Origin of the sequence: Tabrizicola sp. (assembly GCF_016793705.1) — a bacterium.
Lineage (GTDB): Bacteria > Pseudomonadota > Alphaproteobacteria > Rhodobacterales > Rhodobacteraceae > Tabrizicola.
Window position 1 is genome coordinate 1 of record NZ_JAEULO010000039.1, and the last position, 107482, is coordinate 107482.

A 107482-nucleotide genomic window follows, 5' to 3' on the forward strand; every position below is an offset into this window, starting at 1 on the left:
GTATTCCACGTGCGCGGTCGAGATGGTGATCCCCCGCGCCCGCTCTTCCGGCGCGCCGTCGATCTGGTCATAGGCCCGGAACTCGCCATAATACTTGGTGATCGCCGCCGTCAGCGTCGTCTTGCCGTGGTCAACGTGACCGATGGTCCCGATGTTCACATGCGGCTTGTTACGTTCAAACTTTGCCTTCGCCATTGCGCTTTCCGCCCTTGCTCAGATCGGACCTTTGCGGCCCGTGGTGATACCGGCGGCGACTTAGCCCTTGGGCGCGGGAATTTCAAGCCTGATCGGGGGCGGCGCTTGGCCGGGCGGGCGGGGCGGCCTATGTTTCCTGCCATGCTTCAGGTTCCCGCCCCCCTACCCGCCCGCGTTCCCCTGCATACGAAGCCGATGGGCGTCTGGCAGAGCTTCCGCGCGGCGCAGCGCAACGTGCTGGAACTTATCCCCGAGGTGGCGACGCGGGTGCCGATCCTGTCGGGTCGGACGGGGAAGCGCTGGCACATGCTGATGGACCCGGAGGGATTGAAGCGGGTCTTGCGCGACCGGGTGGACGACTACCCCAAATCGGTGGTGACGAAGCTGATCCTGGAGCCCGCCATCGGAGACAGCCTGTTCGTGGCGGAAGGCGCGCAGTGGATGTGGCAGCGCCGGACGGCGGCACCGGTCTTCTCGCACCGCCATGTGAGCGCGCTGGGGCCGGTGATGACGGCGGCGGCCGAGCGGTCGGTGGCGCGGCTGGACCGGGCCGGCGGGGCGGCGGACCTGTTCGAGGAGATGGTCGCGGCGACCTTCGAGGTGATCGCGGATGTCACCTTCTCGGACGGGTCTGGCTTCGACCGGGGGGCGGTGCATCAGGCCATCGAGCAGTATATCGGGGCGACGGCGAAAGTGTCTTTGCTGGACATCATGGGGGTGCCGCCCTGGGTGCCCCGACCCAATCGTCTTTTCACCGGCAGCGCGATGCGGGCGACGAAGCGGCTGGCGGACCGGGCGATCGAGGCGCGGCGGGTGGAGGGGGCGAAGGCGCCGCCGGACCTGCTGGACCTGCTGATGGCCGGGTCCGACCCGGAGAGCGGGCGGCGGATGACCACGGCAGAGCTGCGCGACAACCTTCTGACCTTCATCGTCGCGGGGCACGAGACGACGGCCTTGACGCTCAGCTGGGCGCTCTATCTCTGCGCCTTCGATCCCGCCGTGCAGGACGCGGCGCGTGAGGAAGCATCGGCGGTTCTGGGCGCGCGGGCGGCGACGGTGGCGGACCTCCCGGCCCTGCCCCTTGTCCGGCGGATCGTGGACGAGGCATTGCGGCTGTATCCCCCGGCGGCGTTCCTGTCGCGGACGGCGATGGCGGCAGATACGCTGTGCGGGCGCGAGGTCCGCCCAGGCGACACAGTGATCCTGCCGATCTATGCGCTGCACCGAAACCATTTGCTGTGGGACGATCCCGACGCCTTCCGCCCGGACCGCTTCGCCGATGCGAAGGCGGTGCCCCGGTTCCAGTACCTGCCTTTCGGCGACGGCCCCCGCGTCTGCATCGGCGCGTCCTTTGCCCTGCAGGAGGCGGTGATCATCCTGGCGACGCTGCTGGCGCGGTTCCGGTTTTCTCCGGTGCCGGGGCGGGAGCCGAAGCCGGTGATGATCCTGACGCTCAGGCCGCAGGGCGGGGTGTGGTTGAAGGTGGAGGGAGTCTGACGCCAACCCTCGTCGTGCGCCTTCGGCTTCTCCTCGGAGGCGCGCGACCTGCGAGGAGCGACGAAGTCGAACGACGAGCGGCGGCTCAGGTGAAGCGATTGTCCCGTGGGAACCCGCGTGGGGCCATCTTGCCGGCGCTGGCCCGCGCGCCGGTCCATTCGATCAGGTCGGTTTCCGTGCGGGTCCGCCCGGCCGGGTCCTTCCAGCTCAGGCCCTCGGCCTTCGTGAAGGTGATCGCGTCCGACAAGCCGCCGTCCTTGTACTTCTGCAACCTGACACCCTTGCCCCTGGCCATTTCCGGCAGTTCGGACAGCGGGAAAACCAGCATTTTCCGGTTGTCGCCGACGACGGCGATGCTGTCGCCCGCGACCGGAGTGCAGACGGCGGTCTTCACGCCATCCCGCACCGTCAGCACCGCCTTTCCGGCGCGGGTCTGGGCCAGCAGTTCCTCGGACGGCACGATGAACCCGTCACCCGCGCTGGAGGCGAGCAGGTATTTCTGGCCCGGGCGGTAGACCAGCAGATCGGTGATCCCGGTGTCGTTGGCGAGGTCCACCATCAGGCGGACGGGTTCGCCCATGCCGCGCCCGCCGGGGAGATTGGCGCCGAGGAGGGTGAAGAAGCGGCCGTTCTCGGCCACCAGCAGGATCTTGTCGGTCGTCTCGGCATGGAAGGCGAAGCGGGGACCGTCGCCGTCCTTGAACTTCTGCTCCTGCCCAAGGTCGACATGGCCCTTCATCGCCCGAATCCAGCCCATCTTCGAGCAGATCACGGTGATCGGTTCGCGGTCGATCATCGCCTCGTAGGGAATGTCCTCGATCTCGGTCGCATCGGCGAACTGGGTGCGGCGGGCGCCCAATGCGGTGCCCTTGCCATAGATCTTGCGGACCTCGTCCAGTTCCTTGCCGATCCGCTTCCACTGGCGGCGGTCGCTGTCGAGAAGGTCGGCGAGGTCGGCGCGTTCCTTCATCAGGGCGTCGCGCTCGGCGTTCAGTTCCATCTCCTCCAGCCGCCGCAGGCTGCGGAGCCGCATGTTGAGGATGGCCTCGGCCTGGTTCTCGGTCAGCTGGCCCTCGCCGCCCTTCGCGGGGGGCTGGTAATCCCGTTCCGACGTGGCCCTGACGTGCGATTTCGACCAGTCCTCAGCCATCAAGGCGGCCTTCGGGTCGTCGTCGTATCGGATGATGTCAATCACCCGGTCGAGGTTCAGGAAGGCGATCAGCAGTCCCTCAAGCACCTCCAGCCGGGTGTCGATCTTCTCGATCCGGTGCAGCGACCGCCGCCGCAGCACGTCGCGGCGGTGGTCGAGGAAGGCGCGCAGCACTTCCTTCAGCGAACAGACCTTCGGCACCTTGCCGTCGATCAGCACGTTCATGTTGAGCGAGAAGCGGACTTCCAGGTCGGAGTTCTTGAACAGGCTGCCCATCAGCACGTCCGGGTCGACGCTCCGGGCGCGGGGTTCCAGGACAAGGCGGATATCCTCGGCGGACTCATCTCGCACGTCGGCCAGGAGGGGCACCTTCTTGATCTGGATAAGCTCGGCCAGCTTCTCGATCAGCTTGGACTTCTGCACTTGGAAGGGGATCTCGGTGACGACGATCTGCCAGGTGCCGCGGCCCAGGTCCTCCACCTGCCACTTGGCGCGCAGGCGGAAGGCGCCGCGGCCGGTGCGGTAGGCGTCGAGGATCGAGTCGCGCGGCTCCACGATCACCCCGCCGGTCGGGAAATCCGGGCCGGGGATCAGGGCGACCAGCGCCTCGTCGGTCAGGGCGGGGTCGGCAAGCAGCGCCTGGCAGCCGTCGATCAGCTCATCCAGGTTGTGCGGCGGGATGTTCGTCGCCATGCCCACTGCGATGCCGGAGGAGCCGTTGGCGAGAAGGTTCGGGAAAGCGGCGGGCAACACCACCGGCTCTTCCAGGCGGCCATCGTAGTTCGGGCGGAAGTCGACGGCGGTTTCGTCGATGCCTTCCATCAGCGCCTCGGCGGCGTGGGTGACGCGGGCCTCGGTGTAGCGGCTGGCCGCCGGGTTGTCGCCGTCGATGTTGCCGAAGTTGCCCTGCCCGTCGACCAGCGGGTAGCGCATGTTGAAATCCTGCGCGAGCCGCGCCATCGCGTCATAGATCGCCTGGTCGCCGTGGGGGTGGAAATCCCCCATCGTGTCGCCGCTGATCTTGGCCGATTTCAGGAAGCCGCCCGTGGGCGTCAGCCTAAGCCGCCGCATGGCCCAGAGGATTCGCCGATGCACCGGCTTCAGCCCGTCGCGCGCATCGGGCAGGGCGCGGTGCATGATCGTCGACAAGGCATAGGTCAGGTAGCGCTCACCAATGGCGCGGGAGAGCGGCTCGGAAGTGGTCAGGCCCTCCGGCCCCTCGATCTTGGGCTCGTCGTCGTCAACACTCATGGATGTTGTGTAGGCAAATCCATGCCGCCGGTCCAGATGGCAAACGGAAGCACGGAACCATCGCCAAGGTTGTGCATTTTTCTTCAACTCTCGCGACCGGCCTGTGCTAAGACCGGCGCAGAATAGGAACGGACCCCAAATGCTTCGCATGACTTTGATTCTGTGTATTGGCATGTATGCCGCCCTGATGATTGCCGGGGCAGACCGGGGGCAGCTGCGCCCGGGCCTGGCCGAAGCGGCGGCAAGGGCGACCCAGGCCGGGGTCAGCGACGATTTGGGGGATGATTCGGATCCGGTCGTGGCGGCTGCTCCCGTTATCGCCGAACCTGTGGAGCCTGCGGCTTCAGCCGTCGCGCCGGTGGAGACGGCGGCGGCTCCGGCGGCCGGGGACATGGCTGCGGTCGAGGAAACCGTCGTGGCCGAGGCTGCACCCTATGTCGAACCGGCCCGGACGGTCGTGACCGAGGTGAAGGAGCCGGTCTTCTCGCTGGCCTCGGTCGGCAACGAGGCGGTGCCCGCGGCCCCCGCAGCAGCGGAAACCGCCACGCCGGAAGTGCCGGACGGTGGCGAAGGGACGATCTGGTATGTCAACGCAAGCTCGGTCAACGTCCGGGCGGAACCCTCGACCGAGGCAGAGATCGTCGGGCGGCTGGCCAGCGGCGAGGCGACGCTGATGGTGCAGGCGGTCGATGCCGACTGGGCGCGGATCGTGATCCAGGGCGACGGGGTGGAAGGCTTCGTCGCATTGCGCTACCTGAGCGCCGAGGCCCCCTGACGGGCCTTTCGCCCGGGGGCATTGATGAGCGAACGTTCGATCCTGATCACCGGATGCTCGTCGGGCATCGGGCTTGACGCTGCGCGAGGGTTGAAGGCGCGCGGCTGGCGGGTCTTCGCGACCTGTCGGCAGGAGGCGGATTGCGAAAGGCTGCGCGCCGAAGGGCTGGAAAGCTTCCCGCTGGACTATGCCGATGAGGCCAGCATCGCCGCAGCGGTGGATGAGGTCACGACGCGGACCGGCGGCAGGCTCGACGCGCTCTACAACAACGGCGCTTTCGCCTGCCCCGGCGCGGTGGAGGACCTGCCGCGGGGCGCCTTGCGGGAAATCTTCGAGACCAACCTCTTCGGCTACCACGACCTGACGCGCCGGGTGATCCCGATCATGCGGGCGCAGGGATACGGGCGGATCGTGAATTGCTCCTCTGTCCTCGGGCTGGTCGGCCTGACCTGGCGCGGGGCCTATGTCGCGACCAAGTTCGCGATGGAGGGGCTGACCGATGTGCTGCGGATCGAGATGCGGGGCACCGGGATCGAGGTGATCCTGATCGAGCCGGGGCCGATCGCCACGAAGATCCGCGAAAATGCCGTGCCGCATTTCGAACGCTGGATCGACTGGGAACATTCGGCCCGGCGGGACCAGTATGTCAGCTTGCGCGGGCGGCTCTACGACAAGAAGGTGAAGAAAGACCGCTTCGAGCTGGGGCCCGAGGCGGTGACGGCGAAGCTGATCCGCGCACTGGAGGACCGCCGCCCGAAGCCGCGCTACTATGTGACGACGCCCACCTGGCTGATGGGGTTCGCCCGGAGGCTTCTGCCGACGCGGGCGCTGGATTGGGTCATTTCCAAGGGGTGAGTCTAAGAATTTTCGCGAAAATTTTTAGACTCACGACCGGCGCCGGAAATTCGGCTTCGCTTTCCGGCCGCGCGCGCCTAGATCAGGGGCAAAGGAGTGTCGCCGATGTTTTCCGACCCGCTGTTCCTCTTCGCGACCATCGCCTGCCTCGTCGTGCTGGCCATCCTCTTGTTCGGCATCGGCACCTTCGCCAGGGGCGGAGAGTTCAACAAGCGCAACGCGAACAAGATCATGCGCTGGCGGCTCGGCGCACAATTCGTGGCGGTCGTGCTGATCGTCGCCTTTGCCTGGCTGCGGTCGAGGAGCTGAAAATGGTCGTCCTGTCGAAGATCTACACCCGGACAGGGGATGCGGGCCAGACCGCTCTGGGAAACGGCACGCGGGTCGCCAAGCACTCGCTGCGTGTCTCGGCCTATGGCACGGTCGACGAGACCAATGCGACCCTTGGCCTCGCCCGGCTGCACGCTGGCGGCGAGATGGCCGAGGCGCTGAAGCGCATCTCGAACGATCTTTTCGACCTGGGCGCCGACCTCTGCACCCCTGACCGGCACCTGGACGCGACACGGGACTATCCGGCGCTGCGGATGATCGAAGGCCAGGTCACGCGACTGGAGCGCGAGATCGACGCGATGAACGAGCGTCTTACGCCGCTCCGCAGCTTCATCCTGCCGGGCGGCTCGGTCCTCGCCGCGCAGCTGCACCTCTGCCGCACCGTCTGCCGCCGGGCCGAACGGCTGGTGGTGGAACTGGCCGCGGAGGAGGACGTGAACCCCGACGCCGTCCGCTACCTGAACCGCCTGTCGGACTGGTTCTTCGTCGCAAGCCGGATCGCCAACGACGACGGCAAGGCCGATGTGCTCTGGGTTCCCGGCCTGACGCGCTGAGCGGCTGATCGCCGTGCACGATCAAAACGCGGCGTCCGGTAGCGCAAACCTGTCGTATTTGCTCTGTTACGCCGCTTCACCTTCCGGTAACAGGCGGGCGAGAGCTTGTTCGGCCCGTTGGGCCACGTCGGATGAGGAGTGCGGCCATGAAGGTATTGGTCCCGGTCAAGCGGGTGATCGACTACAACGTGAAGGTGCGGGTGAAGGCGGACGGGTCGGGGGTCGACCTTGCCAACGTCAAGATGAGCATGAACCCCTTCGACGAGATCGCGGTGGAAGAGGCGATCCGGCTGAAGGAGAAAGGCGTCGCAACCGAGGTTGTCGTCGTCTCCATCGGCGTCAAGCAGGCGCAGGAGACGCTGCGCAACGCGCTGGCGATGGGCGCCGACCGCGCGATCCTGATCGAGGCGGCGTCGGACGTGCATACCGACATCGAGCCGTTGGCGGTGGCGAAGCTTCTGGCTGCCGTGGTGAAGGAAGAACAGCCGGGCCTCGTCCTCTGCGGCAAGCAGGCGATCGACAACGACATGAACGCGACCGGGCAGATGCTGGCCGCGCTTCTGGGCTGGTCGCAGGGCACCTTCGCCTCGGAAGTGGCGATCGAGGGCGACAAGGCCAAGGTGACGCGCGAAGTGGACGGCGGCTTGCAGACGATCACCGTCTCCATGCCGACGATCATCACCGTCGACCTGCGCCTGAACGAGCCGCGCTATGCATCGCTCCCGAACATCATGAAGGCCAAGGCCAAGCCGCTCGCCACCAAGACCCCCGCCGATTACGGCGTGGACGTCAGCCCTCGCCTCACGGTCGTGAAGACCGTGGAGCCTGCGGGCCGCAAGGCCGGGGTCCGGGTCGGCTCGGTGGATGAGCTGATCGCGAAACTGAAAGACGAAGCGGGGGTGCTCTGAGATGGCCGTTCTTCTTCTGGCGGATGTGGTTGACGGGAAACTGGCGACCGACCAGGTGGCAAAGACCCTGACCGCGGTGAAATCGCTTGGCGCGGTGACCGTGCTGGTGGCGGGCACGGGCGGCGATGCCGCAGCGGCGGAAGCGGCCACGCTGGACGGCGTGGCGAAGGTGCTCTTCGCCGACGACCACGCCTATTGCCATGGCATGTCGGAACCCACCGCCGCGCTGGTGGTGTCGCTCGCCGGGGACTACGAGCATATCGTGGCGGCCTCGGGTGCGCTGTCGAAATCGGTGCTGCCCCGCGTGGCGGCCCTTCTCGACGTGATGGTGATCTCGGAAGTGCTGGGCGTGGTCGATGGCTCCACCTTCGAGCGGCCGATCTATGCCGGGAACGCGATCCAGACCGTTAAGACCTCGGATGCGAAGAAGGTCATGACCATCCGCACCGCGACCTTTGATGCGGCGGGCAAGGGTGGCAATGCACCGGTCGAGAAGGTCTCGGCCTCGGTCGATGGCGGGATGTCGGCCTGGGTCGAGGACAAGGTCGCCTCGTCCGACCGTCCCGAACTGACCTCGGCCGGGATCGTCGTTTCGGGCGGCCGTGGCGTGGGTAGCCAGGCCGACTTCGCGCTGATCGAGAAGCTGGCGGACAAGCTGAACGCCGCCGTCGGTGCCTCGCGCGCGGCGGTCGACTCGGGCTATGCGCCGAACGACTGGCAGGTCGGCCAGACCGGCAAGGTCGTGGCACCGGACCTTTATGTGGCCGTCGGCATCAGTGGCGCGATCCAGCACCTTGCCGGGATGAAGGACAGCAAGGTCATCGTCGCGATCAACAAGGACGAAGAGGCGCCGATCTTCCAGGTGGCCGATTATGGCCTTGTCGCCGACCTCTTCACTGCGGTGCCGGAGTTGATCGCGAAGCTGTAAAGCATGGTGCGTGCAAGCACGACACCCTAGGCATCGGGCCGCCTTCAGGCGGCCCTTTTCACATCAGGCCGCGCAGCACCGGGGCCAGGTGCTCCGCGACCTCGGCATGGACGGCCGCGCCGGGCAGGCAGGCGGCCTGGGTGGCCTCGGTCTCCGGGTAGGTCATGTCGAAAGGGGCCAAGGCCCGGGCACGGGGGCTCGGGGTAGTCAGGACGATGGCCGTCACCTCGGGGCGAAGCGCCTCCAGCATCGCGCGGTCGATGAACAGGGGCGCGCGGTCCAGGCTGTCGGCCCGATCCGGCGGTGGGCTGTCGGCCAGCCACAAGAGCACCCGCCGGGCCGGAAGCCCCGCCAGCAGCAGCCGCATCTTCGCCAGCCAGTTCTGCCGCAGCGCCAGCTCCACCTGGTCGAACGCCCCGGCATCGGCCCGGCGCAGCACCTGCAACAGGTGGCGGGTAAAATGGATCTCGGTGAAGTCCACCTGCGGGAAAAGGGCGCGCAGGGCGGGTGTCGCGGCAAGGAAGCGGTCGTTCCTTCGGCTGTGGACAGAATAGAACGGGTTCGACAGCGCCTCGGCTCCTGTCAGCTGCACCACGGCGGCACAGGCTCCGGCGGCAACCGCAAGTGCGGCGGAATCGGTCAGGTAGAAATCCGGCCCGGCGTTCAGCCCGCCGAGATTCACCACCTGCCGCCCCAGCGTCTGTTCCACCAGCGCCGGAAAGGGCCGGTCCACATACTTGCCGAAAGTGGCTGAACCGCCGAGCATCGCGACATAGGGCCACGACAGATCACGCAAGGGCCCGCGGAACACCGCTTTCGACGCGCCGTACCGGCATGGCGAATAGTCGAGCGCCCCCGCGCCCGCATCAAGCATCAACATCACACACCCGATTGCAGTCTACCCAAGGCAAAGCCTGGCCCGAAGTGGTTGCCGAATGGCTAAAATCGGGCGGTTGGCTAAAGGTCTAGGCATTTCCCCCCGTGCCTTGCGCCGGGGGGGCCAGCCGGGCATAACCGGGGCGTGAGATGAAGGGAGCGGGCGATGGAGATCAAGCAGGTTGGCATTGTGGGCGCCGGGCAGATGGGCAACGGCATCGCCCATGTCTTCGCGCTGGCGGGCTATGACGTGCTTCTGAACGACATTTCCGCCGAGGGGCTGGAAAAGGCGCTGGCCACCATCGAGAAGAACATCGAACGCCAGGTCTCGCGCGGGAAGGTGCTGCCCGCCGACAAGCGGGCCGCTCTGGGGCGCATCAAGACCACGCTGAAGCTGTCGGACCTCGGGACCTGCGACCTGATCATCGAGGCCGCAACGGAACGCGAGACGGTGAAGCAGGCGATCTTCGAGGACCTGCTGCCGCATCTGAAACCCTCCACCATCCTGACCTCGAACACCTCGTCGATCTCGATCACCCGCCTCGCCTCGCGCACCGACCGGCCCGAGAAGTTCATGGGTTTCCACTTCATGAACCCGGTGCCGGTGATGCAGCTGGTGGAGCTGATCCGGGGCATCGCCACCGACGAGGCGACCTGGGATGCGCTGCACGAGGTGGTCCGCAAGCTGGGCAAGACCGCCGCCAGCGCCGAGGATTTCCCGGCCTTCATCGTCAACCGCATCCTGATGCCGATGATCAACGAGGCGGTCTATACCTTGTACGAAGGCGTGGGGTCGGTGAAGTCGATCGACGAGTCGCTGAAACTGGGCGCCAATCACCCGATGGGGCCCTTGGAACTGGCGGATTTCATCGGGCTGGACACCTGCCTCGCGATCATGAACGTGCTGCACGAGGGGCTGGCGGATACCAAATACCGGCCCTGTCCCCTCCTGACGAAATATGTCGAGGCGGGGTGGCTGGGGCGGAAGACGCAGCGGGGGTTCTATGACTACCGGGGCGAGGTGCCGGTGCCGACGCGGTGAGTGAGCAGAGGATTCGAGACATCAACAACACAGCGGGCTTTGGATCGTCCCTGCGGGTTTGGTTGTTGCTGCCGCTTTGGTTTGTTCTCGGCGCTGCCCTGCTGATCCTTTCAGCCTGCGTCAACAGGACGGACCCGGCCAAGTCAACAGATGGCTTTGTTGTTGCACCTAATGGTGCGACAAAGCCCATCGGCGTGGATCGACTGCGTACGGGCATGACCCAAGCAGAGGTTCTTGCCATCCTGGCACCGCTTTACCCGGTGCTGCATTCGGCAGACGCCGAACCCGGCCGGCCGCTGATCGATATCTTTCCATACAATGACGACGGAACGAAAAAGTATATCGAGATTCTGTATAGCGAGACCGGCTTGGTTGACTGGATCAGGTTCGGGCATAGTAAGACTTATGTCATAGAATAGCCGCTTACGAGGCACCGACTGTGGCAAGTAGGGTGGGCGAAACCCACCGTCCCGTACGGAATGGAAAGGGCGGATGGTGGGTTCGCACACACCCTACGCCTGGTTTTTCAACCCCAGCGTATGCTCCCTGAGCCAGGCCAGGAACCCCCTCGGGTTGCCTTCCCAGTTCTTCAGCTCCTCCGCCGGGATCGGCTCCCCGATCACGGGCCGCGTGGGCCGGAACAGGCAGCGCTTGATCTCGTACAGCAGCAACCCCTGCCGGATCGTGTCCGACAGCTGGTTGGCGATCTGGAACAGGCGAGAGTTCTGGCCGGGGAAGAACACCGGCAGGATCGTCGCCCCGGTGGACTTGACGATCTTGTGGGTGAAGACGTTCCACTCGCCTTCCACCGCCGGGCCCCACCAGCCTTCGGACATCGCGACCTTGCCCGCCGGAAACAGGATGATCACCCCCCCGGCCTTCAGGTGGGCCAGCGTCTCTTCCCGCATCTGCAAGCCCAGTTCCCGGGCGTTGTCCTCGTGCGGGAAGGGGACGGGGATCATGAATTCCTCGACCTCGGGGATGCCGGTCAGCAAGGACCGGGTGAGGATCTTGAAGTCCGACCGCACGCGATTGACCATCTCGGCCAGCACCATGCCGTCCACCAGCCCCGAGGGATGGTTCGACACCAGCACCACCGGCCCGGTCGCCGGGATGCGGGCGATCTCATCGGGCGGGGTGTCGATTCTTATGCCCATGTGGCGGATCGCCTTGGGCCAGAACGGCGCGCCATGCGGGGCGCCCGATTTTTCAAAGCTGCGGATCAGGCGCAGGAGCTGGACCTTGGCGGTCAGCCATTCGATGGCGCGGATCGTGCCGGCCTTCCAGGGATTCTTGAAGGTCCCGGCGTAGCTGAGCCGCCGCATGTCGTACTGACGGTCAGCCGGAGCCGCCGCAGACGTCGGCGTCTCGGTGGCGATCTGGCTGTGGTCGGTCACTAAGCGGCTATCCCCGGAGAGTGCCCGAAACGAGTCAGGGCATCCGCCTCAATAATCCTCTCCGAAGCGGGCCGCAACAAGGGCCTCCAGCGCATCGGCGAGTTTCTCCGCTTCGTCGCCGCTGCATGTCACCTCGATCGTCGTCCCGCGCGAGGCGCCCAGCATCAGAAGCCCCATGATCGAATCGCCCGAAACCTCGATCCCGTCGCGGGCGACGGTGGCGCGGGCCTCGTGCTCCTCGACCACTTCGACGAACTTGGCACTGGCGCGGGCGTGCAGGCCTTTTTCGTTCACGATGCGCAGGGTGCGGCTGGTCATCTCGTCCCTCAAGCCCCACCTCCCAGGTCAAGGCTGTTGATGTACTTGCGCCCGGCGTCCAGTGCGGCCGCCACCGCTTCGGGTACGGCAAGATCGCGGGACTTGGCAAGCTTGATCAGCATCGGCAGGTTTGCGCCGTAAAGGATGCGGCGGCCGGTGGTGGCGCAGGCGGGCAGCGACAGGTTGGAGGGCGAGCCGCCGAACATATCCGTCACCAGCACCACGCCCTGCCCGGTATCCACCGCATCGGCGGCGGCGCAGATCTCGGCCTGCTTGGCGGAACGGTCGTGGTCATCCTCGATCGAGATTGCCCGCACCCCGTCCTGCCGCCCGACCACATGCTCCACCGCCGAGAGGTATTCCCGCGCCAGACCGCCATGTGCCACGATCACGATACCGATCAAGCGCCTGCCACCTTCGTTGCGTCGGACTGCTGCGTCGCAGCCTTGCGTTCCAGTTCCCGGTGCCGTTTTGACACCGGCCAGCCTGCCTCTGCAAGCGCCTTCCCGACCATTTCCGCCATGGCAACCGACCGGTGTTGCCCTCCGGTACAGCCGAAGCCGATGGCAAGATGGGCCTTGCCTTCCTCCAGATGGGCCGGAAGGAGAAACAGCAGAAGCTCGCTCACCCGCCGGAAGAATTCGTCGAAGCGCGGGTCGGCGCGGACGAAGCTTTCCACCGCCGGATCGCGTCCGTCGAGCGCCCGGAGCGTGGGCTGCCAGTGGGGATTCGCCAGGAACCGGCAGTCGAAGATCATGTCCACCCCTCGCGGGGTTCCGCGCTTGTAGCTGAAGGACTGGACCGAGACCGACAGCCGCCCGGACGGCGCGGTGTCGAAGATCGCCGCCAGTTCCGCCTTCAGGTCGTGCTGGGTCAGTTCGGTTGTGTCGATCAGGTGGTCCGCCCGCACGCGGATCGGGGCGAGGAGGTCGATCTCGCGCTCCACCCCCTGCGCGGGGGTTTCATTGGGGGCCAGCGGGTGGCGGCGGCGGGTTTCCGAGAAGCGCTGGATCAGCACGCCGGGGGCGCAGTCGAGATACAGCACCTCAAGGTCCACACGGGGGTCGCGGGTCAGGCTGTCGATCAGCTCGATCAGGGCGGTGGCGTTGAAGTCGCGGTTGCGCACGTCCAGCCCCAGCGCGATGGGTCGGCCCAAGGGCGCTCCCTCGACCAGCCGGGGCACCAGCGACAGCGGGATGTTGTCGATCCCTTCATAGCCCAGGTCCTCCAGGACGCGGATCGCCGTCGTCCGCCCGGCGCCCGAAGGGCCGGTCACGAAGACGAGGTGGTGGTCGTGGGCGGTGTCGGGTGTCATCTGGGGTCTGGCGAAGTCATCTCTGCCGTCCGTGGCGAAGATAGAGCATCAGAGCGTCGGGAAAATGGTCATTCTGCGGGTGCAGCACAAGGGGAAGCTGAATTCCCAGAATCGTGACCGTGCGGAAGGGCGGAAGCCGGTCCGGCTCTGGCTGGCCAAGGTCGATGGCAAGCGCCAGCGGCACCGGGTCGACCACGGGCGCCCGCAACAGGCCGATACCCCGGGCCTCGATCAGGCCCCTCATCGCGGCGCGGGGGCAATCGGCGACAAGACGGCCGTCCCGAACGGAAACCAAGGTGCGGTCGTCGGAAACAAGGCCCGCGCCCAGAGCCATCAGCCGGATCGCCAGGGACGACTTGCCCGCGCCGGACGGTCCGAGGATCAGAAGGCCGCACCCCTCCACGGCAATGCAGCTGGCATGAAGGATGTCGCTGGCCGCCGTCACACCGGCAGGCCGACGACGAAACGCGCACCCAGCGGGTCCGAAGTCGGATCGGCGGCGGTGGGGCGGATGTTCTCGGCCCAAATCACCCCACCATGGGCTTCCACGATCTGCTTGGAAATGGCCAACCCAAGGCCGGAATGCTTGCCGAACTCGGACTGCGGGCGTTCCGAGTAGAAGCGCTTGAAGACCTTGGTCAGCGCCTCTTCCGGAATGCCGGGCCCGGTATCTTCCACCACGATCAGCACCCGGTTCTCGCGTCTCCGGGCCCAAACGCGCACGGCATCGCCGTCCTCGCAGAAGGAAATCGCGTTGGTGACAAGGTTGACGAAGACCTGCGCCAGCCGCGCCTCAAGCCCGTGGATGCTGATCGCATCGGACGGCAGGTCGATGATGAAATCCACCCCCTTCTCGCCCGCCTGCTGCGACAGGTACTGGCAGAGGTTCGACAGCGTCTTGAGAAGGTTGAACTCCTCTTCCTCCTCCTTCACCAGCTCGCTGTCCAGCCGCGAGGCGTTGGAGATGTCGCTGACCAGCCGGTCCAGGCGACGCACATCGTGTTCGATCACGTCCAGAAGCTTGTCGCGGTGTTCGTCCTTCTTGACGAAGCGCAAGGAGCCGACCGCCGAGCGCAACGAAGCCAGCGGGTTCTTGATCTCGTGCGCCACATCGGCGGCAAACTGTTCGTTGGCGTCGATCCGGTCATACAGCGCCGAGACCATGCCCCGCATGGCGACCGAAAGGCGGCCAATCTCGTCGGGCCGGGCGGCCAGGTCGGGGATGCGAACCCGGCTGGGCGCGACGCGGCGCGAGTCGCGGTCGCGGCCGACTTCGGCAGCGGCGGCAAGGTCGGAGAGCGGGTTCGAGATGGTCGAAGCCAGCATCAGGCTGAGGCTGATCGACAGCACCACGGCCAGAAGGAACATCTGCAGGATCTGCTCGCGCTCATAGCGCACCAGCCGGTCGATCTCCTGGCTGTTCGAGGTGACCGCCACGACGCCGACCAGATCGCCTGCGACGGTGATCGGCGTGGCGACGGTGAAATAGATGCTGCCCTCGCCGTTGCGGGTGACGCGCGTCACCACATCGCCGCCACGCGCGCCTTCAAAAGCCGCGCGGGCGTTGTCCGCCGGGTCGATGGTGGCGGTCCGTTCGGCGCGGCTTTGCCGGAACAGCACCGTCACCACGTCCCAGACGCCCTCCAGGAAATCGGTCAGGATCGTCGGCTGGTCCGGGTTTGTCACCAGCGTCCCCGTTCCCTGCCCCACGCGCGAGGCGAGAAGCGCGCCCGTCGGGTCGAAGACGAAGACCTCCAGCACCGGGTCAAGCTCGATGTCCTGCAAGGGTGTGCGGAAGTCGAAGCCGAGGTTTCCGGTCCTGAGATGTGCCTCGTAGACCGAGGCGATCAGCTCCGCCTGCCGGACCATCCCGAGCTGGCGTTGCAGCGCCAGGCTGTCACGGAACGGGTTCATGAACAGAACCCCCACCGCCAGCAGCACCAGCGCCGTCAGGTTGAAGACGATGATCTTGCGCGCCAGCGGCGAACGGTTGAGCCCGACGATGCTGCGCCCAGCGCGACCTTCCTTCAGCCGCTCGACCGTGGCGTCCGGCGAGACCCAGTCCTCGCCCAGAAGGACGTCGCCCGACCGTTTCGGTTTCAGGTCACTGGGGGAAATCCGGGGCGCAGAGGTCATTTAGGGCGGCGCTACTCTTCGTTGTAACGGTAGCCGATGCCGTAAAGCGTCTCGATCGCCGAGAAGGTGTCGTCCACCGTCCGCATCTTCTTGCGCAGCCGCTTGATATGGCTGTCGATGGTGCGGTCGTCGACATAGACCTGATCGTCATAGGCCACGTCCATCAGCTGATCGCGGCTTTTGACGAAACCCGGACGCTGCGCCAGCGCCTGCAACAGCAGGAATTCGGTCACGGTCAGCGCGACCTCTTTCCCCTTCCAGGTCACGGAATGGCGCAGCGGGTCCATCCGCAGCGCGCCCCGCTCCATCATCCGGGTTTCCTCGGTCGCCGCCGCCTCGCCGGTGTTGATCGCCTCCTGCCGGCGCAGAAGCGCGCGGATGCGTTCGACCAGCAAGCGCTGGCTGAAGGGTTTCTTGACGTAATCGTCGGCGCCCATCCGCAGGCCCAGAACCTCGTCGATCTCGTCGTCCTTCGAGGTCAGGAAGATCACCGGGATCGAGGTTTTCTGCCGCATCCGCTGCAAGAGGTCCATCCCGTCCATCCGGGGCATCTTGATATCAAGGACCGCCATGTCGGGCATCCGGCGGCTGAACGCCTCGAAGGCGGACTGGCCATCGTTGTAGGTTTCGACCTCGAAGCCCTCGGCCTCAAGCGTCATCGCGACCGAGGTCAGGATATTCCTGTCATCGTCGACAAGGGCGATGCGGGACATCTGCGTGCCTCCCAAGAACTGCTGCCTTATTGTTTTGCGGTCATTTTCGGACCTCGCCACCGGATAATCAACACAAAATCGAATCACCCCGGACACAACAGAGGAAAGGGTGGCAATTTAGCCAATCACGACAACAATTCCGGTCGCATTTCGCCATTGCCGGCCTCTGGTGGCGCTAACGCCGGAATGATTGCGCTAACTGTTTGAAATCACGCTATTCTCGTGCGAAAATCCCATGCTATAGGCCCATTATGGCCGGTCCCCACAAGGGCTTGTCGCGGCATTCATTGGCCCGGATGCCGAATATTTTGAACCGCCACAACACCTTGTGGCCACGGGAGCTTGCAGGATGATCCAAGGACGCGTGAACCCCAATCAGACGCTGGAGACGCAAGGCATCACGGGTGTGGCGGTCGCCCACTACAACTATGCCGAGTCCGCGCTGGTCGAGGCCGCGGTTGCGCGCGGCGAGGGTCGCCTGGGCCTGGGTGGCGCCTTTCTTTGCGAGACGGGCAAGTTCACCGGCCGCTCGCCCAAGGACAAGTTCGTGGTCCGCACTGCGGCGACGGAAAACACGATCTGGTGGGAGAACAACGCCGCCATGGCGCCCGAGGCCTATGCCCGGCTCAAGGCCGACATGCTGGAGCATGTGAAGGGCCGCGAGCTGTTCGTTCAGGACCTCTACGCCGGGGCCGACCCGATCCACCGGCTCGACGTGCGGGTGGTGACGGAACTGGCCTGGCACGGGCTTTTCATCCGCCACCTGCTGCGCCGCCCCGAACGGGCCGAACTGGACGGGTTCGCGCCCGAATGGACCGTGATCAACTGCCCGTCCTTCAAGGCCGACCCGGCCCGCCACGGCTGCCGCACCGATACTGCCATCGTGCTGAACTTCGACGACAAGACCGTTCTGATCGCCAACACCGCCTATGCGGGCGAAAACAAGAAGGCCGTCTTCACCGTCCTGAACTACCTCCTCCCCGCCAAAGGCGTGATGGCGATGCACTGCTCGGCCAACCACGCCATCGGCAACCCGGTCGACGCCGCCGTTTTCTTCGGCCTCTCTGGCACCGGCAAGACCACGCTGTCCGCCTCGCCCGACCGCACCCTGATCGGCGATGACGAACACGGCTGGTCCGACCGCGGCATCTTCAACTTCGAGGGCGGCTGCTACGCCAAGACCATCGACCTGTCGCCCGAGGCCGAGCCCGAGATCTACGCCACCACCCACCGCTTCGGCACGGTGGTGGAGAACATGGTCTACGACCCCGAGACCCTGGAACTGGACTTTTCCAACCGCAGTCTCACCGAAAACACCCGCTGCGCCTATCCTCTGGACGCAATTTCCAACGCCAGCGCCACCGGCCTTGGCGGCCATCCCCGCCATGTGGTGATGCTGACCTGCGACGCGTTCGGCGTGCTGCCCCCCATCGCGCGGCTGTCGCCCGCGCAGGCGATGTACCACTTCCTCTCCGGCTTCACCTCGAAGGCCGCGGGCACCGAACGCGGGATCACCGAGCCGCAGCCCACCTTCTCCACCTGCTTCGGCGCCCCCTTCATGCCGCGCCGCCCGGAGGTCTACGGCAAGCTCCTGCAAGCCAAGATCGCCAAGCACGGCGCCTCCTGCTGGCTGGTCAACACCGGCTGGACCGGCGGCGCCTATGGCACCGGCAAGCGGATGCCGATCAGGGCGACCCGGGCGCTTCTGGCCGCCGCTCTGGATGGCTCGCTGGCGAATGCAAGCTTCCGCAAGGACCCGAACTTCGGCTTCGAGGTCCCGGTTTCGGTGCCCGGCGTCGACGCCGCGCTGCTCGACCCGCGCCGCACCTGGGCCGATCCAGCGGCCTATGACGCGCAGGCCCGAAAACTGGTGGAGATGTTCCAGAAGAACTTTGCCCAGTACGTGCCCTTCATCGACGCTGACGTGAAGGCGGCGGCGATTTCGTAGAGCAGGCAAGGGGTTGGGCGGGATGAGTCTCAAGTTAATCGTGGCAGTCGTTGGAGCCGGTCTTGCTGCGGCACCGGGCCATGCCGATCCAGTCGCCCGCTACGATACGAAGCGCGTCGCAGAGGTGAGTTTCGGCATCTTCTGCGAACGCCCGCCCGCGACCACAAGCACAGACAAGGATACGATCAAGGGGACGGTTGAAAGATACTCGTCCAATCCCGACCTGTGGAGCGCGACCCAGACCATTCCAGCCGTCGACGGGCTACTGTTCGGAGTGTTGGGCCGCGAGAACCCAAGCTCCAGCGCACCGGTGACCATCATTGTCGATCACCCACCTCTTGGGTCCGGTGGCAAGACGCGTGAATCCTGGGAGACTGAAATGCAGGGCGATCGCATCACCTTTCACGGCTATTATCTGGGCCTGAGCGACGGCAGCCCCGTTGGAGACTGGACCATCACCGCCATACGGGGCGGGCGCGAGCTTTTTGCGGTGGAGTTCGAGGTGGTCAGTGCGACCCGCGCTGATCGCAAGCACTACGCCGACTGCGCCAACAAGCCTGTCAGCTAACTCAGCGCCAGCCGCACCATGTTCAGCCCCGTGATCACCAGCAGCGCTTGGGTCCACCAGCGGAAGCGGGCCTGGTCCAGCCGGTCCTGCACCCGGTAGCCAACGAACAGCCCCAGCAGCGCGGGCAGGCACAGCGCGGCGGAAAAGCCCAGCGTCTGCGCATTCAAGAGCCCCGTGCCCAGATGGGCCGCCAGAAGCGCACCGGCCCCGATCATGAACACCACCCCCTGCGCGCGGATCATCGTCCCCTTGTCCGCCCCGGTCGACAAGAGGAACACCAGGAGCGGCGGCCCCCAGATACCCGACACCCCGCCATAAAGCCCCCCGACCGCCCCCAGCGCCCATTCCGCCCGGTCGCGGTGGTCCAGATGGATCGCAAGGCTTCGCCCCGTCAGTTGCAGGGCGGCAAAGATGGTGATCGGCAGGCCCAGCATCAGAAGATAGGCCATGCGGGGGATCGCATCGGCAAAAGGGGCCGAGATCGCGATGCCAGCAACCGTCGCGATCAGGAAGCGGCGATAGGTGACGGTCGTCTCCCGCGCCGGAGCCACCCCCTGCCGAAAGGCCTGGCTCAGGTTGGTGACCAGCGTCGGCAGGATCAGCCCTGCCAGCGCCAGGTGCTGCGGCAGGAAGACGGCGAAGGCCGAGACAAGGATCATCGGCATCGCGAAACCCACCGTCCCTTTCACGAAACCCGCGAACAGCGTCACCGCCAGCGCCGCGGCGAAGGCCTGCGAGGAAAGCCCGCCAGAGACCAGATCGAACATGACTTGCCCTTTCCCGACCCTTGTGGCGCAATCCATCCCACAGGAAAAGCGGAACTGGCCGGAATCGAACGCGGAGGACGGGATGAAACGACTGGCCCTTGCTCTCGCCCTCGCGCTGGTCTCTCCCGTTCACGCCGATCCCGCCGCGCCGCAAGCCGACCCGCTTGTCGCGAGCCTGCGGGTCGGCGTCTTCTGCGCGCTTCAGGCGATGGACCAGCGCCCTGCGCCCGGCACACTCTCGGGCTGGATCCATGTCCCGGACGGGATGATCGACTTCCACTGGCCCGACCGCCAGATCGTTCCCGCCGCCATCGGCCTTGCGTTCGGGGTCAAATCCCGGATGGCCCCCGGCGTCTTTACCTCCGGCGAGATGCGGGTCTACCGCCCCGGTAGCGCCACGCCTGAAACCTGGGACTCGAGCTTCTCCGACACCGGCGAGCAGTTCGCCTTCTTCCGCTTCGACCGCGACGACGAGTTGATCCCCGGCCTCTGGCGCTTCGAGGCCTGGGAGGGCGAAACCCGGCTTTACGCCGCCGAATTCGAGGTGGTGCCCGCCGCTGCCCTGCCGGAAATCGTTCAGGCCTGTGGCGCGATCTCCTGAATCGTCGAAGACATTTTCAGTCGCCACGGCAACCAATGTTGAAATCTTGTTGCGCTGCAGTCGCGAAGGCGCTAGTCCTTCGCAGGTGCAGAATCCCGCCGGAGACGACCCATGCCAGACGGACAAGCCATGACCCGGACCCCGCTCCTCGCCGACCTTTCCGCCCTCACCGCCGCCGCCCTGCCCGAGGTCGAGGCACTGTTCGTAGCTGCTCGCGACGGGCTGAAGGCGCAGGTCTCGACCGGCGGCAAGGTGTCGAACCAGGCGCTGGAGGCACAGCAGTGCCAGGCGCATTCCCTGTCCTGGCTGGCAACTTACGTCGAGGCGCTGCGCCAGCTGAATGCCTGGGCCGGGCGACTGGCCGAGGCCGGGCAACTGGGCGCGATGGAGACACTGATCCTCCAGATCGGCTTTGGCGAATACCTGAACCAGATCGCGGGCGGCATTCCGATGAGCCAGACGGAATTCGCCCGGCTCTCCGACCTCGGCCTGACCTGGCAGCCCGGCCCGGAGGCGGCCAAGCTGATCACGCAGGGCAACACGGCTGCAGCGCGGGCGGCGCTGGTGGCGTTGATGCGCGACAACCACGGAAGGGCGACCTTCGGGGCCACCGGGCTGGACGAAGAGCTGGAAATGATCCGCGACCAGTTCCGCCGCTATGCCGACGAAAAGGTCATCCCCCGCGCGCAGGACTGGCACCTGAAGGATGAGCTGATCCCGATGGAAGTGATCACCGAACTTGCCGGAATGGGCGTCTTCGGCCTGACCATCCCCGAGGCCTACGGCGGCTTCGGCCTCTCCAAGGCTTCGATGGTCGTCGTCTCCGAAGAACTCTCGCGCGGCTACATCGGCGTCGGCTCGCTGGGCACCCGCAGCGAAATCGCCGCCGAACTCATCCTCTGTGGCGGCACCGATGCGCAAAAGGCGAAATGGCTTCCCGGCCTCGCCTCCGGTGAGATCCTCCCCACCGCCGTCTTCACCGAGCCGAACACCGGGTCGGACCTCGGCTCGCTGCGCACCCGCGCCCGGAAGGCGGGCGAGGACTGGGAGATCACCGGGAACAAGACCTGGATCACCCACGCCGCCCGGACCCATGTCATGACCGTCCTCGCGCGCAGCGTCGAAGGCACTACCGACTACCGCGGGCTCAGCATGTTCCTGGCGGAGAAGACCCCGGGCACCGATGAGACCCCCTTCGTCGACCAAGGCCTCTCCGGCGGCGAGATCGAGGTGCTCGGCTACCGCGGCATGAAGGAATACACCGTCAACTTCGACGACTTCGCGGTGAATGGCGAAAACCTCTTGGGCGGGGTCGAGGGCCAGGGCTTCAAGCAGTTGATGCAAACCTTCGAATCCGCCCGGATCCAGACCGGCGCGCGGGCTATCGGCGTGGCGCAGTCGGCGCTGGAAACCGGGATGCAATATGCCGAGGACCGCAAGCAGTTCGGCAAGCCGCTGATCGAGTTCCCCCGCATCGCAGGCAAGCTCGCCATGATGGCGGTCGAGATCATGATCGCCCGCCAGCTGACCTATTTCAGCGCCTGGCAGAAGGATCACGACAAGCGCTGCGACCTCGAGGCCGGGATGGCCAAGCTTCTTGGCGCCCGCGTCGCCTGGGCCAGCGCCGACAACGCGCTGCAAATCCACGGCGGCAACGGCTTCGCCCTGGAATACCGGATCAGCCGCATCCTCTGCGACGCGCGCATCCTGAACATCTTCGAGGGTGCCGCCGAAATCCAGGCGCAGGTGATCGCCCGCCGTCTTCTGGAGTGACCGCTTGATTTGCGCCCGGCTGCCCCTAATGCTGGGGTCAGTGCATTTCAGGGGGCGGGCATGGAGTTGGTGCTGCTGACCGGCGTTTCCGGGTTCATCGCGAAGCACATCGCGCTGAAGCTTCTGAACGCAGGCCATGCCGTCCGGGGCACCCTTCGCCGCATGGACCGGGCCGATGAGGTCCGCGCCGCCCTTGCCCCTTACCTGACCGAACATGCAGGCGAGTTGAGCTTCGTCCAGGCCGATCTTGAATCCGACGCGGGCTGGGCCGATGCCTTCCAGGGCGTCACGGCGCTGGTCCACACCGCCTCGCCCTTTCCCGGCGCGCAGCCGAAGGACCCCGCCGCCGTGATCCGCCCGGCGGTCGAGGGCACCGAGCGGGTGCTGAAGACCGCCGCCGCCGCCGGGGTCGGCCGTGTGGTCCTCACCTCCTCCACCGTCGCCGTCCTGAACGAGGCCAAGCCCGACACCCTCCAGGACGAGGCCGACTGGTGCGACACCCACCTGCCCTCGACCACGCCCTATGCCAGGTCCAAGACGCTCGCCGAACGTGCCGCCTGGGAGATCGCCAAGGCGCGCGGGTTGAAGCTGACCACGATCAATCCGGGCCTCGTCTTCGGCCCGCCGCTGGACGAGCATTACGGCACCTCGCTCGCGCTGGTCGAGCGGATCCTGAAGGGCCGCGACCCGATGATGCCGCAGGTCGGCCAGCCGGTCGTCGATGTCCGCGACGTGGCCGAGATGCATCTGCGGGCCCTCGAACGGCCCGAGACCGCCGGGCGGCGCTATATCGCCTCGTCGGGCTCGATGGCCTTTGTCGACATGGGCCGGACCCTGAAGGCCGCCTATCCGACCCGCCGTATCCCCACGCGCGAGGCTCCGCAGCTGCTGGTGCGCCTGTTGGCCCTGCTGGACCCCTCGATCCGCACCATCCTGCCGAAGCTTGGCCATCTGGAGCGGGTGTCGAACGCCCGTGCCGTGAAGGAGATGGGCATGGAGTTCATCGCCCCGAAGGCCGCGCTGCTCGCCTCGGCCGACTGGTTGGTCAAGCACGGCAAGATCTGGGCGTGAGACGAAGGCGGACGGGGTCAGGCCCCCGCCATGCCGCCCCGCGACGGACGTGCGGCGCCCAGCCTCGGGTGCAGCTGCCCCGCGACCGCCCAGGCCGCCAGCAGCCCGATCCCGGCGGCGACGAAGATGCCCGGCAGCGGCGCGACGAACAGCACCAGCCAGGCCGCGCCTGGCGTGAGGATGCCCGAGACGTCGCGGAAGCTGGAATAGACCGCCGACATCTCGGTCCGCTCGGATGGCTTGACCGACATCAGGAAGGGCAGGCCGCCGACCACGTCCAGCGTGACAAGGAAGATCGACGCCGCCATGCACATCGCCACGGTCGCCCAGGGCAGCAGCGCCATGAGCCCGGCCGCCACGAAGCAGGCCCCGCAGAAGCCGAAGGCCGCGCGCACCGACCGGCGGACCGACAGCCTGCGCCCAAGCCGGTTCAACGCCGGTGCAGCGAAGAGCAGCGCGTTCGAAATGGACAAGGCGATACCGCCGACTTTGTCTCCTAGCCCGGCCTCGATGCAGAAAATCGGCAAGTAGACGACATAGACCCACCATCCGCAGGACCGCATCACCGCGAACATCCAGCCCGCGATCAGCCGGGGCTGGCGGAAGAACCGGCCCAGATAACCCAGCGGGTTGACGGCCGGGCGCCGGGCGCGCTGGATCTGCTTGCCGTTGCCCAGCCGCAGGATCCAGAACGCGGTCAGAAGCGTCAGCGCGAAGGCCCCGGCCAGCAGGAACGGCGCCGGCGCCCAGTGGTCATGCAGCCAGACCCCGGTCAGGGGACCGACCGCCCAGGGCGTCGCGGCATAGACCATCTGCGTCGACTGGCTGCGCCCCAGATTCCCGCGATCGACATAGTCCAGCACATAGGCATTGAAGCAGACGAAGGTCGTGGCCGTTGCCATCGCGTTGCAGACCAGTGCCAGCGGCACCGACCAGGCAGTCCCCAGAATGGCCAGCGCCATGCCGAGCACGTAAAGCAGGCAACCGCCGGTATAGGCCCAGCGGCGCGGAATGAACCGCGTCGCCCAGGGCACCATCAGCCCCCAGATCAGCGCGACGATCCCGGCCAGGAAATAGACCAGCGAGGTGGTCTGCGCCGTGCCCAGTGCGGCATAGACCGCCAGCGGCATCGCCGAAATCAGCGTGCCGCGCACGGCAGCCTCCAATCCGGCGAGAAGGGCGAAATGTTCGATGCGCGGGGTCGGGCTGTGCCGCAGCGCCAGCGGGATGTAACGGTTGACCATGCCGCCACTTGGAGGGCACCCCCCGGTTCCGTCTGTCACAAGCGCGACATTATCCGTCGTTTCGGGCCGGTCGACCCAGGAGGTCGACCAGTCGTGACCGCGCTTCGGGCAGGGGCCGGTCGTGCAACACCGGACGCAGGCCCCGGTCCAGGAAGAAGCCGGTCAGCGCCAGCCCCTGCGCCACGTCCCCGGCTGACAGCAGCCCGGCCCCGGTCAGGCCTTCGGGCAGGGGCAGCAGCCGGTCGGCCCAGTCGCCAGCGCCCTGCCGCGTGACGGCCCGACCCGTCTTCGGGCTGACGAAGGCCAACCCCTTGCTTGCCCCGGTCACGGCACAGGACGAAAGGTCAAGGCCGAAGCCCAGCTCGTCCAGCAGCCGCAGCTCCCAGCGCAGGTAGACGGCGGTCCAGCCCTCGGTGCCCAGCCGGTCGAACAGGTCCAGCGTTACCGGCCAGAGGCCCGGATGCGGTTCCCGCTCGGGCAGGGCGGCATGCAGGAGCGCGCAGGCCGACAACAGGCCCGCCAGCGCCAGCCGGTCGGCCAGAAGATGCGCCCGGCTGCGCAGCGGTTCCACCGTGAAGCTGCCGATATGGTCGTCGAGCCGCGCCCGCCAATCCAGCGCCAGCCCCGTGCCGGGCTGCAAGGTCGCCGCCATCTTGCGGGACGCGCCCCCGCGCACCACGCCCGCGTGCCGGCCATGCGCCGCAGTCAGCACCTCGATGATCGCGGCGCTTTCACCATGCGGGCGCATGGACAGAAGCAGCCCCTCGTCACGCCAGTCCATCCGCCGACTATCCTGCGGCCACCGGCAAGGCGCAACTCAATCCGACAGCCCGTCCTCATCCAGCAAGGTCCGTCCCTGCCGATCCTCCAGCTCGATCACCCAGAGGTCCGGGTCCCGTGCCCTTGTCCGCAACAGCAGCGCATCGACCTCCGGCTCCGGTCCCTCGGCCAGCACGATCCAGGCCCGCGCCCCGGTCATCAGGTCCGACCGCCGCTCGAAGGCCCGCGCGGCACCATTCAAGAGTGCCACCTTCACCACGACCGCCCCGGCCTCGGCATCACCCTTCGCGGTGACATAGGCGGGAATATCCGCCAGCCGCAGCCGGGTGAGATAGGCCGAAACCCAGACCCCGCTCGTCAGCCGGGGTGCCATCAGCCGCCCCAGGGCAACCAAATTCCTTCGAAGGAATCTGGCAAAAGTTCTGGAAGACTTTTGTCCCCCTCAGGCATCGCCGTCCTTGAAATCAAGGCCCATCTCGGAATAGCGCTCGGCCTCTTCCAGCCAGTTCGGGCGCACCTTCACCTGCAGGAACAGGTGGACCGTCCGGCCCAGGAATTCGGCGATCTCCGCCCGCGCCGCCTGGCCGATGGCCTTGATCGTCTCGCCCCGGTTGCCGAGCACGATCCCCTTGTGCCCGTCCCGCGCGACATAGACCACCTGGTCGATCCGCGTGGTGCCGTCGGGCTTGTCCTCCCACTTCTCCGTCTCGACCGTCAGTTGGTAGGGCAATTCCTCGTGCAGCCGCAGGGTCAGCTTCTCGCGCGTCATCTCGGCCGCGATCAGCCGCATCGGCAGATCGGCGATCTGGTCCTCGGGATAGAACCACGGCCCCTCGGGCAGCACCTCGGCCAGCCAGTCCCGCAGGGCCTCGACCCCGTGGCCGCGCTCTGCGCTGATCATGAAGGTCTTCGCGAAGGGGAAGGCCTGGTTCGCCGCCTCGGCCAGCGCCAGCAGGGTCTCTGCCTTCACCCGGTCGATCTTGTTGATCGCCAGCGCCACGGGCTTCCCCTTCGGCATCTCGTCCCGCAAGCGGTCGATGATCGCCTGCGCCCCCTCGGTCAACCCGCGATGCGCCTCGATCAGAAGGACGATCACATCGGCATCCGAGGCCCCGCCCCAGGCCGCCTTGACCATGCTGCGGTCCAGCCTGCGCCGGGGCCGGAAGATGCCGGGAGTATCCACGAAGACAATCTGCGCCGCCCCGGCCATCGCGATCCCCCGGATGCGCGCCCGCGTCGTCTGCACCTTGTGGGTGACGATGGAAACCTTCGCCCCCACCATCCGGTTCAGCAGCGTCGACTTGCCGGCATTCGGCTCTCCGATCAGGGCGACGAAGCCCGCGCGCGTCTCACTCATTCCCCGCCTCCATCCGTTCCAGAAGCATCCGCGCCGCCGTCTGTTCCGCCAGGCGTTTCGGGCGGGCGGTCGCTTCGGCCGCAGCGCCATTCTCCAGCGTCACCCGGATGGTGAAGACCAGCGCATGATCGGCGCCCGAGCGGCCCGCTTCCTCATAGAGCGGCGGCGGCATCCCCCGCGCCTGCGCCCATTCCTGCAACAACGATTTCGGATCGCGCGCATCGACCTCGACCGCCGCGATCCGCCTGCCCCAGAGCCGCAGGACCATGGCCTGCGCCGCCTCGAAGCCCGCGTCCTGGTAGACAGCGGCAATGACGGCCTCCATCGCGTCACCCAGAAGCGCCTCTTTCCGCCGCCCGCCGGTCAGCATCTCGCCGCGTCCCAGCTTCAGCACCTCGCCCAGGCCCACCTCGCGCGCGACATCGGCACAGGCCTCCTTGCGGACGAGAGCGTTGAAGCGGGGCGCAAGCTGGCCTTCGCTGGCCTCGGCATCTGCCGCCAGCAGCGCCTCGGCCATCACCAGCCCGAGCACCCGGTCACCCAGGAACTCCAGCCGCTGATTGTCGGGCCGACTTGCTGTCCCGATCGAAGAATGCGTCACCGCGCGCAACAGAAGGTCGGGCTTGCGGAACTGGTGCCCCAGCCGGCCCTGAAAGGCCAGGAGGTCGGCAGAAAGCCTCACTCGATCGCCTTGAAGAAGCGGTCCGCGCGCCAGGTCCAGAAGTAGAACAGGCTCCGTCCTGCCGAGGAGAAGATGATCCGGTCCGCCCGGCCGATCAGGTATTCCGCCGGCAGGTAGCCCACACCACCGACCGCCTGCGGGAAGCGGCTGTCGGTCGAGTTGTCGCGGTTGTCGCCCATCACGAAGTAATGGCCTTCCGGCACCGTGAAGACATCGGTATCGTCACCCGGGCCTGCGGTGTCAATGTTCAGCACATCATGCTTGCGCCCCTCGGGCAGCGTCTCGATGAAGCGGCTTTTCGTACAGATGCCGCCATCGCCGACCGCGCCATTCTCGCAGCGCGGCCGGTTGCGCATCGGGCCCTGGGGTTCGTACACCTCTTCGAAGACCCCGTCCGCGACCTGCGGCGCGGCGGCGCCGTTGATGTAGAGCACCCCCTCCTTCATCTGGATCTTGTCACCCGGCAGGCCGATCAGCCGCTTGATGTAATCCGTCCCCGCCGTCGGATGGCGGAACACCACCACATCGCCGCGCTCCGGCTCGCCGCCAAGCACCCGGCCCGAGACCGGGCAGAGGCTGATCGTCGTGAAGGGGATTTCGCAGGAATAACGCGAATAGCCGTAGGCCATCTTGTTGACGAACAGGAAGTCGCCGATCAAGAGCGTGTCCTTCATCGATTCCGACGGAATCCAGAACGGCTGGAAAAAGACGGACCGGAAGCCGATGGCAATGACCAGGGCCCAAAAGACCGTCTTGATCGTCTCGACGATGCCGCCATCGCCCTTGTCACTTCTTGCCATGCTGGTCCTGCCTCGTGCGGTTTTGCCGCTACATGCGCGCGAGGGTGGGGGGAGTCAAGCGCGGGGCGCCGCCCCGGGGGCAAGCGGACGCGCCTCGATCACCACGAAGGCCTGCGCCCAGGGGTGATCGTCGGTCAGCGTGACATGGATCACCGCCTCGTGCCCTGCGGGTGTCATCGCGCGCAGCCGTTCTGCCGCCCAGCCCGTCACATGCATCACCGGCTGGCCCGACCGCAGGTTGGTCACGGCCATGTCCTTCCAGGAAATTCCCATCCGCAACCCGGTGCCGAGCGCCTTGGAACAGGCTTCCTTCGCCGCCCAGCGCTTCGCGTAGGTGGCCGCAACCGCCCGCGCCCGGCTTTCCGCCTTGCGTTGCTCGATCTCGGTGAACACCCGGTTCTTGAACCGCTCGCCGTGGCGGTCGAGCGTCGCCTCGATCCGATCGATGTTGCACAGGTCGCTACCGATGCCCAGGATCATTCCGGCATCTCCCCGACAGGTCCGGGCCGCTGTAACCGGCCCGGTTCCGTGGTGACGGAAAGGCTCAGACCCTGTCCAGCCGATGCGACGCCAGCGCCAGCCCCAGCATCGACGCCCCGTCCGAGATCAGCTGCAACCCGAGCAAGAGCCCCAGCGTGGTCAACGCGGCCTGGGCGAAATTGGCGAAGATCAGGATGCCAAGCCCCAGCGACAGGACGCCGGACAGCAGCACGATCCACTTCCAGTTGCCGGCCTCCATGGCAAACGACGCGATGATCTTGAAGACGCCCGACACCACGAACAGGATTGCCAGCAGATAGGTCAGGCTGATGACGCCGGCCAGCGGATCGGTCAGAAGCCCGATCCCGGCCAGGATGGCCAGGATCGCCAGAAGCAGCGACCACAGGCGATGGCTCCAGTCGGTTTCGCGGAAGACCGCGACGGCCTGCAAGATGCCGATGAGCAGGAAGAACCAGCCGGTCAGCAGCGTCACTGCAATCGACCCGGCCACAGGATTGAGAATTGCAAAGAACCCGGCGATCACCGTGACAATGCCGAGAATGATAAGCAAGCTTCTGTTTTTCATTTGAAACTCCACCAAGCGGGAGACAGGTTCCCGTAGCGGAAAGTCCAACACGGCGTTTCAGATGCGTCAACAATCTTCTGCTTTGGCCCCGTGTCATCCGTTGTCTGCAACCCGTTGCCAGGGCCTAGCGGTCCCGTGCCAGGTCCATGCGGCGGCGCATCTCCTCGATCGCGGCTTCCAGCCCCCGGAAGATCGCCTCGCCCACCAGGAAGTGACCGATGTTCAGCTCGGCCAGTTCCGGGATCGCCGCAATGGGCTCCACATTGTCGAAGGTCAGCCCGTGCCCGGCATGGACCTCCAGCCCCAGGCTGGCGGCCAGTTCCGCCCCGGCCTGCAAGGAGGCAAGTTCGCGTTCGGCCAGCGCCGCATGTCCATCGGCCAGAAGATCGGAATACAGCCCGGTGTGCAGTTCGACCACCGCCGCACCGATCCGCGCGCTCGCCTCGATCTGCCGGGGGTCGTGGCTGATGAACATGCTGACGCGGCAGCCTGCCTCGCGCAGCGGAGCGACATAATCGGCCAGCCGCTTCTGGTCGCTTGCCACGTCAAGCCCGCCTTCGGTCGTCCGCTCCTCGCGCTTTTCCGGAACCAGGCAGACGGCATGGGGGCGATGCCGCAGCGCGATAGCCTGCATTTCCGCGGTCGCAGCGCATTCGAAGTTCAACGGGATCGCGATCCCCGCCATCAGCGCCTCGATGTCGGCATCGCGGATATGGCGGCGATCCTCGCGCAGGTGCGCCGTGATCCCGTCCGCGCCCGCCGTTTCCGCCAGAAGCGCCGCGCGCAGCGGGTCAGGCCAGGCCGAGCCGCGGGCATTGCGCACCGTGGCGACATGGTCGATGTTCACCCCAAGCCGAAGCTTGCCGGGCTTGTGCAATGTCTGGGTCATTCCGGCCTTCCCGCCTTTTTCGCCAGCTTACGGCGCGCCGTGGCTGTCGTCATCTGCGTCATCGCCCTTTTCGCCGCGCAGCTTCAGCTTGGCCGCCGCCTCCGCCAGCTTGGCACGCATCTTCTTGCGGCGCTCCGCCCTCTCCTGCGCGGTGGCCGCACGGGCCTTCTGATAGGCCTCGACCAGCGGAATGGTGATGTAATAGGCCGCGATGCTCAGGATCAGCCCCGGCCCCAGCGCACCGATGAAATAGGGCACATAGATTTCATGCCAGAACTGGATCAGCCCGTCCCAGCGGGTCTTTTCCGGCCCGAAGAGCGCGAGGAAGTTGAACCACAGGTCATGGCCCGCATCGCCGAAGGCCCGACCGATGTACTTGGCGTTCAACGGCGCCTCGATCCCCATGATCCAGTGACCCAGCGTCATCGCCAGCACGGCGAAGAACGGAGTGGTCAGCGGGTTGGTGTTGAAGGTCGCGAGAAGCGCCGCCAGCACATTGCCCCGCGCCAGCCGCGCCGCGCCCCAGGCCGCCAGGAACTGCAACCCCGGCAGCGGCAGGAAGCCGATCAGCGACCCCGCGAAGACGCCCCGCGCTACCCGGTGCGGCTGGTCGGGCAACCGGCGCATCCGGTAGATCACATAGCGGATCGCCCGCTTGAAACCCGAACGCGGGTAGACCTGCTCGCGCAGCCACGCGCCCCAGCCCAACGGTTCTCTACGCTTGAAGACCACCTGTCCTACGCCCTTCCGCGCCCCAACTCCGCGCCCGTTCTGCTGGCCTAGGGCCGTCGTGTCAAATCCCGATGACGCGAGATTTGCGCCACGTCGGTCTCGGCCTCCAATGCGGTCATGACCATATGCAGGTGCTCAACGTCGCGAAGGTCCACGTCAATAATGAGGCGATAGAAGTCCGGTTTTCTGTCCGTGAACCGCAGGTCCGAGATATTGGCCTTCTGCTCGCCGATCAAGGTGCAGATGCGCCCGAGCACGCCCGCGTCGTTCGAGATGGTGATGACAAGGCTCACCGTGAACACCGGCGAATGCCGCCCCGCCTCCCAGCGCAGGTCGACCCAGCGCGCGGTCTGGTCCTCGAACTCCTCCAGCGCCGGGCAGTCGATCGCGTGGACCACCACGCCCTGCCCCCGGTAGGTGATCCCCACGATGCGTTCTCCCGGCACCGGCTGGCAGCAATTCGCCCGGCGGAAGGTCTGGTCCGCCGTCAACCCGATCACCGGGCGCTTGTGGTCGACCTCGTCGGCCACCGCCTGCGCCAGCTCGGGATACAGGATCTCCACCACCCGCCGCGCCGGCATCTCGGCCGAGCCGAGCCGCGCCAGAAGGTCGTTCTCGTCGGCCAGCCCCAGCATCTTCGCCGCCGTCCGCAGCGCCTTGTCGCTGGCCTTCTTGCCCACATGGTCGAAGGCCGCCCGCGCCAGCTCCTGCCCCAGCTTGACGAACCGCCCCCGGTCCTCTTCCCGCAGGCTGCGCCGGATCGCCGCCTTCGCCCGGCCTGTGGTCACGATGTCGATCCAGCTCGACTGCGGCCGCTGCCCTTCCGCGGTGATGATCTCGATCGACTGCCCGTTCTTCAGCCGCGTCCACAAGGGTACCCGGATGCCGTCGATCTTCGCCGACACGCAGGAGTTGCCGATCCGGGTGTGGATCGCATAGGCGAAATCCAGGGGAGTCGCCCCGCGCGGCAACTGCACCACGTCGCCCTTCGGCGTGAAGCAGAACACCTGGTCGGAATACATCTCCAGCTTGACGTGCTCCAGGAACTCGTCGGTGTCCCCCTCGTCCAGCCGCTCGGTCAGGTTGGCGATCCACTTGGCCGGATCGACCGCAAAGGGGTTCGCCGCACGCACGCCCTCACGATAGGACCAATGCGCGGCCACCCCCGCCTCGGCCACCTCGTGCATCTCGCGCGTGCGGATCTGCACTTCCACCCGCTTGCCGTCGCGGCCCGAGACCGTGGTGTGGATCGAGCGATAGCCGTTGGTCTTCGGCTGGCTGATGTAGTCCTTGAACCGCCCCGGCACCGCCCGCCAGCGCTGATGGATCACCCCGAGAATCCGGTAGCAATCCGCCACCGACCCGCAGATCACCCGGAAGCCATAGATGTCGGACAGGCGGCTGAAGGCCAGGTCCTTCTCCTGCATCTTGCGCCAGATCGAATAGGGCTTCTTCGCCCGCCCGAACACATCTGCCTCGATCTGCGCCTTCTCCAGCTCGTGCAGGATATCCGCGGTGATCTTGTGGACCACGTCGCCGGATTCCTTCTGCAGGGTCAGGAACCGCCGCAGGATCGAATTGCGCGCCTCGGGGTTCAGGACCTTGAAGGACAAGTCCTCCAGCTCCTCGCGCATCCACTGCATCCCCATCCGCCCGGCCAATGGAGCAAATATCTCCATTGTCTCGCGCGCCTTCTGGGCCTGCTTCTCCGGGCTCATCGACCGGATCGTCCGCATGTTGTGCAGCCGGTCGGCCAGCTTGACCAGGATCACCCGCAAATCGCGGCTCATCGCCATGAACAGCTTGCGGAAGTTCTCGGCCTGCTGGCTTTCGGTGTTCGACAACTGCAGGTTGGTCAGCTTGGTGACGCCATCGACCAGTTCGGCCACTTCCTCGCCGAACATCTCGGTCAGGTCGGCATAGGTCGACCGCGTGTCCTCGATCGTGTCGTGCAGAAGGGCCGTGACGATCGTCGCGTCGTCCAGCCGCTGTTCGGTCAGGATCGCCGCCACCGCGACCGGATGGGTGAAATAGGGCTCGCCCGATTTCCGCATCTGGCCTTCGTGCATCTTCATGCCATAGGCATAGGCACGACGGATCAGGTCGGCATTGCAACGCGGGTTGTAATTGCGAACCAGGGCGATGAGGTCTTCGACGTCGATCATCACCGCCCCACCCGCGGGCAAAAGCCCGTCAGAATTCGCCCTGGGCTTCCATCAGGGCGCGGAGAAGCTTTTCTTCCGACATATCGTCGACCATCGGCCGATCCATTTCGCCGCCCATGAGCAGAGCCATCTGGTCTTCTTCCGGCTCGTCGACCTCGATCTGGGTCTGATAGCTCTCGATCATGCGCTCGCGCAGAACTTCGGCCTGCTGAGCCTCGTCCGCGATCTCGCGCAGCGCGACGACCGGGTTCTTGTCGTTGTCGCGGTCCACCGTCGCGGGCGAGCCCGAGGCGATCTCGCGCGCCCGATGGGCGGCAAGCATCACCAGCTCGAACCGGTTCGGGACCTTGTCAACGCAATCTTCGACCGTCACACGGGCCATGGGGACACTCCAATCGGCGTGGCTGCTGGAAGTGGCCTATGTATGCCGACGGATCAGGCTTGACAAGCGGCAAAACGGCCAAAATCACAGGGGTTTCACCGCTGCCCGATCCGCCAAAGGCAGCCCCGCCAGCATCTGCCGCACCGTCAGGCCCAGCCCTGGATGCCGCCAGTCGGGCGCCACATCGGCCAGCGGAACCAGTACGAAAGCCCTGTCCTGCAAGCGTGGATGCGGCAGGATCAGCCGGTCCGGGGTGGTGCGGGCCTGCGCCTCGGGCGGAAGGCTGCGCCAGTGATCCTGCGTCGCGGCATCGGGCAGGACCGAATCACCCAGGGCGATGAGGTCGATGTCCAGCGTCCGCATTCCCCAGCGTTGTTCCCGTATCCGACCGAAATGCCCCTCAACCCGATGCAATCGTTGCAGAATTGACGCTGCGTCAATTTCGCTGTCCGCCTCGAGAACCGCAGCGGCGTTCACATAGTCCGGTCCCGCTCCCGCCGGGAAGCAGGGCGTGGCGTAAAGCGGGCTAAGCGCCAGAACCGAAAGACCTTCTTGCGCCAGCATTTTTGCCGCCCGCCGGATTGTCCCGGCAGGGGTTTCGCCCTCGAATGGCAGGTTTGCGCCGAACGCAACCAGGACTTGCACGGTTTTACCCATCAGACAGAATTATTTCCTATACTTCCCTTGTCGGATCACGCTTCGGACTGGTATCCATCATGCGTTGGCCGACGGATTTGACTACGCGACGTGCGATTGACGCGACAGACGTGGACCGCGCGGCGACATTGAGGGGACCTTTGAATGTTTTACAAGGACGAACGGCTCGCGCTGTTCATTGATGGGTCAAACCTTTACGCGGCCGCCAAGGCTCTGGGTTTCGACATCGACTACAAACTTCTCCGGATGGAGTTCATGCGTCGCGGCAAGCTCCTGCGCGCCTTCTATTACACCGCGCTCTTGGAGAATGACGACTATTCGCCGATCCGTCCGCTGGTCGACTGGCTGCACTACAACGGCTTCACCATGCGCACGAAGCCCGCGAAGGAATACACCGACAGCCAGGGACGGCGGAAGGTGAAGGGCAACATGGACATCGAACTGACCGTCGATGCCATGGAACTGGCGCAGCGGGTGGATCATATCGTGCTCTTCTCCGGCGACGGCGACTTCCGCCCGCTGGTCGAAAGCCTGCAACGGCAGGGTGTCCGCGTCTCGGTCGTCTCGACCATCCGCAGCCAGCCGCCGATGATTGCCGACGAACTGCGCCGCCAGGCCGACAACTTCATCGAACTGGACGAGCTGCGCGAAGTCATCGGCCGCCCGCCGCGCGAACCGCGCCCCGTGGTGAACGAAGAGGTCGCGGTCGAGGCGAAGTGAGCCTTCGACCCACGGACGGGACTCTGGGGGTCCCGGTCGTGACGGTTTTGGCATGATCGCGCTCTCCGGCCTGTTTCTCGCGGCCTTCCTGGCCGCGACGCCGGTGCCGTTCCAGTCCGAACCCGTGTTCCTCGGCTTCCAGGCCGCAGGCTGGGGCACGGGCCTTCTGGTGCTGGTCGCCTCCGTCGGCAACACGCTTGGCTCCTGCGTCACCTATGCGCTTGGCCGCTGGCTGGCAGACCAGCGCGACCACCGCTGGTTTCCCTTGTCCCCGCCGCAGCTCGCCCGCGCCGAGCGCTGGTTCGCCCGCTGGGGCCTCTGGCTCCTGCTCCTGTCCTGGGCGCCCTTCGGCGACATGATCGTCGCCGTCTCCGGCGTGCTGCGGGTGCCGGTTCCGGTGTTTCTTGTGCTCGTCGCCGTCGCCAAGACCGGGCGCTACATTGCCCTCGGCTGGCTGGGCGCGGTGGCGTTCGGGCGCTAGACCATTGCTCGTCGATACCCTTCGGGCACTCCTCGCAGGGCCGTCCCCGACGAGAAGCCGAAGGCGCACGAGGAGGGTCATGGTTAGCAGACCCTGAATATCCGCAACTATCCCATTGAAATCGCTTGCCACAAAATCCTGTCCACCGTGGACACCCTCTGTACTGGACGCCGCCCCCCGCAGGCCCTAAGTCTGCTCTGCCAGCCCCCGGAACCCCCGATGCCCGACCTTCCTCCCCTCACCCTCTACCTCGCCGCCCCTCGCGGCTTCTGTGCCGGGGTGGACCGGGCGATCAAGATCGTCGAGATGGCCCTGCAGAAATGGGGCGCCCCGGTCTACGTCCGGCACGAGATCGTCCACAACAAATTCGTCGTCGACGCCCTCCGGGCCCAGGGCGCGGTCTTCGTCGAGGACCTGGAAGACTGCCCCGCCGACCGCCCCGTCGTCTTCTCCGCTCACGGCGTCCCGAAATCCGTCCCCGCCGAAGCGAGCCGCCGGAACATGATCGCCGTCGACGCCACCTGCCCCCTGGTGACGAAGGTCCACAACGAGGCCGCCCGCCACCACGAGGCCGGCACCCAGATGATCTACATCGGCCACGCCGGCCATGCCGAAACCGTCGGCACGATGGGCCAGCTTCCTGTGGGCGAGGTCCTGCTGGTCGAGACGGTGGAAGACGTGGCGAAGCTCACGGTCCGCGACCCCGCGAAGCTGGCCTTCATCACCCAGACCACCCTGTCCGTGGACGACACCGCCGAAATCGCCGCCGCCCTCAAGGCCCGCTTCCCCCTGATCCACGCCCCCGCCCACGACGACATCTGCTATGCCACCACCAACCGCCAGGCCGCCGTCAAGGCCGTGGCCCCGAAGATCGACGCCCTCCTCGTCATCGGTGCCCCCAACTCCTCGAACTCCCGCCGCCTGGTCGAGGTCGGCGCCGCCGCCGGCTGTTCCTACTCCATGCTGATCCAGCGCGCCGCCGACATCGACTGGCGCGCCCTCGACGGCGCCCGCGCCATCGGCCTGACCGCCGGGGCCTCGGCCCCCGAAGTTCTGGTCAACGAAGTTATCGACGCCTTCCGCGCCCGCTACAGCGTCACCCTCGACCTGGTCGAAACCACCGTCGAGGACATCGAGTTCAAGGTCCCCCGCATCCTTCGTGAGCCCGCCTGATGCTGAAATCCCTCATCCTTGCCCTTGCCCTTGCCGTCGCCCTGCCCGCCCAGGCTGACGAACTTGCCCCGGTCCTGGCCGATTACTGGACCAACTCCGGCAGCCTGCCCCCCGAATACGCCTGGGAGACCAGCATCCTGATCCGGGAGGACGGCAAGCTGGAATTGAAGCATTGCAAGGGCTATGAAACCGAAGGCCCAGCCTGCAAGTATCGCAGCGCCACGGTCAGCGAGGATGTGCTGCAGTCGATCCGTGCCGCCGCAACCGAAAGCGGCCTTGTCGAACGGCCCGCCCGGGAAACCGACACGCCCATGGTCGGCGGCGGCGTGACCTGGGGCCGTGTCAACCTGGTCAGCGGGACCGTCGAACTGCCCTCCCAGCCTGCCGAGGCCGATGCCGAGCGGGTTGCGAAAGTCCTCGCCACCATCGCCGCCGCCATCCCGCACCGCTTCGACCGCTTCACCGATCCGGACTGACCGCTGGCCTTGGCGCCGCGCCCGCGCTAGACCAGCCGCATGATCGACGATGCCCGCATACCCCGCCCTGCCCTTCTTCTCGGCCTTGCCGGGCTTGTTCCGTTCCTGTGGTCGGCCGCGACGCACCTGTCGCCCGTACTGGCCACCTGGGCCGGGCAGTGGTTCAAGCCGATGTTCCTTGGCGCCTATGTCGGGCTGACCTGGGGCACGGTGGTGCTTGCCTTCCTGTCCGGCGTGCTCTGGGGATTCGCCACGAAAGCCGAAGGGCGCGAGGCGGCGCTCGCCTACAGCCTCTCCGTTATCCCCGCGCTCTGGGGTTTCGTCATGGTCTCCGACGCCTCCGACAGCTCGGCCATCTTCCTCACCGCCGGGTTCGCGGGCCTCCTGCTCCTCGACGCCGCCTTCCAGGCCTGGGGCCTTGCCCCGCGCTGGTGGCTGCGGCTGCGGGTGATGCTGACCGTCGTCACCCTCGCCTGCCTCGCCATTCCCCTGCAGGCCTGACCGATGCCCGAGCTTTTCGCCTATACCGACGGCGCCTGTTCCGGGAACCCCGGCCCCGGCGGCTGGGGCGTGCTGATGATCGCGCGCGAGAACGGCGTCGTGGTCAAGGAGCGCGAGTTGCAGGGCGGCGAGGCACTGACCACCAACAACCGAATGGAGCTGCTGGCCGCGATCTCGGCGCTGGAGGCGCTGTCGCGGGCCAGCGACATCACCATCGTCACCGATTCTGCCTATGTGAAGAACGGCGTGACCGAATGGATCCACGCCTGGAAGCGGAAGAACTGGCGCACCGCGGGGGGCTCTCCCGTGAAGAATGTCGAGCTTTGGCAACGGCTTGAAACCGCCGCCGCCCGCCATCGGGTGACCTGGCGCTGGATCAAGGGCCATGCCGGCCATGCCGAGAACGAACGCGCCGATGCGCTGGCGCGCGCCGGGATGGCACCGTTCAAGGCACCGGCATGACGGGCTTTTCGCTTCAGGACGGGCTCGACTATGCCTCGGTGCTGGTCTTTGCCCTGACGGGAGCCTTGGCCGCCAGCCGGTCGCAGCTGGATATCGTCGGCTTCATCTTCATCGCCTGCCTGACCGCCGTGGGCGGCGGCACGCTGCGCGATGCGATCCTGAACCGCGAAGTGTTCTGGGTCGCCGATCCGGTTGTCCTTGGCGTCGCCACCCTCGCCGCCGTCCTGGTCTTCTTCACCGCGCATCTTCTGGAAAGCCGCTACCGTGCGCTCCTGTGGTTCGACGCCTTCGCCCTTGCCGTGGCGGTCCCCGCTGGTGCCTCCGTGGCCCTGTCGGAAGGCCAAGACTGGCCCGTCGTGCTGGTCATGGGCATGATTACCGGCTGCATGGGCGGCCTCCTGCGCGACGTGGTCTGCAACGAAGTGCCGCTGGTCCTGAAACAGGGCGAGCTTTACGCCACCTGCGCCCTTGCCGGGTCGCTTGGCGCAGTGCTTGGTGGTCTGGCCGGGCTGGGCGAGGGGCTGTCGCTTCTCATCTGCGCCGAGCTTGTCTTCACTCTGCGCGCGGGCAGTATCGCGCTTGGCTGGCGGCTTCCGGTCTACAAGTCGCAGCCGCCGAGCCCCGGTGCGCCCAAGCGCTAGCTTGCCATATGAACGACCGTTCGATTAGCATGGCCGCATGCCCCGCACCCGCATCATCTCCGATGAACAGGTCTTCGCCGCCATCCGGCGGCTCTGGGACGAGGGCGGCGACAAGGCGGTGTCCTTCGGCAGCGTCTCCACCGCCACCAGCCTTGCGCCACCGACTTTGGTCCAGCGCTATGGCAGCCGTGACGCCATGCTCCGCGCCGCCCGTCTTGCCGCCTGGGACGCGCTGGAGCGTCGCACGGGCGAGGCCATCGCCAATGCCGCCGACAAGGGACCGCAGGGGCTGTTGAAGGCCATCGGCCCCGTCAACATCGCCGCCATCGCCGCCGACATGCGCGACCCGGACCTTGCCCGGCGCGCGACCGGCTGGCGCATGGGGGTGGAGACCGCGCTGGCGTTGCGGCTCGGGTCCGGCCAGAAGGCCAGGGAAAGTGCGGCACTTCTGTTCGCTGCATGGCAGGGTCAGGCATTGTGGTCCGCGGCCGGAGAGCACGGGTTCCGCCTGAAGGATGCGGTGAAGCGGCTTACCTGACCAGCGATTTCCAGGCCCAGATCAGGATCAGGGCGCCGAGAAGCGCACCGACGAACCCGGCGCCGATCCCGGCCAGCATCACCAGCCCGCGCAGCACGATCGTCCCGATCAGCGCGCCCAGCACGCCGAGCGCAATGGTCGACGGCGTGTCCATGTTTACCTTGAGAATACGCGAGGCCAGAAACCCCACGGCAACCCCGACGATCAGCAGTGCGACAAGCGGCATGGCGTCCCTCCCATCCCAGTCCTCGGGATATGGGAAGTCCATGCCCCCTGCGCTATAGTGTCGCGGGTAAAATCAGCCCGCACAGCACTTCGGCCACAGGCATCGGGCGCTTGCCTTCGCGCTGCGCCTCGGTGATCTCGACCGCACCAGTTCCGCAGGCCACGGTGAAGCCGTGCAGCACCTGGCCCGGCGTGCCGTTCCCTTCGGCCAGCCGGGAGCGCAAGAGCTTCACCCGCTCGCCATTCACCTGCACCCAGGCGCCGGGGAACGGCGACAAACCGCGGATCAGCCGGTCGACCTCCTCCGCCGGGCGGGTCCAGTCGACCCTCGCCTCGAACTTGTCGATCTTCGCGGCATAGGTCACACCCTCGAAGGGCTGTGGCACGGCGGGCAGCGGCATCCGCTCCAGCGCCTCCACGATCAGCCGCGCGCTAAGGGCGCTGAGCCGGTCGTGCAGTTCGGCCGTCGTCTCCTCGGCCCCGATCGCCACCTGTTCGCGCAGGAGGACCGGCCCGGTGTCCAGCCCCGCCTCCATCTGCATGATGCAGACCCCGGTCTCCCGGTCACCCGCCATGATCGCCCGATGGATCGGCGCCGCCCCGCGCCAGCGCGGCAGAAGTGAGGCATGGATGTTCAGGCAGCCGAAGCGTGGGGCATCAAGGATCGCCTGCGGCAGGATGAGGCCATAGGCCACCACCACCGCCACGTCGGCCTTCAGCGCCGTAAACTCCGCCACCGCGTCGTCGCTGCGCAGCTTTGCTGGATGCCTAACGGGCAGACCCAGTGCCGCGGCCCGCGCCTGCACCGGGCTCGGGCGATCCGCCTTGCCCCGCCCCGACGGGCGCGGCGGCTGGCAGTAGACCGCGACGATCTCATGCATGTGGTGCAGGGCGTCAAGTATCGGGACGGAAAACTCCGGCGTCCCCATGAAAACAATTTTCATTTGACGCGCCCCAGCTTCGCCGCCTTTGCGATCAGCATCTTCCGCTTCAGCGGCGAGAGGCGGTCGAAATACATCTTCCCCGCCAGATGGTCGATCTGATGCTGCACCGATGTCGCCCATAGCCCGACGAAATCCCGCTCCTCCACCGCGCCCTCGGCGTTCAGGAAGCGCACCGTCACCGCCCGGGGCCGCTGGATCACCGCCGAGACGCCCGGCAGATTGGGCGAAGCCTCCTCATGCTCGCGCAGTTGCACACTGGCATGCAGCACCTCGGGGTTCGCCATCCGCACGGCCTGCCCCCGCGCCTCGGAGCAATCGACCACCGCCAGCTGCAGGGGAACCCCGATCTGCACCGCTGCGAGGCCATAGCCCGGCATCGCATCCATCGTGTCGATCATGTCGGCCCAGAGCCGACGCACCTCGTCGGTGATCGCCGCGACATCCGCAGCGGGCGTCCGCAGGGCCGCCGCAGGCCAGGGCAGGCAGCGCCGAACCGTCACGCCCGCGCCCGTTCCCGCTTCAGCTTTTCCATCTTCCGGGTGATCATCTGGCGCTTCAGCGGCCCCAGGTAGTCTATGAAGAGCTTGCCATCCAGATGGTCGATCTCATGCTGCACGCAGGTCGCCCAGAGATCGGCGAACTGGCGCTCCTGCACCGTGCCGTCCAGCCCCAGCCAGCGCACCTTGACCTCGGCGGGGCGCTTCACCTCGGCATATTGGTCGGGGATCGAGAGGCAGCCTTCCTCGTAGGTCGACACATCCTCCGACGACCAGAGAATCTCCGGGTTGACCAGCGCCATCGGCTCGGGGTCGCCCTCCTTGATGCAATCCATCACGATCAGCCGCTTCGTCACCCCCACCTGCGGCGCGGCGAGCCCGATGCCCGGCGCGTCGTACATCGTCTCCAGCATGTCGGCGGCCAATTGCCTGATCTCGGGCGTGATTTCCCGCACGGGATCGCAGACCTTCTTGAGGCGCGGGTCAGGATGGATCAGGATGGGGCGGATCATGGAAGCGATCTACGAAAGCAGGCCCCGGATGGCAAGAGGAACGCGGGGGAGTGCCCGGCGAGTTCCGGGCTGTCAGATTGTTCCTGAATTTTGCCGTTTTCCAGCACAACTTTCCATGTTTGTGAAATTATTTGGGATGACTTCCCGATAACTATGGAATAATCGGATGAACATCCCAACGAACAGGCCCAATGACATGACCTTCGACACCCCGATCCCGCGCGCCGGGTCCCACTGCGCCAAGTGGGACATGCTGGAACCGCTTTACGGCCTGACTCCCGACGAGGGGCTGGCGATGTGGGTTGCCGACATGGAGTTCAAGCCGCCGCAAGCCGTGCAGGCGGCGCTGGAGAAGATGCTGGACCATGGCGTCTACGGCTACTTCGGCGACGACAAGGCCTATCTCGACGCGATCCGCTGGTGGATGGCCAACCGCCACGGCTGGGACGTCGCGCCGGAGTGGATTTTCACCACCCACGGCCTCGTCAACGGCACCGCGCTTTGCGTCCACAGCTTCACCCAACCGGGCGACGGCATCATCCTGATGACTCCAGTCTACCACGCCTTTGCCCGCGTCATCAAAGCCGCCGGGCGGGAGGTGACGGAATGCCCGCTGGTGCTGGAGGACGGCACGGCCCGGATGGACTTCGCGGCCTGGGAGAAGCTGCTGACCGGGCGAGAGAAGATGCTGATCCTCTGCTCGCCGCACAACCCCGGCGGTCGGGTCTGGACGGTCGAGGAACTGCGCCAGGTTGCCGAGTTCTGCGTGAAGCACGACCTGATCCTGGTCTCGGACGAAATCCACCACGACCTTGTCTATCCCGGCCACAAGCACACCGTCATGGCCAAGGCCGCGCCGCGGGTCGCCGACCGGCTGGTGATGATGACCGCCACGACGAAAACCTTCAACATCGCGGGTGCCCATATCGGCAACGTGATCATCGCCGACCCCGCGCTGCGCAAGACTTTCGCCAATACGATCAACGCGATGGGCATCTCGCCCAACTCTTTCGGGATGCATATGGCTACCGCCGCCTACTCGCCGGAAGGCGCGGCCTGGGTCGATGCGCTGATGCGCTACCTCGACGGCAACCGGAGGCTCTTCGACGAGGGTATTGCGCGTATCCCCGGCCTGCGCGCCACGCCGCTGGAGGCCACCTACCTCGCCTGGGTCGATTTCTCCGATACCGGCATGGCGGCGAAGGAGTTCATCGAGCGGGTCGAGAAGCAGGCGAAGATCGCCACCAACCACGGCGCGAGCTTCGGCGCGGGCGGCGAGAGCTACCTGCGCTTCAACCTCGCCTGCCCGCGCGCGCAGGTGGTCGAGGCGGTGGCCCGGCTGGAAAGGGCCTTTGCCGACCTGCAATGATCCGATTCCTGCGCCTTCTGGTCTATCTCTGCCTGCTGGTGGGCCTCGGCTTCATCGCCGCCTCGCTCTACAGCCCGCCGGTGGTGGTGCCGACGCCACCGCCGCCGCCGCTGACCGGCACGGTGGACCGGATCGTGATCGAGAAGGCGGCGCGGCGGATGCAGTTGATGCAGGACGGCAAGCCGGTCCGCACCTACAAGATCGCCCTCGGCTTTACGCCCGAGGGCGACAAGCTGCGCCAGGGCGACGGCAAGACGCCGGAGGGCGAGTTCACCATCGACCGCCGCAACGATGAAAGCGCCTTTCACCTGTCGATCGGGCTGGACTATCCGCAGCCCGAGGACCGCGCGCAAGCGGCGAAGGCGGGCTATTCCCCCGGCGGCGACATCTTCATCCACGGCCAGCCGAATGCCCTGCCGGACGGGCTGAAGATCAAGGGCGACTGGACTGCAGGCTGCATCGCCGTGACGAACGCCGAAATCCGGGAGATCTGGGCGGTCACACCCATCGGGACGAAGGTCGAGATCAGACCTTGAGGCTGTTCGATGACTTCGTCGCTCCTCACCCCCGACGAGAAGACGAAGCGCGCCGCAGGAGGCCCCTCTCACGCCTTCGGGAGATAGCCCACCGGCGCGCTCTCATCGCGCCAGAAATCCAGCGGCGCGCGGTCCGACACCGCTGTCGCGCGCTTGAAGTCGCAGACCAGCTCGCCCTCGTCGATGCTGGAGGCCATGATCAGGCACTGGAACACATGCCGGGAACCGTCATAGACATCGACCAGCCCGCGCAGCTTGCCAGGGCTGAAATCGGCATCCAGCGCAAAGCCGTTGTCCCAGAACCGCAGCACCGGATAGACCGCATCGCCTACCTGCACCCGCAGCCGCGACTTGCGCTTCAGGTCACGTTTGCGCGCGGCCTCCAGCCCCTCGCGCACCTCCTTCGGCAGAAACTCAAGCATGGCAGCCTCGACCTCTCCCCGATTCAAATTCTGGAGCGGACCCGCAGAAAATCAAGCTGACACAAGGGTATTACCGGAATGTGAAACGCGTATGTCATCAAAGCCACAGGCTATCACAACCATCGGTTGATCGACCGCGCTCCGCAACCTTATCTCACGGGAAATTGGTGCAAGTGTCCGTGACCGCTTGCGAATCACCGTGCCGCCACCGATAGCCGGGTCATGATCCTGATCGCCGCCCTTCTGCTCGACGCCGCCTTCGGCGAGCCGCGCTGGCTCTGGGACCGGTTGCCCCATCCCGCCGTGCTGATGGGCCGCCTGGTCGGCTGGTGCGACGCCCGCTACAACCGGGATGGCGAGTTGAAACTGAAGGGCACGCTGATCGCCGCGGGCCTCCTCCTCACCGGCCTCGCCCTCGGCTGGGTGATCCACCTGATCCCGGACCATGGGCTGCTGGAGGCGCTGACCGTCGCGGTCCTCCTCGCGCAGAAAAGCCTCGTCGACCATGTCCGCGCCGTCGCCACCGCCCTCCGCCGGTCGGTCCCCGAGGGGCGCCGAGCCGTCGCCCTGATCGTCGGCCGCGATACCGCCGAAATGACCGGCCCCGACATCGCCCGCGCCGCCATCGAAAGCGCGGCGGAGAACCTGTCCGACGGCGTGGTCGCACCGGTCTTCTGGTATCTCGTCCTGGGCCTGCCCGGCATCCTGGCCTACAAGCTGATCAACACCGCCGACAGCATGATCGGCCACCTCACCCCCCGCTACAAGGATTTCGGCTGGGCCTCCGCGCGCCTGGATGACCTCTTGAACCTCATCCCCGCCCGGCTGACCGCGCTCCTGATCGCGCTGACCCATGGCTGGGTCGACCCCGCCCCCATCCTGCGCGACGCGCCCAAGCACCGCAGCCCCAACGCCGGCTGGCCTGAAAGCGCGCTGGCCCCGGTGCTTAACGTCGCCCTCTCCGGCCCGCGCAGCTACAACGGTTTCCGCAAGGACTATCCTCATGTCTGGCCCGAGGGGCGTCGCGACCCCGGCCCCGACGACATCGACGCCGCCGCCGATGCGCTCTGGCGGGTCTGGGCCGCGCTCCTTGCGGTTGCCGTTCTGGTGGCCCTCACCTAGGGTCTCCCAAACACCGGAGACCCCATGCGCGCCGCCCTTCTCGCCTTCGCCCTCGCCACCCCCGTCGCTGCCGCCCCCTGTGGCGGCGACTTCGGCGAATTCCTGAAGGCGATGGAGATCGAAGCGGTGGCCGCGGGCGTCGCGCCGGACAAGGCGGCGGAGTTCTTCGTCGGCGCCCGACAGGACGGAAAGGTCCTGAAGGCCGACCGCTCGCAAGGCGTCTTCCGCAAGACCTTCCTCGACTTCTCGCAATCGCTGATCTCGAAGCAGCGCCTGTCCACCGCCCGGTCGAAATCGGACGCGCTGAACGACATCTTCACCCGCGCCGAGGCCGAGTATGGCGTCTCGCGCGGCATCCTCCTCGCCTTCTGGGCCTTCGAGACCGACTTCGGCCAGGTCCAGGGCGACTTCAACACGCGGAACGCCCTCGTCACCCTCGCCCACGACTGCCGACGACCGGAAATCTTCCAGCCCCAGGTCCTCGCCGCCGCCCGGCTTTTCGCGATGGACGACTTCGCGCTGGATACCACCGGCGCCTGGGCGGGGGAGATCGGCATGGTCCAGATGCTGCCGAAGGACATCCTGGAGCGTGGGGTGGATGGCGACGACGACGGTCTGATCCTGCTGAAGACCTCGCAGGCCGACGCGATCCTGTCCGGCGCGAAGATGCTGCAGCACCACGGATGGCGCGCGGGTGAACCCTGGCTGGCCGAAGTCACCCTACCCGACGGCTTCGACTGGTCGCTGACCGGGCTTGAGACCGAGAAGCCCACCGAGGACTGGCAGGCCCTTGGCGTCACCCCCCGCAACGGCCCGCTCGCCCCCGGCCTCAGCGCCTCGATCCTCCTGCCGCAGGGCCGCAAGGGCCCAGCCTTCCTCGTCTACCCGAACTACCGCGTGCTGTTCGAATGGAACAAGAGCTTCGTCTACGTCACCACCGCCGCCTATTTCGCGACCCGGATCGAGGGGGCAGACCCCTATGCCGCGGGCAATCCCGACCCGGCCCTCAGCGCCGACCAGATGACCGCCCTGCAAGAGAAACTCGCCGCGCTTGGCCATGACGTCGGCAAGATCGACGGCATCCTTGGCGCGGGGACGCGCGCGGCGGTGCAGAAGGAACAGGTCCGCCTCGGCCTGCCCGCCGACGGCTGGCCCACCCGCGCGCTTCTGGACGCGCTCTGATGGCGACGTGGAGCCTTGTCGCCACCGTCAAGGCCCCCGAGGAGAAGCTCCTCGCCTTCGCCGCCTATCACCTGTCGCTCGGGGCCGAGCATCTCTGGCTCTTCCTCGACGATCCCGACCAGCCGGTGCCGGAACTGCTGGCCCGGCATCCCCGCGTCACCGTGACCCGCTGCGACGAGGCCCACTGGACCCGCGTCGGCAAGAAGCGCCCACCCGCCCATCAGAACCGCCAGGCGCAGAATGCACGCTATGCATACCGGAAACAGGCAACCTCGGACTGGATCGTCCATATCGACGTCGATGAATTCATCCTGGCCCCGCGCCCCATCGCCGCGATCCTCGACGACACGCCGCCCGAAACCATCGTGATGAAGCTCGAACCCTTCGAGGCGATGCACGATCCCCTGCTGCCCGACGACATCTTCACCTCGCGCGAGTTCCGCGGTGCGCTCCGGCACGAATACTGGCCGCGCCGCCGCGCCGCGCTTGGCCCGTACCGCAAGGTGATCCGCGACGGGATGCTGTCGCACAGCGTCGGCAAGGTGATCTACCGGACCGGCATCCCCGGCCTTCTGCCGCGCCTGCACACGGTCATGGTGGACAAGGAATTCGTCAGGACGCCCGACTGGCACCCGGAGATGCAGCTTCTCCACTTCCACGCACAGGACAAACCCGCCTGGCTGGCGGCGGTGCCGTTCCGGATGACCAAGGGCGCCTACCAGTTCCGGCCCGAGCTACAGGCCTTCCTCGCCGAAGCAACGCCCGAGGAAGTCGACCGTTTCTACCGCCGCACGCAGATTCTCCCGGTCGACCTGCGGGACGAGCTGGCGAAGGTCGGCCGCGTCGTCCTTGCCGACCTCCACCTGCGGCAGAAGGTCGAGGCGCTGCGCGACGGCCAGCTCTAATCCACGTTCACCAGCATCAGCGCCGCGCGGCGGAAGGTGGCCATGATCTCGCCCCGCTCCGCCTCGGCCACGTTGGTTTCCACCATCGCGCGGTCCATCACTGCCAGCCAGTCCTCGGCATCCTGCTTGCGGATCTCCACATGCGCATGGATTTCCCGCAGGTTCATATGGCCGTGCAGCTCGTGGTAATAGCGCCGCCCGCCGAAGAAGCCGCAGAGGAAGTTGAACTGCTCGGGCCGGACGTGGGAAAGCCCGTGCCCGCGCTGGTGCATCGCCATGATCGTCGCGCCCTGCGGCAGGGTCTCGATCAGGTCGTAGAAATGGTTCACCAGCAGTTGCACCTGCGGCTCCCCGCCAATCCGCTCGATCATCGGTTCCATGGCGGTCTCTCTCAGCTTTGCGGACGGGTCTTCTTCGGGTCGTAATGCGACAGCGGCACGATCACCGCCGGCAGCCGCTTCTGCTGTCCGTCCAGCTTGCCGACCTCCAGGGCGGTGCCGACCTCGGCGTGCGCCACGTCCACCCGCGCCAGCGCGATGTTCTTGCCCAGGATCGGCGAGCGCATCGACGAGGTGACTTCCCCCACCTGCGCCCGGCCGACATGCAGGCAATCGCCATGGCCCACATCGACATTCGCGTCGATCTCCAGCCCGACGAACTTGCGGCTGGGGTGTTCCTTGCGCCGGATCAGCGCCTCGCGGCCGATGAAATCGTCGGTCTTGGATTTCAGCGGCACGGTGAACCCGATCCCGGCCTCGAACGGGTCGGTCTGGTCGCTGAAATCATAGCCCGCGAAGATCAGCCCGGCCTCGATCCGCACCATGTCCAGCGCCTGCAACCCCATGGGCTTCAGCCCAAGGTCGCCGCCATTTTCCCAGACCGCATCGTAGACCGCCGAGCCGTCCTTCGGATGACAGAACACCTCGAAGCCGAGCTCGCCCGTATACCCGGTTCGCGACACCACCACCGGCGCCCCATTCGGCCCGCCCAGGCGGCCCACGGTCAGACGGAACCAGCCCAGCTCCTCGATCGTCGGCTGGTGCGGCGCGGTCCAGATCATCAGCTTCATGATTTCACGGCTGTTCGGACCCTGGACCGCCAGGTTGTGCAGCTGGTCGGTCGACGACCGCACCATCACCTTCAGCCCCAGCCTCTCGGCCTGTTCGCGCAGCCAGAGGCCGGAATAATCATCCCCACCGATCCAGCGGAACTGGTCGCGGCCCAGCCGGAACACCGTGCCATCGTCGATCATCCCGCCATGTTCATAGCACATCGCGGTATAGACCACCTGGCCCTGGCTCAGTTTCTTCATGTCGCGGGTGACGCACCATTGCATCAGCGCTTCCGCATCCGGCCCGGTCACCTCGAACTTGCGCAAGGGCGACAGGTCCAGCACCACCGCCTTCTCGCGGCAGGCCCAATATTCTTCCAGCGCTCCGTTCTGCGAATAGACCTGCGGCAGCCAGTAGCCCTTGTATTCCACCACATTGCGCGTCTTGGCCGAGATGCGGTCGTGGAACGCGGTTTCCTTGGTCATCTTCGGCTCCGATTGCGGCGTGGGTCGGTGGGCGATGGCGCGGCTGAACGTCTCGGCGCCGGAATAGGTGCGGACGTGGATGTCGCTGAGATACCATCCGTTTGCGGGCGAGGTATCGTCGGGGCAGGCCGAGTTCACGCAGACGATGTCGGTCAGCGCACGGAACAGCACATAGTCGCCCGGACGCGACCAGGGTTCGTCGCTGATCAGGACGCCATGTGAATCGATGTTCGTATTGAAGAACAGGTTCACCGCCATCCAGCCCGGCCGCGGGTCCACCCCGTGCTGCGCCAAGGCTTTGTTGAAGTTGTCCGAGCAGTTGACATGGCCCGGATAGCCGATGTCGTCGTAATATTTCGCCGCGCAGGCCATCGCAAAGGCATCATGCCGCCCGACGGTATCCTGCACCACCTCGACCAGCGGCACCCAGTCCTGATCGAAGTATTTCGAATGCAGGCCCGGCATCGAATAGGCATGGCCCATCAGCGTGCGCGAAGTCGTCACGTCCAGCGCGTGCTGGAGACCCTTGTCCAGTTTCCGCGCATCGAAGCATTGGAAGTCGGTGCATTGCCTGCCGTCCACGTCGAGGATCTGGATATAGTCCCCCGCCTTGACGAAATAGCTTTCCGCCGTCGCCGATTTCACCCGCAGGTCCAGGATCGGGTCGGCCAGGGGATCGGGCAGGTCGTATTGCCCCATCATCCGGGGCTTGGCGCGGCTGAGCAGCACCGTGACCGGCGTCGCCGTGTCCTGTGCCTCCGGCGCCATCGGCAGGCCGGGGGCCGCGATGACCAGCCAGCCCTCGTCCAGCACGCTGAACTCGGCCCGCGCCCCTGCCGGTGTCTCCTCGGAGAACAACCGCAGCGCGCCCGCCTTGGCCAGATCGATGTGGCGGCTCTCCAGCCCCTTGCGCAGCCGCCGCAGGCTTGCATCGCCCTGCGTCAGCATCGCCTTCAGCCCCTCGGCGCCCGAGTTCGAGGCCTGTCCCAGCAGCATCGCGTCGATCCGGCCGTCCTTTGCAGCCGCAACCAGCTCCACCGGCTGCCCGCCTTCATCGTTGACGACCACCACCCGGTCGCCCACCATGATCTGCATCAGCACAGCCCCGCCGCCGGGAACCACATGCCGCTCCTGCCCGTGATGGCGCGAAAAGCCCTGCGGCGTCAGGATCCGGCTCGGCCGCGGCGGGCCGGGGACTACATTGGGATAGATCGAATCGAGCATTGTGCACCCCGTCATCGGACCCGGGCCGGTTGGCGCGGGAAGTTTAACTAGGATAAAACTTGTTCATCCAGAAGAATAGCGTCAGGGTGAGCCTGACACAAGCATTAGGACGGGGGAAGGCTGGGAAATGCTGGCACTCGGCTTCGGCCTGACCGCCGCCCTGATCTGGGCGGTGCATGACCTTCTTGCTCGGAAGGTCAGCCAGGGTGCCGCGCTCTTGCCGATCATCGCGACGGTTCTTGCGACCGGCAGCCTCGTACTCGCCCCCCTCGCGCTGGCTCGGGGCGACTGGGCGGCGATGACCGGGACCGCGCTTGCGGTCTCAGTCGGCTACGGCCTCGCCTATGCCGTGGCGGGCGGGGCGCTTTACAAGGCCTTCAGCCTCGCCCCCGTCCGCCTGGTGTCGCCGGTGATCGGGGCCTATCCGATGCTGTCGCTGATCGTCGCCCACGCCCAGGGCCAACCCGTGACGCGGGCGGACTGGCTTGCCGTCGCCGCCATCGTCGCGGGGATTGCCATCGTGGCCGTGGCGGCCCGCGACGACGCACCCGAAGGCTATGCGGCCCCCCCCGCCGTCGCCCTCGGCTGGGCCGCACTCGCCGCCCTGGGCTTCGCGACCACCTTTGCCTTGGGGCAGGAGGCGACGCGGCAGGGCGGAGAGCTTCCGGTGCTGCTCATCGGCCGCCTCGTCGCGCTGGCTGCGATCCTGATCCTCGCCCTCGCGCTCCGTGCCCCTATCCGTCCCGCACCCGGCCAGACCTGGCTCCTCGCCCTGATGGGGGCCTTCGACGCCGTCGCCCTCGGCCTCGTCACTGCCGCAGGGGCGCTGCCCCGCGCGGAATACGCCTCTGTCACCTCCTCGCTGTTCGGAGTGCTGACGGTGCTCCTCGCCGCATGGTTCCTGAAGGAAGGCGTTCGTGCCGTGCAATGGCTGGGGATCGGGGCCATCTTCACGGGGATAGCGGTGCTGGGGTTACAAGGCGGATAAGGCAGGCGCCTCGCCCACCCTTTGCGCTCCCTACTCCGCCGCTTCCACCCGCACCGGGGCGCGCCTCATCGACTGGGTTAGCCGCCGCTCATCGCGGGGGGAGACGCCGAAGAACTCGGTATAGTGCCGGATCATCGGGCTGGAGGTCATGTAGCCGACCGAAGCGGCGATCTCGCGCAAGGAATCGTTGGAGTAAAGCACCCGCTGCCGCGCCTTCATCAGCCGCAGATGGTGGTAGTAGCGCAAGGGACTCTGCCCGGTCTCGCGCTTGAACATGCGTTCGAAGTGACGGCCCGACAGGCCCACGGCCTGCGCGACGTCGGGGATGCGGAGGGGGTCTTCGACATGGGTCTCGAACAGCCGGATCGCCTCGCGGATCGCCATCGGCAGGCTATCGGTCGTGCCGCCCGCGCGGGCGACGGGGACCTTCTGGCTGGCGTCGGCGTCACGGACGAAGGGATGCTGGAACCAGCAGGCAACCTCGGTCATGCAGTCGCGGCCGAGGCGCTCCTCGATCAGGCGCAGCATCAGGTCGAAGACCGCGCCCGCGCCGCTGGCGGTGATGCGGCGGCCTTCGCGCAGGATTGTCACCTCGCGCGACTCGACCGCCGGGAAGTCGGCCTTGAACGCCGCCTCGTAGCACCAGTGCACCGAACAGGGCCGTCCCTCCAGGAGACCAGCGCGGGCCAGCGGGAAGATGCCACCCGAGAAGGCGCCCAAAGTCACTCCGGTCCGGTCCAGCCAGCGCAGTTTCGCGGGGCTGCGGCGCGGATCGGCGTATTCGGCAGTCGGCGGCGACAGCAGGTAGAGGTGATCCACCGCCTCGAGGTCGCCTAAGGTCACATCGGGATCGAACCCGATCTCGGCGCTGGACCGCACGGGGGCTGCCGCCTCGGCGACCAGCGACCAGACGAACTCCCGCCGGCCGGTGATCTCGTTCGCGGCGCGCAGAGGCTCGATGGCCGAAGTCAGGCAGGCCATCGGGAAGCCCGGGAACATCAGGAACCCCAGGCGGAGCGGCCCGCGCTCAGTCATCGGGCCACCAGCCGGGCGAGGTGGGGGCGCCGTCATCGTGTTTCGCCAGCCAGTCCACCATCGCCGGGCGGTTGCGGATGAAACCCTTGTAGGTGGCCAGTTCGTCGGGCAGGTCGCGCACCACCCGGTGCAGGCGACGCGCCCATTTCGGCACCGTGACGATCTCGTCGAAACTCGCCAGGTAGCAGCGGATGTCGAAGGCGATCGCGTTCGACCGGGGCAGGCGGTAGAGGCTTTGCAGTTCTACCCGCAGGTGCTGCTTCTGGCCCAGGTTCTCCGGCGTCAGGCTCGTCTTCATCGGCCCCCATTTCGGATAGGTCTCCGGCGCGGTGTCGAGGAGCGGGTTCACCGTCATCGTCCAGTTGAACCGCCGCACCGGGGCCCCGTGCTGGAGCTTCAACAGGAACTTGAGCGCCCGGTCGAAGACGCCCTTCTCATGCGCCAGCGGCACGGGGGCGTGCCATTCGTGGAAATTCATTCCCACGTCGAAGTCCACCGACCAGTCGGCCTGGCTGGTTGCGATCCCCGCATCCATCCAGAGCGTCCCATCGCGTTCGTCCTGCAGCGTCCAGTCGCCCTGGGTCTGTCGCATGATGTATTCGAAGGGCGGATAGTGCAGCGTGCTTTCGTCCAGAAATGTGAACGATTGTTCGATCCCCAGCGGACGGTTCACCCAGTGCCAGCGATTGCCATCCTTGGACAGGCTGAACCATTGCGGATAGTCCCGCGCCTTGGCTTCCATCACCAGTTCCAGCGTGTCCCAGCCGGCCAGCGTCATGTGCGGCAGCGACTGGCAACGCAGCGGATCGTCCGCCAGCACCTTGGCGCGGTCGATCATCTCGGCGACGTAATGCTCGTCCACGTCCAGCAGGTGTTCGAACACCGAACCCGGACGGCCCGGCACATGCGGCTCCATGTTGACCGAATACATGTAGTCGTCGCGGTCGAAGGGGAACGGGAACCGGCGGGGGTTGGAGTTGCGATAGGTGAAATCGCCGCGGAAGGTCTCGTCCCGGAAGAAGTCGTTGAAGGCGCCCGTCTTGAAGTCAAGGCTCATGCGATTCTCCTATCGGTCGATGACAAGGGTCTTGCCCTCGAAGCGGCTGACGCAGGGCATGATCTTGGTGTTGGAAGCCTGTTCTTCCGGCGTCAGCCAGTGATCGCGGTGCAGAATGGTGCCGTCGCATCTGTGAACGGCCGTTTCGCATTGCCCGCAGGCGCCGCCCCGGCATAGATAGGGCGCGTCCACCCCGGCGGCTTCCATCGCTTCGAGAAGCGATTGCGTTGGGCCCACGGTAAGCGTCTTGCCGCTGGCCGCCAGTTCGACCGTGAAGGGAAGGCCGGTGCCGGGGGCGATGAACTCCTCCGAATGCAGCGCCTGTTTCGGCCAGCCCATGCCCTCGGCGGTCGACAGCACCCAGGCGATCATCCCTTTCGGACCGCAGACGTAGAGATGCGTCCCGATCGGCTGGTTCTCCAGCACCTGCTTCAGGTCGATCATCTGCTTCTGGTCGTCGAAATAGCAGTGCACCCGGTCGGGATGCGCGGTGGTGAGCCGGTCCATATAGGCGCCCAGCGGCTTCGACCGCGCCGAATAGTGCAGCTCGAACCTGCCGCCGAAATGCGTCAACTGCGCGACCTGCGCCAGGAAGGGGGTGATCCCGATGCCGCCCGCGATCATCAGGTGCTTCTTCGCCCGGTTGTCCAGCGGGAACAGGTTCACCGGGTAGGAGAGCGTCATCTCCATCCCCGGCGTCACCTGCTGGTGCATGAAGAGCGACCCGCCGCGCCCCACGTCATCGCGCCGGACCGAGATTTCGTAAGCAGTCCGGTCCTCGGGGTCGGACATCAGCGAATAGGGGTTCAGCCTGCGGGTCCCATGGTCGTCCATCTCGACCACGGTATGCGCCCCGCCGGAAAAGGCCGGCAGGTCGGACCCGTCGCGGCTGACGAAGCGGAAGCGCTTGATCAGTTCGTTGACCTCGACGACCTCGGCCACCCTGACCTGGAGTTTCGCGACCCCGCTCATTTGAACCTCACCACGCTTTCCGGCACCTGTCCGGGGTCTTCCGCGTCGATATTAACCCCCTGAAAGGCCGCGAGCCGCCGGGAGTAATGGTCGCGGACAAAGAGGCTCAGCCCGCAATGGCTGCATCTGAACGGATCGGTCGCCACGTTCTCGGTGATCCCCTTGCAATGCACGCACTGCACCCGCCTGACCGTCGAGCCGCGCTGTTCCTTCTGGACCGAGGCGTGCGGAAAGCCGGTGTTCATGATGTCGCGCTCCGCCTGGCCGATCAGCCCTTCCGAGCCCGCGAGATAGAACTGCGTCCCCATATGCGCCGCCGACAGCACCCGCGCCAGCCGGGGCAAGAGCGCCGGGATCGAGGGCGCGCGGAAATACTGCCCCGCGCCCAGGCCCTCCAGCGCCGCCGACTGGTCGCTGCCGTCCGGGCCGGGGCAATACATCACATGCGTCGCCGCCAGCATCTGCGAACGATCCTCCGCCTTGCCCAGCATGTCCACGATCGCGCCCGCGCCTTCGCCATCGGCAACGATCAGGTGCAGACTGGCGCGGCGCGGCTCAAGGGCCGCATAGACCGGACGGCTTCGGATCGAAGGGGCGTCCACGGGGGTCAGCAAGGTCTTCACAGCTTGGGCTTCCCTGGCAGGGGGACCCGCCCGACGGGCGGGTCCCGAAGATGGTCACTTCGCGGTGCGGCGCTTCTTGTCCACGTCGTAGAACGGCAGCGATGCCGACTTCGCCTTGATCGGGCCGTGCGTCCCGCAGCGCACCTCCAGCTCGGTGCCGTTGTTGGCATCGGCCACCGGCAGGCGGGCAATGGCGACGGTCCAGTCGTTCAGCGGCGAATACATTGCCTGCGTCACGACGCCAACCTGCTTGCCGCCCTTGAACACCGGCGCGCCGTTGCCGGGCACGTTCTTGCCTTCCAGCTTCAGGCCGGAAATCTTGAAACGCTCCTTGCCCTTCAGTCGGTAGTGTTCCTCGGCGCCGCGGAAGCCGGTCTTGCCAGGCGAGACAGTGAAGTCGAGGCCCAGTTCCCACAAGGTATCGCCGGGGCCTTCGTTCTCGAACGGATACATTTCCGAATTGTCGAACGGGAAGAACAGCAGGTAGCTCTCGGTGCGCAGCATGTCGAGCGTGGTGAAGCGGCAGGGGATGATCCCCATGCTGGCGCCTTCTTCCAGGATGCGGTCCCAGATTTCCACGGCATCCTGACCCCGGCAGAATATCTCATAGCCGCGCTCGCCGGTATAGCCGGTCCGGGAAAGGGTGATCGGCTTGCCGAAAAGGCTGGTCGGCATGTGCCCGAAATAGGGCAGCGCGCGGACGCCGGGGACGTGCTTTTCCAGATAGTCCACCGCCAGCGGCCCTTGCAGCGACAGGTCGTGCAGGTTGTCATCGAAGCGGATCGACACGTCGCGCCCGGTGGCGGCCATCGTCAGCTGCTCATACCCCTGGCCCGAGCCATGGACGACGGTAAAGCTGTTCGGCCCCATGCGGTAGATCACGCAATCGTCGACGAACTTGCCCGCGTCGTTCAGCATGCAGGCATAGACCGCCCGGCCCGGCATCAGCTTTTCCATGTTCCGCGTGGTGGCGCGTTCGATCACATGGCTGGCGGCGTGCCCGGTGATGTGGACCTTCTTCAGACCCGAGACATCCATCAGCCCGGCCTTGGTGCGGATCGCCATGTATTCGGCATCCGGGTCGCCCTTGGAATAGGACCAGGCGGTTCCCATCCCGCTCCAGTCTTCCAGGTCGGACCCAAGCGCGCGGTGTCGGTCGATCAGCGTCGAGAAACGCCAGGAATTGGTCATCGGTCGGCTCCCTGAGACATGTTGATTTTCGTCCAGTGTCAGGTGATTCCCGCCAGAAAGCAATAATGAAGTGCAACAAAATTTCTTGTGAGAAAACATTCGCTCAAGAAAAAGGCCGCCCTGTCGGACGGCCTCTTCCAGCCTCTCAAAGCAGGATCAGGCAGGCAGGACGAAGAACCAGTTCGCCCAGAGCACCACGACCGCCCCGGCAACCAGCGCGAGGTAGGGCAGCATCCCTGCCTTCCGCTCGCCCAATTCGCCATAGGGCAGGCCCAGGTCGTCATAGGCCTCCTTCGGGAACTTGCCCTGGTCGACGACATAGTGGCGATACCAGAACACCGGGAAGATGAAGGCCGCGAAGACCAGCCCCGACCAGAGCGCATTCTCGTAGCCCCAGACCTTGGCGCCCGCACCCAGGAACAGGGCGTTGACGAAGGCGAGGATCGTGTTCAGCCCGATCAGCCAGGTCGGCGCCTTCCAGGGCCGCTCCATATGCGCGCTGTCCAGACGGTGGATCCAGCCGGCATTCAGGTTCAGGAAGTTGAACATGATGTAACCGACGTTCGAGATCGCAAGGACGTAGAAGTAGCCGCCCACGTCGGACGCCAGCGCCAGCAGGATCACGTTGAAGGTGAAGTCGGTCCACATCGCGTTGCGCGGTGCGCCGTGGCTGTTGACCTCGCCCAGGTATTTCGGCAGCCAGCCGTCGCGCGACCCCTGGTAGAGCGTGCGCGACGAGCCCGCCATCGCGGTCATGATCGCCAGGAACAGCGCGAGGATCATCAGGATCACGAAGATCTGGGTGATGACCGGGCCGCCGCCGATCATGTTGCCCATCGCCTCGCCCACGCCCGTGCCGTCGACGATGCCGGTCGCCAACATCCCTTCGACCCCGTAGACCCCCTGGAAAGAGAAGGGGATCAGGAAGAAGAAGATGCAGCACAGCAGGCCCGAGTAGAAGATCGCCCGGAAGGTATCAGTCTTCGGGTCTTTCAGCTCGCGGGTATAGCAGACCGCCGTCTCGAAGCCGTAGGTCGACCAGGCGGCGATGTACATGCCGCCCAGGAAGAGCGTCCAGCCGCCGATGTTCCACTCGCCATCGACCCCGGAATAGGCGGCGGTCGGCGGGGCCAGGTTGGTCACGTTCATCCAGTTGATCGAGCCGTTCAGGAGCGGCACCAGACCGACCAGCAGCAGCGGCACCAGAACGATGATCGCCAGGTATTTCTGCGCCGAAGCGGTCGACGCGATGCCGCGTTCCTGGATGAAGAGGATGATCAGCATCAGCACCACGCCGATCACGAAGGTCGAGTTGAAGTGCAGGTTGCCGAGGCCCGGAATGGTGATCTGGAAGGCTTCCCAGACCCGGAAGGCTGGGGTCAGGGCGGCCACGCCATCGGCGCTGGCCACCGCCTGAATCGCCTGTTCGGCGGTCGTTCCGGCGTTGTCAGTCATGTATTGCACGACCGAGGCGGTCTCGGCCGTATAGCTGCCAAGGTTCGCCGTCACCCAGTCCAGCACCGGCTGACTGTCCGCCAGCGGAATCGGGAACAGCGCGTTCAGGATGTAGCCCGCCGCGATGGCGCAGCCCAAGGACAGCACCGGCGACCAGGCGAACCAGTTGCACCAGACCGACAGCGGCGCGATCAGCTTGCCATAGCGCAGCCAGGCCGTCGCGCCGTAGACCGAGGTTCCGCCCGACTTGTTGCCGAACATCCCGGCCATCTCGGCATAGGTGAAGCTTTGCAGAAAGCCCATGATCATCGAGATGATCCAGACCAGGAAGGCCAGCTTCCCCGTCGTCCCGGCAATCCCGCCGATCGAGAACAGCACCAGGGGCGGCACACCCGCCGCAACCCAGAAGGCGCCCTTCCACGTCAGCGCCCGGACCATCTGGCCCGATCCAGTTTCAGTCGTCATTCCCTCTCTCCTGTTGGGCTGCACCTGCGGCGTCTGGGCAAGTCTTCCGCCTGCCCTTCGCGTCCGCCGTGCGATCATCTCTGTGTGTCGCGGGCGTTGGTCGTTCCCGTCCTTTTCCCCGGCCTCTCCTTGGTCAGAATCGCGTCAGGCCGACCTTTGCATGCGACCTGATGTCGCGCAGGAAAGCACGGGCTTCCGGTCATGGCGAGAAAAATTTGATCCCTGCGAAAGAAAGTTTCCCAGAAAGCGCAGTTCAGGGATCGGGACCTGCCCAAAAAGAAAGCGGCGCCGTCTCCGGCGCCGCTGCCTGACGGGTCGGAACCGGTCAGTTCTTCAGATAGCTCTCCATCGAATCCTCCAGCGCGTCCTTCCAGGGCGTGTGGTGGACCGGCGCCATCGTGCCGGTGATGACCGATCTGTAGGCATGGTTGCGGAAGGCCATGATGTCCTGCTTCTTGTGCTCCTTCCACTCGAAGAAAGCCTCGCAGGCACCGTCCACGTCGAAAGACGGATAGTCGGTCTCGGCGATCAGTTCCTTCACATAATCGCCCTGGTAGTGGATCGCGTCATGCGCATCCTGGCCCGCATCCTCATGCGCCACCCGGTCCTCGACATCCTTCAAGAGCACCGCCTTGTCAGCCGGAATCTTGATCTTGCCCATGATCGCGTCGCGCACCCACCAGGCCTGGGCGTCGAACATGTTGAAGGTGAACCACTGGTCCTGCATCCCGACGTAGAACAGCTTGGGATTGTGGACCCAGACAACGCCCTTGTAGAGGTCGGCCGCCGCCAACCGGTTCGCCGTCTTCAGCCGCAGGTCATCGGGCAGGAACGGGAAGTGGTGCTTGTATCCGGTGCACAGGATGATCGCGTCCACTTTCTTCGACGTGCCATCGGCGAAATAGGCGGTGGTCTCGTCCACCCGCTCCAGCTTCGGCACTTCCTTCCAGTTGTCCGGCCACTTGAAGCCCATCGGCGCGTGGCGATAGGCGACCGTGATCGACTTCGCGCCGTATTTCCAGCACTGCGAGCCGATGTCCTCGGCCGAATAGGACGAGCCGAGCAGCAGCAGGTCCTTGCCCGCAAATTCCCGCGCGTCGCGGAAGTCGTGCGCGTGCAGCACGCGGCCATTGAACTTGTCGAAGCCGGGGTATTCCGGAACGTTCGGCACGCTGAAGTGGCCGGAGGCGACGATGACGTTGTCGAACTCCTCCTCGTACATCCGGTCGGCCTTCAGGTCATGCACCGTGACGGTGAAATTCCCCTTGGTCTCGTTGTATTTCACCATCCGCACGGTCGAGCAGAAGCGGATCCAGTCGCGCACGCCGGCGCGCTTCACCCGGCCCTCGATATAGTCGAACAGCACCGCGCGCGGCGGGTAGCTGGCGATCTGCTTGCCGAAATGCTCCTCGAAGGAATAGTCGGCAAATTCCAGGCCTTCCTTCGGGCCGTTCGACCAGAGGTAGCGGTACATGCTGCAATGCACCGGCTCGCCATGTTCGTCCAGGCCGGTGCGCCAGGTATAGTTCCAGAGGCCGCCCCAGTTCGACTGCTTCTCGAAGCAGACGACCTCGGGAATGTCCTCGCCCTTCGCCTTGGCCGACTGGAACGCGCGCAGCTGCGCAAGGCCCGACGGCCCCGCTCCGATGACGGCTACTCTCTTCTTCATGGTCAACCTCCGAATGTTGAGTCTTTTGTGACGCCAGGGCGTGTATCGGTTTTCCGTCAGCCTAGAGACAAAGTTGCGCCTGTGTCAAATCTTCTTCCTGATGGTAAACATGATGAACCCCGGAAGCGGCGCTCCGGGGTCCAGGGTCACAACCCTTGCACGATTTCTAGGCGCAAGTCCGGTCAGCGGGCAATGGTCACTGTGCAATGGGCTCGGGTGGCCACTTCGCTTGCGACCGAACCCAGGACAAGGCGCTGCAAGCCCCGCTTGTCGCCGGTGCCCATGACGATATGGGTGTATCCGTTCTGCTCGGCATAGGCGATGATCGCCGGAGCGGCCTCGCGGGCCACCACCTCGACGGTCCCGATATCGGCAGCGCCTTCCTTCTTCGCCAGAGCTTCGGAATCGGCGAGAAGCTTGGCAACCTCTTCGGTCTTCCAGTGGCTGATGGTCGGGCCACGCACGCCGCCATGCGCGATGTTCACCACGCAGATGGTCAGGTGGCCGCCTGTCGCCTTGGCAACTTCCGCCGAAAGAATGACACCGATCGTCGCGTGGTCGGACCCGTCGGTCGGGCAGAGAATCTTGCTGGTCATCACATCCATCCTTCGTCTGTTTGGCATCTGTCGCAACTAACCATCGTCTTGCGCCGTCGGCATTGACTTGGGTCAAGAAATTTTACCTCGGGGCAAAATTCCTGACAGAAACGAAAAGCCCCGGATCGCTCCGGGGCCAGTTGGGGGTTCAGGTCAGGTAAGACAGGTCTCGTGACGGACGCGAACGCCCGCCGACAAATGTTAAGATTCTACAACCGCTCGCGAGCAACCCATTGATTTCACTGGGTTCGAGAAACTGTCCACGCGCGGGCAGATTGTCAGATGTCCAGCGTCGTCTGGGTCTCCCAAGACGAGAAATGCGAACAGTAGTCGTTCCATTCCTTGTGCTTCAGCTTCAGATAGGCAGCCGAGAATTCCTCGCCCATCATCGCCTTCAGGGTCTTGTCCTTGTCGAACTCCCGCAGGGCATCCAGAAGGTTCAGCGGCAGCTTCGGCGCGTTCTTCACCGTATGGCCCATCTGGTACATATCGATGTCGTAGCGCCGCCCCGGATCGGCCTTGGTCCGCACCCCGTCGAGGCCCGCCGCAAGGATCACCGCCTGCATCAGGTAGGGGTTCGCAGCGCCATCGGGCAGCCGCAGCTCGAACCGCCCCGGCCCCGGCACACGGACCATATGGGTCCGGTTGTTGCCGGTCCAGGTCACCGTGTTCGGCGCCCAGGTCGCGCCCGAGGACGTGCGGGGCGCATTGATCCGCTTGTAGCTGTTCACCGTCGGGTTGCAGATCGCCGCCAACGCCGAGGCGTGCTTCATGATCCCGCCCAGGAAGTTGCGGCCCTGGTCGGAAAGCCCCAGCTCCTTCGACTTGTCGGCGAAGGCGTTCTTCTTGCCGTCCAGCGACCAGACCGAGATATGCGCGTGGCAGCCCGACCCGGTGAGGCCCTTGAACGGCTTCGGCATGAAGGTGCAGCGCAGCCCGTGCTTCTCGGCCACCGACTTCATCATGAACTTGAAGAAGCTGTGCTTGTCTGCAGTCTGCAAGACGTCGTCATACTTCCAGTTCATCTCGAACTGGCCGGTCGCGTCCTCGTGGTCGTTCTGGTAGGCTTCCCAGCCCAGCTCCAGCATGTAATCGCAGACCTCTGCGATGCAGTCGTACTGGCGCATCACGGCCTGCTGATCGTAGCAGGGCTTCTCGGCATTGTCGTAGGGGTCGGCGATCCTGTCGCCTTCCGGCGTCAGCAGGAAGAACTCCGGCTCCACCCCGGTCTTGACGCGCAGGCCCTCCTTGGCGGCCTCGTCAACCAGGCGGCGCAGCACGTTCCGCGGGGCCTGAGCCAGCGGCTGTTCTTCCATCACGCAGTTCGAGGCGACCCAGGCGACCTCCTTCTTCCACGGCAGCTGGATCGCCGCCTCGGGGTCGGGGACCGCCATCATGTCGGGGTGCGCCGGCGTCAGGTCGAGCCAGGTCGCGAACCCGGCAAATCCCGCGCCATCCACCGCCATATCGTTGATCGCCTGCGTCGGAACGAGCTTCGCCCGCTGGCCACCGAACAGGTCGGTGTAGGAGATCATGAAATACTTGACGCCCTTATCCTTGGCCCATTTGGCAAGGTCCTTCGCCATCACTGTAGCTCCCTTGGTCTTTTCTTGTTTGATGAAGGGAAACGGCGGCTTCAGTAGCCGCCGTTCCGTCCCGGTATCCAGCTTGTCCCCGCCAGGGGAACCCCCGCCATCGCCGCCGCCTCGATGGTCAGCGAGCACAGGTCCTCGGGTTCCAGGTTGTGCAGGTGGTTCTTGCCGCAGGCCCGCGCGATGGTCTGCGCCTCCAGCGTCATCACCTTCAGGTAGTTCTTCAGCCGACGGCCCCCGAGCACCGGATCGAAGCGCTTGAACAGCTCCGGGTCCTGGGTTGTGATCCCTGCCGGGTCCTTGCCCTCGTGCCAGTCGTCATAGGCGTCGGCGGTGGTCTGGAGCTTCTGGTATTCCGCTTCCAGCTTGGGATCGTTGTCGCCCAGCGCGATCAGCGCCGCCGTGCCGATGGCCACCGCATCCGCGCCCAAGGCCATCGCCTTGGCCACGTCCGCGCCCGACCGGATCCCGCCCGAGACGATCAGCTGCACCTTGCGATGCATGCCAAGGTCTTGCAGTGCCTTAACGGCTTGCGGAATGCAGGCCAGGATCGGCATCCCGACATGCTCGATGAACACGTCCTGCGTCGCCGCCGTGCCGCCCTGCATCCCGTCGACCACGACCACATCGGCCCCGGCCTTCACCGCCAGCGCCGTGTCGTAATAGGGCCGCGCGCCGCCGACCTTGACGTAGATCGGCTTTTCCCAGTCGGTGATCTCGCGCAGCTCGTGGATCTTGATCTCAAGGTCGTCGGGGCCGGTCCAATCGGGGTGACGGCAGGCAGAACGCTGGTCGATCCCCTTGGGCAGGTTGCGCATGTTGGCCACGCGGTCGCTGATCTTCTGCCCCAGCAGCATCCCGCCACCGCCCGGCTTCGCGCCCTGGCCGACCACGACTTCGATGGCATCCGCCCGGCGCAGGTCGTCGGGGTTCATGCCATAGCGGCTGGGAAGGTATTGATAGACCAGCGTCTTGGAATGCCCGCGTTCTTCCTCGGTCATACCGCCGTCGCCGGTGGTGGTCGAGGTTCCCGCTTCCGAGGCGCCGCGACCCAGGGCTTCCTTCGCCGGGCCGGACAGCGCGCCGAAGCTCATCCCGGCGATGGTGACAGGAATGTCGAGGTGGATCGGCTTCTTGGCGAAGCGGGTACCGAGCCACACGTCGGTCGCGCATTTCTCGCGGTAGCCTTCCAGCGGGTAGCGGCTGATCGAGGCGCCAAGAAACAGCAGGTCATCGAAGTGCGGCAGGTGCCGTTTGGTGCCGCCGCCGCGGATGTCGTAGATGCCGGAGGCCGCCGCGCGGCGGATTTCGGCGTTGACCGCCGGGGTGAAGGTGGCCGAATAGCGCGGCGGGGTATGGGGAAAATCGCTCATCTTTGCCTCAGTATGCCGCTGCGTTGTCGATGTTGAAGTTGTAGAGCTTCCGGGCCGAGCCATAGCGCTTGAACTCTTCCGGCTTCGCCTTGCCGTCCGCCTCGCCGCGCTTCAGCAGGTCTTCCAGAAGGGCATAGTGCTCGGGCCGCATCTCTTTCTCGATGCAGTCCGCACCCAGCGACTTGACGCTGCCGCGCACGAAAAGCCGCGCCTCATAAAGCGAGTCGCCCAGCGCGTCACCCGCGTCGCCCAGCACCACCAGATTGCCCGACTGCGCCATGAAGGCCGACATATGGCCGATGCTGCCGTGGACGACGATGTCGATCCCCTTCATCGAGACGCCGCAGCGGCTGGAGGCGTTGCCCTTGATCACCAGAAGTCCACCGCGCCCGGTCGCGCCAGCATACTGGCTGGCGTTGCCATCGATGATGACGGTCCCGCTCATCATGTTCTCGGCCACGCCCGGACCCGCCGAGCCCTTGATGCGGATCGTCGCCTGCTTGTTCATTCCGGCACAGTAGTACCCGGTCGAGCCGCGCACGGTGATGTCCACCGGCGCATCGACCCCAGCGGCGATCGCATGGGCGCCCTTGGGGTTGATGACTTCCCAGTCGGTCATGTTGGTCTGGCCTTTCAGGCCGTGCAGCGCACTGTTCAAGGCGCGCAGGCCCTCTTTGCCGAGATCGAAGCTCTGCATTCTCTCAACGCTCCCAGAAGTAAACGGTGGCGGGTTCCGGTTCCCAGACGCGGGCATCCTCGATCCCCGGCAGGTTGACCAGCGCCCGGTATTCCGACCCGAAGGCGACGTACTGGTCGGTCTCGGCCATGACCGCCGGCTTGCAGGCGATCGGGTCGCGGACGACGCCGAAACCGTTATGGGTGCCGACGACGAAGGTATAGAAACCGTCCAGATCATCCAGGCCGGACTCCAGCGCCTGGCCCAGGTTCTGGCCTTCTTCCAGCTTCTGGCTGACATAGGCCGCGGCCACTTCAGTATCGTTCTGGGTCTCGAAGGTCTTGCCCAGCCGGATCAGCTCGCGCCGCAGACCGTTGTGGTTCGACAGGCTGCCATTGTGCACCAGGCACTGGTCCATCCCCGTCGAGAACGGGTGCGCGCCCATCGTGGTCACTGCGCTTTCGGTCGCCATCCGAGTGTGGCCGATGCCATGTGTGCCCTTCATCTTCGACACCTCGAAGCGGGCGGCCACGTCCTTGGGCAGGCCCACTTCCTTGAAGATCTCGATGCTGTCGCCGACGCTCATCACCTTCACCGCCGGACGCAGCTGTGCCAGTGCCGAGCGGGCGGCCTCCACCTGGCCCAGCGGCACTTCCAGCACCGCATGGGTCGACTTCACCAGCATTGTCACCGGCTGGCCGATGGCGTCGTGCAGATCGCCGTCGAGATTCTTGAAATCTTTTTCCGGATTCGCGGATTGGATGGTGATCTTGCCCAGACCGTCCTTGCCCCCGCCATAGATCGCGATCCCAGCACTGTCGGGGCCGCGGTCGGTCATGGTGATGAGCATGTCCGTCAGCATGGCGCCAAGCTGCGGTTCAAGCTTCGGATCCTTGAGGAAAAGTCCAACGATGCCACACATGGATTCGTCTCCTTCACATGGTTGAAAGCACGCTAGCACCGTCTTTTCCACCTATCAACTGGTAAGAAACATTTTTCACCTGTCGGGAAAATCCGTGCCCAATGTTCAGGCAACTGCGGTTTTTCTTGACAGAGTGCCGCAGGTGGTTTTCCCTTCGGCAAAACTTTTGCCGCGTGGGGAAAGACGTCGGGGCCACGTTCCGCGGGAAACCAAAGCGCCCAAGGGAGGGAACTGTGGGAGATCTCAATCAGCGGATTGAGGCGATGCACCGGCGCGATGTCATGGTGGCATGGGCGTTTGTCATTGGCCTTTGGTTCGCCATCATCTTTGTCGCCATCGCGACATGGAATCTGGCACCAACCGGCGGCGCGCGAACGCTGCTTCTGATTGCCGGGGCCATCGTATTGATCTTCAATACAGGCGCCATCCTGGCAATGCTCCGCCACTACCGCGAGGACCGCGACTTCATGTACGGGCTCGACATCAAGTTCCTCGACGAAGCCAAGGGCAGGAGGGGCTGAGATGGCGCATTACGAACCTCCGAAGCAAAGCAAGGCCAGCCAGTTGATCGACGTCGTCGTGCTGGTGGTGCTGACGGTTGGCGCCTTGTTCGTGCCGCTGTGGATGGGGATGGCGGGCGCGGCAAAGACGGTCGCCGAAGCCGTTGCGAGCCCGACATGGGAAGCGCTCGGCCAGACCCCGGCGCAGGCGGCGAAATACGAAGCGCTCGGTTACACCCCCGAAAGCGCGCATGACCTCATCCTCGCCCGGTTCGACTACAGCTTTTCGGTCGGCGCCCTTGTCGCGATGGTCGTGGTCATCCTGCTCTACTACTTCCTGATCCTGCGGTTCTCGGACGTCGAGTACCGCGAGGTCATCGCCGAAAAATTCGGTCAGAAATAGGGGACAGCGATGGATCTGTGGAACTGGCTTGAATACCTGGCCTGGGCGCTGTCGGCGCTGTTCGGGCTTTACATGATCATGGACTGGCTGAAGACCGATTCCAGCTATTCCGAAGACGTCCTGACCTCCTCGCGAGAAGGCGAGCTCGAGGCCATGACGGAAGAGCACAAGGGGTGAGATGATGACAGACACCGATATCACCTCGCCCGTCATGGACGGCATGGGGCCGCACGGCACCAAGGTCGGCCTCCTGCGGGTCCTTGGCCCGGCGCATGTCTGGGCCCTGGGCGTCGGCATCGTTCTGGTCGGCGAGTACATGGGCTGGAACTTCGCCGTCGGTAAGGGCGGGGCCTATGCCGCGCTGATCGCCTGCTGGTTCGCAGGCATTCTTTATACCTGCGTCGCGATGATCGACTCCGAAGTCACCTCGACCGTCGCGGCGGCGGGCGGGCAGTACACCCAGGCCAAGCACATCGTCGGCCCGCTGATGGCCTTCAACGTCGGCCTCTACCTCGTCTTCGCCTATACGATGCTCGAGGCGGCCAACGCCATCACGGCCGGCTACCTCTTCTCGGTCGTGGCCACGATGACCGGTCATACCGGTGATCTGGACCAGCGGCCCTTCATCATCCTGGTCATCATGTTCCTGGCCTGGCTGAACTATCGGGGGGTTCTGGCGACGCTGACCTTCAACCTGGTCATCACCGCCATCGCCTTCGTCGCGATCCTGGTGCTGTTTCTCTCGACATCCGGCATCCTCGGCGGCGGACTCATGGAGCACGCGGCGCTGTTCGAGGGGCATGAACTGCCCTACGGCTGGATCGGCGTCCTTGCCGCCATGCACTTCGGCCTGTGGTACTATCTTGGCATCGAAGGCACGACCCAGGCGGCCGAGGAAGTCCGCTCTCCAGCCCGCGCACTGCCATTCGGTACGCTTGCGGGGATCATGACCCTTCTCATCGCCGCGACACTGACCTGGTATATCTGCTCGGGCGTGCTGCCCTGGGAATACCTGGGCGACGGCGTCAATGGCTCGGTCGCGCCCCTGTTCGACACCGCCCGACTGTCCGGGTCGAATGGACTTGTCTGGCTCCTGGGCTTCGGCACCCTGTTCGCCACCTTGGCCAGCGCCAACGGCTGCATCAACGACGCCTCGCGGGCCTGGTTCGCCATGGGCCGCGACAAGTACCTGCCCGGCTGGTTCGGCGCGGTCCATCCGAAGTACCGCACCCCCTACCGGTCCATCGTGTTCCTGGTCCCGATCGCGCTGATCTTCGCTTTGGGCGCGCCGCTCGACCAGGTGATCACCTTCTCGATCCTCTCGGGCCTGCTGGAATACACGTTCATGCCGCTGAACATCATCATGTTCCGCAAGAAATGGCCGCTGAACTCGATCAAGCGCGGCTATGAACACCCGTTCCACCCGCTGCCCGCGCTGACGCTGCTGACGCTTTGCGGCATCACCTTCTTCGCGGTGTTCCTGGGCTACGGCACCCAGCTTGTGGCGATGATCGGCTTCTACATCGTGGTTTCGCTGTGGTTCCACTTCTGGCGCTATCGCTTCGTGAACCGGGGCACCCAGTTCACGATGCCCTGGCCGAAACCGCAGGGCTACTAAGGCAAGCGGCCCGCCCCCAAAGGGGCGGGCCATTTCTCATGTCCCCGCTCATTCCCCTTGGCATCGCCCTCGCCGCCCTCGGTCTTTGGCTCGCCTTCAACCTCCTCCGCGAAAGCCGCGCCCGGAACGCCACCCGCGCCGGGTATCTTGATGCCGTGAAGCCCTTGTTCGACGGTGGCGAGACGCAGCTGCAACCCACCGGCTTTCCCCGCATGACCGGCCGCTCTGCCGGACTGGCCTTCGACCTTCAGGCCGTCCCCGACACGCTGACCTTCCGCAAGCTGCCCGCGCTCTGGGTCCTCGTCACCCTGCCCGAGGCGCTGCCGCTTTCGGCGACCCTCGACCTGATGGCACGGCCCACGGGCAACGAACCCTTCAGCCGCTTCAACACCCTACCGCAATCGCTGCCCACGCCGCCCGATCTGCCGAAGGACATCGCGATCCGCAGCGATGATGCCACCCGTATCCCGCCGCCCGCCCTGATCGACCGCCACGCGGACCTGTTTGCCGACCCGCGCGTGAAGGAACTGGTCCTTTCGCCCAAGGGCCTGCGCATCGTCATCCTTGCCGAAGAAGCCGACCGCGGCCGCTACCTCATCTTCCGAGAGGCCGAAATGGGTCGCACGCCCTTGTCCCCCGAGCGGCTCGCGCCTCTCCTCGACAGGCTCGCCACGATCCGCAAGGATGTGCTTGCCCTTGCGAAGGACTCTGCATGAAACCACCGTTGAACCCCTGGCTGGTGCTTGCCGTCGCCATTCTCCTTCCCGGCATGGGCCAGGTCCTGAACCGTCAACCGGTGCGGGGGCTGATCTTCGTCTGCTTCGCTATCCTGCTCGGGGCCTTCACCCTGAAGACCGCCGCGCCGGAGGTCTCCTTCGTCGGCAAGATGGCGGGTGGGCTTTTCGTCTGGGCAATGGCGGTGTTCGACGCCTACAAGGTCGCCCGGATCCGTCACGCGGTCTGGAGCCACGCGAACGCTCCTCGGTGACTTCGTCCCTCGTCCCTGGGCCCCGCGAGGAGAAGTCGAAGACGCACGACGAGCTATTCCCGCCAGAGTTCGCCAAGCATCGCCTTCAGCGCCGCCAGCGCCTCGGTCCCATCTTCGCAGCCCGGCCCGACCCTGACCGAAACCGTCGCCGCAAAGCCATAGGCCGTGCGCTTGCCCGCCCGGATCGTCACCTCGAACCCTTTCGGCCCGGCGGCAACGCTCTCGATGGCGTCCTCTGCTCCGAAGGTCTCGTCGCTCGCCTCGAACCAGACCGGCCCTCCGCCAAGGGCCTGCCGGAACAGCACATAGCCTTCGTCGGCATCCTCACCCTCGGCGAATCCGACGAAGAGCTGCCCCTCGTCCTCGACGACCGACCCGTAGGCTGCCTTGACCGTGATGTCCGCCATGATCCGCCCCTCAGTACCACTTGGCGACGGGCGGCAGGCTCATCAGCACCGCATTCGCGTCATGCCCGGTCTCCAGCCCGAACTTGGTGCCCCGGTCATAGACCAGGTTGTATTCGGCATAGAGCCCCCGATGCTGCAACTGCACCTCGCGGTCGGCCTCGGTCCAGGGTGCCGCGACACGGCGTTCCGTCACCGGCAGGAAGGCCGGAAGGAAGGCCTCGCCCACCGACCGGGTGAAGGCGAAGTCGCGGTGCCAGTCGCCGGTGTTCAGATCGTCGAAAAAGATGCCCCCGACCCCGCGCGCCCGGTCACGATGGGGTACGAAGAAATACTCGTCGGCCCAGGCCTTGAACTTGGGATAGTAGTCGGCGGAATGCACGTCGCAGGCCGCCTTCATCCCGGCATGGAAATGCGCAGTGTCCTCGGCATACTCGATGCAGGGGTTCAGGTCGGCCCCGCCGCCGAACCACCAGGCCTGCGGCGTCCAGAACATGCGCGTGTTCATGTGCACCGCCGGGCAATGCGGGTTGGCCATATGGGCCACAAGGCTGATGCCCGAGGCCCAGAAGCGCGGGTCGCGGTCCATGCCCGGCACGCCACGCGCCGCCATCGACCTTTGCGCCTTCTCGCTTAGTTGACCATGAACTTCCGACCAGTTGACCCCGACCTTCTCGAAGACTCCGCCACCGCGCATCACGCTCATGATGCCACCACCCCCGCCCTCGGCGCGATTGGTCGGCGTCACCTCGAACCGGCCCGGCTGGCCCGTGGCGTGCCTGTCCTCCAGCCCCTCGAAGGCCGCGACGATCCGGTCGCGCAGGGTCCGGAACCAGGCGGCGGCAACGGCGTTGCGGCTGTCGGTGGGATCAGTCATGGTCATGTCCTCGGAATGTGGCATCCGAATGCCTAGCATCCCCGTCCGCCGCTTTCCACCGCTTGAGGAGAGTCCGATGAAACGACTGACTTTTCTGGCACTTGCCGCGCTCGCTGCCTGTGGCACCCCGCAGGAACAATGCATCAGCCGCAACACCCGCGACCTGCGCACGGTGGACCGGCTGATCAACGAGTCCGAAGGCAACCTGAAGCGCGGCTACGCCTATGAGACGATCACCGTCTATGAGGACTACTGGCGGTCCTGCCCCGGCCCCCGCGCCGCGCCGGGCGAGCCCCCATCGCCGCCGCGCATGTGCCTTGACCGTCGACCCGAACTTGAGCAGCGGCCCAAGGCCATCGACCTGAACGAAGAGGCGCGGAAGCTGGCCAGCCTGAAGGAGAAGCGGAAGACCCTGGTGCGTCAGGCCGAGAGGGTCATTGCCGCCTGCAAGGCCGAATATCCGGAATGATCAGTGGGCCGGGGCGCGGACCGCGTCCATCAGGCCCCGCCCGCCGTCGATCGTCAGCACCTGGCCGGTGACGAAGCCTGCCGCGTCCGAGGCGAGGAACTGCACCGCCTCGGCCAGCTCCGCCGGGGCGGCGATCCGGCCCAGGGGTGTGGCCCCGGTAATCTCGTCCCGGAAACCGGGGTTCTCCTTCAAGGCCACTTGCAGGCTCGCGCTCATCACGCTGCCGAAGGCCACCGCATTTACCCGGATCCCCTTCGGCGCCAGCGCCAGCGCCAGCGAGCGCGTCATCTGGTCCATCGCCGCCGCCGCCATCGAATAGGCCAGAAGCTCGGGCCGCGTCGCCTGCGCGGTGGTCGAGGACAGGTTGATGATCGAGCCGAGCATCGTCCCCTCCTCGACCTCGGCCCGCTGGGCGTGCTGGATCATCCGCTTCGCCGCCATCTGCGACATCCGAAGCGCCGAGAGCACATTCTGCCGCCAGAGTTCCTCCACCCCATCCGCCTCGGGGTTGAGAAGGTCCGAGACCAGCATCCGGCGGCTGGCATTCACCAGGATGTCCACCCGGTCGAAGGCGTCGATGGTGGCGGACAGAAGGTTGGCGATGGTCAGCTTCTCGGTCAGGTCGCCCGCAAACATCCGGATCGGCCCTTCCGCACGGGCATCTTCGCCGACCTCGGCCTCCAGCCGCCCCTCGTCGACATCGGCGAACATCACGTTCGCGCCCTTGTCGACCAGATGCCGGGCGATGGCCAGCCCGATGCCCGAGGCGGAGCCGGTGACGATGGCAGTCTTGCCGGAAACGGAAAAGGACATGGGCGGCCTCTAGGGTTTGGCCCGAAGCGGATCGCGTCTGGGCTTGGTGGCATGGATCACGCGGAAGGCGCCGTCACCCGCGACCTCCCTGACGTCCAGGAAGCAGTCCGCCAGTGCGGCGTCATAGGGCAGGTGGCGGTTGGCGACCAGCCAGAGGCTGCCGTCGGGCGCCAGCATCCGCCGGGCGGCGCGGATGAAACCGGCCCCGAGCGCGGGGTCGGCGGCGCGGCCGGTGTGGAAGGGCGGGTTCATGACGACAGCGTCCAGCAGCGTCTCGGGCCGCCAGGTCGTCGCATCCGCCCAGTGGAACCTCGCGCGGGGATCGGGGATGTTGACCTTCGCGCAGTCCAGCGCATCGGCTTCGGCCTCAACCAGGTCCAGCTTCTTCACGCCGGGCCGCTTCAGGATCTCCGTCGCGAGGAATCCCCAGCCCGCCCCCAGATCGGCGACCTTGCCAACCAGCTTCGCGGGCAAGGCGGCAGCCAGGAGAAGCGACCCCCGGTCCGGCCCGTCCGCCGAGAAGGTGCCCGGCAGGGTCTGGAACCCCTCGACCATGGAGGGCTTCGCCCGCCAGTCCGACAGGTCCACCCCCGCCGGGAACGATGCCAGCTTGCCATGCGCCTTCGACAGGCTCTCTGACAGGTCCACCCGCCCGCGCAGGTCCTTCAGCCCAGTGTCGATCCCGTCGGTCTTCTGCCCGTCGACCGCGATCCAGCCGCTCGGGGCGACCTCCACCGCCGCCTGTGCGATCAGTGCGCGGGCCGCCTCGCGCGAACGGGGCAGGCAGACGATGGCCGCCGCATAGGGCGCGGCCGGCGCGACCGAGTGGCGGGCTGCAAAGTAATCGTGGTCCGGCTTGAACCCGGTCAGCACCACCACCCGCCCCTCGGGCAGGGCGGACAGGTCGTCGCCGATCCGGGGCCGGTAGACCGCGATCCGGCCCGATACTGGCAGGGTCAGCGCGCCGGTTTCCAGCGCCAGGGACAGACGGGCAGACCGCATGGGCGGGGGCTCAGGCCCCCAGGCTCCTCGGGACCGGGCCGCTTCTGGCGGGGAACGGGATCATTCCTTTTCCATCGTGCATTGCAGCGGATGCTGGTGCCGGCGCGCGAAATCCATCACCTGCGCCACCTTGGTCTCGGCCACCTCGAAGCTGAACACCCCCACCACCGCCAGCCCCTTCTTATGCACCGTCAGCATGATCTCGAAGGCCTGGGCATGGTTCAGGCCGAAGAACCGCTCCAGCACATGCACCACGAATTCCATCGGCGTGTAGTCGTCGTTCAGAAGCAGCACCTTGTAAAGCGGTGGGCGCTCGGTCTTGGTCCTGGTCTTGGTCAAGACCCGCGTGTCATTCCCCGGGCCATCGGTCTTGTCGGACATGGTCAATGGGCGGATAGACAAGGGAACCATGCTCCGGGCTGTGGGATTCGGGGTTGCAACTGACCTCTGAAATATAGCCTCTTTTGCCCAAACGAAAAGAGGGGCGGCCATGCTGACCACCATCGGCTTCGATGCGGACGACACGCTCTGGCAGAACGAGGCCTTCTTTCGCCTGACCCAGGGACGTTTCCTTCAGGTTCTGGCCGACCATGCCGCACCCGACCGTCTGGCCGAACGGCTGGAGGCGGCCGAACGGCGGAACCTGGCCTATTACGGCTTCGGCGTGAAGGGTTTCACCCTGTCGATGATCGAGACGGCGGTCGAGGTCACGGAAGGCCGGGTGCCCGGCGCGGTGATCGCCGACCTGATTGCGCTGGGGCGCGAGCTTCTGGAACATCCGATGGAGCTTCTGCCGCATGTGCGGGCGACGGTGACGGCGCTGGCCGCGGGCTACCGGCTGGTCCTGATCACCAAGGGCGATCTTCTGCACCAGGAGAAGAAGCTGGCACAATCCGGCCTGGGCGACCTTTTCGACGGGGTCGAGATCGTGTCGGACAAGACCGAGGCGACCTATCGCACCGCCTTCGCCCGCCATGGAACCGGGGCGGACCAGGCGATGATGGTCGGCAATTCGCTGAAGTCCGACGTGATCCCTGCGCTGCAGGCCGGGGCCTGGGGCGTGCATGTCCCGCACGAACACGAATGGGCGTTCGAGGCGGCAGAAACGCCGGTCGAGCATCGGCGGTTCCATGCTCTCGCCGATCTGGGCGATCTGCCCGCGCTGGTGGATCAGCTGGCGAGAACCCCATAGCTAGGGACCAGCTTGCCGCAAAACCCAAGATATGCCCGTATCGGCGGAGTCTTGCTGCATCCCTGCAACTGCGTGAACTATCGCTTGAAAGCCATTGGATTTTTTGGGTTTTCGGACGCCCGCACCTGTGCTAGCCTTCCCGTCGAGGCAGAATAACGGCACCGGAAAATCCGGGCCAGCAGGCAAAGGGTGGGCGACGTGGCATCGCTTCTCGGGCGGATTTATCGCGCTATTTTCATGGCATTTGTCGTCAGCACCGTCGTGGTGACGTCTCCTGTTATGGCCGCACCCTTCGCGGCCATCGTGATGGACGGGCGTACCGGCGAGGTGCTCTACGAAAAGAACGCCGATGCCCGGCTGCATCCGGCGTCGCTGACCAAGATGATGACGCTCTACATCGTCTTCCAGGAAATCGAGGCCGGGCGTCTCTCGCTCGACACCAAGGTCACGGTGACGAAGTACGCCGCCTCGCAGCCGCCGTCGCGACTGGGTCTGAAGCCCGGCCAGAAGATCGCGGTGCGCTACCTGATCCGCGCCGCGGCGATCAAGTCGGCCAACGATGCGGCGGCCGCACTCGGCGACCATATCGGCGGCGACCATGTGACCTTCGCCAAGCGGATGACCAGGACCGCGCGGCAGCTGGGGATGGACAACACCACCTTCAAGAACGCGAACGGCCTGACGGCCGAGGGGCACCTGTCGACCGCCCGCGACATGAACACGCTGGGTCGGCACCTGTTCTACGATTTCCCGCAATACTACCACATCTTCTCGCGCCGGACGGCGGATGCGGGAATCGCCCAGGTGTCGAACACCAACACCCGCTTCCTCGACAGCTACGAAGGCGCGGACGGGATCAAGACCGGCTACACCTCTCCCGCCGGGTTCAACCTGACCGCCTCGGCGCATCGCGGCAACAAGCACATCATCGCGACGGTCTTCGGCGGCACCTCCACCGCCAACCGCAACGCCAAGATGGCCGAGCTGATGGACTTGGGCTTCGGCAAGGCGAAGAACAACGTCAAGGAGAAACCGCCGGTGGCTGCGGCCGTCGAGGATGCGCTGGTCGCCTCGCTTGAGACCGGGATCGACGAGATCGACGCCGAGGGCGGCGCGGGCAAGATCGTGCGGGTCTCGGGTGAGGTGAAGACCTCGCCGCGTCCGAAGGCGCGCCCCGTCGCGCCGACCGTGTCGGACGATGTCGCCATCGCTATGGCCGAGGGCATCGACGGGGCGCTCGCCGAAGCGACCGCGGCGCCCGCTCCGGAGGGGACGCTGGAGTTCCAGGCCGAAGCGATGGCCGAAGCAGCGACCGACGCTGCGCCTCCGGTTGAACCCGAGGTGGCCCTCGCGGCTGCCGATCTGCCAGAGGTGACGTCAGAGGTTGCCGTGGTCGAGCCCGAGGCTGCACCCGTCGAGGTCGCGACCGCAGAACCCGCAGTCGTCTCCGATGCGCCGGGCAGCTTCGAGGCGCAGGCCGCCGCGCTGGCCTCCGGCGCGCCTCCGGCCGAGACGCAGGTCGCGGCCCTGACGCCAGCGGAAGAACCCGCTGCGGTGGCCGAACCCGACCCGGCGCTTGCGGGCATGAAGCCCAGGGCCCGACCCGAAGGAATGACCGTTCAGTTGGCGACCGTCGAGCCGGTTGCCGATCCGGAGATGCCCGCCGTGGAGGAGGTCGTGGTGGCCGACGCCGCGCCGGAGCTGGTCGTCACCGACCCCGGCACCGAAGTCGCTGCCGCCGCACCGGAAACCCTGCTCGCCGATGTGACCGGGGTCGAAACCGTGGCTGCGCCCGCGACCGTCGGTCCGGCGCCGGTGGAACTGGCAGCGGTGGTTCCGGCCACCAAACGCAGCGCGCCGATCTTCGATGCGGTGGAAGTGACCGAGCCTGCCGCAGAAGCGGACGAGGAAGTGGTCGTGGTGATGTCCACCTCGGGTGGGCGGCATTTCGGAGTGAACGTAGGCGAGTATCCCTCGCGCTATGAGGCGGAGAAGGCGCTTCTGAAGACCGCGCTGGCGGAAAGCGCCACGCTGAACGACGGGCTGCGCAAGACGACCCAGTCGGGTGGGGCCTGGCGGGCGAGCTTCATGGGGCTGACCGAGGAACAGGCCGAACTGGCCTGCCGTCGGCTGACGGCTCGCGCCGTGCCTTGCGAAACCGTGGGGGGGTGAGACGATGGTTGCGCTGGTCTTCCCCGCCCTGCCGACCGTGACCCTGCCTGTCACCGGCCGCGCCGAACGCTTCCCGGTCCGCCGCATCTTCTGCGTGGGCCGGAACTATGCCGAGCATACCAAGGAGATGGGGGGCGACCCCGCGAAGGAAGCGCCGTTCTTCTTCACCAAGCCCGCCGATGCGGTGGTCGAGTCCGGCTCGCGCATCCCCTACCCTCCGGCCACCAAGAACCTCCATCACGAGGGGGAACTGGTGGTGGCCATCGGCAAGGGCGGCGCGATGGTGTCGGAGGAGGGGGCCGAGGCGATGATCTGGGGGCATGCGGCGGGGAACGACCTGACCCGGCGCGACTTGCAGGCCGAGGCGAAGGAGCGGCGGCGGCCCTGGGACATGGCGAAGGGGTTCGACAAGTCGGCGGTGGTGGGGGCGATCCGGCCCGGGCCGCTGCCGGGGGCGCGGCTGCGCTGCTCGGTCAACGGGGCGGTGCGGCAGGAGGCCTCGACCACGGAGATGATCTGGACCCCGGCCTCGATCATCGCGGCCCTGTCGCAGATGGTCAGCCTGTCGCCGGGGGACCTGATCTTCACCGGCACCCCCGCGGGGGTGGGACCCCTGAACCGGGGCGATACCTGCAAGGTGGAGATCGAGGGATTGCAGTCGGCCAGCGTGACGATCGCCTGACCTGTCCACGGTGGACAAACGCCGCGATACCAATGAAATCAAGGCCTTGGCATTTTCCGTTAGGGCGGTCTTAACTTCTTGATTTCAGGGCTTCGGCTTGTCGTCCCAATCCTTCGTCAGGATGCGGTTCGCGTCGCCCTCGGGGTCGTCGAACTGCTTGGTCCGCATCGCCCAGAAGAAGGCGGCGAGGCCGATGCCTCCGAGGAGGAGCGAGACCGGGATCAGGATCGCGAGGATTTCCATTACTTCAGCCGCATCGCGTTGAGCGAGACCGTGATCGAGGACAGCGACATGGCCAGCGCGGCGGCCAGCGGCGTGGCGTGGCCGATCAGCGCCAGGGGGACGGCGATGATGTTGTAGCCGCCGGAGATCAGGAAGTTCTCGATCATGCGGCGGGCGGACTGGCGACCGATCCGCACCGCGTCGGCGATGGGGGCGATGTCCTGGCCGAGAAGCACGATGTCGGAGGCGACCCGTGCGGCGTCCAGAGCGGAGGCGGGGGAGATCGAGACATGCGCGGCGGCGAGGGCGGCGGTGTCGTTCAGGCCGTCGCCGACCATCAGGACCTTGCGTCCTTCGGCTGACAAGGCGGCGACGCGGGCGGCTTTTTCGGCGGGGAGGACCCCGGCCTTCCACTGCGGAATGCCGAGGCGTTGCGCCAGATCCTTGACCGGGGCTTCGGCGTCGCCGGACAAGAGTTCGACCTGCATCCCGGCGGCTTTCAACGCCCTGACGGCGGCTTCCGCGCCGGGGCGGAGGCGGTCGGTGAAGGCGAAGGCGTGGGTCTGTGTGGGGACGCGGGCCCCCACCCCCAGCCCCTCCCCACGGGGGGGAGGGGAGGCGCTTAGGGTCGGCGTTGCGAGGGACTGGATGCCGGGTGCGGGGGTCTCGGCAATGGAGAGGTAGGTCGCGGTCATTGGCAGCGGGTCGGCGCCGCACCAGTCGGCGCGGCCAAGGCGGACGCGGGTGCCGTGATAAGCGCCTTCGATGCCCTGGCCGGGGACTTCGCGGATGTCGGTCACATCGGCAGGCGCGATGCCCAGACCGCGGGCGCCATCGGCCAGCGCGCGGGCGAGCGGGTGGGAGGAGCCTGCGGCGAGGGCGGCGGCGACGGCCACCGCTTCGCGGGGTTGGTCGGCCAGCGCCACGGGTTCGGGCGCACCGAGGGTCAGGGTGCCGGTCTTGTCGAAGACGACAGTATCGACCTCGGCCAGACGCTCCAGCGCAGTGCCGTGCTTGATCAGGAGGCCCTTCCGGAACAGCCGACCGGAGGCGGAGGTGATCACCGCCGGGACGGCGAGGCCAAGCGCGCAGGGGCAGGTGATGATCAGCACGGCGGCGGAGATGTTGATTGCATAGCGCACGTCGCCGCCGGTGGCCCAGATCCAGTAGCCGAAAGCGCTGAACGACAGGATATGGACGAGCGGCGAGTAGAGCCGCGATGCCCGGTCAGCGAGGCTGGTGTAGCGGGTCTTGGTGCCTTCGGCGACGGCGACGAGGTCGGCCATGCGGTGCAGGCTGGAGTCCTTGCCCGCTGCCGTGACCTGCACCGTCAAGGGGCCGGTCAGGTTGACCTCGCCCGCGCTGACCACGGTGTCCTGCCCCGCCGGGACGGGCAGGCTTTCGCCGGTGAGGAGGCTGCGGTCCAGCTCCGAAGCGCCGTGGAGGACGATCCCGTCCACCGGCATCCGCGCGCCGGGGCGGACGAGGACCAGGTCGCCGGGCTGCACCTCGGCGATGGGCATTTCGACCTCGGCGCCCTCGACCATGAGGATAGCGCGGGGGACTTCGAGGGCGGCCAGTTCCTCGGCGGCGGAGCGGGCCACGGCGCGGGTGCGGTGGTCGAGGTAGCGGCCCAGAAGCAGGAAGAAGGCCAGCATGACGGCGGCGTCGAAATAGGCGTGGTGGCCGGACATCGCGGTTTCGTAGACCGAGATCGAGGAGGCGAGGATCAGGGCGAGGGAGATCGGCACGTCCATGCCGAGCTTGCCCTGGCGGAGGGAGGCCCAGGCGGATTTGAAGAAGGGCTGGCCGGCGAAGATCACCGTCGGCAGGGCGATGGCGCCGGAAATCCAGTGGAAGAGGTCGCGCGTGGCAGCCTCGGCCCCCGACCAGACGGCGACGGAGAGGAGCATCACGTTCATCATCGAGAAGAAGGCGACGCCGAGGCGCATCAGGAGTTCACGGCCCTGACGGTCGGTCTCGGTGGCGGAGAGGAGGCCGGGGTCAAGCTCATGCGCTTCCTGCCCCTGCCCTTCCAGTACCGCGATCAGCTGGGCGGCGGTGACAGAGGGCTCGGCCTCGACCGAGACGCGCTTGAGGGTCAGGTTCACGCGGGCGGAGAGGACGCCGGGAACAGCCTGCACGGCGGCCTCGACGGTGGAGATCGACTGCGCGCCGCCTGCGTTCGGGAGCGACAGGACGATGCGGCCCGCGCGGTCGGCACGAAGGGCGGCGATGCGTTCGGCGGCGGGCACGACGACGCAGGCCGGGCAGGCCGAGACCGGGGCGCGGCTGTCCGCGAAGTCTTCGGCCAGTGCCATTTGTCAGCCCTTCACGTAAAGCTCGGAGCGCTGTTCGAAGAGCGTCCCGTCGGCGGAGCGGGCGGTGACCTTGATCATCCATTTGCCTTTGTGGAGGGGCAGGTCGGCGGTGTAGAGGTCGCCCACGCGGGCGAAGACGGGGTAGGCGTCGTCCTTGGCCTCGGTCGTGCGACCGACGAGGACCTGGAGGTCTTCGACGGCAACGGGAAGGCCGTCGCGCCCGTGGAAGGCAAGGGTCATCCGGCCCTGGTCATAGCCGGGGGTCATCGACCAGCCCAGGCTTTCCTGAGCGGCCTTGCGGGCGTTGAAGCCTTGGGAAGCGACGTAGGAATTGTCGACTTCCAGCCCCGGGAAGGTGCTGACCGCCTTGACGGCGAGGAGGACGTTCACCCCGATGATCACGGCGAAGGCGCTGGCCGTGATCGCGAACACATGCTTGCCGGTCAGTTCAGCCATTGCCGTCGTCCTTGCCGTTGAAGATCGTATCATGATGCACGCGGTTGGTGGTGCCAAGTTCCTCGACCCAGATCCGCACATCGGACCGGTCGGAGGCGGCGGCGCGGGTGCCGGGCGCGGCGGTCAGATAGATGCGCTGCGACATGGTCTCGTTGGCGGGAACGGTGACGGTAAGGCCGTCCTTGCCCTCCAGCGCGAGGGTGACGAAGGCATCCGAGGTGACGGCGACCGAGAATTGCGCGTCTTCCCCGTGCATGTTGCGCAAGCGGATGTCATAGGCGTTGCGAATCGAGCCATCCGAGAGGGTGACGAAGGTCGGGTTGCGGACCGGGGTCACGTTCAGGTCGATCGGCGAGCGCAGGAACAGCGCGACGATGAGGCCGATGCCGATCCCGGCCCAGAGCACGGTGTAAAGCACGGTGCGAGGGCGGAAAACATGGCTCCATACGCCTTTCGGCGGCTGTCCCGCGCGTTCGCGGGTCTCGTCGGTGAGCGCGAGGTAGCCGATCAGGTCGCGCGGCTTGCCGATCTTGTCCATCACGTCGTTGCAGGCGTCGATGCAGAGGCCGCAGGTGATGCAGGCCATCTGCTGCCCGTTGCGGATGTCGATGCCCATCGGGCAGACGTTGACGCAGGCCATGCAGTCGATGCAGTCGCCGGTGGTGGTGCCGAGCTTGCCGCGGGGTTCGCCCCGCCAGTCGCGGTAGGCGATGGTCAGCGTGTCCTCGTCCATCATCGCGGCCTGGATGCGGGGCCAGGGGCAGGCGTAGATGCAGATCTGTTCGCGCGCGAAGCCGCCGAAGAAGAAGGTGGTGGCGGTCAGGATCAGCATGGTGATGTAGGCGACGGGATGCGCCTGTCCGGTGACGAGATCGCGGAGCAGGCCGGGGGCGTCGGTGAAGTAGAAGATCCAGGCGCCGCCGGTGGTGAGGCCGATCAGGAACCAGACGGTCCACTTGATCGCCCGCTTGCGGATCTTTTCGGCGTCCCATTTCTGCTTGTGGAGCCGCACGCGGGCGTTCCTGTCGCCCTCGATCCAGCGTTCGACCAGGATGAAGAGGTCGGTCCAGACGGTCTGCGGGCAGGCGTAGCCGCACCAGACGCGGCCGGCGGCGGAGGTGAAGAGGAAAAGGCCGAGCCCCGCCATGATCAGAAGGCCCGCGACGAAGTAGAATTCGTGCGGCCAGATCTCGATCATGAAGAAGAAGAAGCGGCGGTTGGCAAGGTCGACGAGCACGGCCTGGTCAGGGAGCGAGGGACCGCGGTCCCAGCGCAGCCAGGGGGTGATGTAGTAGATGCCGAGGGTGATGCCCATGATCCACCACTTCAGCGTGCGGAAGGTGCCCTTCACCCGGCGCGGGAAGATCGGCTCGCGCGCGGCGTAGAGGCTGGGCGGGGAATCGGGGCTGGTCACGGATCGCTCCTTCACTGGCGGGGCCAGTCTATCATCCTGCTTGCAATGGGTCATTCCTGGCGGGCGGACCTTGACCTGCATCAACTAGGCAGCCGAGGCCGCCGGGGGAATGCGGCAATGCGGCGCAAATCGGCGTGATCAGGGTCTTCGCCCGCCAGCCAGCGGGTCTGCATTCCTTCGATACCTGAAGCGGCCCAGCAAACACGCCGTCGGCTTTGACCCGGCTCCCTCCCCCTGACATGCTTGCCGCAGGACGGTGCAGACGGGGGGAGGAAACGACATGACGGACAAGCGAAGGATCGCTGCGACCGAGGAATTCTCGGCAGCCGAGATCGGCGCGCTGGCGCATCTCTACCGGGGCGAGGTCTATCGCAGCACGGTCTGGCGGACGCGGCTGGACACCACGACCAACTGGTCGGTGGTGACGCTGGGCGTCGCCCTTTCCATCACCTATTCCTCGCCCGGCGCATCGCCTCTGCCGCTTGTCCTGGTCGGCGTGCTGGTGCTGTTCTTCCTGTCGCTGGAGGCGCGGCGCTACCGGTTCTTCAATGTCTGGCGCGCCCGGGCCCGGTGGATCGAGCGGCACTTCTACGTGCCGATGCTGGTGGACGGCGACCTGCATACCGAACAGGACTGGCAAACCGTCCTGGCCAATGACTACCGGAGCCCGCAATACCACGTCAGCTACATGGTCGCGATCGCGCGTCGGGTCCGGTCCAACTACCTGTGGATTCTGCTGATCCAGGCGGTCGCCTATATCGGCAAGCTGATCGTCCATCCCTTCCCGGCGACGTCCTGGCCGGGCTTCCTGAACCGGGCGGACATCGGACCGATTCCGGGCGAGATCGTGCTTCTGGCCGGGGCGGTCTATATCGGCACCGGCGTCGGTCTGGTGATCTGGATCAACGGGGTCGACCGGAGACGCGCCAAGGACCGGGCCGTGCGCGGCAGCGAAATGGGCTGAAGCGCCTCGAAAGAGAAAGGGGGCCGCGCGGCCCCCTTCCTCTACTCACGATACCATTTACTCGCCGCCACCGCGGCTGTGGACATAGTAGGCCACAGCGCGGATCTCGTCCTCGGACAGCCGCTCGTTCCAGTTCGGCATGACGCCGAAGCGGGCCTTGGTCACGGTCTCGATGATCTTCTCGCGCGAGCCGCCATAGAGCCAGATCGCATCGGTCAGTTTCGGCGCGCCCTGCGACCGGTCGCCAGAGCCGTCTTCCATGTGGCAGGCGGCGCAGTTGTCGGCGAAGACCGTCGCCCCCTCGGCGGCCAGGGCCGCGTCATGCTCCTGCCCCGAGATGGCCAGGACGTGTTCGGCGACCTGGGCGATCTGGGTTTCATCCAGGATGCCGTCCAGGCCGAACTTCGGCATTTCCGAATAGCGGGCGTCGACGTCGGTGGTGTTGCGGATGCCGTGGGTGACGGTCGTATGGATATCCTCCATCGTGCCACCCCAGAGCCAGTCGTCGTCCAAGAGGTTGGGATAGCCCTTGCCCTCGAACCCGGCCGCGCCGGAGCCATGGCACTGGGCGCAGTTGGTGCGGAAGACGGCGGCCCCGGCGCGTTCGGCATAGCCCGCCAGTTCGGGGTCGGCGCCGATGGCGTTCAGATCGGCGGCGACCAGCTTGTCCTTGATCGCCGCATTGGCCGTATCGACCGCCGCGATCTCGGCGGCGACGTCGGCCCGCGTGCTTGCGCCGAGAAGCCCCGGCGTCGCGCCCGAGATCAGCGGCCAGGCGGGATAGGCGATGGTATATCCGATGCCCCAGATGATCGTGGCGTAGAACACCCAGACCCACCAGCGCGGCAGCGGGTTGTTGTACTCCTCGATGCCGTCCCAGCTGTGGCCGGTCGTTTCCACCTGCCGGGGCTCTTTCTTCAATGGCTTGGCACACATGGCCTTACGCCTCCTTACGAGTTTGGGCAGGGTGGTCTTCCGCAGGATGGTCCTCGTTGCGGAAGATCGAGGTGGCAACCTCCTGGTGGGCGGCGCGCGATCCGGGCCGGAAGGCCCAGACGCAAAGCCCCAGGAACCCCAGTGTCATCGCCAGCAGGAACCAGCTGTCGGCCAGGTGGCGCAGGAAGGAATAGGTTTCCATCTTCGCCCCCTTACCGGTTCGCCACCGGGGTGAAGGTCGAGAAGTCGACCATCGTGCCCAGCACCTGGATATAGGCGATCAGCGCGTCCATCTCGGTCAGCTCGGGCTGGCCGTCAAAGTTGCGGACGTTGACCGGATTGCCGAAGGCGGCATCGCCGTAGCGCTCCTCCAGCCCCGAGGCATCGCCCATCGGATCGGCCTGCGCGGTGAAGTCGGCCAGCGCGTTTTCCACCATCTCGTCGGTATAGGGCACGCCGGTCAGCCGGTTTGTGGCCACGGTGTCCTGGATGTATTTCCCGTCGATGATGTTGTCGGCGAGGAAGCCGTAGGGCGGCATCACCGATTCCGGCACCACCGACTTCGCGTCGTGGAAGTGGTCCTGGTGCCATTCGTCGGAATAACGCCCGCCGACGCGCGCCAGGTCCGGCCCGGTGCGCTTGGACCCCCACTGGAACGGCCGGTCGTACATCGACTCGGCCGCCAGCGAGTAGGTGCCATAGCGTTCGACCTCGTCCCGCATCGGGCGGATCATCTGGCTGTGGCAGCCATAGCAGCCCTCGCGGATGTAGATCGACCGGCCCGCCAGTTCGAGCGGGGTGTAGGGACGCATCCCTTCCACCTTCTCGATGGTGTTCTCCAGGTAGAAGAGCGGCACGATCTGCACGATGCCGCCGATGGTCACGACCAGAAGGCTGAGCACCATCAGAAGCGTGGCGTGGGTTTCGATTGCCTTGTGCTTGTCAAGAAAAGCCATTGTCCCGTTTCCTTATTCTGCCGGAACAGCCGAGTGCTGCGAGGCCCGGACAGGCTGCGCGCGCACGGTCATCCAGAGGTTCCAGCACATGATGAGCGCGCCCGTGAGGAACAGCCCGCCACCGGCAGCCCGCACCACATACATCGGGAACTTCGCGGCCACCGTGTCGGCGAAGGCGTTCACCAGGAACCCGTTCGCATCGACTTCGCGCCACATCAGGCCTTCCATGATGCCCGTGACCCACATCGAGGAGGCGTAGAGCACGATCCCGATGGTGGCGAGCCAGAAATGCCAGCTGACCAGTTTCAGGCTGTAGAGGCCTTCACGGTTCCAGAGCCGCGGCACCAGGTAGTAGAGGACGCCGAAGGTGATCATGCCGTTCCAGCCGAGTGCGCCGGAATGGACGTGGCCGATGGTCCAGTCGGTGTAGTGCGAGAGCGAGTTGACGGCCTTGATCGACATCATCGGGCCTTCGAAGGTCGACATGCCGTAGAAGCCGATCGAGACGACCATCATCCGGATGATCGGGTCGGTGCGCAGCTTGTCCCAGGCGCCCGAAAGCGTCATCAGCCCGTTGATCATCCCGCCCCACGAGGGCATCCACAGGATCACCGAGAAGACCATGCCGAGGGTCGAGGCCCAGTCGGGCAGCGCGGTATAGTGCAGGTGGTGCGGACCGGCCCAGATGTAGAGGAAGATCAAGGCCCAGAAGTGGATGATCGACAGCTTGTAGCTGAAGACCGGCCGGTCGATCTGTTTCGGGACGAAATAGTACATCATCCCCAGGAAGCCCGCGGTCAGGAAGAAGCCCACGGCATTGTGGCCGTACCACCACTGCACCATCGCGTCCTGGACGCCGGCGTAGAGCTGGACCTGCGCCGAGCCGAAGATCGACACCGGGATCGCGGCGTTGTTGACGAGGTGGAGCATCGCGACGGTCAGGATCATCGACAGCAGGAACCAGTTCGCGACGTAGATATGGGGTTCCTTGCGCTTGAAGAGCGTGCCCATGAAGGCGACCAGGAAGGCGACCCAGACCACGGTGATCAGGATGTCGACATACCAGACGGGCTCGGCATATTCCTTGCCCTGGGTCGCGCCGAGGACATAGCCGGTGGCGGCGAGCACGATGACGAGTTGCCAGCCCCAGAACACGAACCAGCCGAGCGAGCCGCCGAAAAGCCGCGCGGCGCTGGTGCGCTGGACGATGTAGAAGGCCGACATGATCAGCGCGTTGCCGCCGAAGGCGAAGATCACCGCGCTGGTGTGCAGAGGGCGCAGGCGGCCGAAGTTGCCGTAGCCTTGCAGGAACTCGAAGTTGAGCTGCGGAAAGGCCAGCTGGCTGGCGATGACCACGCCGACCAGGAAGCCCACGACGCCCCAGAAGGCCGTGGCGATCGCGCCGGCGCGGATCACGCCGTCGAAATATTCGTGCCGCAGGTCGGGCTTCGGATCGCCGGCCGACCGCAGCACCCAGAGGAAGGCGATGCCCGCGGCCAGCATCACTTCGATCGCGTTGACCTGATAGGCCAGGTCGTGCCCGTAGTTGGCCGCGATCGCGGCCAGCACCGCGACGAGGCCAAGCCCGGCCAGTTTTAGGTAATCCCACATGGTTAGCGTCCCTTCGTCCTGTCTGTGCGATCAGGCGCGCCCGGAACGATTCGGACGCGCAGCCACACTCCTCGACAGGATACCTTCTGCGGTGCAGCGCCATCAGGCGCCTTGATCTGCGTCAATCCGATCCCCCGGGTGAATTGACCTCGGTCAAGGCGGGCGTTTCCGCAACGGGCATGCTGGGGCCTGGATCTTCAAGGGAGATGATCATGGCTTACAAATCCCTCCTCACGGTCGCCTGCTCGCCCGAGGGCGCGCTTGGCACCGTCTCTGCCGCCGCCCAGATCGCCACGGCGATGGATGCCCATCTCGACGCCCTCGCCCTGGGAGTCGACCGGACGCAGGTCGGCTATTCCTATGTCGGCTCGGGCGCGGTGGTGATCGCCGCTGCGATGGAGCGCGCCGAGGGCGAGGCGCGCGAGGCGGAGGCCGCGCTGAACGCGGCCATCGGGGCGCAGGTGCCCACGCTGCGCTCGTCCGTCGAATCGGTGGTGACACAGTTGGGCGCGCTGACCGACGTGGTCGCCGCCCGGGCGCGCTACAGCGACCTTGTCATCCTGCCGCTGCCCTATGGCAAGGGCCGGGGCGTCGAGGACGAGGCGATCACCGAGGCCGCGCTGTTCGAGGGCATGGCGCCGGTGCTGGTGGTGCCGCCGGGCGGGATCACGACGGCCCAGCCCAAACGGATCGTCCTGGCCTGGAACCAGAGCCGCGAGGCGCTGGTCGCCGCGCGCCGGGCGATGCCCTTCCTGAAGCGGGCAGATATGGTGCAGATCGTGGTGGTCGACCCGCCCGCCCACGGGCCCGAAAGGTCCGATCCGGGCGGGCAGCTCTGTCAGCTTCTGGTGCGTCACGGCGTCCGGGCCGAGGTTTCGGTCCTGGCGCGCACCCTGCCGCGCATCTCGGAAGTGCTGACCCGCCAGTTGCGCGACGTGAACGCCGACATGCTGGTGATGGGCGCGTATGGCCATTCCCGCTTCCGCGAGGCGATCATGGGCGGCGCCACCCGCGACATGCTGGAAAACGCGCAGGTTCCGGTCTTCCTGGCGCATTGAGCGCCCGCTTTCCCGGTAGGATGGGGCCGCATCGCTGCGGCCCCGAGACCCCGGTCAGACGAAGAGCAGGTCGGTCAACGCCAGTGTTCCGCCCGTCTGCACGGTGAACAGTGCCGCGGCATTTTCGCTGGACCCGCCGTCGAGGTCCAGGAACAGGGTGCGCTGGTCCTGATCGTAGTAGAGCACGGCCGTACCGTCCGCGAAGGTTTCCGGCAGGCCCGCTCCGGTTTCCCACAGCGAGGCCAGCGTCGCGCTGGTGGAAATGCCCAGCGCCGCGCGCGCCAGCGCGACCTTGTCGACCCCGCTGGTGAAGTCGAGGAAATCGTCGGCGACGTCGAGGCTGCTGATGGTGAAGCGGTCCGCCCCCGCGCCGCCGGTGTAGCTGTCATGGCCGAGGCCGCCATTCAGCGTGTCGGCGCCATCGCCCCCGTCCAGCACATCGTCGCCCGCGCGGCCAAGAAGCACATCGTTGCCGATCCCGCCCGACAGGGTGTCGGCCCCATCCTCGCCATCCAGCCTGTCGTTGCCGGTCCCGCCGAGGATCAGGTCGTCGCCCGTGCCGCCCAGCATCGAATCGTTGCCGATGCCGCCGTCGATCTGGTCGTTGCCGGTGCCGCCGTAAAGGCTGTCATTGCCTCCGCCGCCGAACAGGAAGTCGAACCCGTCCAGCCCGAACAGCTTGTTCGCCCCGGCGCCGCCGGTGATCGTGTTGTCCAGTTCGTTGCCGGTCCCGGTGGCGGCGGCGGTTGCCGTCAGCACCAGGTTTTCCAGGTTCACGCCCAGGGTGAAGGCGGTCAGCGCGGTGCGGACCGTGTCGATCCCGCCGTCCAGGCCCTCGACCACCCGGTCGCCGGTGGCGTTCACGACATAGGTGTCGTCGCCCGCGCCGCCGTCCATGCTGTCGTTGCCGGCGCCGCCGTCGAGGTAGTCGGAGCCATCTCCGCCATAGAGCGAGTCGTTGCCGTTGCCGCCGTAGAGCGTGTCGCCTTCGCTGTCGCCATAGAGCCGGTCATTGCCGTCCTCGCCCCAGAGCCGGTCCGCCCCGGCCCCGCCGGCGAGGCTGTCGTTGCCGAGACCGCCGTAAATCAGGTCGACGTCGTCGCCCCCGGCCGCGCTGTCGTTGCCCGCGCCGCCATAGATCAGATCGCCCTCGGTGCCGCCATCGAGGCTGTCGTTCCCGGCGCCGCCATAGAGGGAATCGGACCCTGCCATCCCGAGCAGCGTATCGCCGCCGGTGCCGCCGGTGATCGAGTTGCTATGCAGGTTGCCGTTCGCGAGCGAGGCCAGGGTCGATGTCAGCACCAGGTTCTCGATCTGGTCGGCCAGGAAGACGTTCGTCTGCGAGGTGCGGATCGTGTCCATGCCGCCATCCGCCTCCTCCAGCACGATGTTGGTCACGCCGGTCAGATAATAGGTGTCATTGCCGGCGCCCCCTTCGAGGAGGTTGGAGCCGCCCTCACCATAGAGAACGTCGTTGCCGTCGCCGCCGGACAGGGTGTCGTCGCCCGCGCCGCCATAGAGCGTGTCGTTGCCCAGGTTGCCGGACAGGATGTCGTTCCCGGCATTGGCGCGCAGGACGTTGTTCGCGCCATTGCCGATCAGCGTGTCATGGCCCGCGCCCGAGGTGGCATTCTCGATGACCACGCCGCGGGCGATGGTCACGTTGTCCACCAGGCCGCCGATGTCGGAATAGGTCAGTTCGACAAGCGAAATCTCCTGGTTCGCGGAGAAGTTCGAGAAGTTGATCGTGTCGATCCCATTCGAATCGTAGATCGTGAAGGCGATGGGATCGCCCCAGTAGCCATCCGGTGTGCGGGCGCTGAAGCCCGTCCACTGGTTCAGCAACTTTTGGAGGTAGCCGCCGATGTTGGAGCCGTAGCCGTAGACCGAGTTTCCGCCGTTGGTGACGCCTGAAAAGCCGTAGAGGTTCTGGATGGCGACGATATCGGCGGGCATCAGCGTGGCCGTAAAGGCGAAACTGTCGGTGGCCGAGAGGGTGTTATCCTCCTGGCTGAAATAGGACATGACCGTCGCGAGCCAGCTGTCGTTGTCGAACAGGTTGTCCACGCCGTATTCGGCACTGCCGTTGTAGTTGCCGGCATGGCCTAAGCCCAGCGCATGCCCGATCTCGTGCATGTAGGTCTGCAGCATGTAGCTGTTCAGATCCAGCGGAGCCCAGTCCCTTGGAATGTTGATGAAGGACTGGGTAAGCGTGTTGCCCGTGAAGTCCGACCAGGCGTAGGCCCCATAGCCATCGGGGTTGTTGTTGTCGAACATGAGCTTCGCGGTCTTCGCGGTCGTGGCGACGAACTTGATCCCCGTCACCTCGGTCCAGGCCTCAAGAGCGGCGACGGCGATGGCCTGCTCCTTGGCCGAAAGGCCGGTCACGTTGTAGGTCAGCGTTCTGTTGGCATTCAGTGCGAACTTGTACTGTTCGCCCCCCCAGTAGCCGTCGGTCAACTGGTCGGCGATCTGGTCGAGCGTGAAGATCGGGGCCGCGGACGGAACGCCCGGATTCGGCGCTGCATTCGGGCTGGAGGGGTCGCGAGGAGTTTCAACGGCACACATGCAATAGGTCCTTGGCAAGAAGGGTCAGCGGGGAAGGTCGACGAGCAATCTCTGGAAGAGTGCCAGGCGTCTGGACCGGGTCAGGGTGGTGTCCATTGTCAGAATCCCGACCGAGGGCCGGACGGTCCGCTGGCCGGCAGCGTCGACCCAGGTCGGAATGATCTCGATCTTCGTGTCGGTCGCGGTGGCGATCTCGATCTCCAGCCCCGGGCCGACGGCAAGCGGGGCGTGCTGAAGTTCTGCGCCGGACAGATCGGGCTGGCGGCGCACCGCATCCAGGAAATCGGCGCAGATATCGGCCACTCGCGCGGAGTCGAGCTGGCCGCTGGCGGTGCAGGAAAAGGACAAGCCCGTAGGCTGATCGGCCAGAACACCCGTCACAGAAACCACCGTCACCCCCAAAGCCGCACAACCCGCACGCCAACGATGGCGCTTCAATTTCATTGAATCAACCTCGTCCCACTGTCCGGACAAGGATAAGGTGGAACGACTGCCTGCGTTCGGCGAATTTGCGGCAAAAGCGTGGCAAACGGCCGCGGACAGGCGCAGAGGGTCCATGACCCCGCGTCATCATTCGACCAGCCTCTCCATTTCCTGCACCGCGGTCTCCCGCAGGGCGCGCAGGTCGGCGATCGAGGCGTCAAGCTCGGCTTTCTGCTGCTCCAGCGCGACCAGCTGGCGGTCGGCGAGTTGCAGCCAGGCTTCCAGCTGCGGGCGTTCGCCCTTCTTGCCGTAAATCAAGAGCCACTGGCGAATTTCCTCAAGGCTGAAGCCGAAGCGGCGCCCGCGCAGGATGAGCTTCATCCGCGCCACCTCGCGGGGCCCGTAGAATCGGGCACGGCCCTCTTTCTCGGGGGAAAGCAGCTCGATGTATTCGTAATAGCGCAGGGTGCGCGGGGTGACGTCGAACCGGGCGCACATCTCCTTGAAGCTGAGGCGGGTCTCGGTCATGCGCGGATCCTCCCGCAGTCCAGCCTAGGGGGACACCTGCGCTGGTGCAACAGGGTCGGGGGTTGCCTTCCCCCGGTTGCGGCGATTTGATGCGCGCGACCGGAGGCCCCATGCCCGACATCGAAATCATCGCCCGCCAGTTCATCGAGGCCCTGCCGCACAGCCGCGCGCTGGGAATGCGGCTGGAAGCCATTGCCGAGGGCGCGGCGACCATCGCGATGCCCTATGACGCACGACTGGTCGGCGACCCGGCGACGGGAGTGATCCACGGCGGCGCGGTCTCGGCGCTGATGGACACGGCCTGCGGCGCCTCGGTGATGAGCCATCCGCAGGCGGGGTTTTCCACCGCGACGCTGGATCTGCGCATCGACTACATGCGCCCGGCCACCGCCGGCCAGACCATCCGCACCCGCGCCGAATGCCATCATGTCACCCGCAGCGTGGCCTTCGTGCGGGCCGTCGCCACGGATGACGACGAGGCCCGCCCGGTGGCGATGGCGACCGGGGCCTTCACGGTGGAGCGCAAGGGATGAGGCCGCCCGAGCCGGTGCATGTGGTGAAGCAGCGCCGCGAGGGGCTGCTTCGGACCTTGGTCGAGGGCGTGCCTTACATCCGTTTCCTGGGGGTCGAATTCGACCGGCGCGGCGACGAGCTGACCGCCGTCCTGCCCTTCAGCGAAAGCCTGATCGGCAACCCGCGCCTGCCCGCCCTGCATGGCGGCGCGACGGCGGCCTTCCTGGAGATTTCCGCGATGATCGAACTCGCGTGGAGCACGCTCTGGGACGGGGTCGAGGCGGACGGCGCCCTGCCCGAGGGGCCGCTCAAGCTGCCGAAGACCATCGACTTCACCATCGACTACCTGCGCGCAGGGCTCCCGCGCGACGCCTATGCGCGGGCGCGTGTCAACCGGTCGGGGCGGCGCTATGCGTCGGTGCATGTCGAGGCCTGGCAGGACAACCGCGCGCGCCTGTTCGCCCAGGCCACGGGGCATTTCCTGATGCCCCCCGTCGGGCCGAAGGCATGAGCGGGATGACCCACGGCCGCGTGCTGCGGATCGCGGGACCCATCGTGCTGTCGAACGCCACGGTGCCGCTCTTGGGCGCGGTCGACACGGCCGTAATCGGCCAGCTGGGCGACGCGGCAAGCCTTGGCGCGGTCGGGATCGGCGCGGTGATCCTCGCGACGCTCTACTGGGCCTTCGGCTTCCTGCGCATGTCGACCTCGGGCCTTGCCGCGCAGGCGCAGGGGGCGGGGGACATGGGCGAACGCTCGGCGGTGTTGCTGCGCGCGCTGATCGTCGCGGGGGTCTCCGGTCTGGCGCTGGTGCTGGCGCAGGCGCTGCTCTTCGGCGCAGCCTTCGGGATCGCCCCGGCCAGCCCGACGGTCGAGTCCCTTGCCCGCGACTACCTTGCCATCCGCATCTGGGGCGCCCCCGCCACCATCGCGCTTTATGCGCTGACCGGCTGGCTGGTCGGGCTGGAGCGGACGCGGGGGGTGCTGATCCTGCAACTGTGGCAGAACGGATTGAACATCCTTTTGTCGCTCTGGTTCGTTCTGGGCCTGACCTGGGGCGTGCAGGGGGTGGCGCTTGCCACCCTGATCGCCGAATGGACCGGGTTTGTGCTGGCCCTGTGGCTGGCGCGCGATGCCTTCGGGTCGGCTTTCCGCGATGGGGTCGCTCGGCTGGGCGACCGGATCGCGATCCGCCGGATGTTCTCGGCCAGCCGCGACATCATGGGCCGCACGATCCTGTTGCAACTGTCCTTCACCAGCTTCGTCTTCCTTGGCGCCCGTTTCGGCGACGTGACGCTGGCCGCGAACCAGGTGCTGATGCAGTTCCTGGAGATCACCGCCTACGCCCTGGACGGCTTCGCCTTCGCCGCCGAGGCGCTGATCGGGCAGGCCATCGGCGCACGCTCGGCAGCCGGAACGCGCGAGGCGGGGCGCATCTGCATGCAATGGGGCTTCGGCGGCGCCGTCGCGCTGGCGCTGGCCTTCGCGCTGGCGGGTCCCTGGATCATCGACCTTATGACCACGGCGCCGGAGGTGCGCGAAACCGCCCGCGCCTATCTGCCCTGGCTGGTCGCCGCGCCGCTGATCGGGGTCGCGGCCTGGATCTACGACGGGATCTTCATCGGCGCGCTTCTGACCGGCGACATGCTGCGCGCCATGCTCGTCTCGGTCGCGGTCTATATCGCCGCGCTGGTCATCCTTGTCCCGCTGGCGGGGAATCACGGGCTCTGGGCCGCACTCATGGTGCTGAACGCAACGCGCTGCCTCACGCTCTGGCGGCTGTCGCCGAAGATCGCCGCGCGGGCCACCCCTGCGTGACCCTTGCTTTCTTCCCGCCGCCCAAGCGATATTCGTGCCGCCAAAGGGGAGAGACATGCGGAAATTCCTGGTCGTGCTGGACGACAGCCGCGAATGCCTGAATGCCATGCGCTTTGCAGCGCTGCGGGCGGCGCATACCGGGGGGGGGGTGACGATCCTTTCGGTCGTGCCGCCCGAGGAGTTCCAGACCTGGATGGGGGTCGCCGACCTCATGCGGGCCGAGGCGCGCGAGCGGATCGAGGCGCATTTCGAGGTCTTCGCCAAATGGATGCGCGACAAGCAGGGGGTGAACCCCGAACTGGTCATCCGCGAGGGTGATCCGGTGAACGAAATCCTCAGCCTGGTGAACGAGGATGCGCAGATCAGCGTGCTGGTGCTGGGCGCGGGGACCGACAAGTCCGGTCCCGGCCCCTTGGTCACGGCGCTGAGCCGGAACTCGGGCAGCCTGCCGATTCCGATCACCATCGTTCCGGGCGACATGTCGAAGGAGCGGCTGGAAGCCATCACCTGATCGCCGGTCCTGCCGCTTCACGAGGAAATGCGCCTGAACCGCGGCAGCGGCTGTCGGTTTAAGCGCCCGCTTACAGCCTGCCGTATCGCAATCGCCTATCTTGGGACCGGGCCACGCGAGGCCCGTTTCCCAGGACCTCTGCATGACCTTACCGTCCCAGGCTGCGAAAGCGGCCCGCCCTGAGCTTTCGCCGTTCGCCCTGAATGCGCTTGTCGCGACCTACCTGTTCGCGATCTGCAATACGACCTTCTGGGGCCATCTGTTCCGCATCTTCGAGGGCCGCATGATCACGGCCCTGGTCTTCGCCGGGGCGGTCTGGGCGCTGATGCTGCTGGTCGTATCGCTGCTGGCCCTGCGGAGGGCGCAGAAGGTGGTTCTCGTGGCGCTGCTGATGATCGCGGCCGTCACCTCCTATTACGTCGACGTGCTGGGCGTGGTGGTCGACCGCGACATGATCCAGAACGCGATGACCACCACCTTCGCCGAATCGAAGCATCTCATCACCCTGCATTTCCTGTCCCACGTGGCCCTTTATGGTGCGATCCCCGCTGGCCTTGTGCTCTGGACGCGCGTCCGACGCGGCTCGATCCTGCGCGGACTGGCCGGGGTCGGGCTGGTGGCGACGCTGTCGGCGGCGCTGCTCGTCGGGCTTCTGTTCACCAACCTGAAGGCCTATTCCACGGTGCTGCGCGGCAACAAGGAGCTGATGGCCTCGGTCCAGCCGCTCGCCCCGATGGGTGCTGCGCTGCGCTACGCGAAGATGATGGTCAAGTCGACGCAGATCGTCGTGCAGCCGACCGGCACCGATGCAAGGCCCGGCCCCTTCCTGGCGGCGGCAGAGAAGCCGGTTCTGCTGGTGATCGTCGCGGGCGAAACCGGGCGGGCGCAGAACTGGTCGCTGGGGGGATACGGGCGCGAGACCAATGCCGAACTGGCGCAGCGCGACATCCTCTATTACCCCGAGGCCACAAGTTGCGGCACGGCGACGGCGACCTCGCTGCCTTGCATGTTCTCGCCGCTGACGCGGGCGGACTATTCCTACGAGGGCGGGTTGAGCCACGAGAACCTGCTGGACGTGCTGGTCCATGCCGGCTTCGCGGTCGAATGGTGGGACAACAACACCGGGCACAAGAACATCGCCGACCGGGTGCCCTCGCGCACGATGAAGGCCGAGGACGGGGCCGGGTTCTGCTTCCCCGAATGCATCGACGGCGTCTTTCTGAAAAGCCTGCAAGACAAGGCCGACACGATCACCAAGAACACCGTCATCGTCCTGCACCAGATTGGCAGCCATGGTCCAAGCTATTGGCTGCGCTACCCGGCGGAAAGCGAGCGGTTCAAGCCCGCCTGCCACACGCCCGAACTGACCGAATGCAGCACGGAAGAGATCGTCAACGCCTATGACAACACCATCGCCTATACCGACTGGTTTCTGGCGCAGGTGATCGACCTGCTCGATGCCTCGGACCGGGTGATCCCGGCGATGTATTACGTCTCAGACCATGGCGAGTCCCTGGGCGAGGGCGGGCTCTACCTGCACGGCACGCCCTATTTCATGGCACCGGAGTATCAGACCCGGGTGCCCATGGTGCTCTGGATGTCCGAACGCTTCCGTGACAGTCTGGCGCTGGATGCGGGGTGCCTTTCGGCAGGGGCAGCGGACCCGGTAAGCCATGACAACCTGTTCTCGACGGTGCTGGGAATGCTGGACGTGACGACTGCGGCGAAGGACATGGAGCTTGACCTGGCAGGGGCCTGCCGCCAGGCCGTGGCGGGGTGACGATGGCGGTCGAGGAAAAGCCCCCGCGCAAATCCGGGATCGCGCATTTCTTCGCTGCGGCGGGATATTCCCTTGGCGGGCTCAGGCGGCTGGCCCGCGAAAGCGCGTTCCGGCAGGAGGTGGCGCTGATCGCAGGGCTTCTGGTGCTGCTGGCGGTCTTCGGCGCCACGATGCCGGAAGTGCTGGGGCTACTGGCGCTTGGCCTTGTGCTGATTGCGGTCGAGGCCCTGAACACCGCCATCGAAGTACTGGTCGACCATCTGTCCCCCGGCTGGTCGCAATTCGCCAAGGATGCCAAGGACCTGGGCTCGCTGGCCGTGGCCTGCACCATCGGGGCGCTTGCCCTTTATTCGGGCATCGTGCTGTTCTGGTAGGCAGGGCAGGCCATGCTGCGCACGCATTGCCGCCATGCAGCATCATGCCTTGGGGGCGCAGACGCCAGGGTCTATCGTAAGGGCATGGGAGGAGCCTTCCGAAAGGCTTGAAGATCATGTCCATCCACCCGTTCCGCCAGATCCGCCGTGATGTCGCGCCAGTGCTGGAGCCCTATTTCTCGCCCGAAGTCGTCACCCTGCCTGCCCCGCGCCTGCGCCCCCTGACCGCGCTGGAGCAGATGTACGCCTATTGGGGATCGGATCAGGCCTGACCTCGTGGCGTGGCTGGTGGGTTCGCACCCACCCTACAGGTCTCGCGTCGGCAGGGTGGGTGCGAACCCACCATCCATGCTGCCACCAGTTTAGAACGGTTCCAAACTTGACACTGCGGGGTGCAAGGCGCATATCCGACAGGAACCGTCGGAGACCGGAACCATGTTCATCCAGACCGAATCCACGCCGAACCCTGCAACGCTGAAATTCCTGCCTGGCCAGACCGTGCTGGACCTCGGCACCGCCGATTTCCCCAGCGCCGAAGCCGCAGCCAAGTCGCCGCTGGCGAAACGCATCTTCGCGGCGGGCGGCGTGACCGGAGTGTTCTTCGGCACTGATTTCGTCACCGTCACCAAGGCGGATGACGTCGACTGGCCCCATATCAAGCCGCAGATCCTCGGCGCGATCATGGAGCATTACCAGTCGGGCGCCCCGGTGATCGAGGGCGAGGCATCGACCGGCGGCGGCCATGCCGAGCACACCGGCGAGGATGGCGACATCGTAAAGCAGATCAAGGAATTGCTGGACACCCGCGTCCGCCCGGCGGTGGCGCAGGATGGCGGCGACATCACCTTCCACGGCTTCGACCGGGGGGTGGTCTACCTGCACATGCAGGGCGCCTGCGCGGGCTGCCCGTCCTCGACGCTGACGCTGAAGATGGGGATCGAGAACCTGCTGCGGCACTACATCCCGGAAGTGGTGGAAGTGCGGCCTGTCGCGGCCTGAGCCCTTTGTGACGGCTCCTCGCTCCCTTCGGGTCGCTCCTCGCGGATTGGTCGGCGACGAGAAGCCGAAGGCGCAGGAGGAGCTGCCGCTTCTGGCCTTCGATACCTCCGGCCCGTATTGCGCGGCGTCCTTGCTGCTGCCCGACCGGGTGATCCAGCGGCTTGAGCCGATGGAAAAAGGCCAGGCCGAACGCCTGATCCCGCTGCTGGAGGGGCTGCTCGCCGAAGCCGGGCTCGACTGGTCCGACCTCAAGGCGCTGGCGGTCGGTACCGGCCCCGGCAACTTCACCGGCGTCCGCATCGCAGTGGCGGCGGCACGGGGCCTTGCCCTCGGCCTTGGCATCCCGGCCATCGGCGTCACCCGGCTGGAGGCGCTGGCCCATGGCCTGCCACGCCCGGTGATGGTGATCGAGGATGCCCGGCGCGGCCAGGCCTATGTCCAGCTGTTCACCCCTGCCGGGACCGGAGAGGCACATCTTGCAGACCGCGTGGCGCCTGCCTGCCCGGCAACCGGCTCGGCGGCAGGCGACAAGGCCCTCCCCCCGGCCATGCCGCTGGCCGAGGCCATCGCCCGCATCGCCGCGAGCCGCGCTGCCACCCCGCAGCCCCGCCCCGCCCCCTTCTACCTGCGCGGCGCCGATGCCGCCCCGCCCTCGGACCCGCCGCCGGTGATCCTGCCGTGACCCCCGAGGCTCTCGCCGCCCTTCACGCCCGCTGCTTCCGCATGCCGCCACCCTGGAGCGACGCCGACTTTGCCGGTTTCCTCGCCGATCCGCTCACCTTCCTGCTGGTCGAGGGCGATGCAGGGTTCCTGCTGGGCCGCGCGGTTGCGGGCGAGGCCGAGCTTCTGACCCTCGCCGTTGCGCCCGAGGCCCGTCGCCGGGGCCTTGCGCGCAAGCTTGTCTCGCGCTTCCTCTACCAGGCCCGGCTGCGCGGAGCCGAAGCCGCGTTTCTGGAGGTTTCGGCGGAAAATGCCGCTGCCATTGCGCTTTACGAATCGGCGGGCTTCAGCCGCTCGGGCCTGCGGCGGAACTACTACCGGACGGCCGAGGGCCAGCGGATCGACGCATTGGTCATGACCCGCGCGCTGGCGGCGATGCCGGGGTCGTGATCCTTCCTGACCATCGGGTCAACTTTCCGGGCCTGCCGCGCGAATCCGGCTTGACCCCCAAGCGGGCTTTGTCGCTAATCAGATCAGAAACCGCCCGCGACCGGATCAGACCGGCGGACAGGGTGGCAGTGTGTTTATCAACCGGGAGAACACCCATGAGCCTTATGAAATCCCTTGCCGGGGCCACTTGCGCATTCGCCCTTCTGTCGGGCGTCGCCGTGGCCGAACCGGCGATCATCTTCGACCTCGGCGGCAAGTTCGACAAGTCGTTCAACGAAGCCGCGTTCAACGGGGCGACCCGCTGGGCGACCGAAACCGGCGGCACGTTCAAGGAACTGGAAATGCAGGACGAGGCCCAGCGCGAGCAGGCGTTGCGCCGTCTGGCAGAAGCGGGCGCCAACCCTGTCGTCATGACCGGCTTTGCCTTCGGCGATGTCCTGAACAAGGTCGCGCCGGACTTTCCGGACACCAAGTTCGCCATCATCGACATGGTTGTCGAACAGCCGAACGTGAAATCGGTCGTCTTCAACGAACATGAAGGCTCGTACCTTGTCGGCATGATGGCGGGCCTTGCCACCAAGACCGGCACCGTCGGTTTCATCGGCGGCATGGACATCCCGCTGATCCGCAAGTTCGGCTGCGGCTATGCCCAGGGCGTTCTTGCAGCCAAGCCGGATGCCAAGGTCGTGCTCAACATGACCGGAACCACTCCGGCGGCGTGGAACGACCCGGTGAAGGGCGCAGAACTGGCCAAGGGCCAGAAGGCGCAAGGCGCCGACGTGATCTATGCGGCGGCGGGCGGAACCGGCGTGGGCGTGCTGCAAGCGGCGGCAGACGAGGGGATCCTGTCGATCGGCGTCGACTCGAACCAGAACTACCTGCACCCCGGCCAGGTCCTGACCTCGATGCTGAAGCGCGTCGACAACGCTGTCTACGAGGCCTTCAAGGAAGGCGAGGCGCTGACCCCCGGCATCAACGTCATGGGTCTGGCCAACGACGGCGTCGGCTATGCGATGGACGAGAACAACGCCGCGCTGGTGACGCCGGAAATGCAGGCGGCGGTCGATGCCGCGGCCGAGAAGATCAAGTCGGGCGAGATCGTGGTGCACGACTACATGTCGGACAACACCTGCCCGGCCGCCACGTTCTGATCGGCTGACCGCCTGAGAAGAATGATGCCGCGCCAGACCTCTGGCGCGGCATCCTTGCAAGAGGCACCCGGAAAAGCCGCGCCACAAGCGGCGGGTGCCAGGTCGACAGGGGGAAGACATGGCTGATGCGGCTTATGCCATCGAGCTGAAAGGCATCTCCAAGGCCTTCGGTCCGGTCCAGGCCAACAAGGACATCAACATCGCGGTGCCGAAAGGCACGATCCACGGCATCATCGGCGAGAATGGCGCGGGCAAGTCCACGCTGATGTCCATCCTCTACGGTTTCTACAAGGCGGATGCCGGGCAGATCTTCATCAACGGCCAGCTCACCCCGATCCCCGACAGCCAGAGCGCCATCCGCGCCGGGATCGGCATGGTCTTCCAGCATTTCAAGCTGGTGCAGAACTTCAGCGTGCTGGAGAACATCATCCTCGGCGCCGAGGAAGGCCGGATGCTGAACAGCTCGCTCGCCAAGGCGCGGAAGGAGCTGGAGCGGCTGGCGCGCGACTACGAGCTTGACGTCGACCCCGATGCGCTGATCGAGGATCTGTCGGTCGGCCACCAGCAGCGGGTGGAAATCCTGAAGGCGCTGTATCGCCAGGCCGACATCCTGATCCTGGACGAGCCCACGGGCGTGCTGACCCCCGACGAGGCCGACCACCTGTTCCGCATCCTGAAAGGGCTGAAGGAGCAGGGCAAGACGGTGATCCTGATCACCCACAAGCTGCGCGAGATCATGGAGGCGACCGACAACGTGAGCGTCATGCGGCGCGGCACGATGGTCGCCACGGTGAAGACCGCCGAGACCAGCCCCGAGCAGCTGGCGGAGCTTATGGTCGGGCGCAAGGTCCTCCTGGAGGTCGAGAAGGGTCCCGCCAAGCGCGGCGAGGTGGTGCTGAAGGTCGAGGACCTGCGGGTGCGGGACGAGCACAAGGTGGAACGCCTGAAGGGCGTCAGCTTCGAGATCCGCGCGGGCGAGATCCTCGGCATCGCGGGGGTGGCCGGGAACGGGCAGTCGGAGCTTCTGGCCGTGCTGGGGGGGATGCTGGAAGCGCATGACCGCGCCGAGGGCAACATTCTCTTGAACGGCACCGCCCTGCCACTGACCGGCCCCGGCGCCGACGGGCAAAGCCGCCGCCACGCGGGCATCGCCCATGTGCCCGAGGACCGCCAGCACCACGGGCTGATCATGGATTTCACCGCCTGGGAGAACATGGCCTTCGGCTATTTCAACGACCCGGACTACCAGAAGAACGCGCTTCTGATGGACAACGACGCCCTGCGCGAGGATACAAGGCATAAGATGGAGAAGTTCGACGTGCGCCCGCCCGATTGCTGGCTCCCGGCGAAAAGCTTCTCCGGCGGCAACCAGCAGAAGATCGTCGTCGCGCGCGAGATGGAGCAGGACCCGGACCTCCTCCTGATCGGCCAGCCCACCCGGGGCGTCGACATCGGTGCCATCGAGTTCATCCACAACCAGATCATCGCGCTCCGCGACCAGGGCAAGGCGATCCTTCTCGTCAGCGTGGAGCTGGACGAGATCATGAGCCTCTCGGACCGCATCGCCGTGATGTTCGACGGGAGGCTGATGGGCTTCCGCGAACCCGAGACGACGGATGAGCGGGAGCTGGGCCTCCTGATGGCCGGGGTGACGGGGAAAGGGGAGGCGGCGTGATGGGCCTCCGCGCCTTTGCCATGGCCATTGCAGCGGTGGCGGCGCCTGCCCAAGCCGAGATCATTGTCGCCTGCACCTTCCCGACACTGCCCAGCGCCGTCATGCGGTTTCCAGATGGATCGGACGGCAAGAAGATGCTGGAGATCGGTGGACGCCCCGGTGTCGAACTTGTAGAGGGCGCTGGAACGGGGCGCATGATTTCCGGCCTGGTCGATGGGTACGACTTCCGGTTCGCGCCGGCCAATTCGGTCATGGATGTCGAGAAGGGCGGACAGCCGGTCCTTTCGGAAACAGGGAAGTGCGTCACCATCGGTGGACCGGCCAACGACACGCCGCTCGCCATCGCTTCGACGCCAAAGGCCGCGCCTGAAGCCGAAGCGCCCGACGAAGCGCAGACTGAAGCGGTTTCCGAAAAGCCGGGCAAGTGGGTCGTGACCGAAGACAAATCCGCCTTCGATGACAGTCGCACGGTGGTTCTTTCGCTCGAGTCCGAGGAGCCGATCCGTGGCCAGTTTGGCGCGCCCGGACCCGCAGTCCTCCACCTTCGCTGCATGGAGAACACCACCGTCGCGTATCTCTGGCTGAACGACCTTTTCCTGAGCGACCTTCAAGGCTACGGGGTCGTTGACTACCGCATTGACCAGCGCAGGGCGTCGACGATCCGGACGGAGGGGTCAACGGACAACAAGGCCCTGGGTCTCTGGTCCGGGAACAAGTCGATCCCCTTCATCAAGGAAATGCTGGACGGGAAGAGCATCGCGTTTCGTGCGACGCCGTTCAACGAAAGCCCCGTCGAATTCACCTTTGATCTGACCGGCCTTGATGTGGCCGTCAAACCACTGCGAGAGGCTTGCGCATGGTAGTCTCCGACAATGGACGTTTTGGACGGCGCATGAATGAATGGAGGGCCGCCTGATGGATCGCCTGCCTCGCTGGGCCGATGTCGCCCTTGTCCCCCTTGTCTCGCTGACCCTTGCCGCGATCATTTCGGCTCTGGTCATCATCGCCATCGGTCAGGACCCGTGGGAGGCGATCACGGTCATGGTCGAAGGGTCGGTGATGAACGCCTATGGCTGGGGCTATACGCTCTATTACGCCACCAGCTTCATCTTCACCGGGCTGGCGGTGACGGTCGCCTTCCACGCGGGCCTTTTCAACATCGGCGGTGAGGGACAGGCGCAACTGGGGGGCCTTGGGGTTGCGCTGGCGGTCCTCTTCATTCCCTGGCCGCACTGGACGCTGGCGCTGCTCGCGGCCTCGGTCGGCGCGGCGGTGTTCGGAGCGGCCTGGGCGGCGATCCCGGCTTACCTCCAGGCCAAGCGCGGCAGCCATATCGTGATCACGACGATCATGTTCAACTACATCGCCGCCAGCCTGATGATCTTCATGCTGGTCGACGTGCTGCGCCCCCCCGGCAAGATGGACCCGGCGACCGCGAACTTCCCGCCCGAGGCGCATCTGCCCAGCTTCAACGAAACCCCTGGTCTGAACCTGGTCTTCACCTCCGGCGTGCCCGCCAACGTCACCTTCTTCATCGCATTGGCAATGGCTGTGGTGGTCTGGCTCCTTCTCTGGCGCACGCGGCTCGGCTACCAGATCCGCGCCTTCGGCAAGTCGGAACCCGCCGCCCGCTATGCCGGGATCAATCCGACCCGGATCATCATGATCGCCATGCTGATCTCGGGCGGCCTCGCCGGGCTGATGGCGATCAACAACGTGATGGGCGAGGCGGAGCGGCTTCTCGGCAATTCTGCCAGCGGCGCGGGCTTCATCGGCATCGCCGTCGCGCTGATGGGGCGGAACCACCCGGTCGGCGTGGTGCTGGCGGCGCTTCTCTTCGGCTTCCTCTTCCAGGGCGGGGCCGAACTTGGCCTCTGGACCAAGATCCCGATCGAGCTGCGGACCGTGGTGCAGGGGCTTGTCATCCTGTTCACTGGCGCGCTGGACGTGATGGTGCGGATGCTCCTGACCCGCATCTTCGCCCTCTTCCGCCCGGCAAGACTGGAGGCCGCGTGATGGATTACGGCACGCTTCTGCAAATCCTCGACTCGACGCTGCGGCTGGCGACGCCCTTGCTGCTCGCCTGTCTCGCGGGGCTTTATTCCGAACGCTCCGGCGTCTTCGACATCGGGCTGGAAGGCAAGATGCTGGTCGCCGCCATGTGCGCGGGCGCGGTCGCCTATTACACCGGATCGGCCTGGGTGGGCGCGCTGGCGGGGATCGCCGGGTCGCTGGCCTTCGCGCTGATCCACGGGGTGACGTCGATCACCTTCCGCGGCAACCAGCTGATCGCCGGGGTGGCGCTGAACTTCCTTGCCTCCGGCCTTACCGTTCTTGCCGCGCAGAGCCTTTTCGGCCAGGGCGGCCGCACCCCGCCCCTGACCGGCGCCGCCCGCTTTGGCGAGCTGCACCTGCCCTTCGCCGAGGCGCTGCGCGGGGTGCCCGTGCTCGGCCCGCTCTATGCCGAGGTGATCTCGGGCCATTCCATCCTGGTCTATGCCGCCTTCGCCATCGTCGCGCTGACCTGGTGGGTGCTCTACCGCACCCGCTATGGCCTGCGCCTGCGCGCCGTGGGCGAAAACCCCGCCGCCGTCGATACTGCCGGGGTCAGCGTCAAGGGCCTGCGCTTCTCGGCCGTGATGATCACCGGGGTGCTCTGCGGCCTAGCCGGGGCCTATATGGCGACGGCGCTGCAAGCGGGCTTCGGGAAAGAGATGACCGCCGGGCGCGGCTATATCGCGCTCGCCGCGCTGATCTTTGCCAAGTGGCGCCCGGTGCAGGCGATGGGGGCCTGTCTTCTGTTCGGCTTCTTCCAGGCGCTTGCGCTGCGCCCCGACGTGGTGGAGCGGGTCGTGCAGGTGAAGGTGCCCGTGCCCTTCCTCGACGCCCTGCCCTATATCCTGACCGTCCTGGTGCTGGCGGGCTTCGTCGGCAAGGCGATCCCGCCGCGGGCCGGGGGCGAGCCCTATGTGAAGGAACGCTAGGCATGGCCGACGCAGAGACCCTCGCCAGCCTGATCCGGTCCCGCGCGGGCGATGCTCCGGTCGAGCTGGGCCTCATCCTCGGCTCCGGCCTCGGCCATCTGGCGCAGGCGGTCGACGGCGTGGCGATCCCCTATGCCGACCTGCCGGGCTTCCCGCATGTCGGCGTCTCGGGCCACAATCCGCACCTTCATGTGGGCACGCTGGAAGGCGTCCGCGTCGCGGCCTTTGGCGCGCGGGAACATTACTATGAATCCGGCAACCCCCGCGCGATGCTCCTGCCCTTGCAGGTGCTGAAGGCGCTGGGGGCCAGCCAGTTGATCCTGACCAATGCCGCCGGGTCGATGCGCCCCGACATTCCGCCGGGCAGCGTCATGCTCTTGTCCGACCACATCAACTACTCCGGGCTGAACCCGCTGATCGGCGAAAAGACCGACGCCCGCTTCGTGCCGATGACCGATGCGCATGATCCCGCGATGCGCCGCGCGCTCGAAGCCGCCGCCGTGGTGGAAGGCATCGACCTGCCGGAAGGCGTCTATTGCTGGTATTCCGGCCCGTCCTTCGAGACCCCGGCGGAAATCCGCATGCTCAAGCTTCTGGGCGGTGATGCGGTCGGCATGTCCACCGTGCCGGAGGTGATCCTCGCCCGCTTCCTGGGCCTCAGGGTCGCGGCGATTTCCACCATCACCAACATGGCCGCCGGGATGAGCGACGAGAAGATCAGCCACGAACACACCAAGGCGATGGCACCCCTGGGTGCGGCAAAACTGGAACGCATCCTGCGGGAATTCCTGCGCTCACGAAAGTGAGACGAATCGGGGTTTGACTTCGCCGGAAAAGGCGCGCAAGCGTTTGATCGTCCCGCCGCTTTTGCCCCCGATTGGGCCGCCTTGATGCAGCTTTATCTCCCCATCGCCGAGGTCTCGGTCAACGCCTTCCTCATCCTCGGGCTGGGGGGCATCGTCGGGTTCCTCTCGGGCATGTTCGGGGTCGGCGGCGGCTTCCTGATCACGCCGCTTCTCTTCTTCATCGGCGTTCCCCCGGCGGTCGCCGTGGCCACCGGCGCGAACCAGGTCGTCGCCTCCTCGGTCTCGGGCGTGCTGGCGCAGCTTCGGCGCAAGGGAGTGGATTTCCACATGGGTACCGTCCTTCTCCTGGGCGGGTTCGTCGGGTCGGCCATCGGGGTCTGGGTCTTCGCCTGGATGCAGCGGCTGGGCCAGGTCGACCTGTTTGTGCAGCTGTCCTACGTGCTGTTCCTGGGGCTGATCGGCGCGATGATGTTCCAGGAAAGCCTGCGCAGCCTTCTGCGCTCGCGTCAGGCCGGCGGCGCGCCGATCCGGCGAGCGCATGTGCATTCCTGGGTCCACGGCCTGCCCTTCAAGATGAAGTTCCGCGCGAGCGGGCTTTACATCAGCGTGATCCCACCGGCGCTGATCGGGGCCGCGGTGGGCTTCCTGGCCGCGATCATGGGGGTGGGCGGCGGCTTCATCCTGGTGCCCGCGATGATCTACCTCTTGGGGATGCCGACCAAGGTGGTGATCGGCACCTCGCTGTTCCAGATCATCTTCGTCACCGGCTTCACGACGGTGATGCATGCGGTGAACAGCCAGACCGTCGACATGATGCTGGCGCTGCTCCTGATCCTTGGGGGCGTGATCGGCGCGCAGATCGGGACTCGGGTCGGCGTGCGGCTCAAGGCCGAACAGCTGCGGATCCTGCTGTCGCTTCTGGTTCTGACCGTCGCTCTGCGCATCGCGGTCGATCTGCTGGTCACGCCGGACGAGCTGTACTCCGTCTCGCCGGTGGTCCTGCCATGATCCGAGCGCTGGCCCTTCTGGTTGCGCTGGCCCTGCCCGCCGCTGCGCAAGAGGTCATCGTCTCGGGGATGAGCCAGAACCGCGTCTCGATCACCGCCGATTTCGACGGATCGGAGATCCTGATCTACGGCGCGGTCAAGCGCGACGCCCCCGCACCTGAAGGCGGTCCGATGGAAGTGATCGTCACCGTCGAGGGGCCCGCCACCCCCGTCGCCGTCCGCCGCAAGGGCAGGGTCGCGGGGATCTGGGTCAACAATGCCTCGGTGATGATCGACAGCGCGCCCAGCTTCTACGCCGTCGCCACCACCGGCCCGCTGAGCCACATCCTGTCCGACATCGACAACCTGCGCTACGGCATCACCATCGAGCGGGTGATCCGCGCCATCGGCATCTCGGCCGAAGCCGACCAGTCGGGCGAGTTCATCCTGGCGCTCCTGCGGGTCCGCACCAACGAGGGGCGCTATCGCATCCTGGAGGGCAAGGTCGAGCTGACCGAGGACACGCTCTTCCGCACCGATGTCGAGCTGCCCGCCAACCTGACCGAGGGCGAATACAAGGTCCGCCTGTTCCTCTTGCGCGACAAGCGGGTGGTGGCCAGCCAGGAGAGGCTGATCGGCGTGCGGAAGGAGGGGCTGGAGCGCTTCGTCTTCAACCTCGCGAAACAGCAGCCGCTGGTCTACGGCCTCGTCTCGCTGGTGCTGGCCGCCGTGGCGGGATGGGGCGCCTCGGCGGCCTTCCGGCTGCTCAGGGCGTGATCAGTCGGCTTCGGCCAACAGCGCCTGCACATCCAGCCGCTTCGTGATCATCGCCAGCGATCCATCCGCGGCGCGGGGCCAGTCGGCTTCGGGGCGGTCGCGGTAAAGCTCTACGCCGTTGCCGTCGGGATCGTCGAGGTAAAGCGCCTCGGACACACCGTGATCGGTGGCCCCGGTCAGGGGATAGCCCGCCTCGACCAGCCGTTTCAGGACCTGGGCCAGGGCCTTGCGGTCGGGGAAGAGAAAGGCCGAATGGTAAAGCCCGGTATGGCCGGGCGGCGGCGGCGATCCGCCAAGGCTCTCCCAGGTGTTCAGGCCGATGTGGTGGTGATAGCCGCCCGCCGACAGGAAGGCCGCCTGCGAACCGTAGCGCTGGGTCACGTCGAAGCCGAGGATCCCGGAATAGAAGGCGATCGCCCGGTCGAGATCGGCGACCTTGAGATGGACATGGCCCACGCGGGTTTCGGGGTGGATGGACATAGGGGGCGCCTCGCACATCGGTTCGACGGCAATCTATGCGACCGGGCGCCGTCCTGCCACGCGGATTTCCGCACAGATCCGGTGCGGCAAGCGCGCCCGTCAGCCCTTCTTCTTCGCCAGCGCTGCCTCCAGCGCCGCGATCCGCGCCTCCAGCGCCGTGTTTTCCTCGCGTGCCTTCTGCGCCATGGCGCGGGCGGCGTCGAATTCCTCGCGGGTCACGAAGTCGCGGTCGGCCATCCATCGGTCGACGAAGCCCTTGAACGCCGTCTCGGCCTCGGTCTTGGCGCCCTGGGCCAAGCCCATCGCATTGGTCATGAGCTGGCTCATGTCGTCGAAGAACTTGTTGCGGGTCTGCATGGGCAACCTCCTGCGCTTCGCCCCTATATGGCCCCGCCCCGCCGCCGGGGCAAGGCGCAGGAGACGGGGCGCGGTTGACATCGCCTGCCCCGCCCGCGACAAGTGGTGCCATAGCCGAAAGGGCCCGCATGATCCCCTTCCCCGACATCTCGCCCAACGTCTTTTCGGTCACGCTCTTCGGCCGCGAATTCGCCCTGCGCTGGTATGCCTTGGCCTATATGGCGGGCCTCCTCTACGGCTGGTGGATCATCCTGCGCGCCATCCGCACCCCGCGCCTCTGGGCAGGCGAGCCGCCCTTGACCGCCGAGCAGGTGGAACGCTTCTTCACCTGGGCCGTCGTCGGCGTCATCCTCGGCGGGCGGCTTGGCTATGTGATCTTCTACGAACCTGCCGCCTTCCTCGCCGAGCCCTGGCGCATTCCCTACGTCTGGGAGGGCGGTATGTCCTTCCACGGCGGTTTCGCGGGCGTCGTGCTGGCGGGCATCTGGTTCTGCCGCCGCGAGAAGATCCCGATGCTGTCGATGGGCGACCTCCTCGCCGTCGCCGCTCCGGTGGGCCTTGGCCTGGGCCGCCTGTCGAACTTCGTCAACGCCGAGCTTTGGGGCCGCACCACCGACCTGCCCTGGGGCGTGGTCTTTCCCGGCGCCGCCGCCCAGACCTGCGCGCAACTGACCGGCGCCTGCGCACGGCACCCGAGCCAGCTGTATCAGGCGGCGCTGGAGGGGCTGCTCCTGCTGGCCGTGCTGACCTGGCTCGCCTTCCGTCGGGGCTGGTTCAAGCGCCCCGGCGCGCTGATGGGGCTGTTCCTTGTGGGCTACGGCGTCGCGCGCTTCCTGGTGGAATTCGTCCGCCAGCCCGACGCCCAATTCGTCTCGCCCGGCAATCCGGTCGGTCTGGCGCTGCATGTCGGCGGTTACGGTCTGACCATGGGCCAGCTTCTGTCGCTGCCGATGATTGTTGCCGGGCTGTGGTTCGTGCTTCGCGCCCGCGAGACATGACCCCCCTCGCCCGCCTGCTGGTCGAACGCATCCGCGAGACGGGGCCGATCACGGTGGCTGACTACATGGCCGAATGCCTGCTGCATCCGGTCCACGGCTACTACACCACCCGCGACCCGTTCGGCACGAAAGGGGACTTCACCACCGCACCCGAGATCAGCCAGATGTTCGGCGAGCTGGTCGGGCTCGCGCTGGCGCAGGCCTGGCTCGACCGGGGCTCGCCCGCGCCCTTCACGCTGGGCGAGCTGGGGCCGGGACGCGGCACGCTGATGGCTGACATCCTGCGGGCCACGCGGGGCGTTCCCGGCTTTCACCAAGCCGCGCAGGTCGTGCTGGTCGAGGCTTCGCCGCGCCTGCGCGAGATGCAGCACGCCAAACTCTGCGCCTACGAACCGAGCTGGATCGACCGCATCGGAGACCTGCCCGAGGCCCCCCTCTTCCTCATCGCCAACGAATTCCTTGACGCCCTGCCGATCCGCCAGTTCATCCGCGGCCCGCAGGGCTGGCGGGAACGGCTGATCGGCCTGCGTGACGAGGCCCTCACCTTCGGCCTCTCCGCCTCTCTGCCGCAGGTCCCCGAGACCGCCGCCTTCCGCCATGCACCCGATACGGCGCTGGTCGAGGACAATCTTGCCGCCCGCCATGCGATCGCCGAAGTCGCGACCCGCATCGCAAGGGCTGGCGGCATCGCCTACTGGATCGACTACGGCGGCTGGCGCTCGCAGGGCGACACGCTCCAGGCCATGCGCCAGCACCGGCCCGACGATCCGCTCGCTCACCCGGGGGAAGCCGACCTCACCGCCCATGTCGATTTCGAGCCTCTCGCGGCCCTCGCGCCCGCCTTTGCCTACGACACCCAAGGCGCGGTCCTGACCCGCCTCGGCATCGACGCCCGCGCCGAACGGCTGGCCTGCAACCTCACCGGCGCCGCACTGGAAAGCCACCGCGCTGCGCATCGGCGCTTGACCGATCCCTCGGAAATGGGTTCGCTGTTCAAGGTGCTTGCCCTCACCTCGCCCGGTGCCCCGCCACCCCCCGGATTCGCCTGATGCACTCCACGCTGGAAATCATCACCGCCGATGCCCTGGACGCCCGGCACGGCTTCTTCACCCGCAAGGGCGGGGCCTCTTCGGGCATCTTCGCAGGACTGAACTGTGGCACCGGATCGTCGGACCAGACCGAAATCGTCGCCATCAACCGCACCCGCGTGGCCGAGGCGATGGGCGTCGGGCCGGAGATGCTGGTCACGGTCCACCAGGTCCATTCGGCCAGGGCCCTGCCCGTGACCGGCCCGCTGTCGATCCGCCCCGAGGCCGATGCGCTGGTCACGGCGACTCCCGGCGTCCTTCTTGCCGTGCTGACCGCCGATTGCCAGCCCGTCCTCTTCGCCGACCCGCAGGCGAAGGTCGTCGGCGCGGCCCATGCCGGCTGGCGCGGCGCGGTGGACGGGGTACTGGAAGCCACGCTCGACGCGATGGAGGCCTTGGGGGCGCAGAGGTCGAACATCACCGCCATCATCGGCCCGACGATCAGCCAGGTGGCCTATGAGGTCGGCCCGGAATTCTTCGACCGCTTCCGCACCGAGGATGAGGACAGCACGCGCTTCTTCGCGAATGGCGAGGGCGACCGGATGCTCTTCGACCTGCCGGGCTATGGCCTTCACCGCCTGCGTGCTGCCGGGGTGAAACAGGCGGAATGGACCGGCCATTGCACCTACCGCGACCCCGCGCGGTTCTACTCCTTCCGCCGCACCACCCATGCGGGCGAGGCCGACTACGGGCGC

121 protein-coding genes and 1 pseudogene (1 of these 122 cut by a window edge) are annotated in these 107482 nt (G+C 66.3%); 61 read left to right on the forward strand and 61 right to left on the reverse strand.

Going from position 1 to position 107482, the window contains the following annotated elements; translation table 11 throughout:
* Nucleotides 1-195 (reverse strand): GTP-binding protein (locus JNJ68_RS08755; RefSeq protein WP_294981532.1); only part of this gene is annotated, 195 nt, incomplete at its 3' end.
* 141 nt (nucleotides 196-336) lie between these two features.
* Between JNJ68_RS08755 and JNJ68_RS08760 the strand changes: the two genes are divergently transcribed.
* The gene (locus tag JNJ68_RS08760; protein WP_294981535.1) at nucleotides 337-1692 is read left to right on the forward strand and encodes a cytochrome P450; all 1356 of its coding nucleotides are present in this window, start codon (nucleotides 337-339) and stop codon (nucleotides 1690-1692) included.
* 85 nt (nucleotides 1693-1777) lie between these two features.
* Here the strand turns inward: JNJ68_RS08760 and parC are convergent, their stop codons facing one another.
* Nucleotides 1778-4093, reverse strand: coding sequence for a DNA topoisomerase IV subunit A (gene parC / locus JNJ68_RS08765; RefSeq protein ID WP_294981538.1), 2316 nt, complete (start codon nucleotides 4091-4093; stop codon nucleotides 1778-1780).
* A 148-nt stretch (nucleotides 4094-4241) separates the two neighbouring features.
* Here parC and JNJ68_RS08770 point away from each other — a divergent pair, with 148 nt between their 5' ends.
* The 6 genes from JNJ68_RS08770 to JNJ68_RS08795 all read left to right on the forward strand — a co-directional run bounded on the left by JNJ68_RS08770 (nucleotide 4242) and on the right by JNJ68_RS08795 (nucleotide 8443).
* On the forward strand, nucleotides 4242-4868 hold the full coding sequence (locus JNJ68_RS08770; RefSeq protein WP_294981541.1) for an SH3 domain-containing protein: 627 nt from the start codon (nucleotides 4242-4244) through the stop codon (nucleotides 4866-4868).
* Between the two features lie 24 nt (nucleotides 4869-4892).
* Nucleotides 4893-5723, forward strand: coding sequence for an SDR family oxidoreductase (locus JNJ68_RS08775; RefSeq protein ID WP_294981544.1), 831 nt, complete (start codon nucleotides 4893-4895; stop codon nucleotides 5721-5723).
* Between the two features lie 105 nt (nucleotides 5724-5828).
* Nucleotides 5829-6032 (forward strand): twin transmembrane helix small protein, encoded by a 204-nt coding sequence (locus JNJ68_RS08780; protein ID WP_294981546.1) that lies wholly within the window; start codon nucleotides 5829-5831, stop codon nucleotides 6030-6032.
* Nucleotides 6033-6034: 2 nt separating this feature from the next.
* Nucleotides 6035-6607 (forward strand): cob(I)yrinic acid a,c-diamide adenosyltransferase, encoded by a 573-nt coding sequence (locus JNJ68_RS08785; RefSeq protein WP_294981549.1) that lies wholly within the window; start codon nucleotides 6035-6037, stop codon nucleotides 6605-6607.
* Nucleotides 6608-6753: 146 nt separating this feature from the next.
* Entirely contained in the window at nucleotides 6754-7515 is a 762-nt protein-coding gene (locus tag JNJ68_RS08790; protein WP_294981552.1) for an electron transfer flavoprotein subunit beta/FixA family protein, read from the forward strand.
* A gap of 1 nt (nucleotide 7516) precedes the next feature.
* Nucleotides 7517-8443, forward strand: a complete 927-nt coding sequence (locus JNJ68_RS08795) for an FAD-binding protein (RefSeq protein ID WP_294981555.1) — start codon at nucleotides 7517-7519, stop codon at nucleotides 8441-8443.
* Between the two features lie 58 nt (nucleotides 8444-8501).
* On the opposite strand, the gene JNJ68_RS08800 is transcribed toward JNJ68_RS08795, so the two are convergent.
* A complete protein-coding gene (locus JNJ68_RS08800) occupies nucleotides 8502-9323 on the reverse strand; it encodes a DUF6473 family protein (protein ID WP_294981558.1) in 822 nt (273 codons plus the stop codon).
* Between the two features lie 162 nt (nucleotides 9324-9485).
* Here JNJ68_RS08800 and JNJ68_RS08805 point away from each other — a divergent pair, with 162 nt between their 5' ends.
* Nucleotides 9486-10361: a 3-hydroxybutyryl-CoA dehydrogenase gene (locus tag JNJ68_RS08805; protein ID WP_294981561.1), complete on the forward strand. Its 876-nt coding sequence runs from the start codon at nucleotides 9486-9488 to the stop codon at nucleotides 10359-10361.
* Nucleotides 10358-10780 carry a hypothetical protein gene (locus JNJ68_RS08810; RefSeq protein WP_294981563.1) on the forward strand — a complete coding sequence of 141 codons (423 nt, stop codon included), beginning with the start codon at nucleotides 10358-10360 and terminating at the stop codon, nucleotides 10778-10780. The genes JNJ68_RS08805 and JNJ68_RS08810 overlap by 4 nt, the downstream gene beginning before the upstream one ends.
* Nucleotides 10781-10873: 93 nt before the next feature.
* Here JNJ68_RS08810 and JNJ68_RS08815 read toward each other — a convergent pair whose 3' ends face one another.
* Genes JNJ68_RS08815 through JNJ68_RS08845 form a run of 7 tightly spaced genes read right to left on the reverse strand, consistent with a single transcriptional unit; the run spans nucleotide 10874 to nucleotide 16240 of the window.
* Nucleotides 10874-11758 carry a lysophospholipid acyltransferase family protein gene (locus tag JNJ68_RS08815; protein ID WP_294981564.1) on the reverse strand — a complete coding sequence of 295 codons (885 nt, stop codon included), beginning with the start codon at nucleotides 11756-11758 and terminating at the stop codon, nucleotides 10874-10876.
* Between the two features lie 48 nt (nucleotides 11759-11806).
* Nucleotides 11807-12076, reverse strand: coding sequence for an HPr family phosphocarrier protein (locus tag JNJ68_RS08820; RefSeq protein WP_294981566.1), 270 nt, complete (start codon nucleotides 12074-12076; stop codon nucleotides 11807-11809).
* A gap of 8 nt (nucleotides 12077-12084) precedes the next feature.
* Nucleotides 12085-12480 carry a PTS fructose transporter subunit IIA gene (locus JNJ68_RS08825; RefSeq protein WP_294981568.1) on the reverse strand — a complete coding sequence of 132 codons (396 nt, stop codon included), beginning with the start codon at nucleotides 12478-12480 and terminating at the stop codon, nucleotides 12085-12087.
* Nucleotides 12477-13391 carry an RNase adapter RapZ gene (gene rapZ / locus JNJ68_RS08830; RefSeq protein WP_294981569.1) on the reverse strand — a complete coding sequence of 305 codons (915 nt, stop codon included), beginning with the start codon at nucleotides 13389-13391 and terminating at the stop codon, nucleotides 12477-12479. The genes JNJ68_RS08825 and rapZ overlap by 4 nt, the downstream gene beginning before the upstream one ends.
* Nucleotides 13392-13407: 16 nt before the next feature.
* Nucleotides 13408-13836 (reverse strand): HPr kinase/phosphatase C-terminal domain-containing protein, encoded by a 429-nt coding sequence (locus tag JNJ68_RS08835; protein ID WP_294981572.1) that lies wholly within the window; start codon nucleotides 13834-13836, stop codon nucleotides 13408-13410.
* Nucleotides 13833-15527, reverse strand: a complete 1695-nt coding sequence (locus JNJ68_RS08840) for a sensor histidine kinase (RefSeq protein WP_294981574.1) — start codon at nucleotides 15525-15527, stop codon at nucleotides 13833-13835. The genes JNJ68_RS08835 and JNJ68_RS08840 overlap by 4 nt, the downstream gene beginning before the upstream one ends.
* 11 nt (nucleotides 15528-15538) lie before the next feature.
* Entirely contained in the window at nucleotides 15539-16240 is a 702-nt protein-coding gene (locus JNJ68_RS08845) for a response regulator transcription factor (protein WP_294981577.1), read from the reverse strand.
* Nucleotides 16241-16589: 349 nt separating this feature from the next.
* On the opposite strand from JNJ68_RS08845, the gene JNJ68_RS08850 reads away from it, so the two are divergent.
* Together JNJ68_RS08850 and JNJ68_RS08855 are read left to right on the forward strand one after the other, a co-directional pair.
* The gene (locus JNJ68_RS08850) at nucleotides 16590-18188 is read left to right on the forward strand and encodes a phosphoenolpyruvate carboxykinase (protein ID WP_294981580.1); all 1599 of its coding nucleotides are present in this window, start codon (nucleotides 16590-16592) and stop codon (nucleotides 18186-18188) included.
* A gap of 22 nt (nucleotides 18189-18210) precedes the next feature.
* Nucleotides 18211-18756 carry a DUF3859 domain-containing protein gene (locus tag JNJ68_RS08855; RefSeq protein WP_294981581.1) on the forward strand — a complete coding sequence of 182 codons (546 nt, stop codon included), beginning with the start codon at nucleotides 18211-18213 and terminating at the stop codon, nucleotides 18754-18756.
* Here JNJ68_RS08855 and JNJ68_RS08860 read toward each other — a convergent pair.
* Nucleotides 18753-19523, reverse strand: a complete 771-nt coding sequence (locus JNJ68_RS08860) for a sulfite exporter TauE/SafE family protein (protein ID WP_294981584.1) — start codon at nucleotides 19521-19523, stop codon at nucleotides 18753-18755. The genes JNJ68_RS08855 and JNJ68_RS08860 overlap by 4 nt on opposite strands.
* Nucleotides 19524-19605: 82 nt before the next feature.
* Here JNJ68_RS08860 and JNJ68_RS08865 point away from each other — a divergent pair, with 82 nt between their 5' ends.
* From JNJ68_RS08865 to JNJ68_RS08875, 3 genes are all read left to right on the forward strand, one after another.
* Nucleotides 19606-20124 carry a DUF3859 domain-containing protein gene (locus tag JNJ68_RS08865; RefSeq protein WP_294981587.1) on the forward strand — a complete coding sequence of 173 codons (519 nt, stop codon included), beginning with the start codon at nucleotides 19606-19608 and terminating at the stop codon, nucleotides 20122-20124.
* A gap of 111 nt (nucleotides 20125-20235) precedes the next feature.
* Nucleotides 20236-21897: an acyl-CoA dehydrogenase family protein gene (locus JNJ68_RS08870; RefSeq protein ID WP_294981590.1), complete on the forward strand. Its 1662-nt coding sequence runs from the start codon at nucleotides 20236-20238 to the stop codon at nucleotides 21895-21897.
* A 60-nt stretch (nucleotides 21898-21957) separates the two neighbouring features.
* A complete protein-coding gene (locus JNJ68_RS08875) occupies nucleotides 21958-22968 on the forward strand; it encodes an aldehyde reductase (protein WP_294981593.1) in 1011 nt (336 codons plus the stop codon).
* Nucleotides 22969-22985: 17 nt separating this feature from the next.
* Here JNJ68_RS08875 and JNJ68_RS08880 read toward each other — a convergent pair whose 3' ends face one another.
* The 13 genes from JNJ68_RS08880 to folK all read right to left on the reverse strand — a co-directional run bounded on the left by JNJ68_RS08880 (nucleotide 22986) and on the right by folK (nucleotide 33722).
* Nucleotides 22986-24212, reverse strand: a complete 1227-nt coding sequence (locus JNJ68_RS08880; RefSeq protein ID WP_294981595.1) for an MFS transporter — start codon at nucleotides 24210-24212, stop codon at nucleotides 22986-22988.
* 49 nt (nucleotides 24213-24261) lie between these two features.
* On the reverse strand, nucleotides 24262-24993 hold the full coding sequence (recO, locus tag JNJ68_RS08885) for a DNA repair protein RecO (protein WP_294981598.1): 732 nt from the start codon (nucleotides 24991-24993) through the stop codon (nucleotides 24262-24264).
* Between the two features lie 36 nt (nucleotides 24994-25029).
* On the reverse strand, nucleotides 25030-25365 hold the full coding sequence (locus JNJ68_RS08890; RefSeq protein ID WP_294981600.1) for a DUF1491 family protein: 336 nt from the start codon (nucleotides 25363-25365) through the stop codon (nucleotides 25030-25032).
* 69 nt (nucleotides 25366-25434) lie between these two features.
* Nucleotides 25435-26349, reverse strand: a complete 915-nt coding sequence (gene era, locus JNJ68_RS08895; protein ID WP_294981603.1) for a GTPase Era — start codon at nucleotides 26347-26349, stop codon at nucleotides 25435-25437.
* Nucleotides 26342-27031 (reverse strand): ribonuclease III, encoded by a 690-nt coding sequence (rnc, locus tag JNJ68_RS08900; RefSeq protein ID WP_294981605.1) that lies wholly within the window; start codon nucleotides 27029-27031, stop codon nucleotides 26342-26344. Before rnc ends, era begins: the two co-directional genes overlap by 8 nt.
* Nucleotides 27028-27831 carry a signal peptidase I gene (lepB, locus tag JNJ68_RS08905; RefSeq protein ID WP_294981608.1) on the reverse strand — a complete coding sequence of 268 codons (804 nt, stop codon included), beginning with the start codon at nucleotides 27829-27831 and terminating at the stop codon, nucleotides 27028-27030. Before lepB ends, rnc begins: the two co-directional genes overlap by 4 nt.
* Nucleotides 27832-27885: 54 nt before the next feature.
* Entirely contained in the window at nucleotides 27886-28311 is a 426-nt protein-coding gene (acpS, locus tag JNJ68_RS08910; protein ID WP_294981611.1) for a holo-ACP synthase, read from the reverse strand.
* A 64-nt stretch (nucleotides 28312-28375) separates the two neighbouring features.
* Entirely contained in the window at nucleotides 28376-28897 is a 522-nt protein-coding gene (locus JNJ68_RS08915; protein WP_294981614.1) for a DUF308 domain-containing protein, read from the reverse strand.
* 124 nt (nucleotides 28898-29021) lie between these two features.
* Nucleotides 29022-29786 carry a pyridoxine 5'-phosphate synthase gene (locus tag JNJ68_RS08920; protein WP_294981617.1) on the reverse strand — a complete coding sequence of 255 codons (765 nt, stop codon included), beginning with the start codon at nucleotides 29784-29786 and terminating at the stop codon, nucleotides 29022-29024.
* Between the two features lie 27 nt (nucleotides 29787-29813).
* Entirely contained in the window at nucleotides 29814-30494 is a 681-nt protein-coding gene (locus JNJ68_RS08925; RefSeq protein ID WP_294981620.1) for a DUF2062 domain-containing protein, read from the reverse strand.
* Nucleotides 30495-30565: 71 nt separating this feature from the next.
* Nucleotides 30566-32683: a bifunctional (p)ppGpp synthetase/guanosine-3',5'-bis(diphosphate) 3'-pyrophosphohydrolase gene (locus tag JNJ68_RS08930; protein ID WP_294981623.1), complete on the reverse strand. Its 2118-nt coding sequence runs from the start codon at nucleotides 32681-32683 to the stop codon at nucleotides 30566-30568.
* Nucleotides 32684-32711: 28 nt separating this feature from the next.
* Nucleotides 32712-33065, reverse strand: coding sequence for a DNA-directed RNA polymerase subunit omega (gene rpoZ, locus JNJ68_RS08935; RefSeq protein WP_294972420.1), 354 nt, complete (start codon nucleotides 33063-33065; stop codon nucleotides 32712-32714).
* A gap of 84 nt (nucleotides 33066-33149) precedes the next feature.
* Nucleotides 33150-33722 (reverse strand): 2-amino-4-hydroxy-6-hydroxymethyldihydropteridine diphosphokinase, encoded by a 573-nt coding sequence (folK, locus tag JNJ68_RS08940; protein ID WP_294981626.1) that lies wholly within the window; start codon nucleotides 33720-33722, stop codon nucleotides 33150-33152.
* 144 nt (nucleotides 33723-33866) lie between these two features.
* On the opposite strand from folK, the gene JNJ68_RS08945 reads away from it, so the two are divergent.
* The 8 genes from JNJ68_RS08945 to JNJ68_RS08980 all read left to right on the forward strand — a co-directional run bounded on the left by JNJ68_RS08945 (nucleotide 33867) and on the right by JNJ68_RS08980 (nucleotide 38714).
* On the forward strand, nucleotides 33867-34442 hold the full coding sequence (locus JNJ68_RS08945; RefSeq protein ID WP_294981629.1) for an NYN domain-containing protein: 576 nt from the start codon (nucleotides 33867-33869) through the stop codon (nucleotides 34440-34442).
* Between the two features lie 52 nt (nucleotides 34443-34494).
* Nucleotides 34495-34923, forward strand: a complete 429-nt coding sequence (locus tag JNJ68_RS08950; RefSeq protein WP_294981631.1) for a VTT domain-containing protein — start codon at nucleotides 34495-34497, stop codon at nucleotides 34921-34923.
* A gap of 219 nt (nucleotides 34924-35142) precedes the next feature.
* Nucleotides 35143-36096 (forward strand): 4-hydroxy-3-methylbut-2-enyl diphosphate reductase, encoded by a 954-nt coding sequence (ispH, locus tag JNJ68_RS08955; RefSeq protein WP_294981634.1) that lies wholly within the window; start codon nucleotides 35143-35145, stop codon nucleotides 36094-36096.
* Nucleotides 36096-36572, forward strand: a complete 477-nt coding sequence (locus tag JNJ68_RS08960) for a hypothetical protein (protein ID WP_294981637.1) — start codon at nucleotides 36096-36098, stop codon at nucleotides 36570-36572. Before ispH ends, JNJ68_RS08960 begins: the two co-directional genes overlap by 1 nt.
* A gap of 39 nt (nucleotides 36573-36611) precedes the next feature.
* Nucleotides 36612-37073 (forward strand): DUF3429 domain-containing protein, encoded by a 462-nt coding sequence (locus tag JNJ68_RS08965; RefSeq protein WP_294981640.1) that lies wholly within the window; start codon nucleotides 36612-36614, stop codon nucleotides 37071-37073.
* Nucleotides 37074-37076: 3 nt separating this feature from the next.
* Nucleotides 37077-37535, forward strand: a complete 459-nt coding sequence (gene rnhA / locus JNJ68_RS08970; protein ID WP_294981643.1) for a ribonuclease HI — start codon at nucleotides 37077-37079, stop codon at nucleotides 37533-37535.
* Nucleotides 37532-38176 carry a trimeric intracellular cation channel family protein gene (locus JNJ68_RS08975; RefSeq protein WP_294981646.1) on the forward strand — a complete coding sequence of 215 codons (645 nt, stop codon included), beginning with the start codon at nucleotides 37532-37534 and terminating at the stop codon, nucleotides 38174-38176. The genes rnhA and JNJ68_RS08975 overlap by 4 nt, the downstream gene beginning before the upstream one ends.
* Before the next feature lie 37 nt (nucleotides 38177-38213).
* Nucleotides 38214-38714: a transcriptional regulator gene (locus tag JNJ68_RS08980; protein WP_294981649.1), complete on the forward strand. Its 501-nt coding sequence runs from the start codon at nucleotides 38214-38216 to the stop codon at nucleotides 38712-38714.
* Here the strand turns inward: JNJ68_RS08980 and JNJ68_RS08985 are convergent.
* The 4 genes from JNJ68_RS08985 to def (JNJ68_RS09000) are packed head-to-tail and all read right to left on the reverse strand — an operon-like array spanning nucleotide 38707 to nucleotide 40892.
* The gene (locus JNJ68_RS08985; RefSeq protein ID WP_294981651.1) at nucleotides 38707-38940 is read right to left on the reverse strand and encodes a GlsB/YeaQ/YmgE family stress response membrane protein; all 234 of its coding nucleotides are present in this window, start codon (nucleotides 38938-38940) and stop codon (nucleotides 38707-38709) included. The two genes, JNJ68_RS08980 and JNJ68_RS08985, sit on opposite strands and share 8 nt — an antisense overlap.
* Before the next feature lie 52 nt (nucleotides 38941-38992).
* A complete protein-coding gene (gene fmt / locus JNJ68_RS08990) occupies nucleotides 38993-39883 on the reverse strand; it encodes a methionyl-tRNA formyltransferase (RefSeq protein WP_294981654.1) in 891 nt (296 codons plus the stop codon).
* A complete protein-coding gene (gene def / locus JNJ68_RS08995) occupies nucleotides 39880-40383 on the reverse strand; it encodes a peptide deformylase (RefSeq protein ID WP_294981657.1) in 504 nt (167 codons plus the stop codon). Before def (JNJ68_RS08995) ends, fmt begins: the two co-directional genes overlap by 4 nt.
* Complete coding sequence (gene def, locus JNJ68_RS09000) at nucleotides 40380-40892, reverse strand: peptide deformylase (protein ID WP_294981660.1); 513 nt, start codon at nucleotides 40890-40892, stop codon at nucleotides 40380-40382. Before def (JNJ68_RS09000) ends, def (JNJ68_RS08995) begins: the two co-directional genes overlap by 4 nt.
* Before the next feature lie 196 nt (nucleotides 40893-41088).
* Here def (JNJ68_RS09000) and JNJ68_RS09005 point away from each other — a divergent pair, with 196 nt between their 5' ends.
* Nucleotides 41089-42261: a MalY/PatB family protein gene (locus JNJ68_RS09005; protein WP_294981663.1), complete on the forward strand. Its 1173-nt coding sequence runs from the start codon at nucleotides 41089-41091 to the stop codon at nucleotides 42259-42261.
* The gene (locus tag JNJ68_RS09010; protein WP_294981665.1) at nucleotides 42258-42797 is read left to right on the forward strand and encodes a L,D-transpeptidase family protein; all 540 of its coding nucleotides are present in this window, start codon (nucleotides 42258-42260) and stop codon (nucleotides 42795-42797) included. Before JNJ68_RS09005 ends, JNJ68_RS09010 begins: the two co-directional genes overlap by 4 nt.
* Nucleotides 42798-42865: 68 nt before the next feature.
* Here the strand turns inward: JNJ68_RS09010 and JNJ68_RS09015 are convergent, their stop codons facing one another.
* Nucleotides 42866-43219: a hypothetical protein gene (locus JNJ68_RS09015; protein WP_294981667.1), complete on the reverse strand. Its 354-nt coding sequence runs from the start codon at nucleotides 43217-43219 to the stop codon at nucleotides 42866-42868.
* 222 nt (nucleotides 43220-43441) lie between these two features.
* On the opposite strand from JNJ68_RS09015, the gene cbiB reads away from it, so the two are divergent.
* The 3 genes from cbiB to JNJ68_RS09030 are packed head-to-tail and all read left to right on the forward strand — an operon-like array spanning nucleotide 43442 to nucleotide 46428.
* Nucleotides 43442-44341 (forward strand): adenosylcobinamide-phosphate synthase CbiB, encoded by a 900-nt coding sequence (cbiB, locus tag JNJ68_RS09020; RefSeq protein WP_294981669.1) that lies wholly within the window; start codon nucleotides 43442-43444, stop codon nucleotides 44339-44341.
* A 24-nt stretch (nucleotides 44342-44365) separates the two neighbouring features.
* Nucleotides 44366-45523, forward strand: coding sequence for a lytic murein transglycosylase (locus JNJ68_RS09025; RefSeq protein ID WP_294981671.1), 1158 nt, complete (start codon nucleotides 44366-44368; stop codon nucleotides 45521-45523).
* Nucleotides 45523-46428 (forward strand): glycosyltransferase family 2 protein, encoded by a 906-nt coding sequence (locus tag JNJ68_RS09030; RefSeq protein ID WP_294981673.1) that lies wholly within the window; start codon nucleotides 45523-45525, stop codon nucleotides 46426-46428. The genes JNJ68_RS09025 and JNJ68_RS09030 overlap by 1 nt, the downstream gene beginning before the upstream one ends.
* Here JNJ68_RS09030 and JNJ68_RS09035 read toward each other — a convergent pair.
* Both JNJ68_RS09035 and JNJ68_RS09040 read right to left on the reverse strand, forming a co-directional pair.
* On the reverse strand, nucleotides 46425-46808 hold the full coding sequence (locus JNJ68_RS09035; RefSeq protein WP_294981675.1) for a group II truncated hemoglobin: 384 nt from the start codon (nucleotides 46806-46808) through the stop codon (nucleotides 46425-46427). The genes JNJ68_RS09030 and JNJ68_RS09035 overlap by 4 nt on opposite strands.
* Before the next feature lie 11 nt (nucleotides 46809-46819).
* The gene (locus JNJ68_RS09040; protein WP_294981677.1) at nucleotides 46820-49189 is read right to left on the reverse strand and encodes an aminomethyltransferase family protein; all 2370 of its coding nucleotides are present in this window, start codon (nucleotides 49187-49189) and stop codon (nucleotides 46820-46822) included.
* Nucleotides 49190-49316: 127 nt separating this feature from the next.
* Here JNJ68_RS09040 and JNJ68_RS09045 point away from each other — a divergent pair, with 127 nt between their 5' ends.
* The gene (locus tag JNJ68_RS09045) at nucleotides 49317-50177 is read left to right on the forward strand and encodes an EamA family transporter (RefSeq protein ID WP_294981679.1); all 861 of its coding nucleotides are present in this window, start codon (nucleotides 49317-49319) and stop codon (nucleotides 50175-50177) included.
* Between the two features lie 30 nt (nucleotides 50178-50207).
* Here JNJ68_RS09045 and JNJ68_RS09050 read toward each other — a convergent pair whose 3' ends face one another.
* The 12 genes from JNJ68_RS09050 to JNJ68_RS09105 all read right to left on the reverse strand — a co-directional run bounded on the left by JNJ68_RS09050 (nucleotide 50208) and on the right by JNJ68_RS09105 (nucleotide 63803).
* Nucleotides 50208-51212: a GlxA family transcriptional regulator gene (locus JNJ68_RS09050; RefSeq protein WP_294981680.1), complete on the reverse strand. Its 1005-nt coding sequence runs from the start codon at nucleotides 51210-51212 to the stop codon at nucleotides 50208-50210.
* Nucleotides 51205-52269 carry a DUF3445 domain-containing protein gene (locus JNJ68_RS09055; RefSeq protein WP_294981681.1) on the reverse strand — a complete coding sequence of 355 codons (1065 nt, stop codon included), beginning with the start codon at nucleotides 52267-52269 and terminating at the stop codon, nucleotides 51205-51207. Before JNJ68_RS09055 ends, JNJ68_RS09050 begins: the two co-directional genes overlap by 8 nt.
* 9 nt (nucleotides 52270-52278) lie before the next feature.
* A complete protein-coding gene (locus tag JNJ68_RS09060; protein WP_294981683.1) occupies nucleotides 52279-53241 on the reverse strand; it encodes a PDR/VanB family oxidoreductase in 963 nt (320 codons plus the stop codon).
* Nucleotides 53238-53843 carry a dimethylamine monooxygenase subunit DmmA family protein gene (locus JNJ68_RS09065; protein ID WP_363165673.1) on the reverse strand — a complete coding sequence of 202 codons (606 nt, stop codon included), beginning with the start codon at nucleotides 53841-53843 and terminating at the stop codon, nucleotides 53238-53240. The genes JNJ68_RS09060 and JNJ68_RS09065 overlap by 4 nt, the downstream gene beginning before the upstream one ends.
* A 75-nt stretch (nucleotides 53844-53918) precedes the next feature.
* Nucleotides 53919-55055: an aminomethyltransferase family protein gene (locus JNJ68_RS09070; RefSeq protein WP_294981685.1), complete on the reverse strand. Its 1137-nt coding sequence runs from the start codon at nucleotides 55053-55055 to the stop codon at nucleotides 53919-53921.
* 156 nt (nucleotides 55056-55211) lie between these two features.
* Complete coding sequence (locus tag JNJ68_RS09075) at nucleotides 55212-56975, reverse strand: APC family permease (RefSeq protein WP_294981686.1); 1764 nt, start codon at nucleotides 56973-56975, stop codon at nucleotides 55212-55214.
* A gap of 325 nt (nucleotides 56976-57300) precedes the next feature.
* Nucleotides 57301-58644, reverse strand: a complete 1344-nt coding sequence (locus JNJ68_RS09080; protein WP_294981688.1) for an NAD(P)/FAD-dependent oxidoreductase — start codon at nucleotides 58642-58644, stop codon at nucleotides 57301-57303.
* 182 nt (nucleotides 58645-58826) lie between these two features.
* Nucleotides 58827-59240 (reverse strand): universal stress protein, encoded by a 414-nt coding sequence (locus JNJ68_RS09085; RefSeq protein ID WP_294981689.1) that lies wholly within the window; start codon nucleotides 59238-59240, stop codon nucleotides 58827-58829.
* Between the two features lie 278 nt (nucleotides 59241-59518).
* On the reverse strand, nucleotides 59519-60826 hold the full coding sequence (gene glnT, locus JNJ68_RS09090; RefSeq protein ID WP_294981691.1) for a type III glutamate--ammonia ligase: 1308 nt from the start codon (nucleotides 60824-60826) through the stop codon (nucleotides 59519-59521).
* Between the two features lie 50 nt (nucleotides 60827-60876).
* Nucleotides 60877-62205, reverse strand: a complete 1329-nt coding sequence (locus tag JNJ68_RS09095; RefSeq protein ID WP_294981692.1) for an FMN-binding glutamate synthase family protein — start codon at nucleotides 62203-62205, stop codon at nucleotides 60877-60879.
* Nucleotides 62206-62212: 7 nt separating this feature from the next.
* Nucleotides 62213-62902, reverse strand: coding sequence for a GXGXG domain-containing protein (locus JNJ68_RS09100; RefSeq protein ID WP_294981694.1), 690 nt, complete (start codon nucleotides 62900-62902; stop codon nucleotides 62213-62215).
* A gap of 4 nt (nucleotides 62903-62906) precedes the next feature.
* Nucleotides 62907-63803: a glutamine amidotransferase family protein gene (locus JNJ68_RS09105; RefSeq protein ID WP_294981695.1), complete on the reverse strand. Its 897-nt coding sequence runs from the start codon at nucleotides 63801-63803 to the stop codon at nucleotides 62907-62909.
* Between the two features lie 233 nt (nucleotides 63804-64036).
* Here JNJ68_RS09105 and JNJ68_RS09110 point away from each other — a divergent pair, with 233 nt between their 5' ends.
* The 6 genes from JNJ68_RS09110 to JNJ68_RS09135 are packed head-to-tail and all read left to right on the forward strand — an operon-like array spanning nucleotide 64037 to nucleotide 67312.
* Complete coding sequence (locus JNJ68_RS09110; RefSeq protein ID WP_294981696.1) at nucleotides 64037-64324, forward strand: hypothetical protein; 288 nt, start codon at nucleotides 64037-64039, stop codon at nucleotides 64322-64324.
* A gap of 1 nt (nucleotide 64325) precedes the next feature.
* Complete coding sequence (locus JNJ68_RS09115) at nucleotides 64326-64706, forward strand: hypothetical protein (protein ID WP_294981698.1); 381 nt, start codon at nucleotides 64326-64328, stop codon at nucleotides 64704-64706.
* 9 nt (nucleotides 64707-64715) lie between these two features.
* Nucleotides 64716-64883: a hypothetical protein gene (locus JNJ68_RS09120; protein WP_294981700.1), complete on the forward strand. Its 168-nt coding sequence runs from the start codon at nucleotides 64716-64718 to the stop codon at nucleotides 64881-64883.
* Nucleotides 64884-64887: 4 nt separating this feature from the next.
* On the forward strand, nucleotides 64888-66324 hold the full coding sequence (locus JNJ68_RS09125; RefSeq protein ID WP_294981702.1) for an APC family permease: 1437 nt from the start codon (nucleotides 64888-64890) through the stop codon (nucleotides 66322-66324).
* 38 nt (nucleotides 66325-66362) lie between these two features.
* Entirely contained in the window at nucleotides 66363-67040 is a 678-nt protein-coding gene (locus tag JNJ68_RS09130; protein ID WP_294981704.1) for a hypothetical protein, read from the forward strand.
* Nucleotides 67037-67312 carry a hypothetical protein gene (locus JNJ68_RS09135; RefSeq protein ID WP_294981706.1) on the forward strand — a complete coding sequence of 92 codons (276 nt, stop codon included), beginning with the start codon at nucleotides 67037-67039 and terminating at the stop codon, nucleotides 67310-67312. The genes JNJ68_RS09130 and JNJ68_RS09135 overlap by 4 nt, the downstream gene beginning before the upstream one ends.
* A 53-nt stretch (nucleotides 67313-67365) precedes the next feature.
* On the opposite strand, the gene JNJ68_RS09140 is transcribed toward JNJ68_RS09135, so the two are convergent.
* Nucleotides 67366-67719, reverse strand: coding sequence for a hypothetical protein (locus tag JNJ68_RS09140; protein WP_294981707.1), 354 nt, complete (start codon nucleotides 67717-67719; stop codon nucleotides 67366-67368).
* Nucleotides 67720-67729: 10 nt separating this feature from the next.
* Nucleotides 67730-68593: an oxygen-dependent coproporphyrinogen oxidase gene (hemF, locus tag JNJ68_RS09145; RefSeq protein ID WP_294981709.1), complete on the reverse strand. Its 864-nt coding sequence runs from the start codon at nucleotides 68591-68593 to the stop codon at nucleotides 67730-67732.
* 76 nt (nucleotides 68594-68669) lie between these two features.
* Here hemF and JNJ68_RS09150 point away from each other — a divergent pair, with 76 nt between their 5' ends.
* Nucleotides 68670-69062, forward strand: a complete 393-nt coding sequence (locus JNJ68_RS09150) for a hypothetical protein (protein WP_294981710.1) — start codon at nucleotides 68670-68672, stop codon at nucleotides 69060-69062.
* Here JNJ68_RS09150 and JNJ68_RS09155 read toward each other — a convergent pair whose 3' ends face one another.
* From JNJ68_RS09155 to clpS, 3 genes are read right to left on the reverse strand one after another with little or no spacing between them, the layout of a single operon-like run.
* A complete protein-coding gene (locus JNJ68_RS09155; RefSeq protein ID WP_294981711.1) occupies nucleotides 69063-69875 on the reverse strand; it encodes an SDR family oxidoreductase in 813 nt (270 codons plus the stop codon).
* A 9-nt stretch (nucleotides 69876-69884) separates the two neighbouring features.
* Entirely contained in the window at nucleotides 69885-70877 is a 993-nt protein-coding gene (locus JNJ68_RS09160) for a methyltransferase (RefSeq protein ID WP_294981712.1), read from the reverse strand.
* A gap of 60 nt (nucleotides 70878-70937) precedes the next feature.
* A complete protein-coding gene (gene clpS / locus JNJ68_RS09165; RefSeq protein WP_294981713.1) occupies nucleotides 70938-71258 on the reverse strand; it encodes an ATP-dependent Clp protease adapter ClpS in 321 nt (106 codons plus the stop codon).
* Nucleotides 71259-71367: 109 nt separating this feature from the next.
* On the opposite strand from clpS, the gene JNJ68_RS09170 reads away from it, so the two are divergent.
* The 3 genes and pseudogenes from JNJ68_RS09170 to JNJ68_RS09180 all read left to right on the forward strand — a co-directional run bounded on the left by JNJ68_RS09170 (nucleotide 71368) and on the right by JNJ68_RS09180 (nucleotide 74923).
* A complete protein-coding gene (locus JNJ68_RS09170) occupies nucleotides 71368-72069 on the forward strand; it encodes an HAD family hydrolase (protein ID WP_294981715.1) in 702 nt (233 codons plus the stop codon).
* A gap of 237 nt (nucleotides 72070-72306) precedes the next feature.
* Nucleotides 72307-73323: pseudogene (locus tag JNJ68_RS19465) on the forward strand (D-alanyl-D-alanine carboxypeptidase family protein); the annotation flags it as partial.
* 922 nt (nucleotides 73324-74245) lie between these two features.
* Entirely contained in the window at nucleotides 74246-74923 is a 678-nt protein-coding gene (locus JNJ68_RS09180; RefSeq protein WP_294981719.1) for a fumarylacetoacetate hydrolase family protein, read from the forward strand.
* 84 nt (nucleotides 74924-75007) lie between these two features.
* Here the strand turns inward: JNJ68_RS09180 and ccoS are convergent, their stop codons facing one another.
* The 4 genes from ccoS to ccoG are packed head-to-tail and all read right to left on the reverse strand — an operon-like array spanning nucleotide 75008 to nucleotide 79336.
* A complete protein-coding gene (gene ccoS / locus JNJ68_RS09185) occupies nucleotides 75008-75166 on the reverse strand; it encodes a cbb3-type cytochrome oxidase assembly protein CcoS (protein ID WP_294971779.1) in 159 nt (52 codons plus the stop codon).
* Nucleotides 75166-77466: a heavy metal translocating P-type ATPase gene (locus JNJ68_RS09190; RefSeq protein WP_294981721.1), complete on the reverse strand. Its 2301-nt coding sequence runs from the start codon at nucleotides 77464-77466 to the stop codon at nucleotides 75166-75168. Before JNJ68_RS09190 ends, ccoS begins: the two co-directional genes overlap by 1 nt.
* A gap of 3 nt (nucleotides 77467-77469) precedes the next feature.
* On the reverse strand, nucleotides 77470-77922 hold the full coding sequence (locus tag JNJ68_RS09195; protein WP_294981723.1) for a FixH family protein: 453 nt from the start codon (nucleotides 77920-77922) through the stop codon (nucleotides 77470-77472).
* Nucleotides 77915-79336, reverse strand: a complete 1422-nt coding sequence (gene ccoG, locus JNJ68_RS09200; protein WP_294981725.1) for a cytochrome c oxidase accessory protein CcoG — start codon at nucleotides 79334-79336, stop codon at nucleotides 77915-77917. Before ccoG ends, JNJ68_RS09195 begins: the two co-directional genes overlap by 8 nt.
* A gap of 280 nt (nucleotides 79337-79616) precedes the next feature.
* On the opposite strand from ccoG, the gene JNJ68_RS09205 reads away from it, so the two are divergent.
* Nucleotides 79617-80300, forward strand: a complete 684-nt coding sequence (locus JNJ68_RS09205; RefSeq protein ID WP_294981727.1) for a DUF2270 domain-containing protein — start codon at nucleotides 79617-79619, stop codon at nucleotides 80298-80300.
* Between the two features lie 57 nt (nucleotides 80301-80357).
* Here JNJ68_RS09205 and ccoP read toward each other — a convergent pair whose 3' ends face one another.
* From ccoP to ccoN, 4 genes are read right to left on the reverse strand one after another with little or no spacing between them, the layout of a single operon-like run.
* The gene (ccoP, locus tag JNJ68_RS09210; protein ID WP_294981729.1) at nucleotides 80358-81236 is read right to left on the reverse strand and encodes a cytochrome-c oxidase, cbb3-type subunit III; all 879 of its coding nucleotides are present in this window, start codon (nucleotides 81234-81236) and stop codon (nucleotides 80358-80360) included.
* 4 nt (nucleotides 81237-81240) lie between these two features.
* Nucleotides 81241-81438 (reverse strand): cbb3-type cytochrome c oxidase subunit 3, encoded by a 198-nt coding sequence (locus JNJ68_RS09215; protein ID WP_294981731.1) that lies wholly within the window; start codon nucleotides 81436-81438, stop codon nucleotides 81241-81243.
* Nucleotides 81439-81448: 10 nt separating this feature from the next.
* Nucleotides 81449-82192: a cytochrome-c oxidase, cbb3-type subunit II gene (gene ccoO / locus JNJ68_RS09220; protein WP_294981733.1), complete on the reverse strand. Its 744-nt coding sequence runs from the start codon at nucleotides 82190-82192 to the stop codon at nucleotides 81449-81451.
* A 12-nt stretch (nucleotides 82193-82204) separates the two neighbouring features.
* Nucleotides 82205-83803: a cytochrome-c oxidase, cbb3-type subunit I gene (gene ccoN, locus JNJ68_RS09225; protein WP_294981735.1), complete on the reverse strand. Its 1599-nt coding sequence runs from the start codon at nucleotides 83801-83803 to the stop codon at nucleotides 82205-82207.
* Nucleotides 83804-84015: 212 nt separating this feature from the next.
* Here ccoN and JNJ68_RS09230 point away from each other — a divergent pair, with 212 nt between their 5' ends.
* Entirely contained in the window at nucleotides 84016-84861 is an 846-nt protein-coding gene (locus JNJ68_RS09230) for a universal stress protein (protein ID WP_294981737.1), read from the forward strand.
* Between the two features lie 54 nt (nucleotides 84862-84915).
* Here JNJ68_RS09230 and JNJ68_RS09235 read toward each other — a convergent pair whose 3' ends face one another.
* The 3 genes from JNJ68_RS09235 to JNJ68_RS09245 all read right to left on the reverse strand — a co-directional run bounded on the left by JNJ68_RS09235 (nucleotide 84916) and on the right by JNJ68_RS09245 (nucleotide 88380).
* Nucleotides 84916-87429 carry a M10 family metallopeptidase gene (locus JNJ68_RS09235; RefSeq protein WP_294981739.1) on the reverse strand — a complete coding sequence of 838 codons (2514 nt, stop codon included), beginning with the start codon at nucleotides 87427-87429 and terminating at the stop codon, nucleotides 84916-84918.
* 24 nt (nucleotides 87430-87453) lie between these two features.
* Nucleotides 87454-87873, reverse strand: a complete 420-nt coding sequence (locus JNJ68_RS09240) for a hypothetical protein (RefSeq protein ID WP_294981741.1) — start codon at nucleotides 87871-87873, stop codon at nucleotides 87454-87456.
* A 126-nt stretch (nucleotides 87874-87999) separates the two neighbouring features.
* Complete coding sequence (locus JNJ68_RS09245; protein ID WP_294981743.1) at nucleotides 88000-88380, reverse strand: MerR family DNA-binding transcriptional regulator; 381 nt, start codon at nucleotides 88378-88380, stop codon at nucleotides 88000-88002.
* A gap of 110 nt (nucleotides 88381-88490) precedes the next feature.
* Between JNJ68_RS09245 and JNJ68_RS09250 the strand changes: the two genes are divergently transcribed.
* From JNJ68_RS09250 to JNJ68_RS09335, 18 genes are all read left to right on the forward strand, one after another.
* On the forward strand, nucleotides 88491-88913 hold the full coding sequence (locus JNJ68_RS09250; protein WP_294981745.1) for a PaaI family thioesterase: 423 nt from the start codon (nucleotides 88491-88493) through the stop codon (nucleotides 88911-88913).
* Nucleotides 88910-89404, forward strand: a complete 495-nt coding sequence (locus tag JNJ68_RS09255) for a PaaI family thioesterase (protein ID WP_294981747.1) — start codon at nucleotides 88910-88912, stop codon at nucleotides 89402-89404. Before JNJ68_RS09250 ends, JNJ68_RS09255 begins: the two co-directional genes overlap by 4 nt.
* Nucleotides 89401-90711 (forward strand): MATE family efflux transporter, encoded by a 1311-nt coding sequence (locus JNJ68_RS09260; RefSeq protein WP_294981749.1) that lies wholly within the window; start codon nucleotides 89401-89403, stop codon nucleotides 90709-90711. The genes JNJ68_RS09255 and JNJ68_RS09260 overlap by 4 nt, the downstream gene beginning before the upstream one ends.
* Nucleotides 90712-90766: 55 nt before the next feature.
* Nucleotides 90767-91222, forward strand: coding sequence for a universal stress protein (locus JNJ68_RS09265; protein WP_294981751.1), 456 nt, complete (start codon nucleotides 90767-90769; stop codon nucleotides 91220-91222).
* 142 nt (nucleotides 91223-91364) lie between these two features.
* Nucleotides 91365-93002, forward strand: a complete 1638-nt coding sequence (locus tag JNJ68_RS09270; RefSeq protein WP_294981753.1) for a phosphoethanolamine--lipid A transferase — start codon at nucleotides 91365-91367, stop codon at nucleotides 93000-93002.
* A 2-nt stretch (nucleotides 93003-93004) separates the two neighbouring features.
* Complete coding sequence (locus JNJ68_RS09275) at nucleotides 93005-93376, forward strand: diacylglycerol kinase (protein WP_294981917.1); 372 nt, start codon at nucleotides 93005-93007, stop codon at nucleotides 93374-93376.
* A 107-nt stretch (nucleotides 93377-93483) separates the two neighbouring features.
* Nucleotides 93484-93648 (forward strand): hypothetical protein, encoded by a 165-nt coding sequence (locus JNJ68_RS09280; RefSeq protein ID WP_294981755.1) that lies wholly within the window; start codon nucleotides 93484-93486, stop codon nucleotides 93646-93648.
* Nucleotides 93649-93811: 163 nt separating this feature from the next.
* Nucleotides 93812-94375, forward strand: coding sequence for a NifU family protein (locus JNJ68_RS09285; RefSeq protein WP_294981757.1), 564 nt, complete (start codon nucleotides 93812-93814; stop codon nucleotides 94373-94375).
* 46 nt (nucleotides 94376-94421) lie between these two features.
* Entirely contained in the window at nucleotides 94422-95057 is a 636-nt protein-coding gene (gene tsaB, locus JNJ68_RS09290) for a tRNA (adenosine(37)-N6)-threonylcarbamoyltransferase complex dimerization subunit type 1 TsaB (protein ID WP_294981759.1), read from the forward strand.
* The gene (gene rimI, locus JNJ68_RS09295) at nucleotides 95054-95485 is read left to right on the forward strand and encodes a ribosomal protein S18-alanine N-acetyltransferase (RefSeq protein ID WP_294981761.1); all 432 of its coding nucleotides are present in this window, start codon (nucleotides 95054-95056) and stop codon (nucleotides 95483-95485) included. Before tsaB ends, rimI begins: the two co-directional genes overlap by 4 nt.
* Before the next feature lie 155 nt (nucleotides 95486-95640).
* Nucleotides 95641-96636: a BMP family ABC transporter substrate-binding protein gene (locus JNJ68_RS09300; RefSeq protein WP_294981763.1), complete on the forward strand. Its 996-nt coding sequence runs from the start codon at nucleotides 95641-95643 to the stop codon at nucleotides 96634-96636.
* Between the two features lie 118 nt (nucleotides 96637-96754).
* Nucleotides 96755-98311: an ABC transporter ATP-binding protein gene (locus tag JNJ68_RS09305; protein ID WP_294981764.1), complete on the forward strand. Its 1557-nt coding sequence runs from the start codon at nucleotides 96755-96757 to the stop codon at nucleotides 98309-98311.
* Nucleotides 98311-99174: a type VI secretion system-associated protein TagO gene (locus JNJ68_RS09310; protein WP_294981766.1), complete on the forward strand. Its 864-nt coding sequence runs from the start codon at nucleotides 98311-98313 to the stop codon at nucleotides 99172-99174. The genes JNJ68_RS09305 and JNJ68_RS09310 overlap by 1 nt, the downstream gene beginning before the upstream one ends.
* Before the next feature lie 52 nt (nucleotides 99175-99226).
* Nucleotides 99227-100327: an ABC transporter permease gene (locus JNJ68_RS09315; protein WP_294981768.1), complete on the forward strand. Its 1101-nt coding sequence runs from the start codon at nucleotides 99227-99229 to the stop codon at nucleotides 100325-100327.
* Nucleotides 100327-101295 carry an ABC transporter permease gene (locus tag JNJ68_RS09320; protein WP_294981770.1) on the forward strand — a complete coding sequence of 323 codons (969 nt, stop codon included), beginning with the start codon at nucleotides 100327-100329 and terminating at the stop codon, nucleotides 101293-101295. The genes JNJ68_RS09315 and JNJ68_RS09320 overlap by 1 nt, the downstream gene beginning before the upstream one ends.
* A 2-nt stretch (nucleotides 101296-101297) precedes the next feature.
* Entirely contained in the window at nucleotides 101298-102101 is an 804-nt protein-coding gene (locus JNJ68_RS09325) for a purine-nucleoside phosphorylase (protein WP_294981772.1), read from the forward strand.
* 84 nt (nucleotides 102102-102185) lie between these two features.
* The gene (locus JNJ68_RS09330) at nucleotides 102186-103109 is read left to right on the forward strand and encodes a sulfite exporter TauE/SafE family protein (protein WP_294981774.1); all 924 of its coding nucleotides are present in this window, start codon (nucleotides 102186-102188) and stop codon (nucleotides 103107-103109) included.
* The gene (locus tag JNJ68_RS09335; protein WP_294981776.1) at nucleotides 103106-103864 is read left to right on the forward strand and encodes a TIGR02186 family protein; all 759 of its coding nucleotides are present in this window, start codon (nucleotides 103106-103108) and stop codon (nucleotides 103862-103864) included. Before JNJ68_RS09330 ends, JNJ68_RS09335 begins: the two co-directional genes overlap by 4 nt.
* Here JNJ68_RS09335 and JNJ68_RS09340 read toward each other — a convergent pair whose 3' ends face one another.
* A complete protein-coding gene (locus JNJ68_RS09340; RefSeq protein WP_294981778.1) occupies nucleotides 103865-104344 on the reverse strand; it encodes a VOC family protein in 480 nt (159 codons plus the stop codon).
* Nucleotides 104345-104443: 99 nt separating this feature from the next.
* Entirely contained in the window at nucleotides 104444-104782 is a 339-nt protein-coding gene (locus tag JNJ68_RS09345) for an accessory factor UbiK family protein (protein WP_294981779.1), read from the reverse strand.
* 47 nt (nucleotides 104783-104829) lie between these two features.
* On the opposite strand from JNJ68_RS09345, the gene lgt reads away from it, so the two are divergent.
* The 3 genes in view from lgt to pgeF are tightly spaced (each overlapping or abutting the next) and all read left to right on the forward strand, a layout consistent with a single transcriptional unit that may run on beyond the window.
* Complete coding sequence (gene lgt, locus JNJ68_RS09350) at nucleotides 104830-105699, forward strand: prolipoprotein diacylglyceryl transferase (RefSeq protein ID WP_294981781.1); 870 nt, start codon at nucleotides 104830-104832, stop codon at nucleotides 105697-105699.
* Nucleotides 105696-106748, forward strand: a complete 1053-nt coding sequence (locus JNJ68_RS09355) for an SAM-dependent methyltransferase (protein ID WP_294981783.1) — start codon at nucleotides 105696-105698, stop codon at nucleotides 106746-106748. The genes lgt and JNJ68_RS09355 overlap by 4 nt, the downstream gene beginning before the upstream one ends.
* Nucleotides 106748-107482: the 5' portion of a peptidoglycan editing factor PgeF gene (pgeF, locus tag JNJ68_RS09360; RefSeq protein WP_294981785.1), read on the forward strand. It continues 24 nt past the right edge of the window; only the first 735 of its 759 coding nucleotides appear in the window; the start codon lies at nucleotides 106748-106750; its stop codon lies beyond the right edge, outside the window. The genes JNJ68_RS09355 and pgeF overlap by 1 nt, the downstream gene beginning before the upstream one ends.

Bases quoted from the DNA above. Each gene is read 5' to 3' on its own strand.
- JNJ68_RS08760 (WP_294981535.1), top strand. From the start codon at position 337: ATGCTTCAGGTTCCCGCCCCCCTACCCGCCCGCGTTCCCCTGCATACG.
- parC (WP_294981538.1), bottom strand. From the start codon at position 4,093: ATGAGTGTTGACGACGACGAGCCCAAGATCGAGGGGCCGGAGGGCCTG.
- JNJ68_RS08770 (WP_294981541.1), top strand. From the start codon at position 4,242: ATGACTTTGATTCTGTGTATTGGCATGTATGCCGCCCTGATGATTGCC.
- JNJ68_RS08775 (WP_294981544.1), top strand. From the start codon at position 4,893: ATGAGCGAACGTTCGATCCTGATCACCGGATGCTCGTCGGGCATCGGG.
- JNJ68_RS08780 (WP_294981546.1), top strand. From the start codon at position 5,829: ATGTTTTCCGACCCGCTGTTCCTCTTCGCGACCATCGCCTGCCTCGTC.
- JNJ68_RS08785 (WP_294981549.1), top strand. From the start codon at position 6,035: ATGGTCGTCCTGTCGAAGATCTACACCCGGACAGGGGATGCGGGCCAG.
- JNJ68_RS08790 (WP_294981552.1), top strand. From the start codon at position 6,754: ATGAAGGTATTGGTCCCGGTCAAGCGGGTGATCGACTACAACGTGAAG.
- JNJ68_RS08795 (WP_294981555.1), top strand. From the start codon at position 7,517: ATGGCCGTTCTTCTTCTGGCGGATGTGGTTGACGGGAAACTGGCGACC.
- JNJ68_RS08800 (WP_294981558.1), bottom strand. From the start codon at position 9,323: ATGTTGATGCTTGATGCGGGCGCGGGGGCGCTCGACTATTCGCCATGC.
- JNJ68_RS08805 (WP_294981561.1), top strand. From the start codon at position 9,486: ATGGAGATCAAGCAGGTTGGCATTGTGGGCGCCGGGCAGATGGGCAAC.
- JNJ68_RS08820 (WP_294981566.1), bottom strand. From the start codon at position 12,076: ATGACCAGCCGCACCCTGCGCATCGTGAACGAAAAAGGCCTGCACGCC.
- rapZ (WP_294981569.1), bottom strand. From the start codon at position 13,391: ATGACACCCGACACCGCCCACGACCACCACCTCGTCTTCGTGACCGGC.
- JNJ68_RS08840 (WP_294981574.1), bottom strand. From the start codon at position 15,527: ATGACCTCTGCGCCCCGGATTTCCCCCAGTGACCTGAAACCGAAACGG.
- JNJ68_RS08845 (WP_294981577.1), bottom strand. From the start codon at position 16,240: ATGTCCCGCATCGCCCTTGTCGACGATGACAGGAATATCCTGACCTCG.
- JNJ68_RS08850 (WP_294981580.1), top strand. From the start codon at position 16,590: ATGATCCAAGGACGCGTGAACCCCAATCAGACGCTGGAGACGCAAGGC.
- JNJ68_RS08855 (WP_294981581.1), top strand. From the start codon at position 18,211: ATGAGTCTCAAGTTAATCGTGGCAGTCGTTGGAGCCGGTCTTGCTGCG.
- JNJ68_RS08860 (WP_294981584.1), bottom strand. From the start codon at position 19,523: ATGTTCGATCTGGTCTCTGGCGGGCTTTCCTCGCAGGCCTTCGCCGCG.
- JNJ68_RS08865 (WP_294981587.1), top strand. From the start codon at position 19,606: ATGAAACGACTGGCCCTTGCTCTCGCCCTCGCGCTGGTCTCTCCCGTT.
- JNJ68_RS08870 (WP_294981590.1), top strand. From the start codon at position 20,236: ATGCCAGACGGACAAGCCATGACCCGGACCCCGCTCCTCGCCGACCTT.
- JNJ68_RS08875 (WP_294981593.1), top strand. From the start codon at position 21,958: ATGGAGTTGGTGCTGCTGACCGGCGTTTCCGGGTTCATCGCGAAGCAC.
- JNJ68_RS08880 (WP_294981595.1), bottom strand. From the start codon at position 24,212: ATGGTCAACCGTTACATCCCGCTGGCGCTGCGGCACAGCCCGACCCCG.
- recO (WP_294981598.1), bottom strand. From the start codon at position 24,993: ATGGACTGGCGTGACGAGGGGCTGCTTCTGTCCATGCGCCCGCATGGT.
- JNJ68_RS08890 (WP_294981600.1), bottom strand. From the start codon at position 25,365: ATGGCACCCCGGCTGACGAGCGGGGTCTGGGTTTCGGCCTATCTCACC.
- era (WP_294981603.1), bottom strand. From the start codon at position 26,349: ATGAGTGAGACGCGCGCGGGCTTCGTCGCCCTGATCGGAGAGCCGAAT.
- lepB (WP_294981608.1), bottom strand. From the start codon at position 27,831: ATGGCAAGAAGTGACAAGGGCGATGGCGGCATCGTCGAGACGATCAAG.
- acpS (WP_294981611.1), bottom strand. From the start codon at position 28,311: ATGATCCTGGGCATCGGTAGCGACCTGTGCAACATCGATCGGATCGAG.
- JNJ68_RS08915 (WP_294981614.1), bottom strand. From the start codon at position 28,897: ATGAAAAACAGAAGCTTGCTTATCATTCTCGGCATTGTCACGGTGATC.
- JNJ68_RS08920 (WP_294981617.1), bottom strand. From the start codon at position 29,786: ATGACCCAGACATTGCACAAGCCCGGCAAGCTTCGGCTTGGGGTGAAC.
- JNJ68_RS08930 (WP_294981623.1), bottom strand. From the start codon at position 32,683: ATGATCGACGTCGAAGACCTCATCGCCCTGGTTCGCAATTACAACCCG.
- rpoZ (WP_294972420.1), bottom strand. From the start codon at position 33,065: ATGGCCCGTGTGACGGTCGAAGATTGCGTTGACAAGGTCCCGAACCGG.
- folK (WP_294981626.1), bottom strand. From the start codon at position 33,722: ATGGGTAAAACCGTGCAAGTCCTGGTTGCGTTCGGCGCAAACCTGCCA.
- JNJ68_RS08945 (WP_294981629.1), top strand. From the start codon at position 33,867: ATGTTTTACAAGGACGAACGGCTCGCGCTGTTCATTGATGGGTCAAAC.
- JNJ68_RS08950 (WP_294981631.1), top strand. From the start codon at position 34,495: ATGATCGCGCTCTCCGGCCTGTTTCTCGCGGCCTTCCTGGCCGCGACG.
- ispH (WP_294981634.1), top strand. From the start codon at position 35,143: ATGCCCGACCTTCCTCCCCTCACCCTCTACCTCGCCGCCCCTCGCGGC.
- JNJ68_RS08960 (WP_294981637.1), top strand. From the start codon at position 36,096: ATGCTGAAATCCCTCATCCTTGCCCTTGCCCTTGCCGTCGCCCTGCCC.
- JNJ68_RS08965 (WP_294981640.1), top strand. From the start codon at position 36,612: ATGATCGACGATGCCCGCATACCCCGCCCTGCCCTTCTTCTCGGCCTT.
- rnhA (WP_294981643.1), top strand. From the start codon at position 37,077: ATGCCCGAGCTTTTCGCCTATACCGACGGCGCCTGTTCCGGGAACCCC.
- JNJ68_RS08975 (WP_294981646.1), top strand. From the start codon at position 37,532: ATGACGGGCTTTTCGCTTCAGGACGGGCTCGACTATGCCTCGGTGCTG.
- JNJ68_RS08980 (WP_294981649.1), top strand. From the start codon at position 38,214: ATGCCCCGCACCCGCATCATCTCCGATGAACAGGTCTTCGCCGCCATC.
- JNJ68_RS08985 (WP_294981651.1), bottom strand. From the start codon at position 38,940: ATGCCGCTTGTCGCACTGCTGATCGTCGGGGTTGCCGTGGGGTTTCTG.
- fmt (WP_294981654.1), bottom strand. From the start codon at position 39,883: ATGAAAATTGTTTTCATGGGGACGCCGGAGTTTTCCGTCCCGATACTT.
- def (WP_294981660.1), bottom strand. From the start codon at position 40,892: ATGATCCGCCCCATCCTGATCCATCCTGACCCGCGCCTCAAGAAGGTC.
- JNJ68_RS09005 (WP_294981663.1), top strand. From the start codon at position 41,089: ATGACCTTCGACACCCCGATCCCGCGCGCCGGGTCCCACTGCGCCAAG.
- JNJ68_RS09010 (WP_294981665.1), top strand. From the start codon at position 42,258: ATGATCCGATTCCTGCGCCTTCTGGTCTATCTCTGCCTGCTGGTGGGC.
- JNJ68_RS09015 (WP_294981667.1), bottom strand. From the start codon at position 43,219: ATGCTTGAGTTTCTGCCGAAGGAGGTGCGCGAGGGGCTGGAGGCCGCG.
- cbiB (WP_294981669.1), top strand. From the start codon at position 43,442: ATGATCCTGATCGCCGCCCTTCTGCTCGACGCCGCCTTCGGCGAGCCG.
- JNJ68_RS09025 (WP_294981671.1), top strand. From the start codon at position 44,366: ATGCGCGCCGCCCTTCTCGCCTTCGCCCTCGCCACCCCCGTCGCTGCC.
- JNJ68_RS09030 (WP_294981673.1), top strand. From the start codon at position 45,523: ATGGCGACGTGGAGCCTTGTCGCCACCGTCAAGGCCCCCGAGGAGAAG.
- JNJ68_RS09035 (WP_294981675.1), bottom strand. From the start codon at position 46,808: ATGGAACCGATGATCGAGCGGATTGGCGGGGAGCCGCAGGTGCAACTG.
- JNJ68_RS09040 (WP_294981677.1), bottom strand. From the start codon at position 49,189: ATGCTCGATTCGATCTATCCCAATGTAGTCCCCGGCCCGCCGCGGCCG.
- JNJ68_RS09045 (WP_294981679.1), top strand. From the start codon at position 49,317: ATGCTGGCACTCGGCTTCGGCCTGACCGCCGCCCTGATCTGGGCGGTG.
- JNJ68_RS09050 (WP_294981680.1), bottom strand. From the start codon at position 51,212: ATGACTGAGCGCGGGCCGCTCCGCCTGGGGTTCCTGATGTTCCCGGGC.
- JNJ68_RS09055 (WP_294981681.1), bottom strand. From the start codon at position 52,269: ATGAGCCTTGACTTCAAGACGGGCGCCTTCAACGACTTCTTCCGGGAC.
- JNJ68_RS09060 (WP_294981683.1), bottom strand. From the start codon at position 53,241: ATGAGCGGGGTCGCGAAACTCCAGGTCAGGGTGGCCGAGGTCGTCGAG.
- JNJ68_RS09070 (WP_294981685.1), bottom strand. From the start codon at position 55,055: ATGACCAATTCCTGGCGTTTCTCGACGCTGATCGACCGACACCGCGCG.
- JNJ68_RS09075 (WP_294981686.1), bottom strand. From the start codon at position 56,975: ATGACGACTGAAACTGGATCGGGCCAGATGGTCCGGGCGCTGACGTGG.
- JNJ68_RS09080 (WP_294981688.1), bottom strand. From the start codon at position 58,644: ATGAAGAAGAGAGTAGCCGTCATCGGAGCGGGGCCGTCGGGCCTTGCG.
- JNJ68_RS09085 (WP_294981689.1), bottom strand. From the start codon at position 59,240: ATGACCAGCAAGATTCTCTGCCCGACCGACGGGTCCGACCACGCGACG.
- glnT (WP_294981691.1), bottom strand. From the start codon at position 60,826: ATGGCGAAGGACCTTGCCAAATGGGCCAAGGATAAGGGCGTCAAGTAT.
- JNJ68_RS09095 (WP_294981692.1), bottom strand. From the start codon at position 62,205: ATGAGCGATTTTCCCCATACCCCGCCGCGCTATTCGGCCACCTTCACC.
- JNJ68_RS09100 (WP_294981694.1), bottom strand. From the start codon at position 62,902: ATGCAGAGCTTCGATCTCGGCAAAGAGGGCCTGCGCGCCTTGAACAGT.
- JNJ68_RS09105 (WP_294981695.1), bottom strand. From the start codon at position 63,803: ATGTGTGGCATCGTTGGACTTTTCCTCAAGGATCCGAAGCTTGAACCG.
- JNJ68_RS09115 (WP_294981698.1), top strand. From the start codon at position 64,326: ATGGCGCATTACGAACCTCCGAAGCAAAGCAAGGCCAGCCAGTTGATC.
- JNJ68_RS09120 (WP_294981700.1), top strand. From the start codon at position 64,716: ATGGATCTGTGGAACTGGCTTGAATACCTGGCCTGGGCGCTGTCGGCG.
- JNJ68_RS09125 (WP_294981702.1), top strand. From the start codon at position 64,888: ATGACAGACACCGATATCACCTCGCCCGTCATGGACGGCATGGGGCCG.
- JNJ68_RS09130 (WP_294981704.1), top strand. From the start codon at position 66,363: ATGTCCCCGCTCATTCCCCTTGGCATCGCCCTCGCCGCCCTCGGTCTT.
- JNJ68_RS09135 (WP_294981706.1), top strand. From the start codon at position 67,037: ATGAAACCACCGTTGAACCCCTGGCTGGTGCTTGCCGTCGCCATTCTC.
- JNJ68_RS09140 (WP_294981707.1), bottom strand. From the start codon at position 67,719: ATGGCGGACATCACGGTCAAGGCAGCCTACGGGTCGGTCGTCGAGGAC.
- hemF (WP_294981709.1), bottom strand. From the start codon at position 68,593: ATGACTGATCCCACCGACAGCCGCAACGCCGTTGCCGCCGCCTGGTTC.
- JNJ68_RS09150 (WP_294981710.1), top strand. From the start codon at position 68,670: ATGAAACGACTGACTTTTCTGGCACTTGCCGCGCTCGCTGCCTGTGGC.
- JNJ68_RS09155 (WP_294981711.1), bottom strand. From the start codon at position 69,875: ATGTCCTTTTCCGTTTCCGGCAAGACTGCCATCGTCACCGGCTCCGCC.
- JNJ68_RS09160 (WP_294981712.1), bottom strand. From the start codon at position 70,877: ATGCGGTCTGCCCGTCTGTCCCTGGCGCTGGAAACCGGCGCGCTGACC.
- clpS (WP_294981713.1), bottom strand. From the start codon at position 71,258: ATGTCCGACAAGACCGATGGCCCGGGGAATGACACGCGGGTCTTGACC.
- JNJ68_RS09170 (WP_294981715.1), top strand. From the start codon at position 71,368: ATGCTGACCACCATCGGCTTCGATGCGGACGACACGCTCTGGCAGAAC.
- JNJ68_RS09180 (WP_294981719.1), top strand. From the start codon at position 74,246: ATGGTTGCGCTGGTCTTCCCCGCCCTGCCGACCGTGACCCTGCCTGTC.
- ccoS (WP_294971779.1), bottom strand. From the start codon at position 75,166: ATGGAAATCCTCGCGATCCTGATCCCGGTCTCGCTCCTCCTCGGAGGC.
- JNJ68_RS09190 (WP_294981721.1), bottom strand. From the start codon at position 77,466: ATGGCACTGGCCGAAGACTTCGCGGACAGCCGCGCCCCGGTCTCGGCC.
- JNJ68_RS09195 (WP_294981723.1), bottom strand. From the start codon at position 77,922: ATGGCTGAACTGACCGGCAAGCATGTGTTCGCGATCACGGCCAGCGCC.
- JNJ68_RS09205 (WP_294981727.1), top strand. From the start codon at position 79,617: ATGACGGACAAGCGAAGGATCGCTGCGACCGAGGAATTCTCGGCAGCC.
- ccoP (WP_294981729.1), bottom strand. From the start codon at position 81,236: ATGTGTGCCAAGCCATTGAAGAAAGAGCCCCGGCAGGTGGAAACGACC.
- JNJ68_RS09215 (WP_294981731.1), bottom strand. From the start codon at position 81,438: ATGGAAACCTATTCCTTCCTGCGCCACCTGGCCGACAGCTGGTTCCTG.
- ccoO (WP_294981733.1), bottom strand. From the start codon at position 82,192: ATGGCTTTTCTTGACAAGCACAAGGCAATCGAAACCCACGCCACGCTT.
- ccoN (WP_294981735.1), bottom strand. From the start codon at position 83,803: ATGTGGGATTACCTAAAACTGGCCGGGCTTGGCCTCGTCGCGGTGCTG.
- JNJ68_RS09230 (WP_294981737.1), top strand. From the start codon at position 84,016: ATGGCTTACAAATCCCTCCTCACGGTCGCCTGCTCGCCCGAGGGCGCG.
- JNJ68_RS09235 (WP_294981739.1), bottom strand. From the start codon at position 87,429: ATGTGTGCCGTTGAAACTCCTCGCGACCCCTCCAGCCCGAATGCAGCG.
- JNJ68_RS09240 (WP_294981741.1), bottom strand. From the start codon at position 87,873: ATGAAATTGAAGCGCCATCGTTGGCGTGCGGGTTGTGCGGCTTTGGGG.
- JNJ68_RS09245 (WP_294981743.1), bottom strand. From the start codon at position 88,380: ATGACCGAGACCCGCCTCAGCTTCAAGGAGATGTGCGCCCGGTTCGAC.
- JNJ68_RS09250 (WP_294981745.1), top strand. From the start codon at position 88,491: ATGCCCGACATCGAAATCATCGCCCGCCAGTTCATCGAGGCCCTGCCG.
- JNJ68_RS09255 (WP_294981747.1), top strand. From the start codon at position 88,910: ATGAGGCCGCCCGAGCCGGTGCATGTGGTGAAGCAGCGCCGCGAGGGG.
- JNJ68_RS09260 (WP_294981749.1), top strand. From the start codon at position 89,401: ATGAGCGGGATGACCCACGGCCGCGTGCTGCGGATCGCGGGACCCATC.
- JNJ68_RS09265 (WP_294981751.1), top strand. From the start codon at position 90,767: ATGCGGAAATTCCTGGTCGTGCTGGACGACAGCCGCGAATGCCTGAAT.
- JNJ68_RS09270 (WP_294981753.1), top strand. From the start codon at position 91,365: ATGACCTTACCGTCCCAGGCTGCGAAAGCGGCCCGCCCTGAGCTTTCG.
- JNJ68_RS09275 (WP_294981917.1), top strand. From the start codon at position 93,005: ATGGCGGTCGAGGAAAAGCCCCCGCGCAAATCCGGGATCGCGCATTTC.
- JNJ68_RS09285 (WP_294981757.1), top strand. From the start codon at position 93,812: ATGTTCATCCAGACCGAATCCACGCCGAACCCTGCAACGCTGAAATTC.
- JNJ68_RS09300 (WP_294981763.1), top strand. From the start codon at position 95,641: ATGAGCCTTATGAAATCCCTTGCCGGGGCCACTTGCGCATTCGCCCTT.
- JNJ68_RS09305 (WP_294981764.1), top strand. From the start codon at position 96,755: ATGGCTGATGCGGCTTATGCCATCGAGCTGAAAGGCATCTCCAAGGCC.
- JNJ68_RS09310 (WP_294981766.1), top strand. From the start codon at position 98,311: ATGGGCCTCCGCGCCTTTGCCATGGCCATTGCAGCGGTGGCGGCGCCT.
- JNJ68_RS09315 (WP_294981768.1), top strand. From the start codon at position 99,227: ATGGATCGCCTGCCTCGCTGGGCCGATGTCGCCCTTGTCCCCCTTGTC.
- JNJ68_RS09320 (WP_294981770.1), top strand. From the start codon at position 100,327: ATGGATTACGGCACGCTTCTGCAAATCCTCGACTCGACGCTGCGGCTG.
- JNJ68_RS09325 (WP_294981772.1), top strand. From the start codon at position 101,298: ATGGCCGACGCAGAGACCCTCGCCAGCCTGATCCGGTCCCGCGCGGGC.
- JNJ68_RS09330 (WP_294981774.1), top strand. From the start codon at position 102,186: ATGCAGCTTTATCTCCCCATCGCCGAGGTCTCGGTCAACGCCTTCCTC.
- JNJ68_RS09335 (WP_294981776.1), top strand. From the start codon at position 103,106: ATGATCCGAGCGCTGGCCCTTCTGGTTGCGCTGGCCCTGCCCGCCGCT.
- JNJ68_RS09340 (WP_294981778.1), bottom strand. From the start codon at position 104,344: ATGTCCATCCACCCCGAAACCCGCGTGGGCCATGTCCATCTCAAGGTC.
- JNJ68_RS09345 (WP_294981779.1), bottom strand. From the start codon at position 104,782: ATGTCAACCGCGCCCCGTCTCCTGCGCCTTGCCCCGGCGGCGGGGCGG.
- lgt (WP_294981781.1), top strand. From the start codon at position 104,830: ATGATCCCCTTCCCCGACATCTCGCCCAACGTCTTTTCGGTCACGCTC.
- JNJ68_RS09355 (WP_294981783.1), top strand. From the start codon at position 105,696: ATGACCCCCCTCGCCCGCCTGCTGGTCGAACGCATCCGCGAGACGGGG.